The sequence below is a fragment of the Azospirillum sp. A29 genome (genome assembly GCF_042604625.1).
GTDB classification, from domain to species: Bacteria; Pseudomonadota; Alphaproteobacteria; order Azospirillales; family Azospirillaceae; genus Azospirillum; species Azospirillum palustre.
Genome location: NZ_CP170466.1, coordinates 672,727 through 786,873, shown reverse-complemented (window position 1 = coordinate 786,873; position 114,147 = coordinate 672,727). Strand labels below are relative to the sequence as shown.

The 114,147-nt window shown below is 68.4% G+C and carries 102 protein-coding genes (2 of these 102 cut by a window edge); 59 read left to right on the top strand and 43 right to left on the bottom strand.

Going from position 1 to position 114,147, the window contains the following annotated elements:
• From ABNQ38_RS18535 to glpX, 3 genes are all read left to right on the top strand, one after another.
• Window positions 1-808, top strand: partial view of an LL-diaminopimelate aminotransferase gene (locus ABNQ38_RS18535; protein WP_098740140.1) — the 3' portion only. 467 nt of this gene lie to the left of the window's left edge; 808 of the gene's 1,275 nt are visible here — the last part of the coding sequence; its start codon lies beyond the left edge, outside the window; its stop codon occupies window positions 806-808.
• A complete protein-coding gene (locus ABNQ38_RS18530) occupies window positions 808-2,112 on the top strand; it encodes a homoserine dehydrogenase (protein WP_377809661.1) in 1,305 nt (434 codons plus the stop codon). The genes ABNQ38_RS18535 and ABNQ38_RS18530 overlap by 1 nt, the downstream gene beginning before the upstream one ends.
• 82 nt (window positions 2,113-2,194) lie before the next feature.
• Window positions 2,195-3,196, top strand: a complete 1,002-nt coding sequence (gene glpX / locus ABNQ38_RS18525) for a class II fructose-bisphosphatase (protein ID WP_174471837.1) — start codon at window positions 2,195-2,197, stop codon at window positions 3,194-3,196.
• A gap of 100 nt (window positions 3,197-3,296) precedes the next feature.
• On the opposite strand, the gene ABNQ38_RS18520 is transcribed toward glpX, so the two are convergent.
• Window positions 3,297-5,216, bottom strand: coding sequence for a carboxylesterase family protein (locus tag ABNQ38_RS18520; RefSeq protein WP_377809660.1), 1,920 nt, complete (start codon window positions 5,214-5,216; stop codon window positions 3,297-3,299).
• 203 nt (window positions 5,217-5,419) lie between these two features.
• Here ABNQ38_RS18520 and ABNQ38_RS18515 point away from each other — a divergent pair, with 203 nt between their 5' ends.
• Both ABNQ38_RS18515 and ABNQ38_RS18510 read left to right on the top strand, forming a co-directional pair.
• Complete coding sequence (locus ABNQ38_RS18515) at window positions 5,420-5,704, top strand: DUF1127 domain-containing protein (protein ID WP_377809659.1); 285 nt, start codon at window positions 5,420-5,422, stop codon at window positions 5,702-5,704.
• 314 nt (window positions 5,705-6,018) lie between these two features.
• The gene (locus ABNQ38_RS18510; RefSeq protein ID WP_377809658.1) at window positions 6,019-7,230 is read left to right on the top strand and encodes a hybrid sensor histidine kinase/response regulator; all 1,212 of its coding nucleotides are present in this window, start codon (window positions 6,019-6,021) and stop codon (window positions 7,228-7,230) included.
• Window positions 7,231-7,248: 18 nt separating this feature from the next.
• Here the strand turns inward: ABNQ38_RS18510 and ABNQ38_RS18505 are convergent, their stop codons facing one another.
• Complete coding sequence (locus tag ABNQ38_RS18505; RefSeq protein WP_377809657.1) at window positions 7,249-7,566, bottom strand: hypothetical protein; 318 nt, start codon at window positions 7,564-7,566, stop codon at window positions 7,249-7,251.
• Window positions 7,567-7,696: 130 nt separating this feature from the next.
• On the opposite strand from ABNQ38_RS18505, the gene cutA reads away from it, so the two are divergent.
• From cutA to ABNQ38_RS18490, 3 genes are all read left to right on the top strand, one after another.
• Complete coding sequence (cutA, locus tag ABNQ38_RS18500) at window positions 7,697-8,041, top strand: divalent-cation tolerance protein CutA (RefSeq protein WP_377809656.1); 345 nt, start codon at window positions 7,697-7,699, stop codon at window positions 8,039-8,041.
• 139 nt (window positions 8,042-8,180) lie between these two features.
• On the top strand, window positions 8,181-9,419 hold the full coding sequence (gene glp / locus ABNQ38_RS18495; RefSeq protein WP_377809655.1) for a gephyrin-like molybdotransferase Glp: 1,239 nt from the start codon (window positions 8,181-8,183) through the stop codon (window positions 9,417-9,419).
• Window positions 9,416-10,321: a LysR substrate-binding domain-containing protein gene (locus ABNQ38_RS18490; protein WP_377809654.1), complete on the top strand. Its 906-nt coding sequence runs from the start codon at window positions 9,416-9,418 to the stop codon at window positions 10,319-10,321. The genes glp and ABNQ38_RS18490 overlap by 4 nt, the downstream gene beginning before the upstream one ends.
• A gap of 10 nt (window positions 10,322-10,331) precedes the next feature.
• Here the strand turns inward: ABNQ38_RS18490 and ABNQ38_RS18485 are convergent, their stop codons facing one another.
• Both ABNQ38_RS18485 and ABNQ38_RS18480 read right to left on the bottom strand, forming a co-directional pair.
• Window positions 10,332-11,702 carry a PepSY-associated TM helix domain-containing protein gene (locus ABNQ38_RS18485; protein ID WP_377809653.1) on the bottom strand — a complete coding sequence of 457 codons (1,371 nt, stop codon included), beginning with the start codon at window positions 11,700-11,702 and terminating at the stop codon, window positions 10,332-10,334.
• Window positions 11,703-11,753: 51 nt separating this feature from the next.
• Window positions 11,754-12,164, bottom strand: a complete 411-nt coding sequence (locus tag ABNQ38_RS18480) for a hypothetical protein (protein WP_377809652.1) — start codon at window positions 12,162-12,164, stop codon at window positions 11,754-11,756.
• 202 nt (window positions 12,165-12,366) lie between these two features.
• Here ABNQ38_RS18480 and ABNQ38_RS18475 point away from each other — a divergent pair, with 202 nt between their 5' ends.
• Window positions 12,367-17,583: an MG2 domain-containing protein gene (locus ABNQ38_RS18475; RefSeq protein ID WP_377809651.1), complete on the top strand. Its 5,217-nt coding sequence runs from the start codon at window positions 12,367-12,369 to the stop codon at window positions 17,581-17,583.
• Between the two features lie 54 nt (window positions 17,584-17,637).
• Window positions 17,638-19,671 carry a penicillin-binding protein 1C gene (gene pbpC, locus ABNQ38_RS18470; RefSeq protein WP_377809650.1) on the top strand — a complete coding sequence of 678 codons (2,034 nt, stop codon included), beginning with the start codon at window positions 17,638-17,640 and terminating at the stop codon, window positions 19,669-19,671.
• Window positions 19,672-19,676: 5 nt separating this feature from the next.
• Here the strand turns inward: pbpC and ABNQ38_RS18465 are convergent, their stop codons facing one another.
• A complete protein-coding gene (locus ABNQ38_RS18465) occupies window positions 19,677-19,901 on the bottom strand; it encodes a hypothetical protein (protein WP_174474023.1) in 225 nt (74 codons plus the stop codon).
• Window positions 19,902-20,048: 147 nt separating this feature from the next.
• On the opposite strand from ABNQ38_RS18465, the gene ABNQ38_RS18460 reads away from it, so the two are divergent.
• Window positions 20,049-20,468: a hypothetical protein gene (locus tag ABNQ38_RS18460; RefSeq protein ID WP_377809649.1), complete on the top strand. Its 420-nt coding sequence runs from the start codon at window positions 20,049-20,051 to the stop codon at window positions 20,466-20,468.
• A gap of 70 nt (window positions 20,469-20,538) precedes the next feature.
• Window positions 20,539-22,104, top strand: a complete 1,566-nt coding sequence (locus tag ABNQ38_RS18455) for a multicopper oxidase family protein (protein WP_377809648.1) — start codon at window positions 20,539-20,541, stop codon at window positions 22,102-22,104.
• A gap of 17 nt (window positions 22,105-22,121) precedes the next feature.
• On the opposite strand, the gene ABNQ38_RS18450 is transcribed toward ABNQ38_RS18455, so the two are convergent.
• The 4 genes from ABNQ38_RS18450 to ABNQ38_RS18435 form a co-directional block, all read right to left on the bottom strand.
• Window positions 22,122-22,349, bottom strand: a complete 228-nt coding sequence (locus ABNQ38_RS18450) for a SlyX family protein (RefSeq protein ID WP_377809647.1) — start codon at window positions 22,347-22,349, stop codon at window positions 22,122-22,124.
• Between the two features lie 76 nt (window positions 22,350-22,425).
• Window positions 22,426-23,721: an Nramp family divalent metal transporter gene (locus ABNQ38_RS18445; RefSeq protein WP_377809646.1), complete on the bottom strand. Its 1,296-nt coding sequence runs from the start codon at window positions 23,719-23,721 to the stop codon at window positions 22,426-22,428.
• A 240-nt stretch (window positions 23,722-23,961) separates the two neighbouring features.
• Entirely contained in the window at window positions 23,962-26,175 is a 2,214-nt protein-coding gene (locus ABNQ38_RS18440; RefSeq protein ID WP_377809645.1) for a helicase-related protein, read from the bottom strand.
• The gene (locus tag ABNQ38_RS18435) at window positions 26,172-26,981 is read right to left on the bottom strand and encodes a TrmH family RNA methyltransferase (protein WP_377809644.1); all 810 of its coding nucleotides are present in this window, start codon (window positions 26,979-26,981) and stop codon (window positions 26,172-26,174) included. Before ABNQ38_RS18435 ends, ABNQ38_RS18440 begins: the two co-directional genes overlap by 4 nt.
• A 158-nt stretch (window positions 26,982-27,139) precedes the next feature.
• Here ABNQ38_RS18435 and ABNQ38_RS18430 point away from each other — a divergent pair, with 158 nt between their 5' ends.
• On the top strand, window positions 27,140-28,222 hold the full coding sequence (locus ABNQ38_RS18430; protein WP_377809643.1) for a patatin-like phospholipase family protein: 1,083 nt from the start codon (window positions 27,140-27,142) through the stop codon (window positions 28,220-28,222).
• Between the two features lie 3 nt (window positions 28,223-28,225).
• Here ABNQ38_RS18430 and ABNQ38_RS18425 read toward each other — a convergent pair whose 3' ends face one another.
• Both ABNQ38_RS18425 and ABNQ38_RS18420 read right to left on the bottom strand, forming a co-directional pair.
• Entirely contained in the window at window positions 28,226-31,366 is a 3,141-nt protein-coding gene (locus tag ABNQ38_RS18425) for an efflux RND transporter permease subunit (RefSeq protein ID WP_377809642.1), read from the bottom strand.
• Window positions 31,367-31,385: 19 nt separating this feature from the next.
• A complete protein-coding gene (locus ABNQ38_RS18420; RefSeq protein WP_377809641.1) occupies window positions 31,386-32,612 on the bottom strand; it encodes an efflux RND transporter periplasmic adaptor subunit in 1,227 nt (408 codons plus the stop codon).
• 345 nt (window positions 32,613-32,957) lie between these two features.
• Between ABNQ38_RS18420 and ABNQ38_RS18415 the strand changes: the two genes are divergently transcribed.
• Window positions 32,958-34,079 carry a lytic transglycosylase domain-containing protein gene (locus ABNQ38_RS18415; RefSeq protein ID WP_377809640.1) on the top strand — a complete coding sequence of 374 codons (1,122 nt, stop codon included), beginning with the start codon at window positions 32,958-32,960 and terminating at the stop codon, window positions 34,077-34,079.
• 452 nt (window positions 34,080-34,531) lie between these two features.
• On the opposite strand, the gene guaA is transcribed toward ABNQ38_RS18415, so the two are convergent.
• Entirely contained in the window at window positions 34,532-36,100 is a 1,569-nt protein-coding gene (guaA, locus tag ABNQ38_RS18410; RefSeq protein ID WP_377809639.1) for a glutamine-hydrolyzing GMP synthase, read from the bottom strand.
• A 37-nt stretch (window positions 36,101-36,137) separates the two neighbouring features.
• Window positions 36,138-36,716 (bottom strand): GNAT family N-acetyltransferase, encoded by a 579-nt coding sequence (locus ABNQ38_RS18405; RefSeq protein ID WP_377809638.1) that lies wholly within the window; start codon window positions 36,714-36,716, stop codon window positions 36,138-36,140.
• Between the two features lie 292 nt (window positions 36,717-37,008).
• Between ABNQ38_RS18405 and lptG the strand changes: the two genes are divergently transcribed.
• The 3 genes from lptG (at window position 37,009) to pdxA (ending at window position 40,782) form a co-directional block, all read left to right on the top strand.
• The gene (gene lptG, locus ABNQ38_RS18400; RefSeq protein WP_098740116.1) at window positions 37,009-38,103 is read left to right on the top strand and encodes an LPS export ABC transporter permease LptG; all 1,095 of its coding nucleotides are present in this window, start codon (window positions 37,009-37,011) and stop codon (window positions 38,101-38,103) included.
• 193 nt (window positions 38,104-38,296) lie between these two features.
• Complete coding sequence (locus ABNQ38_RS18395) at window positions 38,297-39,757, top strand: peptidylprolyl isomerase (protein ID WP_377809637.1); 1,461 nt, start codon at window positions 38,297-38,299, stop codon at window positions 39,755-39,757.
• Window positions 39,754-40,782, top strand: a complete 1,029-nt coding sequence (gene pdxA, locus ABNQ38_RS18390) for a 4-hydroxythreonine-4-phosphate dehydrogenase PdxA (RefSeq protein ID WP_377809636.1) — start codon at window positions 39,754-39,756, stop codon at window positions 40,780-40,782. The genes ABNQ38_RS18395 and pdxA overlap by 4 nt, the downstream gene beginning before the upstream one ends.
• Window positions 40,783-40,872: 90 nt before the next feature.
• Here pdxA and ABNQ38_RS18385 read toward each other — a convergent pair whose 3' ends face one another.
• Entirely contained in the window at window positions 40,873-41,475 is a 603-nt protein-coding gene (locus tag ABNQ38_RS18385) for an NYN domain-containing protein (RefSeq protein ID WP_377810097.1), read from the bottom strand.
• A gap of 305 nt (window positions 41,476-41,780) precedes the next feature.
• On the opposite strand from ABNQ38_RS18385, the gene rpoZ reads away from it, so the two are divergent.
• From rpoZ to era, 8 genes are all read left to right on the top strand, one after another.
• Window positions 41,781-42,215 (top strand): DNA-directed RNA polymerase subunit omega, encoded by a 435-nt coding sequence (gene rpoZ / locus ABNQ38_RS18380; protein WP_098740113.1) that lies wholly within the window; start codon window positions 41,781-41,783, stop codon window positions 42,213-42,215.
• A 154-nt stretch (window positions 42,216-42,369) separates the two neighbouring features.
• Window positions 42,370-44,529: a bifunctional (p)ppGpp synthetase/guanosine-3',5'-bis(diphosphate) 3'-pyrophosphohydrolase gene (locus ABNQ38_RS18375; RefSeq protein WP_109047421.1), complete on the top strand. Its 2,160-nt coding sequence runs from the start codon at window positions 42,370-42,372 to the stop codon at window positions 44,527-44,529.
• Window positions 44,530-44,600: 71 nt separating this feature from the next.
• Entirely contained in the window at window positions 44,601-44,981 is a 381-nt protein-coding gene (locus ABNQ38_RS18370; protein ID WP_377809635.1) for a c-type cytochrome, read from the top strand.
• Window positions 44,982-45,159: 178 nt separating this feature from the next.
• On the top strand, window positions 45,160-45,909 hold the full coding sequence (locus tag ABNQ38_RS18365) for a pyridoxine 5'-phosphate synthase (protein WP_377809634.1): 750 nt from the start codon (window positions 45,160-45,162) through the stop codon (window positions 45,907-45,909).
• Window positions 45,906-46,385, top strand: coding sequence for a holo-ACP synthase (acpS, locus tag ABNQ38_RS18360; protein ID WP_098740109.1), 480 nt, complete (start codon window positions 45,906-45,908; stop codon window positions 46,383-46,385). Before ABNQ38_RS18365 ends, acpS begins: the two co-directional genes overlap by 4 nt.
• Window positions 46,382-47,149 carry a signal peptidase I gene (lepB, locus tag ABNQ38_RS18355; RefSeq protein ID WP_377809633.1) on the top strand — a complete coding sequence of 256 codons (768 nt, stop codon included), beginning with the start codon at window positions 46,382-46,384 and terminating at the stop codon, window positions 47,147-47,149. Before acpS ends, lepB begins: the two co-directional genes overlap by 4 nt.
• Complete coding sequence (rnc, locus tag ABNQ38_RS18350; RefSeq protein ID WP_109047426.1) at window positions 47,150-47,935, top strand: ribonuclease III; 786 nt, start codon at window positions 47,150-47,152, stop codon at window positions 47,933-47,935.
• Window positions 47,936-48,188: 253 nt separating this feature from the next.
• Window positions 48,189-49,094, top strand: a complete 906-nt coding sequence (gene era, locus ABNQ38_RS18345; protein ID WP_377810096.1) for a GTPase Era — start codon at window positions 48,189-48,191, stop codon at window positions 49,092-49,094.
• A gap of 79 nt (window positions 49,095-49,173) precedes the next feature.
• Here era and ABNQ38_RS18340 read toward each other — a convergent pair whose 3' ends face one another.
• Together ABNQ38_RS18340 and ABNQ38_RS18335 are read right to left on the bottom strand one after the other, a co-directional pair.
• Window positions 49,174-49,479, bottom strand: a complete 306-nt coding sequence (locus ABNQ38_RS18340; protein WP_109047427.1) for a hypothetical protein — start codon at window positions 49,477-49,479, stop codon at window positions 49,174-49,176.
• A gap of 497 nt (window positions 49,480-49,976) precedes the next feature.
• Window positions 49,977-50,246 carry a bacterioferritin-associated ferredoxin gene (locus tag ABNQ38_RS18335; protein ID WP_377809632.1) on the bottom strand — a complete coding sequence of 90 codons (270 nt, stop codon included), beginning with the start codon at window positions 50,244-50,246 and terminating at the stop codon, window positions 49,977-49,979.
• A 233-nt stretch (window positions 50,247-50,479) separates the two neighbouring features.
• On the opposite strand from ABNQ38_RS18335, the gene ABNQ38_RS18330 reads away from it, so the two are divergent.
• On the top strand, window positions 50,480-51,463 hold the full coding sequence (locus ABNQ38_RS18330; RefSeq protein WP_377809631.1) for an SAM-dependent methyltransferase: 984 nt from the start codon (window positions 50,480-50,482) through the stop codon (window positions 51,461-51,463).
• Between the two features lie 30 nt (window positions 51,464-51,493).
• On the opposite strand, the gene ABNQ38_RS18325 is transcribed toward ABNQ38_RS18330, so the two are convergent.
• Complete coding sequence (locus tag ABNQ38_RS18325; protein WP_377809630.1) at window positions 51,494-53,074, bottom strand: matrixin family metalloprotease; 1,581 nt, start codon at window positions 53,072-53,074, stop codon at window positions 51,494-51,496.
• A gap of 130 nt (window positions 53,075-53,204) precedes the next feature.
• A complete protein-coding gene (locus tag ABNQ38_RS18320) occupies window positions 53,205-54,227 on the bottom strand; it encodes a patatin-like phospholipase family protein (RefSeq protein WP_377809629.1) in 1,023 nt (340 codons plus the stop codon).
• Between the two features lie 362 nt (window positions 54,228-54,589).
• Between ABNQ38_RS18320 and ABNQ38_RS18315 the strand changes: the two genes are divergently transcribed.
• The 5 genes from ABNQ38_RS18315 to ABNQ38_RS18295 all read left to right on the top strand — a co-directional run bounded on the left by ABNQ38_RS18315 (window position 54,590) and on the right by ABNQ38_RS18295 (window position 60,866).
• Window positions 54,590-54,718 (top strand): hypothetical protein, encoded by a 129-nt coding sequence (locus tag ABNQ38_RS18315; RefSeq protein ID WP_280177257.1) that lies wholly within the window; start codon window positions 54,590-54,592, stop codon window positions 54,716-54,718.
• A 294-nt stretch (window positions 54,719-55,012) separates the two neighbouring features.
• Entirely contained in the window at window positions 55,013-55,720 is a 708-nt protein-coding gene (locus ABNQ38_RS18310) for a protein phosphatase CheZ (protein WP_377809628.1), read from the top strand.
• A 4-nt stretch (window positions 55,721-55,724) separates the two neighbouring features.
• Window positions 55,725-56,579, top strand: a complete 855-nt coding sequence (locus ABNQ38_RS18305) for a hypothetical protein (protein ID WP_377809627.1) — start codon at window positions 55,725-55,727, stop codon at window positions 56,577-56,579.
• Complete coding sequence (locus ABNQ38_RS18300) at window positions 56,576-57,307, top strand: flagellar motor protein MotB (RefSeq protein ID WP_377809626.1); 732 nt, start codon at window positions 56,576-56,578, stop codon at window positions 57,305-57,307. Before ABNQ38_RS18305 ends, ABNQ38_RS18300 begins: the two co-directional genes overlap by 4 nt.
• Window position 57,308: 1 nt before the next feature.
• Window positions 57,309-60,866, top strand: a complete 3,558-nt coding sequence (locus tag ABNQ38_RS18295; protein WP_377809625.1) for a tetratricopeptide repeat protein — start codon at window positions 57,309-57,311, stop codon at window positions 60,864-60,866.
• Window positions 60,867-60,923: 57 nt separating this feature from the next.
• On the opposite strand, the gene ABNQ38_RS18290 is transcribed toward ABNQ38_RS18295, so the two are convergent.
• The 6 genes from ABNQ38_RS18290 to ABNQ38_RS18265 all read right to left on the bottom strand — a co-directional run bounded on the left by ABNQ38_RS18290 (window position 60,924) and on the right by ABNQ38_RS18265 (window position 65,829).
• Window positions 60,924-61,469, bottom strand: coding sequence for a fasciclin domain-containing protein (locus tag ABNQ38_RS18290; protein ID WP_109047435.1), 546 nt, complete (start codon window positions 61,467-61,469; stop codon window positions 60,924-60,926).
• A gap of 170 nt (window positions 61,470-61,639) precedes the next feature.
• Entirely contained in the window at window positions 61,640-63,538 is a 1,899-nt protein-coding gene (locus ABNQ38_RS18285) for a potassium transporter Kup (RefSeq protein WP_377809624.1), read from the bottom strand.
• 276 nt (window positions 63,539-63,814) lie between these two features.
• Window positions 63,815-64,603 carry a flagellar type III secretion system pore protein FliP gene (fliP, locus tag ABNQ38_RS18280; protein ID WP_377809623.1) on the bottom strand — a complete coding sequence of 263 codons (789 nt, stop codon included), beginning with the start codon at window positions 64,601-64,603 and terminating at the stop codon, window positions 63,815-63,817.
• Window positions 64,600-64,941: a FliO/MopB family protein gene (locus tag ABNQ38_RS18275; RefSeq protein WP_377809622.1), complete on the bottom strand. Its 342-nt coding sequence runs from the start codon at window positions 64,939-64,941 to the stop codon at window positions 64,600-64,602. Before ABNQ38_RS18275 ends, fliP begins: the two co-directional genes overlap by 4 nt.
• 22 nt (window positions 64,942-64,963) lie before the next feature.
• The gene (locus ABNQ38_RS18270; RefSeq protein ID WP_377809621.1) at window positions 64,964-65,449 is read right to left on the bottom strand and encodes a hypothetical protein; all 486 of its coding nucleotides are present in this window, start codon (window positions 65,447-65,449) and stop codon (window positions 64,964-64,966) included.
• On the bottom strand, window positions 65,446-65,829 hold the full coding sequence (locus ABNQ38_RS18265) for an EscU/YscU/HrcU family type III secretion system export apparatus switch protein (protein ID WP_377809620.1): 384 nt from the start codon (window positions 65,827-65,829) through the stop codon (window positions 65,446-65,448). Before ABNQ38_RS18265 ends, ABNQ38_RS18270 begins: the two co-directional genes overlap by 4 nt.
• A gap of 223 nt (window positions 65,830-66,052) precedes the next feature.
• Here ABNQ38_RS18265 and flgB point away from each other — a divergent pair, with 223 nt between their 5' ends.
• From flgB to ABNQ38_RS18220, 9 genes are all read left to right on the top strand, one after another.
• A complete protein-coding gene (gene flgB / locus ABNQ38_RS18260) occupies window positions 66,053-66,457 on the top strand; it encodes a flagellar basal body rod protein FlgB (protein ID WP_109086563.1) in 405 nt (134 codons plus the stop codon).
• Between the two features lie 48 nt (window positions 66,458-66,505).
• On the top strand, window positions 66,506-66,916 hold the full coding sequence (gene flgC, locus ABNQ38_RS18255; protein ID WP_174475116.1) for a flagellar basal body rod protein FlgC: 411 nt from the start codon (window positions 66,506-66,508) through the stop codon (window positions 66,914-66,916).
• Window positions 66,917-66,968: 52 nt separating this feature from the next.
• A complete protein-coding gene (gene fliE / locus ABNQ38_RS18250) occupies window positions 66,969-67,268 on the top strand; it encodes a flagellar hook-basal body complex protein FliE (RefSeq protein ID WP_377809619.1) in 300 nt (99 codons plus the stop codon).
• Between the two features lie 45 nt (window positions 67,269-67,313).
• Window positions 67,314-67,673, top strand: coding sequence for a flagellar biosynthetic protein FliQ (locus ABNQ38_RS18245; RefSeq protein WP_377809618.1), 360 nt, complete (start codon window positions 67,314-67,316; stop codon window positions 67,671-67,673).
• Window positions 67,670-68,440, top strand: a complete 771-nt coding sequence (gene fliR, locus ABNQ38_RS18240) for a flagellar biosynthetic protein FliR (protein ID WP_377809617.1) — start codon at window positions 67,670-67,672, stop codon at window positions 68,438-68,440. Before ABNQ38_RS18245 ends, fliR begins: the two co-directional genes overlap by 4 nt.
• A 13-nt stretch (window positions 68,441-68,453) precedes the next feature.
• Complete coding sequence (gene flhB, locus ABNQ38_RS18235) at window positions 68,454-69,530, top strand: flagellar biosynthesis protein FlhB (RefSeq protein ID WP_377809616.1); 1,077 nt, start codon at window positions 68,454-68,456, stop codon at window positions 69,528-69,530.
• 147 nt (window positions 69,531-69,677) lie between these two features.
• On the top strand, window positions 69,678-72,236 hold the full coding sequence (locus ABNQ38_RS18230) for an ATP-binding protein (protein WP_377809615.1): 2,559 nt from the start codon (window positions 69,678-69,680) through the stop codon (window positions 72,234-72,236).
• A 175-nt stretch (window positions 72,237-72,411) separates the two neighbouring features.
• Entirely contained in the window at window positions 72,412-73,491 is a 1,080-nt protein-coding gene (recA, locus tag ABNQ38_RS18225) for a recombinase RecA (protein ID WP_377809614.1), read from the top strand.
• 113 nt (window positions 73,492-73,604) lie between these two features.
• Entirely contained in the window at window positions 73,605-73,901 is a 297-nt protein-coding gene (locus tag ABNQ38_RS18220) for a cupin domain-containing protein (protein ID WP_377809613.1), read from the top strand.
• A 32-nt stretch (window positions 73,902-73,933) separates the two neighbouring features.
• Here the strand turns inward: ABNQ38_RS18220 and ABNQ38_RS18215 are convergent, their stop codons facing one another.
• Together ABNQ38_RS18215 and ABNQ38_RS18210 are read right to left on the bottom strand one after the other, a co-directional pair.
• A complete protein-coding gene (locus ABNQ38_RS18215; protein ID WP_377809612.1) occupies window positions 73,934-74,509 on the bottom strand; it encodes a hypothetical protein in 576 nt (191 codons plus the stop codon).
• Between the two features lie 88 nt (window positions 74,510-74,597).
• Window positions 74,598-77,207, bottom strand: a complete 2,610-nt coding sequence (locus ABNQ38_RS18210; RefSeq protein ID WP_377809611.1) for a glycosyltransferase family 2 protein — start codon at window positions 77,205-77,207, stop codon at window positions 74,598-74,600.
• A gap of 271 nt (window positions 77,208-77,478) precedes the next feature.
• On the opposite strand from ABNQ38_RS18210, the gene ABNQ38_RS18205 reads away from it, so the two are divergent.
• Window positions 77,479-77,904 carry an HIT domain-containing protein gene (locus tag ABNQ38_RS18205; protein WP_377809610.1) on the top strand — a complete coding sequence of 142 codons (426 nt, stop codon included), beginning with the start codon at window positions 77,479-77,481 and terminating at the stop codon, window positions 77,902-77,904.
• A 42-nt stretch (window positions 77,905-77,946) separates the two neighbouring features.
• Here ABNQ38_RS18205 and ABNQ38_RS18200 read toward each other — a convergent pair whose 3' ends face one another.
• Window positions 77,947-79,878: a di-heme-cytochrome C peroxidase gene (locus ABNQ38_RS18200; RefSeq protein ID WP_377809609.1), complete on the bottom strand. Its 1,932-nt coding sequence runs from the start codon at window positions 79,876-79,878 to the stop codon at window positions 77,947-77,949.
• Between the two features lie 194 nt (window positions 79,879-80,072).
• Between ABNQ38_RS18200 and ABNQ38_RS18195 the strand changes: the two genes are divergently transcribed.
• Window positions 80,073-80,270, top strand: a complete 198-nt coding sequence (locus tag ABNQ38_RS18195) for a hypothetical protein (RefSeq protein WP_377809608.1) — start codon at window positions 80,073-80,075, stop codon at window positions 80,268-80,270.
• Window positions 80,271-80,333: 63 nt separating this feature from the next.
• Here the strand turns inward: ABNQ38_RS18195 and ABNQ38_RS18190 are convergent, their stop codons facing one another.
• The 3 genes from ABNQ38_RS18190 to ABNQ38_RS18180 form a co-directional block, all read right to left on the bottom strand.
• A complete protein-coding gene (locus tag ABNQ38_RS18190; RefSeq protein WP_377810095.1) occupies window positions 80,334-80,816 on the bottom strand; it encodes an ACT domain-containing protein in 483 nt (160 codons plus the stop codon).
• Window positions 80,817-81,288: 472 nt separating this feature from the next.
• On the bottom strand, window positions 81,289-84,930 hold the full coding sequence (mfd, locus tag ABNQ38_RS18185; RefSeq protein ID WP_377809607.1) for a transcription-repair coupling factor: 3,642 nt from the start codon (window positions 84,928-84,930) through the stop codon (window positions 81,289-81,291).
• Between the two features lie 62 nt (window positions 84,931-84,992).
• On the bottom strand, window positions 84,993-85,316 hold the full coding sequence (locus tag ABNQ38_RS18180; RefSeq protein ID WP_377809606.1) for a succinate dehydrogenase assembly factor 2: 324 nt from the start codon (window positions 85,314-85,316) through the stop codon (window positions 84,993-84,995).
• A gap of 224 nt (window positions 85,317-85,540) precedes the next feature.
• Between ABNQ38_RS18180 and sugE the strand changes: the two genes are divergently transcribed.
• The gene (gene sugE, locus ABNQ38_RS18175) at window positions 85,541-85,858 is read left to right on the top strand and encodes a quaternary ammonium compound efflux SMR transporter SugE (protein ID WP_377809605.1); all 318 of its coding nucleotides are present in this window, start codon (window positions 85,541-85,543) and stop codon (window positions 85,856-85,858) included.
• 77 nt (window positions 85,859-85,935) lie between these two features.
• Window positions 85,936-86,499, top strand: a complete 564-nt coding sequence (locus ABNQ38_RS18170; protein ID WP_377809604.1) for a DUF1993 family protein — start codon at window positions 85,936-85,938, stop codon at window positions 86,497-86,499.
• A 23-nt stretch (window positions 86,500-86,522) separates the two neighbouring features.
• Here the strand turns inward: ABNQ38_RS18170 and ABNQ38_RS18165 are convergent, their stop codons facing one another.
• The 4 genes from ABNQ38_RS18165 to tldD form a co-directional block, all read right to left on the bottom strand.
• Window positions 86,523-87,062, bottom strand: coding sequence for a glycine cleavage system protein R (locus ABNQ38_RS18165; RefSeq protein WP_377809603.1), 540 nt, complete (start codon window positions 87,060-87,062; stop codon window positions 86,523-86,525).
• A gap of 107 nt (window positions 87,063-87,169) precedes the next feature.
• A complete protein-coding gene (locus ABNQ38_RS18160) occupies window positions 87,170-87,457 on the bottom strand; it encodes an immunity protein Tsi6 family protein (RefSeq protein WP_377809602.1) in 288 nt (95 codons plus the stop codon).
• 31 nt (window positions 87,458-87,488) lie between these two features.
• Window positions 87,489-88,049, bottom strand: coding sequence for a polymorphic toxin type 46 domain-containing protein (locus ABNQ38_RS18155; protein WP_377809601.1), 561 nt, complete (start codon window positions 88,047-88,049; stop codon window positions 87,489-87,491).
• A 149-nt stretch (window positions 88,050-88,198) separates the two neighbouring features.
• The gene (gene tldD, locus ABNQ38_RS18150) at window positions 88,199-89,632 is read right to left on the bottom strand and encodes a metalloprotease TldD (RefSeq protein ID WP_174469714.1); all 1,434 of its coding nucleotides are present in this window, start codon (window positions 89,630-89,632) and stop codon (window positions 88,199-88,201) included.
• A gap of 253 nt (window positions 89,633-89,885) precedes the next feature.
• On the opposite strand from tldD, the gene ABNQ38_RS18145 reads away from it, so the two are divergent.
• The 10 genes from ABNQ38_RS18145 (at window position 89,886) to ABNQ38_RS18100 (ending at window position 99,905) form a co-directional block, all read left to right on the top strand.
• A complete protein-coding gene (locus ABNQ38_RS18145; protein ID WP_377809600.1) occupies window positions 89,886-91,271 on the top strand; it encodes a DUF3422 family protein in 1,386 nt (461 codons plus the stop codon).
• 556 nt (window positions 91,272-91,827) lie between these two features.
• Window positions 91,828-92,676, top strand: coding sequence for a cytochrome c oxidase subunit II (gene coxB, locus ABNQ38_RS18140; RefSeq protein WP_377809599.1), 849 nt, complete (start codon window positions 91,828-91,830; stop codon window positions 92,674-92,676).
• 119 nt (window positions 92,677-92,795) lie between these two features.
• Window positions 92,796-94,415 carry a cytochrome c oxidase subunit I gene (ctaD, locus tag ABNQ38_RS18135; protein WP_098740070.1) on the top strand — a complete coding sequence of 540 codons (1,620 nt, stop codon included), beginning with the start codon at window positions 92,796-92,798 and terminating at the stop codon, window positions 94,413-94,415.
• A 150-nt stretch (window positions 94,416-94,565) separates the two neighbouring features.
• On the top strand, window positions 94,566-95,477 hold the full coding sequence (gene cyoE / locus ABNQ38_RS18130; protein ID WP_377809598.1) for a heme o synthase: 912 nt from the start codon (window positions 94,566-94,568) through the stop codon (window positions 95,475-95,477).
• Complete coding sequence (locus tag ABNQ38_RS18125; protein ID WP_377809597.1) at window positions 95,474-95,659, top strand: hypothetical protein; 186 nt, start codon at window positions 95,474-95,476, stop codon at window positions 95,657-95,659. Before cyoE ends, ABNQ38_RS18125 begins: the two co-directional genes overlap by 4 nt.
• Window position 95,660: 1 nt before the next feature.
• Window positions 95,661-96,302 carry a cytochrome c oxidase assembly protein gene (locus ABNQ38_RS18120; RefSeq protein ID WP_377809596.1) on the top strand — a complete coding sequence of 214 codons (642 nt, stop codon included), beginning with the start codon at window positions 95,661-95,663 and terminating at the stop codon, window positions 96,300-96,302.
• 21 nt (window positions 96,303-96,323) lie between these two features.
• Window positions 96,324-97,199: a cytochrome c oxidase subunit 3 gene (locus ABNQ38_RS18115; RefSeq protein ID WP_377809595.1), complete on the top strand. Its 876-nt coding sequence runs from the start codon at window positions 96,324-96,326 to the stop codon at window positions 97,197-97,199.
• Window positions 97,200-97,271: 72 nt separating this feature from the next.
• Window positions 97,272-97,643, top strand: a complete 372-nt coding sequence (locus tag ABNQ38_RS18110) for a DUF983 domain-containing protein (protein ID WP_377809594.1) — start codon at window positions 97,272-97,274, stop codon at window positions 97,641-97,643.
• On the top strand, window positions 97,640-98,440 hold the full coding sequence (locus tag ABNQ38_RS18105) for an SURF1 family protein (protein ID WP_377809593.1): 801 nt from the start codon (window positions 97,640-97,642) through the stop codon (window positions 98,438-98,440). Before ABNQ38_RS18110 ends, ABNQ38_RS18105 begins: the two co-directional genes overlap by 4 nt.
• Entirely contained in the window at window positions 98,418-99,905 is a 1,488-nt protein-coding gene (locus ABNQ38_RS18100) for a carboxypeptidase M32 (RefSeq protein ID WP_377809592.1), read from the top strand. Before ABNQ38_RS18105 ends, ABNQ38_RS18100 begins: the two co-directional genes overlap by 23 nt.
• A gap of 416 nt (window positions 99,906-100,321) precedes the next feature.
• On the opposite strand, the gene trpE is transcribed toward ABNQ38_RS18100, so the two are convergent.
• The 5 genes from trpE to ABNQ38_RS18075 form a co-directional block, all read right to left on the bottom strand.
• Window positions 100,322-101,833, bottom strand: a complete 1,512-nt coding sequence (gene trpE, locus ABNQ38_RS18095) for an anthranilate synthase component I (RefSeq protein ID WP_377809591.1) — start codon at window positions 101,831-101,833, stop codon at window positions 100,322-100,324.
• A gap of 41 nt (window positions 101,834-101,874) precedes the next feature.
• Window positions 101,875-103,755: a SurA N-terminal domain-containing protein gene (locus ABNQ38_RS18090; RefSeq protein ID WP_377809590.1), complete on the bottom strand. Its 1,881-nt coding sequence runs from the start codon at window positions 103,753-103,755 to the stop codon at window positions 101,875-101,877.
• 243 nt (window positions 103,756-103,998) lie between these two features.
• Window positions 103,999-104,178: a CsbD family protein gene (locus ABNQ38_RS18085; RefSeq protein WP_109051108.1), complete on the bottom strand. Its 180-nt coding sequence runs from the start codon at window positions 104,176-104,178 to the stop codon at window positions 103,999-104,001.
• Between the two features lie 105 nt (window positions 104,179-104,283).
• Window positions 104,284-104,622, bottom strand: coding sequence for a hypothetical protein (locus tag ABNQ38_RS18080; RefSeq protein WP_377809589.1), 339 nt, complete (start codon window positions 104,620-104,622; stop codon window positions 104,284-104,286).
• A 22-nt stretch (window positions 104,623-104,644) separates the two neighbouring features.
• Entirely contained in the window at window positions 104,645-104,863 is a 219-nt protein-coding gene (locus ABNQ38_RS18075; RefSeq protein ID WP_377809588.1) for a hypothetical protein, read from the bottom strand.
• A 184-nt stretch (window positions 104,864-105,047) separates the two neighbouring features.
• On the opposite strand from ABNQ38_RS18075, the gene ABNQ38_RS18070 reads away from it, so the two are divergent.
• Window positions 105,048-105,389, top strand: a complete 342-nt coding sequence (locus tag ABNQ38_RS18070) for a YnfA family protein (protein ID WP_098741093.1) — start codon at window positions 105,048-105,050, stop codon at window positions 105,387-105,389.
• On the opposite strand, the gene ABNQ38_RS18065 is transcribed toward ABNQ38_RS18070, so the two are convergent.
• The gene (locus ABNQ38_RS18065; protein WP_174469726.1) at window positions 105,361-105,603 is read right to left on the bottom strand and encodes a hypothetical protein; all 243 of its coding nucleotides are present in this window, start codon (window positions 105,601-105,603) and stop codon (window positions 105,361-105,363) included. The two genes, ABNQ38_RS18070 and ABNQ38_RS18065, sit on opposite strands and share 29 nt — an antisense overlap.
• Before the next feature lie 600 nt (window positions 105,604-106,203).
• Between ABNQ38_RS18065 and ABNQ38_RS18060 the strand changes: the two genes are divergently transcribed.
• Window positions 106,204-108,402, top strand: a complete 2,199-nt coding sequence (locus tag ABNQ38_RS18060; protein WP_377809587.1) for a putative bifunctional diguanylate cyclase/phosphodiesterase — start codon at window positions 106,204-106,206, stop codon at window positions 108,400-108,402.
• Between the two features lie 42 nt (window positions 108,403-108,444).
• Here the strand turns inward: ABNQ38_RS18060 and ABNQ38_RS18055 are convergent, their stop codons facing one another.
• From ABNQ38_RS18055 to map, 3 genes are read right to left on the bottom strand one after another with little or no spacing between them, the layout of a single operon-like run.
• On the bottom strand, window positions 108,445-108,897 hold the full coding sequence (locus tag ABNQ38_RS18055; RefSeq protein WP_377809586.1) for a cupin domain-containing protein: 453 nt from the start codon (window positions 108,895-108,897) through the stop codon (window positions 108,445-108,447).
• Window positions 108,894-109,511 (bottom strand): NUDIX domain-containing protein, encoded by a 618-nt coding sequence (locus ABNQ38_RS18050; protein WP_377809585.1) that lies wholly within the window; start codon window positions 109,509-109,511, stop codon window positions 108,894-108,896. Before ABNQ38_RS18050 ends, ABNQ38_RS18055 begins: the two co-directional genes overlap by 4 nt.
• Window positions 109,508-110,317, bottom strand: a complete 810-nt coding sequence (gene map / locus ABNQ38_RS18045; protein WP_377809584.1) for a type I methionyl aminopeptidase — start codon at window positions 110,315-110,317, stop codon at window positions 109,508-109,510. The genes ABNQ38_RS18050 and map overlap by 4 nt, the downstream gene beginning before the upstream one ends.
• A 188-nt stretch (window positions 110,318-110,505) precedes the next feature.
• Between map and radA the strand changes: the two genes are divergently transcribed.
• The 3 genes from radA to purF all read left to right on the top strand — a co-directional run.
• On the top strand, window positions 110,506-111,954 hold the full coding sequence (gene radA / locus ABNQ38_RS18040; protein ID WP_377809583.1) for a DNA repair protein RadA: 1,449 nt from the start codon (window positions 110,506-110,508) through the stop codon (window positions 111,952-111,954).
• Window positions 111,955-112,013: 59 nt separating this feature from the next.
• On the top strand, window positions 112,014-112,703 hold the full coding sequence (locus ABNQ38_RS18035; RefSeq protein ID WP_377809582.1) for a CvpA family protein: 690 nt from the start codon (window positions 112,014-112,016) through the stop codon (window positions 112,701-112,703).
• A gap of 108 nt (window positions 112,704-112,811) precedes the next feature.
• Window positions 112,812-114,147, top strand: the 5' portion of a protein-coding gene (gene purF / locus ABNQ38_RS18030; protein ID WP_377809581.1) for an amidophosphoribosyltransferase. It continues 113 nt past the right edge of the window; only the first 1,336 of its 1,449 coding nucleotides appear in the window; its start codon is at window positions 112,812-112,814; the stop codon falls past the right edge of the window.

The window sequence follows — 114,147 nt, the reverse complement described above, 5'->3', positions numbered from 1 at the left end:
CATCGACAGCTTCATGATCATGCTGGAGCGCGCGGTGCGCCACAGCGTGCCGAAGCCGCTGGCGCTGGTGCTGAACTACCCGTCGAACCCGACGGCCGAGGTGGTCGGGCTGGACTTCTACCGTCCGATCGTCGAGTTCTGCCGCAAGCACGGCATCTACATCCTGTCCGATCTGGCCTATGCCGAGATCTTCTTCGACAACGATCCGCCGCCGTCGATCCTCGAGATCCCGGAAGCGCGCGAGATCGCCGTCGAGTTCACCTCGATGTCGAAGACCTATTCGATGGCCGGCTGGCGCATCGGCTTCGCCACCGGCAACAAGACGCTGATCACGGCGCTGGCCCGCATCAAGTCGTACCTCGACTACGGCGCCTTCACGCCGATCCAGGTCGCCGCCGCCGCCGCGCTGAACGGTCCGCAGGACTGCGTGCAGCAGGTGCGCGACATGTACAAGCAGCGCCGCGACGTGATGATCGAGGGTCTGGCCGCCGCCGGCTGGGAGGTCCCCAGCCCGAAGGCGTCGATGTTCGCCTGGGCGCCGATCCCGCCGCAGTTCGCCCATCTGGGCTCGCTGGAATTCTCCAAGCTGCTGCTGCAGCAGGCGGAGGTCGCGGTGGCGCCCGGCATCGGCTTCGGCGAGTACGGCGACGGCCATGTCCGTCTGGCGATGGTGGAGAACGTCCACCGCATCCGCCAGGCGACCCGCAACATCAAGGAGTTCTTCCGCTCCAACGCCGGCGGCGTTGCGGCGAGCAAGGACCCGGTGGCCCGCGCCGCCCTTCTGGAATCCGAGAAAGCGAAAGCCTGATGCCGAACGCCCAGCAAGCCCCCCTGAAAATCGCCGTCGCCGGCCTTGGTACGGTCGGTGCCGGCGTCCTGAAGCTGCTGGAAACGCAAGGCTCGCTGATCGAACAGCGCTGCGGCCGCCGGATCGAGGTGGTCGCGGTCAGCGCGCGCTCGAAGGGCAAGGATCGCGGCGTCGATCTGTCACGCGTCCAGTGGTTCGACGATCCCGTCGCGATGGCCGCCCAATCCGGCGCCGATCTGGTGGTGGAACTGATCGGCGGGTCGGAAGGCCCGGCGCGCGACACCGTCGCCACGGCGCTGGAGACCGGCAAGCATGTGGTCACCGCCAACAAGGCGCTGCTGGCCGTCCATGGCACCGAGATCGCCCAGAAGGCCGAATCGCGCGGCCTGACCGTCGCCTTCGAGGCGGCGGTGGCCGGCGGCATCCCGATCATCAAGGGTCTGCGCGAGGGTCTGGCCGGCAATGCCGTGTCGGAAATCCACGGCATCCTGAACGGCACCTGCAACTACATCCTGACGGAGATGCGGACCACCGGCCGCGACTTCGCCGATGTGCTGGCCGACGCCCAGGCTCTGGGATATGCCGAGGCCGACCCCAGCTTCGACATCGACGGCATCGATGCCGCGCACAAGCTGGCGATCCTGGCCTCAGTCGCCTTCGGCACGCCGGTCGATTTCTCGTCGGTCTACGTCGAGGGCATCCGGCAGGTGTCGGCGGTCGATTTCGACTATGCCGACCAGCTGGGCTTCCGCATCAAGCTGCTGGGCATCGCCCGCCGCACCGAGGCCGGTGTCGAGCAGCGCGTCCATCCCTGCATGGTGCCGGTGGCCGCCCCCATCGCGGCGGTGGACGGTGTGTTCAACGCCGTGGTGGCGCAGGCCGATTTCGCCGACCGGGTGCTGTTCGTCGGCCGCGGCGCCGGCGCCGGCCCGACCGCGTCGGCGGTGGTCGCCGACCTGATCGACATCGCGCGCGGGCGGTCTACGCCCACCTTCGGCGTTCCGGCCGATCGGCTGGGGGCGGCAACCCCCTCGCCGATGGAAGCGCGCCGCGGGTCGTACTACGTCCGCCTGATGGTCGTGGACCGTCCCGGTGTGATAGCGGATATCGCAGCGGCGATGCGCGACCAGAACGTCTCCATGGAGCAGTTCCTGCAACGCGGCCGCTCGCCGGGCGAAGGCGTTCCGGTGGTCCTGACCACCCATGACACCGACGAGGCGGCCATGCAGCGCGCGCTTGCGACCATCGCGGCCAGCGACAGCGTGCTGGAGCCGCCGCGGATGATCCGGATCGAGCAGTTCTGACCAGGGCAGTTCTGACCAGGACCGTTTCCCACCATAACCAATACACAGCCTGATACGACCGAAGAGTCGGGGGGAGCACACGATGTCTACGCCGTCTACGCATGTCGACCTGTCCCACATGGACCGCAACCTCGCGCTGGAGGCCGTCCGCGTGACCGAGGCCGCCGCCCTGTCGGCCTCGCTGCTGATGGGTCGCGGCGACGAGAAGCTGGCCGACCAGGCCGCGGTCGACGCCATGCGCCAGGCGCTCAACACGCTCTACATCGACGGCACCGTCGTGATCGGCGAGGGTGAGCGCGACGAGGCCCCGATGCTCTACATCGGCGAGAAGGTCGGCGCCGGCATCGGCTCCGGCCCGAAGGTCGACATCGCGCTCGACCCGCTGGAAGGCACCACCATCTGCGCCACCGGCGGCCCGAACTCGCTGGCCGTCATCGCCATGGCGGAGGAGGGCGGCTTCCTGAACGCCCCCGACGTCTACATGGACAAGATCGCCGTCGGCGCCGGCCTGCCGGACAATGTCGTCGACCTGGACGAGACGCCGGCCAACAACCTGAAGGCGCTGGCCGCAGCCAAGGGCACCGAGGTGCAGGAACTGCTGGTCTGCATCCTGAACCGTCCGCGCCATGCCGAGCTGATCGCCCGCGTCCGTGAAGCCGGCGCCCGCATCATGCTGATCAACGACGGCGACGTGTCGGGCGTCATCGCCACCAGCCAGGCCGGCACCGGCGTCGACATGTATGTCGGCTCCGGCGGCGCGCCGGAGGGCGTGCTGGCCGCGGCGGCGTTGCGCTGCATCGGCGGTCAGTTCCAGGGCCGTCTGCTGTTCCGCAACGACGACGAGAAGGCCCGCGCCGCCAAGTGGGGCGTCACCGACCTCGACAAGAAGTACAGCCTGCACGAGCTGGCGCGCGGCAACGTCATGTTCGCCGCCACCGGCGTCACCGACGGTGCCATGCTGAAGGGTGTCCGCCGTGTTCCGGGCGGTGCCTACACCCACTCGGTCATCATGCGCTCCAAGTCGGGCACGGTCCGCTACATCGAGGCACACCACAACCTGTCGCGCAAGGTCAGCGTGAAGTAAGCGGTTTGCCGCCGGTCCCGCTCGGGGCCGGATGCCATGGACAGGGGCGCGCGGGACTTCTCCCGCGCGCCCTTCTCTTTGCCGTCTTCCGAAAGGACGGTTACGGCTTGCTGCTGGCGGTCGTCTGCGCCGCCGCCGCATAGACGCCGAGCGTGTTCCACAGGGCCGAGCAGTTGCCGGCCTGGTCCATGCCGGAGACCGGCGTCGTCGTCGATGACGTCCGGCTGTTGAAGACGTTCAGAACGCCGGTGGGGGTAAAGGCGGTCAGTCCGGCCGGGGCCGCCGGGTTCTTGGCGAAGCTTGCCCAGGTCGAGGTCATCGTGCCGGCCAGGGTGGCGTCCGCCTGGGGCGGGTTGGTGACCAGCACGCCCAGCGTGCTGAACACATAGGGCAGTTCGTTGGCATGGCAGACATTGCCGTTGCTCGGCGCGCAGGCCGCGACCGGCTGGCCCGACGCCGTCTTGTAAAGGTCGTAGATCGGCTGCTGGCCGAACAGGTAGCCATAGATCGGCGAGGTGCCCTTGGCGTTGGCGATCTGGCCGTAGGCCTGTCCGGCCGTCCACAGATTGGCGCAGTGGAAGGCGAAGTCGTCGATCAGCAGATTGGTCGTCTGTGCCGTTCCGTTGGTGATCTTGTCCAGGCCGTAATAGGTCGGCGGGTTGGCGGCCGGCGCCACGTAGGGCTTCTGGCCGGCACTGTTCCGGTAAGCGGCGATGCTCGCCAGCGCGGTGGTGTCCGGGATCGCCTTCGCCAGGATCTTGTTGTATTCCGCCGGCAGATAGGGGCCGGGGATTCCGGCGGCGATCATCGCGGCGAAGACGGCGCCTTCATCGGCATTGACGCCGAACAGGAAGGGCTTCTGCGGCATGCCGGTGGCAAAGCCGGCGATCGGCTGGGCGACGACGTCCTTGCCGTCGATGGTCGGCGCCCAGGGCAGGGAGTCGGCCAGCGCCCCGGCCGCCGGAACGGGGCCGCCGCCGTTGCCGATGCCCAGATTGAGGAAGTCGGCCTGCGCCTTCTGGATGGTGTCGGCCGGCAGGCTCTGCAACCATTCCATGTTGCCCGGACAGCTCAGCAGATGGAGCGTCTTGGTGCACAGCCAGTGGATGAAGTTGGTGCCCTGGCTCTGGGTGTCGGCCAGGGTGCGATACAGCGATCCGATGGGGTTGCTTTCCATGATCGCCGCCCGGAACAGCGGCGCGCTGGCCGGAGAGGCGAAGAGATGCAGCCCGGTGGACATCGCGCCGGCGCTTTCGCCGAACAGCGTGACCTGCGTCGGATCGCCGCCGAAGCGGGCGATGTTGGACTGCACCCAGAGCAGGGCGTTGCGCTGGTCGTCGAGGCCGAAATTGCCGTTGATGTCGACGGTCGGCGCATCCTTCTTGCCGATCGCCGGCACCTGCGCCGCCATGAAGCCCAGCGCACCCAGCCGGTAGTTCAGCGTGACCACGATGACGCCGTTCTGCGCCAGCGCCGACCCATTGTAGACCGGCGAACCGCCCGAGCCGAGGACGAAGGCGCCGCCGTGGATGAAGACCATCACCGGCAGCTTAGCCGCAGGATTGTTCAGCGAGGCCGTAGGCGCCCAAACATTCAGATACAGGCAGTCCTCACCGGTCGCCGGCGGCTGGGCGTCCCAGGCCGGCAGCTTCTGGATGCATTGATTCTGCACGTTCACCGCCTGCATGGCGGGCGCGGGCGGCCAGCTTGCCGGGGCGCTGGGCGTCCAGCGGTTCGGCGGCACCGGTTGGTTTGCCACATAGGGAATGCCGAGATAGGAGGCGACGCCACCCGTCCCCTGGCTGCCGCAGAGGGCTGCGGTCGATTTCGTGTTGTCGGTCCAGACCGTCGTCGGGTCGGACGTCGTGCAGGCGGGGGCGGCCGGCGGTTGGGGATTCGGCGTTGCCGGCTTGGGCGAGGCCGCCCAGGCCGATCCCACGACCGATGCAGTCAGCAGGGGAAGGGCGAGCGCCCCGGCGAAAAATACACTCGAAGGTTTCTTAATGCGGATGATCGACATTCTATTATCACTCCAAAGTAGAAATAATACCATTACACTATCCATAATCTCGGAGAACTTCCATCGGTCGGGAGGATCGCGGGAACGGAGTTGCGAGGTTCGCCGGTGGTAGTGCCTGATCGCGGCGCGGCGAAGCGTGCGTTTCGCAGGCGTTTCGAGCCCATCGAATCCGCGCAGGTCTGCCGCCGCAGGACCGCAGAGGGTTGTCCATTGATTTCGCGGGTGCGAAAGGCAAAATAGGACCATGTAATCAGCGCCAAGCGCAGGAGATCAACATGGCTTACTCTTCGATGCAGTCTTCGTCCGGTGAATTGTTTGCGACCGGAACAAAGGAAATCACCCTCTTCCAGCGTGTCGTTCATTGGGTCCGCGAACGGATTGAACTTTATCGTGCGGAAAGTGAGCTGAACCACATGTCCGACGCCGAACTGTCCGACATCGGACTGACCCGCGGCGAAATCCATATGGCCGTCCGCCGCAGCGTCTGAGGCGGCGTCTGGCGCGGTCTCGATTGTCGGAAAGACCGGATATCGAAAGGTTTGCCCACAGCGTCTGGCGCGAGGCGGCCAATCGAGTCCCGAATGCGGAAAGCCCCGGAAAATGCCGGGGCTTTCGCATATGAACCTGCATTAACCTTTTCTTCATGGACCCTGCCCATGCGACGCATATGCCTGGGAAGGGTTGCGCGCTGCAGCATGATTATGGTTAATGCATTTTAACATTACCCCCGGTTCTGTTCGAAAATGGAAACGGGGCGCCTTCGGGAACCCCATCATCCTCCGTTGAGAGCCGTGGTCGAAGCATGAGTCTCATTCATCGCCTTCAGTCGCTGGAAGCGGAGCGCGATGCCGCCCGGGAGGAAGCCGAGCGCGCCAATCTCGCCAAGTCGAAGTTCCTCGCTGCCGCCAGCCACGACCTCCGCCAGCCGCTCCAGGCCTTGTTCTTCCTGTCCGCAGCCCTTGCCCGCCATGTCGGCGACCACAGTGGCCGCGACCTGTTGTCCCGGCTCGACCAGGGGCTCGACACCATGAAGGGCCTGCTGGACGGGCTGCTGGAGGTGTCGCGCCTGGAGGCGGGCGTGGTGACGCCGGTTCTCGACACCTTCGACGCCAGCGAACTGACAGACGCGCTCGACGCCGCCTATGGCGAGCAGGCGACCGCCAAGGGGCTGGTCTGGCGGGTGGAGGGCTGCGAGGCGGTCCTGCGCAGCGACCGCGGGCTGCTGATGCAGCTGCTGCGCAATCTGGTCGACAATGCGCTGCGCTACACCGAGGCCGGGGCGATCCGCATCCGCTGCCGCATCGATGCCGGGCCGGACGGCGACCGGCTGGCCATCGAGGTGCAGGACACCGGCATCGGCATCCCGCCCGAACATCTCGACCGCATCTTCGAAGAATTCCACCAAGTCGGCAATCCGGAGCGCGACCGGCTGCGCGGGCTCGGGCTCGGGCTGGCCATCGTGCGGCGGCTGTCGCAGCTGCTCGACCATCCGGTCGAGGTGCGGTCGGTGCATGGGCAGGGCTCCGCCTTCCGCGTCCTGGTGCCGCTGGCGCCGGCCCGCTTCCTCGCCGGCCGGGCAGGGGGGCCGGAACGGCCGCCGTCCATCGACCGCCCGCGCCTTGCCGTGCTGGTCGATGACGACGCGGTGGTGCTGCTGGGCTTGCAGACGGTGCTGACCGAATGGGGCTTCCGCGTCGTCGCCGCCGACAGCGCCGACCGGGCGATGGACCGGCTGGAGTCGCTGGGACGGGTGCCGGACATCGTCATCGCCGATTACCGGCTGCGCGAGGGGCGGGTCGGCACCGAGGTGATCCGCCGGGTGCGCGCACGCTACGGTGCCGAGGTTCCCGCCCTGATCCTGACCGGGGAGACCGGTGCCGACACGCTGGCCGACGCCTCCGCCCATGGCGTGGCGGTCCTGCACAAGCCGGTGACCCCGCGACAGCTCCAGGCCGAGGTCGACCGCCAGCTGCGGATCAAGCGCACCGACGGCATCGCGCAAGCCGCGCAGTAGCTCCGCTCAAGCAGCCCCTTAAATCAGCGCGCCTTGCCGCGCATCGGCCAGCGCCTCGTCGGCCGGGGCGGCATCGCCGTGGTCATGCCCGCCCAGCGCGGTGCGGCCGGCCTCCGTCAGGCGGCAGACCAGCCAGTCCGGCTTCAGCGGATTGTCGAACCAGCGCTCCGCCCATCCCGCCTTCAGGCAGGCTTCCACCGTCGGCTTCTTCACGCGCTGCCCACGCTCGTCGAACAGCGGCAGCTTGCCGCCCGGCTGGTCCAGACCGCGGCGCAGCCATGCCCCCTGAACGTCGGACGGGGCGCTGCGGGACGAGGAACGGCGGGGCTTTGCCATGGGACGGGCTGCTCTTGCGGATACGGGAACGGACAGGAAAATCGCCGGCCCCGGCGGGGGCTGTGGCAAAGTGCGGGCATCCTACGCGAAAGCGCGAGGCAGGTGCATCGAAAAGGAGGGAGCTTTCTCCATGCCGGAAACCAGCCCCGATCCCGATGGGGACGGCCTCGTCTTCGCCTACATCACCGCCGGTTCCAGGGAGGAGGCCCTGCGCATCGGCCGCAGTCTGGTGGAGGAGCGGCTGGCCGCCTGCGCCAACGTGCTGGACGGCATGACCTCGATCTATCGCTGGAACGGTGCGGTGGAGCAGGCCGACGAGGCGGTGCTGATCGCCAAGACCCGATCCTCGCTGTTCGAGCGCCTGACGGCGCGGGTGCGCGAGCTGCACGGCTACGACACGCCCTGCGTCGTCGAACTGGCGGTCGGGCGCGGCAACCCGGCCTATCTCGACTGGCTGCGGACGGAGACGGCCTGAGGCGCTGCAATACAGGAATATCCAAACAGAGCCTTGACGCCGATCAAAGGCAGGGTCTGCTTTTGGCGATAGGAAGGCCGCCAACTGCCTCATCCTGGCCCGCCTCATTCCCGGCCCTTTCATCAAGGACATCGAGATCATGGACGATTGCTCCGCACACGGCCCCATTCCCCTGTCGCTGGACGAGGCGGTCGCCCGCGTCGCGCAGGGCTATGGCGCGGTGACCGGGACGGAGGAGGTGCCGCTGCGCCACGCGCTCGGCCGCGTTCTGGCGGAAGAGGTGGTGGCGTCGGTCAACGTGCCGCCTGCCGACGTCTCGGCCATGGACGGCTGGGCCTTCGCCGCCGAGGCGGGGGAGGGCTTCCGGCGGCTGGACGTCGTCGGGCGGGTTCCGGCCGGATCGACGTTCGACGGCGCGGTCGCGGCGGGGCAAGCGGTGCGCATCTTCACCGGCGCGCCGGTCCCGGCCGGGGTCGACACCGTGGCGATGCAGGAGGATTGCCGGACCGAAGGCGACGCCGTCCTGGTCCCGGCCTCGCTGAAGCGCGGCTCCAACATCCGGCTGGCGGGCGAGGACATGACCGCCGGTGCGGTGGTCTTACAGCCCGGCCAGCGCCTGCGCGCGCAGGAGGTCGGGCTCGCCGCCGCGGTCGGCCGCTCCACCCTGACGGTGCGCAAGCGGCTGACCGTTGTGCTGTTCTCCACCGGCGACGAACTGCGCGAGCCGGGAACGCCCAAGCCCGACCACGCCATCTATGACGCCAACCGCTACACGCTGGCTGCACAGCTCGACGCGCTGGGGGTGGAGGTGCGCGACCTCGGCATCCTGCCCGACCGGCCGGACGCCACCCGCGCCGCGCTGGCCGAGGCTGCGGGCACCGCCGACCTGATCGTCACCAGCGGCGGCGTGTCGGTCGGCGAGGAGGACCATGTCAAGGCGGCGGTCAACGCCCTGGGATCCATCGACCTGTGGACGCTGGCGATCAAGCCGGGCAAGCCGCTGGCGCTCGGTCGGGTCGGCGACACGCCCTTCCTGGGGCTGCCCGGCAATCCGGTGTCGGCGATGGTGACCTTCCTGCTGGTCGGCCGGCCGCTGGTCCTGCGCCTGTCGGGGGCCAGCGGCATCGCCACGCCGCGCAGTCTGGTGGTCGCCGACTTCACCTTCACCAAGAAGCCCGGCCGCCGCGAGTTCCTGCGCGCCCGGCTGGAGCGCGGCGCCGACGGCCGCCCGGTCGCCGTGAAGTTCCCCAGCGACAGCTCCGGCGTGCTGACCTCGATGGTCGAGGCCGACGGGCTGGTCGACATGCCGGCCGAGGCCACGGCGGTGCGGCCCGGCGATCTGGTCGATTTCCTGCCCTTCACCGGCCTGTTCGCGTGACGCTGGAGCAGCTGCGCATCTTCGCCACGGTGGCGGAGATGCTGCACTTCACCCGTGCGGCGGAGGTTCTGCACCTGTCGCAGCCGGCGGTCAGCGCCGCCATCGCCGCGCTGGAGGCGGAGCATGGCCTGCGCCTGTTCGACCGCATCGGCCGCCGGGTGGAACTGACCGCCGCCGGCAACCTGCTGCACGCCCAGGCCCGCGCCATCCTGGCGAAGGTCGAGGAGGCCGGCACGATGCTGGCCGAGCTGTCCGGCCTGTCGCGCGGCGCGCTGCGGCTGGCGGCGAGCCAGACGGTCGGCAACCACTGGCTGGCGCCGCGGCTGCTGCGCTTCGCCGAGGCCTATCCAGGCATCCGGGTCGATCTGTCCATCGGCAACACCGAACAGGTGGCCGAGGCGGTGCGAGACGGCCGCGCCGAACTTGGCATCGCCGAGGGGGCGGTGGCCGATTCGGCGCTGGTCAGCGAACCCATCGAGGGCGACCGGCTGCGGCTGGTGGTCGGCGCCGGCCATCCCTGGGCCGGGCTGGGCCGGGTCGGGCGGGAGGAGATGGCGGCCGGGCGCTGGATCCAGCGCGAACCCGGCTCCGGCACCCGCGCGCTGTTCGAGGCGGCGATGCGCGGGGTGGGGCTGTCACCCGACGCGCTCGATGTGGCGATGACGCTGCCCGGCGGCGGGGTGATCCGGGCGGCCCTGCTGGCCGGCGTCGGGGCCAGCGTGTTGTCCGACCTGATCGTCGCCGAGGATCTGGCGGCGGGCAGGATCGTGGCGCTGGACGGGCTGGACCTGCCGGCCCGGCCCTTCCACCTGCTGCGGCACCGCGACCGCTACCGCAGCATCGCCGAACGGGCGTTCGTGCGTAGCGCGCTGGAAGCCGGGCAGGTGCCGGCTTCCAGCTGACGGGCGTGTCTTACGCCGTCCGCAGGGCGCGGGTCCCGTAACCGGCCAGCTCGACGACGGCGAAGGCGAGCATCGAAAGCCCGACCATCGGGAAGAACAGGCCGCCGGCAAGCGCGATCAGGATCAGCCCCTTCGGCACGGCTTGGCCCGCCGGCAGGCGCGGCGCGCCCAGGCTGCCGGCCGGGCGGCGCTTCCACCACATCACGACGCCCGACAGCGTCAGCCCCACCATCGCCACCAGCGCGGCGAGCAGCACCAGCTGGTTCGCCAGCCCGAAGGCCTGGCCCATATGGATGCCGACCCCCCATTCCGCCAGCCGGCCGAACAGGCCCAGGTCCTTCAGCTGCATGTCGAACAGCACCGTGCCGCTGTACTGGTCGAGATGGACCACCCGTTCCCGGCTGACCTCGTCGGGATAGACGGAGGCGGTGAAGACGCCGTCCGGCTTGGCCGGGAAGACGATTGCATAGCCCGGCGCCATGCCCAGCGCCTCCACCGTCCGCACCACATCGTCCAGCTTGGCGGGAATGCCGGCCGCCGCCGTCGACAGCGGCACCGGCTGGTTTTCGACGATCCAGGGCGCATGGTCGATGGTGTCCTTCAGCGGGACGGTGGAGACCGGGTACTTGTCCCAATATCCGTCCGGCATGCCCATGCCGACCGCATAGGCCGCGCTGTAGAACTGCTTGCCCCAATAGCCCGACCAGGGCAGTCCGGTCATCGCCAGGAAGACGATGAAGACGCTGACGAAGACGCCGGTGACGGCGTGGAGGTCGCGCCAGAACACGCGCTTGCCCGGCCGTCCGCGCACGGTGACGACACCGCCCTTCTGGCCGCCCGTCTCCCGACCGCGCGGCCACCAGAGATAGATGCCGGATGCGGTCATCAGCACCATCCAGCCGGCCACCCCCTCGACGACGCGCTCCGCGAACCAGCCGGCATATTGCAGGCTGTGCAGCTTGCGCACGACATACATGGTGGGCGACCCGGCGAAGCCGCCGTCCCACAGGCTGCCCAGCACGCGGCCGGTGTAGGGATCGACATAGACGACGTCCTTCAGCCCGTCGGATCCAACGATCTTCACTTCGGCGGGGCGGTCGGGCGCGGCGGGTGCGCCGTATCCCTTGAGCGTGCCGGGGTGGACCTCCAGCGCCTTGGCGACCAGGGCGGACGGAGCCAGCCGCTCGGTCGCCTGGGGGGCGACGAGGCGCAGGTCGCGGTGCAGCCCGTCGTTGATCTCGTCCTTGAACAGATAGAGGGCGCCGGTCACGCAGAGCAGGATGACGATGGGGGCGCAGATCAGCCCGGCGAAGAAGTGCCAGCGCCACAGCGCACGGTAAAGGGCAGAGCCGATGGCTCCGCCTTGCAGAGTTTGCGTCATGAATTGTCCAGTCGGTCGTCGCGATGCGGGTTCGCCCGGCAGGCGGGCGGCTCAGTGCGTCGGATGACGGCCGGATGGCGGGGCTTGCGAGTGGAAGGGCTTGAGGGGCTTCGGACGGTGGGGCTGTTCGGGCTCCGGCGACTCCGCCGGCAGCAGCGGCACCGCCGGCAGGACCAGCATCTGCAACGCCGGCAGCAGGACGAGAAACTGTCCGAGCCAGGTACAGGGCAGGTGGAGCGGCGGCAGGTCCGGCTTCTCGCTCTGCCCGCCGTCCGGCAGCGGCAGCCCGTCCTGGTCCGCCGGCAGATAGACCAGCTCGCTGCCGGTGCAGATCGCGACATAGCCGTCGCGGTCGGCGGCCCCGGCATAGGGTGCGGCAAGGCGAACGAACAGGCTGAGGCTGAGCGCTAATGCAAGCGCCAGCCCCCACCGTTCCTGCAGCCTGCGGCAATAAGCCAGCATCGGTTTCCGTTCGCCAGAGAGCCCGAAAGCGTTCGATCGTTATCCGATCTTTGGCAAGCGGACAAGTGCCGGTGGAAGCGGTGGCATCGACAAGCGTGGTGGTACCCATACAGCCGAACGGTACATCGGCGGTTCGCCATATCGCCATGACCCGGTTATCGGCGCTATAACCGGGCAATCCCGCTTCCGGTTGTAAGGCGACATGATGGCACGGCTGTTGACGCTGCTTTGGGTTCTGGTGGTGATGGCGATGACGGCCGGCCCGGTCCGTGCCGACTACACACCGCCCGGTGCCCTTTCCGACGCCTCCGCCTACGCCAACGGGCTGCTGCTGAAATCACCGCCGCAGCCGAAGCCGCAGGTGATCGCCGATCTGCTGAAGCAGGCGCGCGCCGCCCGCGACCGCAAGGACATCGCCGGCGCCATCCAGGCTTACGAGAAGACGATCACCCAGGGCGGCGGCTCTCCGTCGGTCTGGCTGGAGCTGAGCGCCGCCTGGCAGGCCGCCACCCCGCCCAACAGAGACCGCGCGCTGCAAAGCGCCGTGATGGCCGGCCAGTTCAATCCGAAGGACGAGGAGCGGGTCGCCATCCTCTGGCGCATCGCCACCCTGATGGACGAAGCCTTTGGCAAGCCGGACGAGGCGGTCAAGGCGCTGCGGTCGATCCAAGAGATCGCGCCGAAGATGGAGGCGGCGACCCTCGACACCCAGGCGCCGAAGCTGGAGGAGCGCATTACAGCGCTCCGCCGCAAGGCCGGGCTGGCGCTGACCGGCGTCACCGTCAATGCCGAGGGCAGCAGCCCGCGCGTCTGCTTCCAGTTCAGCGACCGGCTGAGCGGCAAGCAGGGCGTGCGCTTCGACGACTATATCCGGGTGGAGCCGCCGACCAAGACCGCCATCGAGACGCGCGACAACAGCCTGTGCCTGCGCGGCGTCACCCATGGCTCGGGCTACACCGTCACCCTGCGCCAGGGGCTGCCCGGCGAGGACGGCGTGAACCTGAAGGCCGACGAGACCCAACGCGTGCGCGTGCCCGACCGGCCGTCGATGGCGGCCTTCCGCGGCTCCGCCTACATTCTGCCGCGCAAGGGCGCCGACGGCATCCCGGTGGTCAGCGTCAACACCGACCGGCTCGACGTGTCGGTCTACCGCATTGCCGACCGCGCCCTGGTGCCCAACAAGTATGAAGGCAACATCTTCAACGAGTTGACCAACTATTCCGCCGACCGGCTCGCCCAGGAGAATGGCGAGCTGGTGTGGTCCGGCTCGCTGGAGGTGAAGGGGGAGCGCAACCGCGACACCACCGCGGCGATCCCGTTCCGTCAGGCCGTCGGCGACGATCCCAAGGCCGGCCTCTATGTCGTCACCGCCCGCCCGCATGACGTGGAGGATGCCGACCGCTGGGAAGCGCTGGCGACCCAGTGGGTGCTGCTGTCCGACATCGGCCTGACCAGCTTCCGCGGCGCCGACGGGCTGACCATCTTCGCCCGCTCCTTCGGCACCGCCAAGCCGCTGCCGGGGGTGGATGTCGCCCTGGTCGCCCGCAACAACACCGAACTGGCCCGCGCCAAGACCGACGAGTTCGGCCGCGCCCGCTTCGCCCCCGGCCTGCTTAAGACCGGCGGCAATGCGCCCGAGATGGTGATGGCCTATCTCGGCACCGATTTCGCCATGCAGGACCTGACCGGCGCCGCCTTCGACCTCAGCGACCGCGGGGTCGGCGGGCGTCCGGCGCCAGGGCCGATGGACGCCTTCGTCTATGCCGACCGCGGCGTCTACCGCCAGGGCGAGACGGTGAACCTGTCGATCCTGCTGCGCGACGACAAGACCGAGGCGGTCGACAATTTCCCGCTGACGGTGAAGGTCCTGCGCCCCAGCGGCACCGAATATTACAGCGGCGCCCTGAAGGGACAGGAGGCCGGCGGCTTCTTCCTGCCGCTGACCCTGACCCGCACCGCGCCGCTCGGCGGCTGGGAGGTGCAGGTCTACAGCGACCCGAAGGGCGAGCCGATCGGCCGCGGCTCCTTCCAGGTCGAGGATTTCGTGCCGATCAAGCTGGCGCTCGACGTGACGGCCAGCGCGCCGATCCTGGTGCCGGGCCAGCCCTTCGAGGTGACGGCGCAGGGCCGCTTCCTCTACGGCCCGCCGGCCGCCAGTCTCGACGGCACCGCCGAGGTGGCGCTGAAGACCGACCCGATGCCTTATCCGGCCTTCAAGGACTATCGCTTCGGCCGCGTGCAGGACAATCCGACCGAGCGGCTCGACCCGCTTGAATTCCCGACCACCGACGAGCAGGGCGTGTCGCACATCGCCGTGACCCTGCCGGAGGTGCCGGACACCAGCAAGCCGCTGCGCGCCGACATCCGCGTCACCCTGTCGGAGCCGGGCGGACGCCCGGTCCACAAGTCGGTCAGCGTGCCGGTGCGGCCGAAGACCCATGCGCTGGGCCTGCGCCCGCGCTTCTCCGACGGGCGCGTCGGCGAGGGTGGCGAGGCCGCCTTCGATCTGGTCGCCGTGGCGCCGGACGGCAGCGCCGTCGCCAAGCCCGGCATCAAGTGGGAACTGGTCGAGGAACGCGTGTCCTTCGTCTGGTTCCGCCGTGACGGCCGTTACAGCTACAACGCCACGGTGCGCGACGTCCCGCTGGCCTCGGGCAGCGTCGACGTCGCCGCCGACAAGCCGGCGCTGGTGGCGCTGGGCAAGCGCGACTTCGGCCGCTACCGGCTGGAGGTGACGGACAAGGCGGCGGGCGTGGCCAGCTCCTACCGCTTCTATTCCGGCTGGGCGAGCGGCGACGAGACCGCCGACATCCCGGACAAGCTGGAGGTTTCGACCGACAAGCAGTCCTACAAGCCGGGTGAGACCGCCCGCATCCGCGTGGCGCCGCCCTTTGCCGGCGAGCTGCTGGTGACGGTGGCGACCGACCGCATCTTCGACGTCCGCACCATCTCGGTTCCGGCCGAGGGGGCGACGGTGGAGATCCCGGTCGATGCCGCCTGGGGCCCCGGCGCCTATGTCACCGCCACCGCCTACCGCCCGCCGGTCAAGGGCCGCGAGCGCCAGCCGGTGCGCGCCATGGGCGTCGCCTGGGTCGGCGTCGATCCCTCGGTGCGCACGATGACCGTCACGCTCGACGCTCCGCAGGTGATGCGCCCGCGCAGCCGGCTGGAGGTTGGGGTGAAGGTCGCCGCCGCCGATGGCGGGTCGATGATCGACACCTATGTCACGCTGGCCGCGGTGGACGAGGGCATTCTGCGCCTGACCGACTTCGCCAGCCCACAGCCGGAGAAGCATTATTTCGGCAAGCGTCGCCTCGGGCTGGACATCCGCGACGATTACGGCCGGCTGATCGACCCGCTCGACGGTCCTTATGGCGCCATGCGCCAGGGCGGCGATTCCAGCGGCGCCGGGCTGCCGGTGGTGCCCTTCACCGTGGTTTCCCTGTTCCACGGTCCGGTGAAGGTCGGCGCCGACGGCACCGCCCGCATCGGCTTCGACGTGCCGGATTTCAACGGCGAGCTTCGGCTGATGGCGGTTGCCTACAGCCGCGGCCGCGTCGGCTCCGCCGCCGGTCCGGTGACGGTGCGCGACCCGCTGGTCGCCGACGCCATCCTGCCGCGCTTCCTCGCCCCCGGCGACGACAGCCGCGTCACCCTGTCCCTGCACAATGTCGAGGCGGCGGCTGGCACCTACGAGGTCGCCGTCACCGCCCAGGACGCGGTGGCGGTGGAGGGCGGTACCCTGTCGGTTCCGCTGGCGAAGGGCGAGCGCAAGACGCTGGTGGTGCCGCTGAAGGGCGTCGCCGCCGGCATCGGCCATGTCGCCGTGGCGGTGAAGGGGCCGGAGAATCTGGCGCTCAACCACGACTACGGCATCACCGTCCGCCCGGCCCGCGCGGTGGAGACCCAGTTCGTCACCCGCCAGATCGCGCCCGGCGAGAGCGTGCGCTTCGACGGGACCGAGCTTGCCACCTATCTGCCGGGAACCACCAGCTGGTCGGCCAGCTTCACCACGGCGCCGCCCTTCGACGTCGCCGGCATCCTACGGGCGCTCGACCGCTACCCGTTCGGCTGCCTTGAGCAGACGGTCAGCCGTGCGCTGCCGCTGCTGGTGGTGCGCGACGTGGAACTGGCGCTGGGCAAGGACCGCAAGCCCGACGATGGGCTGGAGGCGCGGGTGCAGCAGGCGATCTCGCGCACGCTGGACAAGCAGCGCTTCGACGGTGCCTTCGGCCTGTGGGGGGCGAATGACGAGGCCGACGGCTGGCTGACCGCCTATGCCACCGAGTTCCTCGTCCGCGCCAAGCAGAAGGGCGAGGCGGTTCCTGATAAGCCCTTGACCGATGCCCTGAACTGGCTGCGCCAGCGCGCCATCTCCAGCGCCTCGGAGCCGAACGAGCTGGCGGTGCGCGCCTATGCCCTGCACACGCTGGCGCTGGCCGGCGTGTCGCTGCCGGGCCCGGCCCGCTATCTGCACGACACCGCGCTGGAGAAGCTGCCGACGCCGCTCGCCAAGGGGCAGCTGGGCGCGGCGCTGGCCCGCATGGGCGACCAGGAGCGGGCGGCCAGCGCCTTTGACAGCGCGGTCGGCCATCTGGCGCGCGAGGAGTGGCATGTCGATTACGGTTCCACCGTCCGCGACTCTGCGGCGCTGGTGGCGCTGATGACCGAGGTCAACATGGCGGGCAACCGCATCCCGGCGCTGATCGACCGTCTGCCCGCCTCCGCCACCGCCGCCAACCGCACCAACACGCAGGAGAAGGCGTGGTCGGTGCTGGCCGCCGACGCGCTGCTGCGCGGCGCGCCGGCCAAGGCGGAGATGACGCTGGGCGGTGCGAAGAAGGACGGCGCGCGGGTCGATCTGACCCCGACGCTGGCCCAGCTGAAGGCCGGCATCCCGGTCGCCAACGCCGGCAAGGCCGCGGTGTGGCAGGCGGTGTCGCTGTCCGGCGTGCCGGTGGCGCCGCAGCCGGCCGCCCGCGAGGGGCTGCGCATCAAGCGCAACTTCTTCACCCGCAAGGGCGAGGTGCTGAACCTCGACAGCATCAAGCAGAACGACGTGTTCGTCGTCGTGCTGGAGGGCGAGGCCAACACCAAGCTGTTCCACCAGGGCATGGTGACCCATGCGCTGCCCGCCGGCTGGGAGATCGAGAACGCCAAGCTGGGCGGCGGCACGCCGGAGGAGATGGCGTGGCTGGGCGACCTCAGCTACACCCGCACGACCGAGGCGCGCGACGACCGCTATGTCGCCGCGGTGGACCTGACGGAGGACCAGCAGACCTTCAAGCTGGCCTTCGTCGTCCGCGCCATCACCCCCGGCACCTACGAGCTTCCGGGTGCGACGGTGGAGGACATGTACAAGCCGCGCTTCTTCGCCCGCCAGACCACCGGGCGGATCACCGTCCGTCCGGCGGAGTGACGATTGGCGCCGGCTTGGGTGCGTAACATTTGGGTAAGGCGGGCGGGAGTGGCGGTGGCCGGCGTCGCCGTCCTGATGGGGACGGCGCTGCTGCTCGACCGGCTGTTCCCGCCGCCGCTGGACCGGCTGGCCGACCTGTCGGTGACGGTCACCGACCGCAAGGGCCAGCCGCTGCGCGTCTTCACCAACGCGGCCGGTGCGTGGCGGCTGCCGGCGGCGGTGGACGATGTCTCGCCGCTGTTCATCGAGCTGCTGCTGGCCTATGAGGACCGGCGCTTCGAAAGCCATGTCGGCGTCGATCCGCTGGCGGTGCTGCGCGCGGCGGGGCAGAATCTGGGGGCGGGGCGGGTGGTTTCCGGCGCCTCCACCATCACCATGCAGGTCGCCCGCCTGCTGGAGCCGCGGCCGCGCACCTTCTCCGCCAAGCTGATCGAGGCGGCGCGCGCCGCGCAGCTGGAATGGCGTTATAGCAAGCACGACATCCTCGGCATGTATCTGACGCTCGCCCCCTATGGCGGGAACGTCGAGGGCATCCGCGCCGCCTCGCTGATGCTGCTGGGCAAGGCCCCGGCCGAGCTGGACGCGGCGGAGGCGGCGCTGCTGGTCTCGCTGCCGCAATCGCCCTCCCACCTGCGTCCCGACCGCTTTCCGGACCGGGCGCAGGCGGCCCGCGACAAGGTGCTGGACCGGGTGGCGGAGGCCGGCGCGCTGTCGCCCAAAGCGGTGGCCGAAGCCAAGACCTTGCCGGTGCCCTCGGCCCGCCTGTCCCTGCCGGCCTCCGCCCCGCATCTGGCCGATCGGCTGCGCAGCGCCAGCCCCGGGCGGGCAGAGATCGCCACCACGATCGACGGCACCCTGCAACAGGCAGTCGAGGCGCTGGGCCGACGGGCGGCGGAGACACTGAACCCGCAGGCCGGGTTGGCGGTGCTGGTGGTCGACAACCGCGACCGCTCCGTCCTGGCCTATCTCGGCAGCCCCAACGCGCTGGACGAGACGCGGCAGGGGCCCATCGACATGGTGCGGGCGGTGCGCTCGCCCGGATCGGCGCTGAAACCCTTCATCTATGGGCTGGGCTTCGACGACGGCATCATCCACCCGCTGACCCAGATCGCCGACGTCTCCACCCGCTTCGGCGACTGGGCGCCGCGCAATTTCGACCGCAGCTTCACCGGCGACCTGACGGTGATGGAGGCGCTGCAACGCTCGCTGAACGTGCCGGCGGTGCTGGTGCTCGACCGCGTCGGGCCGCTGCGCTTCGCCGAAGCCCTGCGCAAGGCCGGTGCCCGGCTGGTGCTGCCGGGCGGCACGACACTGCCGGGATTGCCGGTGGCGCTGGGCGGGGCGTCGATCAGCCTGTGGGACATGACGACGCTCTACAGCGGGCTGTCGCGCGACGGGCTGGTGGCGCCCTTGCGCGCCAGGCTGGACGAGCCCGCCGGGGCGGAGCAGCGGCTGCTGTCGGCCACCGCGGCGCAGCAGGTCCGTGCGATTCTGGAAGGCTCGCCGCCGCCGCCGGGGGTGGTGCAGGCACAGGAACTGCGCGGCAGCGGGCCGGTGGCGCTGAAGACCGGCACCAGCTACGGCTTCCGCGATGCCTGGGCCTTCGGCGTCACCGGGCGCTATACCGTCGGCGTGTGGGTCGGGCGGCCGGACGGCACGCCCAGCCCCGACCATTACGGCCGCAACACCGCCGCCCCCCTGCTGTTCGAGGTCTTCGACCGGCTGCCGGCCGAGCGGGGCCGTCCCGCCGGCCCGGTCAGGAACGAGGCGCCGCCGGAACTGCTGCGCCACCTGCGGCCGGGGGAGGTCGAACTGGCCGGCCCGCGCCAGACCGACCGGCTGCGCCTGACCTTCCCGGTCAGCGACATGGTGCTGGAGGCGCTGGGGCCGGATGGCAAGGGGGAGCCGATGACCCTGACCGCCGCCGGCGGGCGCCGCCCGCTGTCCTGGCTGATCGACGGGCGGCGGATCGCCCAGTCACCGATTGCGCGCGACGTGGTGTGGCGGCCGGACGGGCCGGGGGTGGTGCGGGTCACCGTGCTGGACGCCGACGGCCGCAGCGACAGCGCGACCGTCGAGATTCGCTGAAACCGCTAAGACGCGCGGCGCAGGCCGAAGGGGGCGTCGTCGCGCCGGCTCCACACCCGCGTGCGGACGCGCATCTGCTTCTGGCAATCCTCCGAGCAATAGAGCGGCGCCGGCCCCCGCGTGGACGGGCGGACGAAGGGACGGCCGCAGCAGGCGCAATGCAGCTGGCGGGCGGCAGTTTGCGGAGTTGCGGTGTGCGGGAGGGTGGCCGGACGGGCGGAGGCGGACATCTCGGGAGTGTTTTCTTGGTTTCGGGTGACGGCCAATATAGGGGCGGTGTGTTGCAGTTCCATGCTCGGGAAGACGCCTAGGACTGAATGGGTAAAAGCCCTGGCCGGCGGTCGGAGGCGGTTGACCGGCTCCGACCGAGGGCCTATTTGAAAAGGCTGACAACAAGCGGGAGCGGTGCGGTGCCGATGCGCGTCGCCGACTGGATGCGGAGGCTGAGCGGTGTCGCGGGGGCGCTGGTCCTTGTGGTCCTCGGCCTACTGCTGTGGTCGGGGGATGCCGCCGCCTCCTGCCCGCATGACGCGCCGGCCGCCGTCGCGGCGCATGACGTGTCGCCTGCCGTCGACTCGGGTGGAATGGATCACGGCCGCCCTGCGCCGGGCCGGACGCATCACGCGACGCAGCCTTGCTGCGCCGGCATGGCCTGCGCGCCCCTGGTCGTCGGCTTGCCGGGCGCCGGTCTGACGACCCCGGCCGGGTCTTCGGGGCTGCGCTTGCGTTGGGCGACCGGGCCTTTGCGTGAAGGGCTGGGGGTGCGGCCCGACCTGCCGCCGCCGCGGCTGGGATGATGCCGGCGCGCCGCCGGGTTTCCGCGGCGCTTTCTCCGTTCCCTGTTCCCCCGATCCTTCGGAGTCCGTCATGACTCTCGCGCTTTCGCGCCGCCGTCTGCTGTCGACGGCGGTTGCCGGCGGCTGTGCCGCCCTGCTTCCCGCCTTTCCGCGCTCCGTCCTCGCTGCCAGTCCGGTCGCGGATGCGGTCCGACTGACCGTCGACCGCCGCACGCTCGACGTGAACGGCCAGGCGGCCAGCGTGTTCGGCATCCGGCAGCCCGACGGCACTCCTGGACTGACCCTCGATCCCGGCCGGCGCTTCGTCGTCGATCTCACCAACCGGGCGGGGGAGGATGCGGTCATCCACTGGCACGGCCAGACGCCGCCCTATGTCCAGGACGGTGTCATCGACAACAACCGTCCGGCGATCCGCACCGGCGAGTCGGTCCGCTACGATTTCGCGCCGCGCACCGGGACCCATTGGATGCACTCCCACCACGGGATGCAGGAACAGCTACTGATGGCGGCCCCGCTGGTGGTCCGGAGCGCTGGGGATCTGCGCGCCGACGAGCAGGAGGTGACAATCCTGCTGCACGACTTCACCTTCCGCGACCCGGCCGAACTGCTGGCCTCCCTGGGCGCGCCGACCGGCGGAATGGCCCATGGCGGGCACGGCCAGATGGACCATGGCCAGATGGATCACGGCTCCATGGGCAATGGCGCCATGAACCACGGCGCGATGAACCACGGCTCGATGGCCGGCGGCGCCATGAACCATGGGTCGATGGACCACGGGCAAGCGGGCCATGGCATGAGCGCCATGTCCGGCGGCATGGCGATGGACCTGAACGACGTCGAATACGACGCCTATCTCGCCAACGACCGCACGCTCGCCGACCCCGAGGTTGTGCGGGTGGAGCGGGGCGGACGGGTGCGGCTGCGCATCATCAACGGCGCCACCTCGACCGCCTTCCATCTCGACCTCGGGCGGCTGACCGGGCAGGTGATCGCCGTCGACGGCAACCCGGTGCAGCTGGTTGCCGGCAGCCGCTTCGCCATGAGCATGGGCCAGCGGCTGGACATCCGCCTGACCGTGCCGGCCGAGGGCGGCGCCTTCCCGATCCTGGCGCTGCGCGAGGGGGCGGTGCAGCGCACCGGCATCATCCTCGCCACCCCCGGTGCGGCGGTGGAGAAGGTCGCGGCAGCCGGGAAGACGCAGACCGATCCGCTCGACCTGTCTTTGGAAAAGCAGCTGGTCGCCGTCACGCCGCTGGCGGCACGCGCGGCCGACCTGACGCGGCGGATGCAGCTGACCGGCTCGATGGCGCCCTATGTCTGGAGCCTGGACGGCCTGACCTTCGGGGCGCACCGGCCGCTGACGGTCCGCCAGGGCCAGCGGGTGGAGCTGACCTTCGAGAATGCGTCGATGATGGCGCATCCCATGCACCTGCACGGCCATCACTTCCAGGTGGTGGCAATAGACGGCCGGCCGGTGGCGGGGGCGGTGCGCGACACCGTCCTGGTGCCGATGATGGCCAGCGTCACCGTCGCCTTCGACGCCGACAACCCCGGCCGTTGGCCGCTGCACTGCCACAACCTGCTGCACATGGCGACGGGGATGATGACGGAGGTGGTCTACGAAGGGGTGGGGTGAGGGAGCCCCCCATCCGCTCAATAATGCGGCGGCGGCCGGTCGTCCTGCGGGGAGGCGATGGCGTATTCCGCCGCCTCCACCCGGTCGCGCATGCGCCTCATCTGGGCGGTCAGGCGGTCGATGGTCTGGCCCTGGGCGAAGATGACGTCCGACATCTCCTCAGCCATGCGCTCGTAATGGGCAAGACGGCTTTCGAGGTCGGCGAGACGTTCTTCAAGACGGCGATGTTCGAGGGCGGAATCCATAAGGCACCGGATGGAGAAACGGGGAACGGGCCGCAAGATGGACCATTCCCCGCTCCGGGTCGAGGTGCCTTTCCGCTCACACCATCGCCGTGGTGCCGGCCAGCCAGCCGGACAGGCCGGTCAGCACCAGCACGGTCAGGCTCGCCAGCCGCAAGGTCAGCGGTGCCATCGCCAGCCCGCCCATCAGCTTGTCATTGCGCAGCAGCAACAGCATCGGGATCAGGATGAAGGGCAGGGTCAGCGCCAGCACCACTTGGCTCAGCACCAGCAGCCCGTCCACCGCGCGATCGCCGGCGCTGCCCAGCACTGCCAGCGCCGGGATCAGCGAAGCGCCGCGGGTGATCAGTGCGCGGGTGACCGGGCGCAGCCGCAGGTTCAGGAAGCCTTCCGTCACCATCTGCCCGGCCATCGTGCCGGTGGTGGTGGAGCTTTGGCCGGCAGCCAGCAGGGCGATGGCGAAGACCAGGGCGGCGACGCCGCCAATGCTGCTGCCCAGCAGGGCGTGGGCGTCCTCGATGCCGGGGGAGGCGCCGGCAGCCGCTCCCTGGAACGCCACGGCGGCGACCGCCAGGATGGCGCCGTTGACCAGACCGGCCAGCGCCAGCGCGGTCGACAGGTCGATGGTCAGCCAGCGGGCGGCCTGCCGCCGCTCCTCCGCCGTCTTGACCTCAGCCAGCCGGGCCTGCACCAGACCGGAATGCAGGAACAGATTGTGCGGCATGACGGTGGCGCCGACGATGCCCAGCGACAGGTACAGTATCTCCGGATCGCGGGCCAACTCGATGCTCGGCATCAGGCCGGCCAGCAGGGCGGCGGGGTCGGGGCGGGCAATCGCCAGCTCCCAGGCGAAGCAGACGACGACCACGCTCATCAGCGCGCCAACCACCAGTTCGGGCGCACGGCCGCGGGCGCCGGGCAGGGCCAGGATGCCGAAGGTCAGCACGGCGGAGATCACCACCCCGGCCATGATCGGGATGCCGAACAGCAGCTTCAGCGCGATGGCGCTGCCCAGCAGCTCGGCCAGATCGGTGGCGATCATCGCCAGTTCCGACACCGCCCACACCAGCATCGCCACTGGCCGCGGGAAGCGCTGGCGGATCAGCCGGGCCAGATCGGTGCCGGTCGCCAGCGTCAGCCGGACGATCAGCCCTTGCAGGAAGATGCCGGCCAGACTGGCGATCAGCACCGCCGACAACAGGGCGAAACCGAAGCTGGAGCCCGCCGCGATGTCCGTCGCCCAGTTGCCCGGATCCATATAGCCGACAGCCACCACGAAGCCGGGGCCGAGCATGGTCCAGAACCGGCGCCCCACCGCAGGGGTGCGGGGGTGGGTGGGGACAGCTTGGGCGATGGTGGGGGATGCGGTCTTCACGCCGGTTGCTCCTGAACGGGACGGCCAGAGGCTTGGCCGCCGATACAACAGTGGCAGGGTCTTTCGATAGCGTCCAATCGACGTTTTCTAACGCGTCGATAGGCGTTCGCTATCGATATGGCGACCAAGCCAAGTCGGGTCCAGTTCAGAACAGCAGGGCGGTTATTTCGTTCGCAGTGCAGCAGTGCCATGCGGGCGAATTTCCCCGGGAACCAATCCCCCTCCGTCAATCCCCCTCCGTCAGCGGCGGCGTGGACCGAAGCGCTTGCGCGGGGCGCCGCGGAAGCCAGATGCCGGCGGCGGCTCGCGGCGGCGGGCGCGCGAGGCCAGCGCTTCGGACAGGCGCTGGCCGATGGCGTCGCGGGCGCTGCGCACCCGGTCGCGGTCGGGCAGGGCGTCCGGGAACTTGCGCGAGGCCCAGAAATAGAGGTCGCAGGCGCGCGACGCCGCTTCCAGCACATCAGCGGCCAGCCCGTCGAGCCGCGCCGGAATGAGCCGGCCGAGCGGCAGCCTCTCTCCGGCCTCCACCGCGTCGAGGATGGCGGCGAAGACCTTGGCATCCTCCGCATCCTCCAGGTCGGCGGGGGCGAGCAGCAGGTCGAGCCGGGCGGCGAGCGTCAGCCGGCGGGCATCCAGCATCGGGGCGGCGCGGCGCAGCGCCGACAGGTCGGCCAGCCGGAAGGGGGAGCCGGCGGTGGCGGCTGTGCCGAAGCACTCCACCAGCAGCCGGGTTTCGTCGCTGTCGATGTGGCTGGCGAGGCGGGCCAGCATCGCGCGGGTCGGGCGGACGGGCAGGGGAGCGTCGGCGCGCAGGCGACGGTCGGGCGCCTCCAGCAGGCGCTTCAGCGCGGCGGGGGTGCCGCGGGCGATGACGCCGAAATGCCCTTCCTCGAACTGGCCGAAGCGGCCGGCGCGGCCGGCGATCTGCTTCACCTCCGTCGCGCTCAGCGGGCGGACGCTGCTGCCGTCGAACTTCTCCAGGGCGGTGAACAGCACGCGGCGGCAGGGCAGGTTCAGCCCCATGCCGATGGCGTCGGTCGCCACCACCACGTCGGCCTCGCCGGCCAGGAAACGCGCCGCCTCGCGCCGCCGCACCGCCGGAGCCAGCGCGCCGTAGATGGCGGCGACCGACAGCCCCTGGGCCAGCAGCGTGTCGCGGACGCTGTGCACCTCGCGGCGGGAGAAGGCGATCAGCGCGTCGCCACGCTCCACCTCCGCCCACTCCAGCCGGCGGTCGAGCATCGACAGCGGGGTCTTGCGGTCAAGCTCCACCACCTCCAGCGGCTCGCCGAGATGGGCGGCGGCACGCTCCACCAGCGGACGGACCTCCGGTGCGCCGAGGATGTAGACGGTCTCCGCCGGCACGCCCATCAGGGCGGCGGTCCAGGCCCAGCCGCGCGCCGGGTCGGCCAGCATCTGGATCTCGTCGATCACCGCGACCTCGACCGGCCGGTCCGGGTCCATCACCTCGATGGTGGAGGCGGTGTGGCGGGCGTCGGGGGTGCGGATCTCCTCCTCGCCGGTGATCAGCGTGGTGGGAGTGCCTTCGCCGTTCAGCCGCTCCATCACCTCCAGCGCCAGCAGGCGCAGCGGCGCCAGATAGACGCCGTCGCGGGCTTCGCGGAGCGCAGTGATGGCGCGATGGGTCTTGCCCGAGTTGGTCGGGCCGATCACCAGCACCAGCCTGCGGTTCATGCCGCGCGCCACCGGGAACAGCCGTTCGAAGCGGGAGAAGTCGAAATGGCGGTCGACATAGAGCCGGCCGCGCCCCTCCGCCCGGTCGCGCCGCCACTGGTCGTACTCGCGGTCCCAGCGGTCGAGCAGCTCGTCGGCGTCGCTGCGGTTGCGGGCGGCCTTGCCCAGCCGCTCGGCGAGGCTGGCGAAGCCCCAATCCGGGTCGTCGCCGGCCCGGTCCGCCAGATCGCGCAGCCGGGCGGCGATGCGCGACAGGGCGTCGTCCAGCGCGGCACGCAGGGCCGGGTCATGGTCCAGCCGGGCCGACAGCTCGGCATCGGACAGGTCCGACAGCTCCAGCGCGTCGAAGGTTCGGGAGACGTGCAGGCGGATCGCCGGGGACAGGCCGGGCCAGGGCAGCTCGTCGCTGCGCACGGCGCGGACGCGGGTGCGGTCCTCGCAAGAGAGAAGGGCGGTGTGGCTGCCGGCCAGCGCCCGGCGGCCCTGGGCCAGCAGCGCGTCGCGGCGGTGGGCGCGGTCGATGCGGCCGGTGATCTCCAGCAGGATGGCCGCGCGCCGCTCCGCCGGCACCAGCAGGTCGCGCTTGCCCTTCGGCAGCGGCAGGCCGAGCGCCACCAGCCCGCGCGTCTCGGCGTCGGTCATCCGCAGCAGGCCGGCGGCCCCCAGCGTCGTCACCTCCGGATGAGCGACGGCGAGGTCGTGGACGAGATGCGGGTCGGCGGCCGGCATGCCGATGTCGTCGCTCATATCGTCTGTCATGGCACCTGTCCGGAAGCGATGTGGTGCAGCACGATGCCGCTGGTGGTCGCCACGTTGAGGGAATCGAAATCGCCGGCCATCGGGATGCGCACGCTGCGGGCGCGGGCCAGCAGGGCGGGCGGCAGGCCCGGCCCTTCCGAGCCGAACAGCAGGGCGGCGCGGCGGGGCGGGGTGAGGGCGGCCAGCGTCTCGGCGCCGGCTGGGCTGAGCGCCACCGCCTCGAAGCCGAACCGGTCGAGCAGGGCGAGCGGGTCCTCGTCCGTGGCGAGCCTCGCCGTCGGCACCAGCAGGGTCGCCCCCACCGAAACGCGGATCGCCTTGCGGTAGAGCGGGTCGCAGCAGCCGGAATCGAGGATCACCGCATCGGCGCCGAAGGCGGCGGCGTTGCGGAAGATGCCGCCCATATTGTCGTGGTTGCCGATGCCGAACAGCATAACGACGCGGGCGACCGGGCCGCAGGCGCCCAAAAGGTCGGCCACGCTCGGGACACCGGTCTTCTCCCCCACCGCCAGGATGCCGCGATGCAGGGGGAAGCCGGCGATGCGGTCCAGCACGGGCTGGGTGGCGGTGTAGACTGGCGTATCCGCCGGCAGGGCGGCGAGCATCGGCTCCAGCGCTTCCAGCCTCTTCCCGGCGATCAGCAGCGAGCGGGCGCGGTATCGGCTGGACTGCACGAGGCTGCGCACCACCACAGCCCCTTCGGCGATGAACAGCCCGTCACGGCCGACGAGGTCGCGCTCCCGCACGTCGCGGTAAGGCTCGATGCGCGGGTCTTCGGGATCGGTGATCGGGATGATGGATGGCACAGGGCGGCTCGGCGTCTGGAGTGTGCGCCTACTTAGTGCATGTGGGGGCGGGTTTCCAATGCCGTTCCCTGCCTGCCTCCATGGGCATACCCCCTTGCCGATGCGGAAGTCCCTGCTCATGTTGCGGTGCAGCATAAGCATTTGGAGACGTGCCGGCCATGACCATGATCCGAACGCTGTGGAACCGCATGCGCGGCAAGGCGACGCCAGCGCAGCGCGCGTGCCCCGCGGAACCGTTGGAACTGTCGGGGCCGGAGCCGATGCTGGCCCTGCCGCCGCCCATGCCGACGCTGGCGCTGGCGTTGCAGGGCGGCGGTGCGCATGGTGCCTTCACCTGGGGCGTGCTCGACCGGCTGCTGGAGGAGGACATCCGGCTGGTCGGGGTCAGCGGCGCCAGCGCCGGGGCGATGAACGCCGCCATGCTGGTCCAGGGCTGGGCACGGGGCGGACGTCTCGGCGCGCGGGCGGAGCTGGCGACTTTCTGGGAGCGGGTCAGCGCCGCCGGTCGGCTGGGACCGATCCGGCCGAGCGTGACCGACCGGCTGCTCGGCCGCTGGAATGTCGACCATGCGCCGGGAACCCATATGGTGGACTGGGCGCGGCGCTGGGTCAGCCCCTATCGGACCCAATCGGCGGATTTCCACCCGCTGCGCGGCCTGCTGGCCGAGATGGTCGAACCGGAGATGATCCGGCGGAGCGGGCTGCGGCTGTTCGTCAGCGCCACCAATGTGCGGACCGGAGCCCTGCGGCTGTTCGACGAGACGGAGCTGGAGGTCGATCACCTGTTGGCCTCGGCCTGTCTGCCGAGCCTGTTCCGCGCGGTGCGGATCGACGGCCAGGATTACTGGGACGGCGGCTATCTCGCCAACCCGCCGCTGTCGCCGCTGGCGACGGCCTGTCCCGGCGCCGACCTGATGGTGGTGACGATCAACCCCTTTACCTGCGGCACCACGCCGGAGGACCCGGCCGGCATCGCCGCCCGCCTCAACCAGATCACCTTCAACGCCGCGCTGTTGCAGGAGATGCGCTGCCTGTCCGCCCGCAGCGACGCCCCGCGCCTGCACCTGATCGGCGCCGACGAGCATCTCCAGGATCTGGGGCTCTATTCGAAACTGATGACCGACTGGAGCTTCCTCAACTGGCTGCGCGACGCCGGGCGCGAGGCGGCGGAGCGCTGGGTCGAGGAGAACCTGCGGGCCGTCGGCGTCGGCAGTTCGGTGCGGACCCCGGCCCTGACCTGACGCTCACTCCGCGGGGTGTTGCCCCGTCTGATGTTGTTGGGCGTCGGGGTCTGCGTGGGCGAACCAGCGCTTCATCCGGCGCGACAGCCCGTCGAGATAGGTCAGCGCCACCGGCACCACCAGCAGCGTCAGGATGGTAGAGGACAGCAACCCGCCGATCACCGCATGGGCCATCGGAGCGCGCTGCTGCGCCCCCTCGCCGATGCCGAGCGCCAGCGGCAGCATGCCGAAAATCATCGCGGCGGTGGTCATCACGATGGGACGCAGGCGGATGATGCCGGCCTCCACCAGCGCATCGTGCAGGCCGGCGCCGCGCTTGCGCGCCTGGTTGGCGAAATCGACCAGCAGGATGGCGTTCTTGGTCACCAGACCCATCAGCATGATGAAGCCGATGGCGCTGAAGATGTTCAGCGTCGATCCCGCCGTCAGCAGCCCGAGGAACACGCCGACCAGCGACAGCGGCAGCGAGGCCATGATGGCGAGCGGTTGCAGGAAACTGCCGAACTGTGAGGCCAGGATCAGGTAGATCAGGATGACGGCGAGCGCCAAAGCCTGCATGGCATAACCGCTGGTCTCGGCGATGTCCTTGGTCGAGCCGCCGAAGACGATGCGGTAGCCGGGCGGCAGCTCGATCTTCGCCAGCGCCGCCTGCAACTCGCGGCCGGCATCGCCGGCGGCGCGGCCCTGGACGTTGGCCTGGACATTCACCTCGCGTTGCAGGTCGCGCCGGTTGATCTGCGAGGCGCCGAGCGTCGTCACCACCTCCGCCACCTGGGACAGCGGGATCATCCGCGGCGTGCCGTTGGCATCGACCCCGCCGGAGAAATAAATGCGGTCGAGGTCGGCGCGGCCGGCGCGGTCGTCTTCGGGCAGGCGGACCAGCACGTCATAGCTCTCGCCGTCCGGCGCCTTCCAGCTCGACACCGTGTCGCCGGCGAACAGCGGGCGCAGCGTCTCGGCCACCTTGGCGGTGCCGATGCCGAGGTCGCTGGCAAGGTCGCGCTCCAGCCGGACCGCCAGCGTCGGCTTGGCCGCCTTCAGCGTGCTGTCGACATCGACGAAGCCGGGGATGGCGCGCATGGCGCCGATGACGGTCTGCGACAGCCGGTCCAGCTCGGCGATGTCGCGGCCCTGCACCGACACCTGGATCTGCTTCTGCACGCCGCCGACGCCGGGGATGGCGATGCCGATGGTGACGCCGGGGATGGCCGACAGCCGTTGCCGCAGCAGCGGCGCGAGGTCGTTGGGCGAGCGCCTGCGCTGGTCGATGGGGGTGTAGCGCAGATAGATGCTGCCGCGGTTGTGGCCGATGGAGACGCCGGTGTTGACGGTGCTGTAGGTGTAGGCGATCTCCGGGAACTCGCGGATCGCCGCCTCCACTTGGCGGGTCTTGGCGGTGGTGGTGGCGAGCGACGAGCCGACGGGGGATTCCACCTCGACGATCTGCTCGCCGAGGTCGGCGGCGGGGACGAACTCCACGCCGATGCGCGGCACCAGCAGGAAGCTGCCGAAGAAGATCGCCAGCGCCACCACCACCACCACCCAGCGCCGGCGCAGGCCCCAGCGCAGCAGCCGGCCATAGCCGTGCGAGAGCGCATCGAAGCCGCGCCCGAACCATGCCGCGAAGCGGCCGAAGATCGAGCGGCCGTGACGGCCATGGGCGGCCGGGTCGTACCAGATGCTGGACAGCATGGGGTCGAGCGTGAAGGACACGAACAGCGAGATCAGCACCGCAGCCGAGACGGTGATGCCGAATTGCAGGAAGAAGCGGCCGATGATGCCGCCCATGAAGGCGACCGGCAGGAACACCGCGACGATGGTCAGCGTGGTCGCCAGCACCGCCAGCCCGATCTCCGCCGTGCCGTCGAGCGCGGCCTGACGGTGGCCCTGGCCGCGGGCGAGGTGGCGCATGATGTTCTCGCGCACCACGATGGCGTCGTCGATCAGGATGCCGATGGCGAGCGACAGCGCCATCAGCGTCATCATGTTCAGCGTGAAGCCCATCGCCGCCAGCATGCCGAAGGTGCCGAGCACGGCGACCGGCAGGGTCAGCGCGGTGATGACTGTGCTGCGCCAGGAGCCGAGGAAGACCATGACGATCAGGATGGTCAGGATGCCGCCCTCGACCAGCGTTTCCTGCACGTTGCTGAGCGAGTTGGTAATGCCGCGCGAGCTGTCGCGCACCACCGCCAGCGTCACGTCCGCCGGCAGCGAGCCGTTGGTCCGCAGATCCTGGATCGCCGCATGCAGGCCGCGGGCGACCTCCACCGTGTTGGCGCCCTGGACCTTCACCACATCGACCGCCAGCGCCGGGTTGCCGTTCAGCAAGGCGGCGGAGTCCTGCTCCTCCTGCCCGTCGATCACCTCGGCCACCTGGGCGAGGCGCACCGGGCTGTTGCCGCGCCGGGCGACGATCAGGTCCAGGAGGTCGCGCGGGTTGCGCACGCGCCCCTCCACCTGCACCACCCGTTCCCGCCCCTGGCCGGAGACGGTGCCGGCGGGTACGTCCTGGTTCTCGCCGGTGACGGTGGCGATCACCTCGTCGACGCCGACGTTGAGTGCTTCCAGCTTCTCCGGTTTCAGCCGCACCAGGATCTGCCGCTTCACCCCACCGGCGATGGTGGCCTTGCCGACGCCGCGGACATTCTGCAAGCGCTTCAGGATGTTCTGGTCGGTGAGCGTGGTGAGGTCGCGCAAGCTGCGCAGGTCGGAGGTGACGGCGATGGACAGGATCGGCTGGTCGTCCGGGTTGAAGCGGGTGATCTGCGGATCCTTCACCTCGTCGCGGAAGGTGGCGCGGATGGCCGAGACCTTTTCGCGCACGTCCTGCAACGCCTGGACCGACGAGGTCTTCAGGTCGAACTCGGCGATCACCACCGACTGCCCCTCGTAGGAGCGCGAGGTCAGCGTCTTGATGCCGGCGATGGTGTTGATGGCATCCTCGACCGGCCTAGTGATGTCGGTCTCCACCGTCTCCGGGCTGGCGCCGGGATAGGCGGTGCTGACCACCACCACCGGGAAATCGACGTCGGGAAACAGGTCGACGCCCAGCCGGTTGTAGGAGAAGAGGCCGAGCACCATCAGCGCCACCATCATCATGGTGGCGAAGACCGGGTTGTCGACGCTGATGCGGGTGATCGGCATGGCGGCTGGTCCGTCCGGGTCAGGTGCCGGCTATCGAGACGCTGCGTCCGGCGGTCAGGCCGGGCAGGTTGCCGGTGACGACGCGGTCGCCCGGCGCCAATCCCTCCACCTGCACCAGATCGCCGCGCGCCCACAGCGCCACCCGCGTGACCGGGCGGCGCACGGTATGGCCGTCGGCAATCGCGAGGACGAAATCGCCCTGCTCGTCATGGCGGACGGCGACCGGCGGCACGGCGATGGCGCCCGCCGCCTGCGCCACCAGAACCTCGCCGCTGGCGAACATGCCGCCGCGCAGCGCGCCGTCGCGATTGTCGATGGTCACATAGACCGGGATGGCGCGCGATCCCGCCCGTGCCATCGGGTTGATGCGGGCGACGCTGCCGGCGAACTCCCGCTCGCCGAAGCCCTCCACCCGCAGGCTGGCGGTCTGGCCGACGGCGAGCCGGGCCACCTGTTCCGCCGGGACCGTCGCCTCGACCTCGACCCGCGACAGGTCGACCAATGTGAACATGGCGGCATTCACCGCCAGATTTTCCCCCGGATTGACGGAGCGGGTGGCGACCATGCCGTCGATGGGGCTGAGCACCACCGCGTCGCGCAGGGCCTTGCGCGCCAGTTCGACCTGCGCCGCCAGCGCATCGACCTGGGCGCGCTGGAAACCGAAGCTGCTCTCGGCTTGATCCAGGCTGGTGTCCGAGACGATGTTGCTGCGGTTGAGAGTGCGGTTCTTGGTCAGCGTCTTTTCGGCCAGCACCAGCTGGGCCCGCGCGCCTTCCAGATTGGCCTGCTTCTCGTTCAGGCGGGCGGTCAGCTCCACCGTGTCGAAGCGGGCCAGCATTTCGCCGCGGCGGACTGCCTGACCTTCGCGCACCGAAACCTCGGCCAGCCGTGCGGCGACCTCCGCCTTCACCGCCGACTGCTCCATCGGCGAAACCGAGCCGCTGAGCCGGACCGTCTCCGTCAGCGCGCGCGGGGCGACGGCCGTGACCTCCAGCGCGGTCAGCTCCACCGGGCGCTCCGCCGCCTGGCCCGCCGCCGGGCCGGCCGGGGTGGGGGAGGGCGGCGCCGGATTGCGGGCGCGCCACAGGGCCGCACCGCCGCCTGCCGCAACAAGAACCAGCAGGATAACGAGCAGCCGGCCGAACCGCCGGCGCGGACGGGGCGGGGCGTCTTCCTGCGGCGCGGGCCGCCCAGGCTGTATCTGCGGCTGCGGGGCCGGCGGGAAGGTCCGTTGAGGGGCGGTCATGATCGTCGATCCAGTTCGGCCGAGCCTGTCCGATCGGAGCGGCATCGGTTGAGGGGGCGGCCGGCGCCCTCCATTAGGGGTGGCGTCGATGTTCCGTCAAGGTTCCCGTTGTCGCGCCTTGTGACTGCATGGTGATGTCCGGATGGAGAGAGAAGATTGGCATAGGGACATTTGCCGAAAATCCTAATTGCCGACCTCTTCACAAGGGATAAATCGGGCATTTTTGAGGCATCTTCGGGACAGGATTCAAGAAACGGCCGTGATGTCGCTTGACAGGCGTGGGCTATACATTGAAAAGCGATCCATCTTTTGTCCCGCCTGCGCCAACAGCACGGAAATCCCCTCGTGGTCAAACGAAACCTCGCGACGATCCACGCCGCCGGAGCAATGCTGTGTCTGGCTCTCGGTCTGGCCGGCTGCGCTTCCGAAGCACCGCAGGTGCAGACGGCTCCGCCGGTCGAATCCGCCGCCTATGTCCCGGATCCGAACGACCCGCTGTCCCGCTGGGTCCCGCACATCCGCGAGGCCTCCAAGCGGTACGACATGCCGGAGAAATGGATCCGCGCGGTGATGATGCGCGAGAGCAACGGCCGGGCGACGACCAACAGCGGCAAGGTTCTGACCAGCTCCGCCGGGGCCATCGGCCTGATGCAGGTGATGCCCGGCACCTACGAGCTGATGCGGGCGAAGTATGGGCTGGGGTCCGATCCATCCGACCCGCACGAGAACATCATGGCCGGCACCGCGTATCTGCGCGAGATGTACGACCTGTTCGGCGCCCCCGGTTTCCTGGCCGCCTACAATTGCGGCCCGGCCTGCTACGCGCAGCATCTGGCCGGCAAGCAGCGGCTGCCGCGCGAGACGAAGATGTATCTGGCGGCGCTGACCCCGGTGCTGCGCGGCACCGGCCCGCGCGAACCGTCGCTGGCGGCCGGCGCCTCGGCCATCGAGATCGCGGTGGTCCCGGACGACGCGCCGAAGCCGCGCAACGGCCAGCCGTCGGCCCCCGCCACGGCTCCGGCCCCGCAGCAGTCGGAGCCGGCGCCGGTCGTCGTCGCCTCCGCCGCGCTGGAAACCCGCGCACCCGAATCTCGTGCGCCTGAATCCCATGCCGTCGAGCCGCGGCGGATGGAGCCGCGCCCGGCCGAGCCGAAGGCGGTCGAACCGGCGCCGGCTCCGGTGGTGGTGGCGTCGCTGCCCGAACCCGCGCCCGCCCCTGTCCCGGCTCCTGCCCCCGCGGTAGCTCCGGCAAGGCCGGTGCAGGTCGCCAGCCTCGACCCGGCGCCCGCGACGACGCACCGCGTCAGCCCGCAATTCACCACCCAGGTCGCCGAGGCGCTGTTGCCGCCGCAGTCGGTCGGCAAGGGCGAGCGCGTGGTGATGCGCTTCGTCTCCCAGCGCGCCGACGGCTGCGGCAGCCTCGCCGGCCGCGACCGTGCCTGCGTCGCACTGGCCGACGTGCGTTGACGGGATAAGGCCGCGCGGTCCCGTTCCCCTGCTGTCGAGGGGCGGGACCGTCGCTGTCTTCTTGCCCAGCTTGAGCGAAACTATTTTTTGCAGCCTTGCGGTCCGATTTGATCCGCATCACTTACGGATCGCCTCGCCACTGGCATAACGGTCAGATGGACCGGTTCGAACACACATCCAGCCCATACCCTCCCTGCGCCTGCTGCGGCGAAGAGGTGCTGCTCGGCGAACCCATGTACTGGACGCCGGAGCGTCCGGGCCGTGTCTGGCATGACCTGTGCGCGCAGAGGGAGGGTCTGCTTCCGGCATCCCCCAAGCCTGCCCGCGGCAAACGGCGCGGCCCCAAAACGCAGACCGTCGAATCGCTGTTCTGAACGACATCCGGGCTGGCAAAAGAAAAGGGGCGGTTTTCCGCCCCTTTGTCTTTCACTGGAGACGCGTTTCCGCCCGCCTCATTCCCACTCGATCGTGCCCGGCGGCTTCGACGTGATGTCGTAGACCACGCGGTTGACGCCGCGGACCTCGTTGACGATGCGGTTGGACACGCGCGCCAGGAAGTCGTGCGGGAAGGGGTACCAGTCGGCGGTCATGCCGTCGGTGGAGGTCACCGCGCGCAGGGCCAGCACATGGTCGTAGGTGCGGCCGTCGCCCATCACGCCGACGGTGCGGACCGGCAGCAGCACGGCGAAGGCCTGCCAGATCGCGTCGTAGAGGCCGGCGTTGCGGATCTCCTCCAGATAGACCGTGTCGGCCTTGCGCAGGATCTCCAGCTTCTCCAGGGTGATCTCGCCGGGGATGCGGATGGCGAGGCCCGGGCCGGGGAAGGGATGGCGGCCGATGAAGGCCGGCGGCAGGCCGAGTTCGCGGCCCAAGGCGCGGACCTCGTCTTTGAACAGTTCGCGCAGCGGCTCGACCAGCTTCAGCTTCATCCGCTCCGGCAGGCCGCCGACATTGTGGTGCGACTTGATGGTGACCGACGGGCCGCCGGTGAAGGAAACGCTCTCGATCACGTCGGGGTAGAGCGTGCCCTGGGCCAGGAACTCAGCACCGCCGACCTTGGCGCTCTCCTCGTCGAAGACCTCGATGAACAGGCCGCCGATGATCTTGCGCTTCTGCTCCGGGTCGGTGACGCCGGCCAGCTTGCCCAGGAACAGGTCGGCCGCCTCGCGGTGGACCAGCGGGATGTTGTAATGGTCGCGGAACAGCCGCACGACCTCTTCCGACTCGCCGGCGCGCATCAGGCCGGTGTCGACGAAGATGCAGGTCAGCTGGTCGCCGATGGCCTCGTGGATCAGCACGGCCGCGACCGACGAATCGACGCCGCCCGACAGGCCGCAGATCACCTTGCCGGTGCCGACCTGGGCGCGGATCTTCTCGATCGCCTGCTGCTTGAAGGCGGCCATGGTCCAGTCGCCCTCGATGCCGGCGACGCGGTGGACGAAGTTCGCCAGCAGTTGGGCGCCGTGCGGGGTGTGGACCACCTCCGGATGGAACTGCACGCCGTACAGGCGGCGCTGGTCGTCGGCGATGGCGGCGAAGGGCGCGCCGTCGCTAACCGCCACAGCGCGGAAGCCGGGCGGCAGCGCGGTGACGCGGTCGCCGTGGCTCATCCACACCTGTTCCTTCGACCCGATGTCCCACAGCCCGTCGAACAGGGCGCAGGGCTCCTTGATCTCGATGAAGGCGCGGCCGAACTCGCGGTGGTCGGAGCCGGACACGGTGCCGCCCAGCTGGTGGCACATCGTCTGCTGGCCGTAGCAGATGCCGAGAACCGGAACCTTCAGGTCGAACACCGCCTGCGGCGCGCGCGGGCCGTTCGCCTCGGTGACGGAGGCGGGGCTGCCCGACAGGATGATCGCCTTCGGATCGTATTCGCGGATGCGCTCGTCGCTCATGCCGAAGGGGTGGATTTCGCAATAGACACCGCTCTCGCGCACACGGCGGGCGATGAGCTGGGTCACCTGCGACCCGAAATCGAGAATGAGAACGCGTTCGGCGGAAAGGGAGGCGGCGCTGGACATCGGCGAATCCTGATGCGTGGGGACTCAAGTCCCCTCACTACCGCACCTCCGGCCCCGCCGACAAGCGTGCAAGCGGCGTCAGGTCGCGCCAGCCATAGGCAATTTCCACCAGATCGCTGTTGGCGAAGCGGATCGGCCGCTCCGCCACCTTGATCCCGCCCAACCTTTCATAGAACCAGCGTGACGGGTTGTCGCGCAGGCACCAGACCGCCGCGGAGCGGATGCCGGCGGCCAGGAAACGGTCGGCCATCGCCGCCATCAGCCGCCGACCGATGCCGTAACCCTTTGCGTCGTCTAGCAAATAAAGCGCGTGGAACTCGCCCGCATGCCCCTCCACCGTGACCCGCCGCGTGCCGAAGGAGGCGATGCCGACGATGTTGCCGGGACCGGCGATCCGGCCGGTGACATCCACCGCGACGAAGGCGCCCTGGCCGGGGCCGCGCGTCTCGGCGATGGCTGCCCAGCGCTGGGCGGCGGGCGGCTCCGACAGGTTGACCAGGAACTGCGCCGGGATCAGCCCGGGATAGGTGGAGCGCCAGCTTTGCACATGGACGCGGGCCATGCCGGCGGCGTCCGACCCGCGTGCCTGGCGGATTGCGACCGTGGTGTCCGTCATCGACCGACCCTCCCGTGCAGCCTCTCCCCAACAGTTTGGAGTGCCGGTGCAGGAAGTCCAGACGGAAAAGGAGGGAGACGCACGACGCCGTCGATAGGCTCGCAGGCAGCCCCGCCTCGGCCCCTGCTGCGCGTTCCGCCTCGGCTTCGGTTGTCATCGCGGCGCAACAGAGGTAAACAGCGGGACTTGTTCCGGCGGGGGCCCGCACCGATCCTTATCGGGCGGGGCCGCGCCAGTCCGTCCCAGGCGCCATGGCGGCGCCGCGGGCGGGGCTCCGGAGACCGGACACCGCATGTATTCCTCGCCTACGCTTTCCCGCTACATCGGGCGGCAGTTCGTCGTGTGGTTCTGCCTGCTGATGGTGATCCTGCTCGCCATCGTGCTGCTGCTGGACACGGTGGAGCTTCTGCGCCGCGCCGGCACCAAGCCCCACGTCACCTTCGGGCTGGTGGTGGAGATGGCGCTGCTGAAGCTGCCGGAGATCGGGCAGCAGATCTTCCCCTTCGTCGTCCTGTTCGCGGGCATGTTCACCTTCTGGCGGCTGACGCGCAGTGCCGAGCTGGTGGTGGCCCGCGCGGTCGGCGTGTCGGCCTGGCAGTTCCTGATGCCGGTGATGTTCGCCGCCGCCGCCATCGGCGTGGTGAAGGTGACGCTGATCAACCCGGTCGGTGCCGTGTTCATCGCCAAGTACGAGCAGCTGCAGGACCGCTATCTCAAGCTCCAGTCCAGCACGCTGAACATCTCGCGCTCCGGCCTGTGGCTGCGCCAGACCAACGAGAATGAGCAGTTCTTCATCCATTCGGAGCTGGTGAACCCGGTGACCTTCGAGCTGTCGAACGTCATCGTCTTCCTGTTCGACGCCGACCAGACCTATCTGGGCCGCGTCGATGCGCCGAGCGCCGTGCTGAAGGACCGCAAGTGGGAATTGCAGGAGGCGATCCTGAACCGGGCCAAGAAGGACCCGGAGAAGCTGGACAGCTACACCATCCCGACCGAGCTGGACATGGCGACCATCGAGGAGAGCTTCGCCCCGCCGGAGACCATTTCCTTCTGGGAGCTGCCGCGCTTCATCCACACGCTGGAGACCACCGGTTTCCCGGCCGTGCGCCACCGGCTGCATTACCAGTCGCTGCTGGCCCAGCCCTTCCTGTTCCTGGCGATGGTGCTGTTCGCCGCCGCCTTCTCGCTGCGGCTGCCGCGCCGCGGCGGCACCATGGCGATGGTCACCGGCGGCGTACTGACCGGCTTCGTGCTGTTCGTCATGACCGACGTGGTCCGCACCTTCGGCATGTCGGAAACCATTCCCATCCTCATGGCCGCCTGGAGTCCCGCCGGCATCAGTCTGCTGCTGGGCATCGCCGCCCTTCTGCATCTGGAAGACGGCTGAGGGGACGGTTGCCGGGAAGGGGCGCTGGGAAGGGATAGAGGGTGGGACCTTTCGCCGCAAAGCGGGCGGTTATCGCCATCGGTCATAATTCCGCCCACTTGGTTTAGCACTGGATTGCAGGGGCCGATTCCGTTTGCCAGGGGCACCGGCCCCACCGTAATAACGGGCGACCCGTTTTTGGAGCTTGAGCAGCATGTCGAGTTTGCGAGCCGTCCGGACCACCGTCGCCGTGGCGACCGCCTGTGCGCTTCTGGCCATGCCCGCCGTGGCGCAGTCCAGCAAGGCTGCCGCCGGCGCCGCCACGCCGCGGACGGGGGACGAGAGCACGCGTCAGGCCCGCGCGCCGGGGTCGGAAGGCATCGCTGCGGTGGTGAATGACGAGGTCGTTTCGGTTTCGGACGTCAATGCCCGCATCCGCATGGCGCTGCTGAACGCCGGCGCCGCCGCCAACCCGGAGACGACCAAGCGGCTGATGCCGCAGGTGATGCGCCTGTTGATCGACGAGCGCCTGCAGATGCAGGAGGCTAAGCGCCAGGGCGTCACCGTGTCGGCGTCGGAGATCGACGATGCCGTCAAGCGCATTGCCGAGCAGAACCGGATGAACGGCCAGCAGCTTCAGGAGATGCTGAAGCGCCAGAACGTGCCGTATTCCACACTGAAGGACCAGATCCGCGCCCTGCTCGCCTGGCAGAAGGTGATGCAGCGCCGCATCCGCCAGGAGGTCGTGGTCGGCGAGGACGAGGTCGATGCCGCGATGGAGCGGCTGAAGGCCAACATCGGCAAGCCCGAATATCTTGTCGCCGAGATCTTCCTGGCGGTGGACAGCCCCGACCAGGACGACGAGGTGCGCCGCAACGCAGAGCGTCTGGTGGAAGAGGTGAAGCGCGGCGGCAATTTCGCCGCGCTCGCCCGCCAGTTCTCGCAGTCCGCTGGCGCCGCGTCGGGCGGCGACCTGGGCTGGGTGCGCAGCGGCGAACTGTCGCCGGAGGTGGACAAGGCGCTGTCGGGCATGCGCGGCGGCCAGCTGTCGTCGCCGGTCCGCACGGCGACCGGCTACCACATCCTGATGGTGCGCGGTCAGCGGCCGTTCGGCAGCAGTGGCGGCGAGATGCCGATGCCGGTCGCCCGGCCGGCCGCACCCCGTCCGCAGCCGCGGCCGGACGTGGCCAAGGCCACGGTCAACATGAAGCAGATCATTCTTCCGATCGAGTCCAAGGAGCAGGCCAAATCCGTCAAGGAACAGGCTGAAAAGCTGCGCAAGTCGATCAAGAGCTGCTCCGATTTCCAGGCCCGCGCCAAGGAGACCGGCATGCCGGAATCGGGCGACATGGGCACCATGCGGGTCAAGGACATGGCGCCCGGCCTGCAGAATCTCGCGCTCGGCATCCCGCTCGGCCAGGCCAGCCCGGTGCTGATGAGCCCGGCCGCCGCGGTGATCCTGATCGTCTGCAAGCGCGACATGCCGATGATCCAGCCGCCGCCGGAAGCCCAGCCGGCCCCCCCGCCGCCGCCGGCCCCGACTCCCATCCAGGAGGCCAAGCTGCCCGGCCGCGACGAGATCGAGCGCGAACTGGTCAGCGAACGGGCGGAGCTGCTGTCGCGCCGGTACCTGCGTGACCTGCGCCGCACCGCCTTCATCGAGACCCGCCTGTGACCGCCGCCCCGCCGAACGACCTGCCGCTGGCCCTGACCATGGGGGAGCCGGCCGGCGTCGGCGGGGAGATCGGCTTGAAAGCGTGGCTGGCCCGCGACGAGGCCGGCCTGCGCCCCTTCGTCATTCTGGACGACCCCGCGAGGCTGGCCGCACTGGCGGTCTCGCTTGGGCTGCCGGTGCCGGTGCAGGCCGTCTCGTCTCCGCAGGAGGGGGCGGCACTGTTCGGCCGCGCCCTGCCGGTGCTGCCGGTCGCGCTCGGCAACCCGGTTGTCGCCGGCCGGCCCGATCCGGCCAACGGTGCCGCGGTGATCGCCAGCATCGACCGTGCCGTGGCGCTTGTGCAGGGTGGGCAGGCCGCGGCCGTGGTCACCAACCCGATCCAGAAATCGTCGCTCTATGCCGCCGGTTTCCGCCATCCCGGCCACACCGAATATCTGGCTCACCTCGCCGGACTGACCGACGAGCCGATCATGATGCTGGCGGCGGCCGATCTGCGGGTGGTGCCGGTGACCATCCATGTGTCGGTGCGCGACGCGGTGAACCTGCTGACCACCGAAGCCATCGTCCATGCCGGCCGGGTCACCGCGGCGTCGCTGGCGCGCGACTTCGGCATCGACCGTCCGCGGCTGGCCGTCGCCGGCCTGAACCCGCATGCGGGGGAGGGCGGGGCGATGGGGCGCGAGGAGATCGACATCATCGAGCCCGCCATCCGGACGTTGCGCGCCGACGGCATCGATGTGTCCGGGCCGCGTCCGCCCGATACCATGTTCCATGCCGCCGCCCGCCGCGGCTATGACGCCGCTTTGTGCATGTACCACGATCAGGCGCTGATCCCGGTGAAGACGGTTGATTTCGATAGCGGGGTGAACATCACGCTGGGGCTGCCCTTCGTCCGCACCTCTCCCGACCATGGGACGGCGCTGGACATTGCGGGCACCGGCAGGGCGAATGCGACCAGCCTGATCGCGGCGCTGAAGACGGCCGACCGGATGGCGCGGAACCGGCAACGGACAGCCGGTCCTTAAAGCCGGAATACGGAAGTCCCCGAACGAAAAAGGAGCGCCCGATGCGCTCCTTTTTTCATGTCTGCCAACGCTGCTTTTCGACCCGAAGGATCAGCCCCGGTCGTCGGGGTCGTACATGGTCGGGCCGCCCTGCTGGTCGTGGTGGGCGGGCATCTGATCGCGGTGATGGTGGGTGCGGGCGATGAAGGGCGCCAGCTCCTGCAACTCGATGAAATTGTCGGCCTGCCGGCGCAACTCGTCGGCGACCATCGGCGGCTGCGAGCGGACGGTGCTGACGACGCTGAAGCGGACGCCCTTGCGCTGCACGGCCTCCACCAGCCGGCGGAAGTCGCCGTCGCCGGAAAAGAGCAGGATGTGGTCGACATGATCGGCCATCTCCATCACGTCGATGGCCAGCTCTATGTCCATGTTGCCCTTGATCTTGCGCCGGCCCGAGGCGTCGGTGAACTCCTTGGTTGGCTTGGTCACCATGGTGTAGCCGTTGTAGTCCAGCCAATCGACCAGCGGACGGATCGGGGAGTATTCCTGATCTTCGACGAGGGCGGTGTAATAGAAGGCGCGCACAAGCCGGCCTTCCCCGGCGAAGCCGTCACGCAACCTTTTGTAATCAATATCGAAGCCAAGTGAACGTGCTGCGGCGTAGAGGTTGGCGCCATCGATAAAAAGTGCGAGACGCTCTTCCTTGTAAAACAACTTGCTGACATCACGCGGCAAAGTCGAATTGCGGTCCAATGCCTGGATCCTTTCATCGCTGCTTGTTGAAAATGTATTGGAACATGCGCAAAAGCTCGCGTTCCAATTTTGAAATCTAGTGTATTGTGGGCAAACATACAAGAGGCAGGGATTGCCTACTGTCTCCGGTCGTCAGGCCGATGGATATTGAGCTTGGACAGGGGTGTTCCCCCGACGCAATGCAGCAGCGCTGTCGTTCGCGCTTGCACCTATCGGACCACATCCATATAGTCTAGAGCCTCCTATGAATCCGGAGTTCGTCTGGCATGGCCCGCGTTACCGTTGAAGATTGCGTCCTGAAGGTTCCGAACCGTTTCGAGCTGGTCATGATGGCTGCCCAGCGCGCCCGCGAAGTCGCGAGCGGCGCCCCGCTGTCGATCGACCGCGACAACGACAAGAATCCGGTCGTGGCGCTCCGCGAGATCGCGGACGAGACGGTGTCGCTGGAGTATCTGAAGAACGCCCTGATCAAGGGCCACCAGAAGCATGTCGAGCCGGACGAGCCCGAGGAAGAGATCGTCGAGCTGATGGCCGGCGAGAATGACTGGGCCGCCCGCGGCAACAACTCGCTGGGCGACGAAGACGGCATGAGCGAGAGCGACGGCGAAGAGTTGACCGAGGAAGATGACGTCGCCGCCGACATGGATGCGGAGCCGGGCGCCGGTTTCGCCATGACCGAGGATCCCGACGGAGACCTCTGATTCTGGACAACGACCGCAGGACCCGGAGGGGGCGCAATGCCCCCTCGCCGCAGAGAAGGGTGGGGGGCATCCTGCTCCCCTTCGGTTCGAACGGAACCGCCCTGAGAAACGTCACGAACACATTTGAGGCGCCGCGTGCGCCGGGTCGGGCCGCATGATCCGGCAGTACGAGCTTGTCGAGCGCGTCAAGGCGTATGACCCCTCCGCCGACGAGGATCTCCTCAACCGCGCCTACGTCTTCTCGATGAAGGCGCACGGGTCGCAGACGCGCGCGTCCGGCGATCCCTACTTCCTCCATCCGCTGGAGGTCGCCGGCATCCTCACCCAGATGAAGCTGGACGCCGGCACCATCGCCACGGCGCTGCTTCACGACACGGTCGAGGACACCGTCGCCACGCTCGAAGACATCGAGCGGGTCTTCGGCAAGGAAATCGCGCGTCTGGTCGACGGCGTCACCAAGCTGTCGCGGCTGGAACTGAACAGCGAGCAGGCCAAGCAGGCGGAGAATTTCCGCAAGCTGGTCATCGCCATGTCGGAGGACATCCGCGTCCTTCTCGTGAAGCTCGCCGACCGGCTTCACAACATGCGCACGCTGTTCCACCTGAAGAAGCCGGAAAAGCGCCGCCGCATCGCCCGCGAGACCATCGAGATCTACTCGCCCTTGGCCGAGCGCATCGGCATGCACAAGATCAAGGACGAGCTGGACGATCTTGCCTTCGCCGAACTGAACCCCGACGCGCGCGACAGCATCCTGGCCCAGCTGGCCCGCCTGCGCAGCGAGGGCGAGAACCGCGTCCAGACCATCATCACCGAACTGCGCGAGCTGCTGGCCTCCGAAGGTCTGCCCGACGTGTCGGTGTCGGGACGCGAGAAGTCGGCCTATTCGATCTGGCGCAAGCTCCAGCGCAAGAATGTCAGCTTCGAACAGCTATCCGACATCATGGCCTTCCGCATCACGGTCGGCTCGGTCGGGGAATGCTATCAGGCGCTGGGCATCGTCCACGCCCATTATCCGGTCGTGCCGGGGCGCTTCAAGGACTACATCTCCACGCCCAAGCCCAACGGCTACCGCAGCCTGCACACCGGCGTGATCGGTCCCGGCCGCAACCGGATCGAGGTGCAGATCCGCACCCAGGACATGCATGAGATCGCCGAGCTGGGCGTGGCCGCCCACTGGGCCTACAAGCAGGACCACCAGCCGCGCCCGAACGGCGGCGAGTACCGCTGGCTGCGCGAGCTGCTGGACATCCTGGAGCATGCGCAGAAGCCGGAAGAGTTCCTGGAGCATACCAAGCTGGAGCTGTTCCAGGACCAGGTGTTCTGCTTCACGCCGAAGGGCGACCTGATCGCGCTGCCGCGCGGGGCGACGCCGGTCGACTTCGCCTATGCCGTCCACTCGCAGGTCGGCGACCATTGCGTCGGCGCGAAGATCAACGGCCGCATGTTGCCGCTGCGCACCCAGCTGCAGAACGGCGATCAGGTCGACATCGTCACGTCGAAGGCGCAGACGCCGGTTCCGGGCTGGGAACGCTTCGTCGTCACCGGCAAGGCGCGCGCCCGCATCCGCAAGTTCCTGCGCACCCAGCAGCGCGCCCAGTATATGGAACTGGGCCGCGGCATGCTGATGCGGCAGTTCAAGTCGGAAGGCTACGAGTTCACCGAAAAGGCGCTGGAAGCCGCCACCAAGATCTTCCAGCAGCCGACGGTGGACGATCTGATGGCCGGTGTCGGCTCCGGCCTGCATTCGGTCCGCGAAGTCTTCCACGCCGTCTTCCCCGGCCACAAGGCCCAGACCGCTCCCGCCGTCCGCGAGCTGGAAGAGAGCGCGCCGAAGCCCAAGGCCAAGGCCCGCAAGGAATCGGCACTGCCGATCCGCGGGCTGATCCCAGGCATGGCGGTCCATTACGCCCGCTGCTGCCACCCGCTGCCGGGCGACCGCATCGTCGGCATCGTCACCACCGGCAAGGGCGTGACGATCCACACCATCGACTGCGAAACGCTGGAAAGCTTCCATGAATCGCCGGAACGCTGGATCGACGTGTCGTGGGAGACCGGTCCGGATTCGCCGGAGGAGCATGTCGGCCGCATCAGCGTCGTCATCGCCAACGAACAGGGCTCGCTCGGCACGCTGTTCACGGTGATTGGCAAGAACCAGGGCAATGTCATCCATCAGAAGATCACGAACCGCAGCACCGATTATTTCGAGCTGCTGATCGACATCGACGTGAAGGATGCCAAACACCTGACCAACATCATGGCCGCCCTGCGCGCCACCCCGGCCATCCATTCGGTGGAGCGGGCGCGGGGGCGGTGACGCTCCCGCCGGCACGCAACAGGGTCGCAGCGCAAGACGCACCATGATGGTGTGCGATGGGAGAACAGGACATGCGGCTCGATAGGCTGCTCCTGCCGGTTTCGGTTGCCGCCTTATGCTTGACGCCGCTTCATGGTGCCCACGCGGACAACGGGGAAAAGTTGTTCGTGGAGAGATGCGCCATGTGCCACGGGGCGGATGCGAAGGGTTCGGGCCCGCTGGCGGGCGAGAGCAACCCTCCGACCCCCGATCTGACGACGGCGGCCTTCCGAAAGCGCTTGGCCGACTATCCCGGCGTCATCGTGTCGTCGATCATATTGCGGCCAAACGGGGATCTGATCCCGAGAACATTGAAGGAAAACGGCTACCGGCTCCCGCCGCACGCCTGGACCGTCAAGGATTTCCGCGATCTGAACGAGTATCTGAGCAGCGTGATCCACAGGTCGAACTAAGGAAAATCCGCCGGGATCGCCGGTCCGGCCATCCGGTCGGGCAGGGGCGGAGACGGTAAATTCCCTGTCATCCGCGATTGCGTCGGTCGGTTCGGCGTGACGGATGGCGGACGCACCGCTATATAGACGGAATCGCCCCCGCCCGTTCCGGCGGGCGGCGGCGCTTTGGAGTCCTTGCATGTCCCGTATTCTCCGCCTCGGCGTGAACATCGACCATGTGGCGACCGTCCGCAATGCACGCGGGGGGGCGCATCCCGATCCGGTGCGCGCGGCGAAGCTGGCCATCGAGGCCGGGGCGGACGGGATCACCGCTCATCTGCGCGAGGACCGCCGCCACATCGTGGATCGCGACATCGAACGGCTGATGGCCGAGATCGACCGTCCGCTGAACTTCGAGATGGCGGCGACCGACGAGATGCTGGGCATCGCCCTGCGCCACAAGCCGCACGCCGCCTGCCTCGTCCCGGAAAAGCGCACCGAGGTGACGACCGAAGGCGGGCTGGACGTGATCGGCCAGTACGACCATCTGGTCCGCCCGGTCGGCGAGCTGGGCGCCGCCGGCATCCGTGTCTCGCTGTTCATCGATCCGGAGCCGGCGCAGCTCGACGCCGCCAAGCGGCTCGGCGCCCCGGTGGTGGAACTGCACACCGGCGCCTATTGCGATGCCCACAGCACGGCGGAGCGCGAGGCGGAACTGGCGCGCATCGTCCGCGCCGCCGCCCATGCCGAGGCCATCGGGCTGGAATGCCATGCCGGCCACGGGCTGAGCTACGACACCGTCGGCCCCGTGGCGGCGATCCAGACCATCGTCGAACTGAACATCGGCCATTTCCTGATCGGCGAGGCGATCTTCGTCGGCCTGACCAACTCCATCGCCCGCATGCGCAAGGCCATGGACAGGGCGCGCGCCGCCGGAATGCCGGCATGACGATGTCCGGCACCATCCTCGGCATCGGCAACGACCTGATCGACATCCGGCGGGTCGAGAAGTCGCTGGAGCGCTTCGGACAGCGTTTCATCGACCGCATCTTCACCGATGTCGAGCAGGCCAAGTCCGAACGCCGCGCCGGCTCCGCCGCAAAGAACAACGCGCGGGCCTCCACCTATGCCAAGCGTTTCGCCGCCAAGGAGGCCTGCTCCAAAGCCCTGGGCACCGGTTTCCGCGACGGCGTGTTCTGGCGCGACATGGGGGTGGTGAACCTGCCGTCCGGCCAGCCGACGATGCGGTTGACCGGCGGCGCGCTGGCCCGGCTGGAGGCGATCACGCCGCCGGGCATGCGCGCGAAAATCCATGTGACGCTGACCGACGAATACCCGATGGCGGAAGCGTTCGTCGTCATCAGCGCCGAGCCCATCCAGTCCGAAATGCCCGAAACGCCCACCGAAACGGCGACCCCAGAATGACCTTTCAGAAAGAAACGGCGCCCACCGCCAAAGCCAAGGACTCCGGGTTCGCCGAAACCGTCAAGACGGTGATCTTCGCCGTGCTGATCGCCTTCGGCGTGCGGACCTTCGCCTTCGAGCCGTTCAACATCCCGTCGGGGTCGATGATCCCGACCCTGCTGATCGGCGATTACCTGTTCGTGTCGAAGTTCAGCTACGGCTACAGCAAATACACCGTCGGCTTCGGCCTGCCGCTGTTCGAGGGCCGCATCCTGGGCTCCGAGCCGGAGCGGGGCGACGTGGCGGTGTTCAAGCTGCCGCGCGACAACAAGACCGACTACATCAAGCGGGTGATCGGCCTGCCGGGCGATACCGTCCAGATGATCGGCGGCATCCTGCACATCAACGGCCAGCCGGTGAAGCGGGAGCGGATCGAGGATTACGTGACCACGGATTCGCTGGGCCGCAGCATCCGCACGGCGCAGTTCATCGAAACGCTGCCCAACGGCCGCACCCACCGCATCATCGAGGAATCGGACAACGGTCCGCTCGACAACACGCCGGTGTTCAAGGTGCCGCCCGGCCATCTCTTCATGATGGGCGACAACCGCGACAACTCGCTCGACAGCCGCGTGCCGTCGCAGGTCGGGTTCGTTCCCATCGAAAACATGGTCGGCCGCGCCGAATTCCTGTTCTTCTCGCTCGACGAAGGCACGCGCTTCTACGAAATCTGGCGCTGGCCGGTCGATCTGCGCTTCAGCCGTCTGTTCAACGGAGTCCGGTAAGTGTCCACCGTCACCAAGGCGCCCGCCGATCTGGGCGCCGGCTCCGACATCCAGCCCGATGGCGCCGCCCGGTCCGCGGACGTCGCCAGCCTTGCGCAGGCGCTGGGTTATGAGTTTTCCGACCCGTCGCTCCTGCACGATGCCGTCACCCACCCCAGCTTGATGGGTCTGGAGCGGACCGGCCGCAAGGGGCACAAGGGGCCGGGCATCGCCTATGAGCGGCTGGAGTTCCTGGGCGACCGCGTCGTCGGACTGGTCGTCGCGCAATGGCTGCTGGAACGCTATCCGAACGAGCGCGAGGGCGCGCTGGCCAAGCGGCACGCCGCGCTGGTGCGCCGGGAATCGCTGGGCCGTGTCGCCGACGCCATCGGGCTGGGCGCCTATCTGCGCCTGTCGCCGGCGGAAGCGCAGAGTGGCGGGCGGGAGAACCGCACCATCCTGGGCGACGCCTGCGAGGCGGTGCTGGGCGCCATGTATCTCGATGGCGGGCTGGAGCCGGTGACGCGCTTCGTCCGGCAGGCGCTGGCCGGCGAGATCGACAAGGCGACGCCGCCGCCGCTGGACAGCAAGACGACGTTGCAGGAATGGGCGCAGGGCCGCGGCAAGCCGCTGCCCCGCTATGAACTGATCGAACGCAGCGGCCCGGCGCACGAGCCGCTGTTCGTGGTTGCGGTGCATGTCGAGGGCATGGATCCGGTCTCCGGCTCCGGTTCCTCCAAGCGCATCGCGGAAAAGAAGGCGGCCAGCGCATTGCTGCGCCAGGTGGGAGTGCAAGTCGATGACTGACGGTCGCGACGACATCGACAAGACGAATATCGAGCCCGGTTCCGAAGCTGCGGAGCCGACTCCGGAGCCCGTGCCGGACGACGAGGCGCTCGAGGGCGCCGATCTCGAGGGCGGGGACGCCGCCGAAGACGCCGAGGAGGGCGACTTCGAGGACGAGGACGGCGAATACGAGGATGGCGATTACGAGGACGATGAGGATGATGAGGACGCCCCGCGCGGGCAGCCCATCTCCGTCCTGCCGCCTCTGCCGACGATGCCGGACCATCCGCGCTGCGGCTTCATCGCGCTGGTCGGTGCGCCGAACGCCGGCAAGTCGACGCTGCTGAACGCGATGATCGGCAGCAAGGTGTCGATCGTCAGCCCGAAGGTGCAGACCACCCGCACCCGCGTGCTCGGCATCACCATCCAGGGCGATGCCCAGATGATCTTCGTCGACACCCCCGGCATCTTCAAGCCGAAGCGCCGGCTGGACCGCGCCATGGTGGCGGCGGCCTGGCAGGGGGCGGAGGATGCCGACGTGATCGGCGTGCTCTACGACGTGTCGCGCCGCTCCATCGACGAGGACACCCGCAGCATCGTCGCCCGACTGAAGGAGCAGGGGCGCGAAGCCATCCTGATCCTGAACAAGATCGATCTGGTGAAGCGCGACGTCCTGCTGGGCATCGCTGACGCCTTCCGCCAGGAGGGCATCTTCTCCGACATCTTCATGGTGTCGGCCTTCACCGAGGATGGCGTCGCCCATCTGAAGCAGTTCCTGGCCGACCGTCTGCCGGACGGGCCGTGGCATTTCCCGGAGGACCAGATCTCCGACATGCCGATGCGCCTGCTGGCGGCGGAAATCACCCGCGAGAAGCTGTTCCTCCAGCTTCACCAGGAGCTTCCCTATTCCGCCACGGTCGAGACCGAGGTGTGGGAGGAGTTCGACGACGGCTCCGTCAAGATTTCGCAGGTCATCTTTGTGCAGCGCGAAAGCCAGAAGGCCATCGTGCTGGGGAAGGGCGGCCAGCGGATCAAGGCGCTGGGCTCCGCGGCACGGTCCGAGCTGACCCATATGCTGGAACGCCGCGTCCACCTGATCCTGTTCGTGAAGGTGCGCGAAGGCTGGGTCGACGATCCGGAGCGCTACTCGGCCTGGGGCCTCGATTTCGGGGCGTCCTGATGTTCGGGCGTCCTGCCCCATGAAAAAGGCCCTCTCCCGCGGGAGAGGGCCTTTTCATTTGGGGCCGTTCGCAGCCCGGTCAGGCGGCGATCAGGCGCAGATGGCCGTCGAAATCGTCGAGCGCGCGCATCAGGTCCATCATCGCCTGATCGGCCTGGGCGCGGGCGAAGGGCCATGCGTCGTCGTCGGCCATATGGGCGGCCTCGATGCGGGCGATGGCGCGGTTGTTCAGGCCGCGGAGACGGTCGAGCGTGCGTTCCCACGTTTCCCGCCGGTCGCTGTCGGCGCGCTCCACCATCGATCGCAGGGTTTCCATGCGGTCGGTGGCGCGCAGCACCAGATCACGGCTCAACGTGTCGAAAGCTTGCCGGTTGCGGCGGCTCATGAAGTGTCCTCCTTTGATCCTCAACCTTTTTTGACTTCTCGGCCGGTCGGGTGAAGATATCCCCGTGCCGACACTGCGAAAACGCAACAGAAGCCCACAGTCGGCACCGCCCGTTTGGGAGATGCCGCCCGATTTTTGCGGTGCGATTTCGCAGATGCGGAATATCTGTCCGAATCCAAATTCCGCCGGGCCGCCCCGCCCATCAAGGACAAGGCAAACCCGGTGGCCAAGGAAGTCTTCCTGGTTGGATTGCGTTTCCTCCAGGGCCGGTTTCATCCGGCCCGTTCCTCTTTTTATACGCCGTCATTTTGACGACGTTCTTTTGTTTTGGTGACGCTTTTGTGCCGGAATGCCGATGCCGGGTCAATCCGCCCAAAAATCATAGTCGCCGCGCAATCTGTCGCAGCCTAAAGGCGAGGTTGTAGACCCACTATTGAGCAGAAAGTCGGAAGTGGTAGAACTGCCGGTAGGGCGGTCTCAGACCTCTGTGCGCGCCTTCACTCGGCCGCGACGGCATAGGCGGGGATGGCCTCGGCATTGGCCGGCTCAGGCAAGGCGGAGCCGCAGCAGGGGGCGGCGACTGGCGTCGTCGCAACGGCGGCGGCAGCGGCGGTCTGCTGTGCGAAGGTGGCGCGGTGTTCGCTGGCCATGCTGCGCATGGTTGGAACGCATTTGCCGCACTGGACCTGGCAATTGTGATGGCGGAACACCGAGGCCGGGGTCGTGGCGCCCTGATCGAGCGCAGCCTTGACCTTCTTATCGTTCAACGCGTGGCAGATGCAGACGTACATAAGCCCTCGGCGAAAATCGGTTTCGTAAGAGGTGTCCCGAGCCCAGCAATAGCTGAGAGTGAGAATCGTTGTCAATGACGCTATTGCGAGCCAATCGCATATAAGAAGTTTCGAGACGCTTTGTCACAGCCCCCTTCGCGTCACGCCGAAAGGGGTGCACCGCATCCTTGCGCTTGCATTCGACGGCCGGCAGCGGTAGCCCCTGGGGCATGGACGACAGCACCCCCAAAGCCGCCCCCCCGAATGCCCCCGGCACCGACCCGCAAGCCGTTCCCGGCGCGGTGGTGACCCCGCTCGGCCAGACCATCTATCTGGCGGCGGACGGCTTCCTCGACGATCTGGTGGCGGAGCTGGGGGACGTCGCATCGGTCGACGGCCGGCTGGTCTTCGTCGACGGCCCGGCCCGGCCGGCGGCCTGGGCGCAGAACATCTGGTACGACCCGGTTCGCATCGAATTCCCCTCAATCAAGGGCGGGGCGAAGGCTCTGCGCGGCATCCAGCGCAATTGGGCGCTGTGGTCGCAGCGCCATCACCGCCGCGCCGCCCTGATCCAGGAAAACCTTCCGCATGTGTCGGCCAAGCCGGTGGTCTTCCCGTCGCCCCTGCCGACGGCGCCGCTGGGCTCCTGGACGCTGACCGACGAGTCCACCATCATCGCCGCGGCACGCTGTTCCAGCCCGTTCCGCAACGGCGAGGTGACCTTCATCGAGAACCGCACGGCGCCGCCCAACCGCGCCTATCTGAAGCTGTGGGAGGCGCTGACCCTGTTCGGGGAGCAGCCGGGACCGGGCGACCGCTGTCTCGACCTCGGCGCCTGTCCCGGCGGCTGGACCTGGGTGCTGCACGAGCTGGGTGCGTCGGTGGTCAGCGTCGACAAGGCGCCGCTCGATCCGGCCATCGCCGCCCTGCCGCGGGTGGAGATCCGCCAGGAGAGCGCCTTCGGCCTGAAGCCGGCGACGGTCGGCCCGGTCGATTGGCTGTGCTGCGACGTGATCTGCTACCCGACCCGCCTGCTGCGCCTGGTGAAGGAGTGGATGGACAGCGGGCTCGCCAAGCGCTTCGTCTGCACGTTGAAGTTCCAGGCGGAAACCGACCATGAGACCGCCCGCGCCTTCGCGGAGATCCCCGGCGGCCGGGTGCTCCACCTCCACCACAACAAGCACGAACTGACCTGGATCTGGCCGGCGAAATAAGGGCCGGCAAAATGAGGAAGGCCGGCCGGTTCAGGCCAGTGCCCGTCCCTCGGCATAGCCATAGCTGACATAATGCTGTTTGGCGGCGGTCAGGTTGCCGCCGACGGCGGTGCGGACGTCCGGGTTCGCCGCCAGATAGGCGGCGGCGTTGAAGCGGGTCAGCGAACGGCCCTCCAGCCGGCCGCTGACGATGTAATGCAGTTCCACCGCTTCGCGGTTGTCGCCGAAGGCGGCGATCAGGTCGGGGTTGCTGGCCTCGTAGGACAGCGTGTCGAACAGGGTGGAGCTGCGGCCCTCGCGGTTACCGGCCTCGATGTAATGGCGGGTGGCGGCGGCGACGTCGCTGCCGAAGCTGGTCAACAGATCGCCATAGCCGGCCAGATAATTGTAGGGATCGAAGCCGGTCAGGCTGCGGCCCTCATAGACGCCGGCACCGATGAGATGCTGGGTCGCCGCCGCGGCGTTGGTGCCGAGCGCCGCGATCAGGTCGCTGTTGGAGGCGACGTAGCGCAGCGCGTCGAAAGTGCCGGACACCATCGACGCCAGGGCGGTGCTGCCGTCGGCGAAGCGCAGATAGTCGATGTTGGTCAGCAGGTCATTGCCGTCGGCGCCGCTGACGATGTAGCGGCCGGCGTCCAGCAGCTGGACGCGGTACTGGGCGCGGCGGCCGCTGAACACCACGGTGTCGGTGCCGGCGCCGCCGTCCAGCACATTGCCCAGATCGTTGACGGTGAAGCTGTCGTTGCCGCTGCCGCCGGTCGCCAGCTGCACCCTGGTGCCATAGGCCAGCGCCAGGAAAGTCGTGCCGCCGGCGCTGCTGAACTGGCCGCTGCGCAAATCCAGCGACAGGTCGGCCGTCTGGGCGGCGCCGTTCAGGCTGTTGTGGCCGGTGGGGTCCCACAGGGTGGTGAAGCTGGCGGTGTTCAGCGCGTAGCCGGTGTCGCCGGCCCCGGTCGCCATGTTGGCGCCGTAGAGATACTGGATCGCGGCGATGTCGTAGAGGCTGGGGCCGGTCAGGTAGGTCCCCGACGGCAGCGCGGCGTTCTCGTTGTAGGACATGATGCTGAACGCATAATTGTCCGTCGCCGCCGGCAGATAGGGCCCCTCCGTCCCGTCGTCGGTGCCAGCGTTGTAGTTGCCGGGATGCTTCAGCCCCAGCGCATGGCCGATCTCGTGGATGACGGTCATGTAGCTGTAGCTGCCCGACGTCGGGTTGGTGTTCCCGGCGCTGTCGTTGGCCAGGAACACCTGTCCCCCCTGGGTGCCGGTGGAGGGGTAATAGGCGTAGGCCGCCGACTGGCCGCGCTGCCGGTTGGTCCCGAAGGCGACCGCCGCGCTCGCAGCGTCGGAAATCTCCACGAAGGCGACGTTGGCGACCGCGCTCCAGGCCGCCAGCGCCTGCCGGACGGCGGCGTGCTGGGCGGTGTTCATGGCGGCGAAGCCGGTGGAGTCGGTGGCGGAGACCTGCCGCGAGCTGGTCAGGAAGCCATAGGCGACGGTGGCGGCGGCACCGACGGAGCCGCCGTCCAGCACCGTGCCGTTGTTACCCCAATGCGGTGTTCCGTCGGCGAGCAGGGTGGCGACGGTGTCGGACGGGGCAGACTGGCTCATGGACGCTGGGTCTCGCGGCGAATGGGGGGCAAACGGGGAAGGGCAAACGGAGACGTTGCCCGGGCGGACGCCGGGACACGAGGGATATATGGTTGATACGGAAGACGGGAACAGCCTCCAGCGCAACCGGTCAGGCGCGGCGCAGGGCCAGTTCGATGGAGGGACGCAGCATGGAGGCGGCGGCATGGCCGATCTCCACCGCCTCGGCGGCGCGGTCGAACTCCAGGATGCCGATATGGGCCAGCCGCGGCGCGATCAGCACGTCGGGCGGCTCGCCGGCCAGGCGGGACCGGGTGATGCGGTCCTGCATGATGTCGATGGAGCCGGCCATCACCTCCAGCGCGTTGGGCATCTGCCTGTGGGCATGGGCGTCGTCGATCTGATCGGCCAGGAACTGGGTGCGCCGGCTGGGCTTGCGGCCGAGCCATGTCGAGATCTGGCTGGTCAGGTGGGACAGGGCGGGGGAGCCGGCATCGCCGCCCGCCACCACCGGCTCCGGCGCCTTGACCGCAACCGTGTTGCCGCCAATTCCCTTGCCGTTTAGCCCCTTGCCGTTGCCGGCCCCGCGGCCGGTCGGCCGGCCCAGCGGCGACAGCTCGCTGTTCAGGTTGACCGCGACCACGATGTCGGCCCCCAGCGCCCGGCAGAGCGAGACCGGCACCGGGTTGACCAGGGCGCCGTCGACCAGCAGGTGATGGTCGCGCCGCACCGCCGGGAACAGGCCGGGCATGGCGGCCGAAGCCATCACCGCCGACATCAGCGGGCCGTCGCGCAGCCACATCTCCCGCCCCGTCGACAGGTCTGTGGCGACGGTGGCGAAGGGCATCGGCAGCTTTTCGATCAGGATGTTGCTGCGCTCGTTGTCGAAGCGTCCGAACGCCTTCTCGGCCGCCACCAGACCGCCGCGGCGGAAGGTGAGGTCGATGATGCCCAGCATGCCGAGCCAGCCCATCTTCTGCGCCCAGGCCTGAAGCTCGTCGAGCTGGTCGGTCAGATAGGCGGCCCCCACCGCGGCGCCGATCGAGGTGCCGCAGATGATGTCGGGCTTGATCCCGATCTCCTCCAGCGCGCGCAGGACGCCGATATGCGCCCAGCCGCGCGCCGCACCGCTGCCCAGCGCAAGCCCGATCTTCAGGTCGGTTCCCCTCGCCATCCGCATCTCCCGTCGGCGCCCCCGGCCTTGGAGGCCAAATGCCTCCGGCATCGGAGGCCAGATGCCCCCGGCATCGGAGGCTTGATCTAGAGCTTATCATCTAGGCATTACCGGCCGGTTTCGGAAGCGGCCGGAAGTGGCACGCCGCCGGAGACGGGGGCATCGCCGCTCGCGAGATGGGAAATGTCGAAAATTTGGCCGATCTTTGACCTGGATCAGAGGTCACCCGGGCATGACTGTGGCAATTCTGTGCCAGTGGTCCGGCATTGTCGTATCCCATGGCGATTTTAACCATGCGTCAACTGGCCCGGATGCAATTTCGTTGCGTTGCAATGTAGTTCCCGAACCCCGGAAGGTTTGTCATGGCCGACGAACTGAAAAGCTTTAGAAAAGACTGGAAGCGCTGGTCGCCGATGGAGCGGCTGGTTGCCGTGACCGTGCTGGTCCTGATCGCGCTCCTCGGTGCGCCGGCCGCCGCCAGCCTGTTCTGAGCCACGCCGCTGTCGAGGCCCGCGCGCATGCGGTCGCGCCGGCCACAGTGTGACGTGCCGGCAACTCGGGCGCAGTGTCAGGACCCCTGGCGGGGTCATCTTTACGGGCTCTTAACCCTCGCGTCCTAGGCTTTGTCGGCTCGGACAGTTCCTTGGACGGTTGGGCGCCACAAGCGGTCGGAGCATCGAACCTCCGCTGCGGACGGCACCGACGGTGCGCTCGCTGGAGGGCGCGAACCGGGGAGGTTCCGGCACATTCCGCCAAGGCCTTGCCCCTCTCGCTGGACACGCCCGATGACCTTCTCCGCCCAATCCGCCGTGACGGAACAGAAGCTCCTGAGACAGCGCCTCGACACCGCCTTTGCGGAAGCCGCACAGCCGCTGTCGCGCGACGAGGTGACGGACATCGTCCGCAACATCCTGGGCAGCATGGACGGCGACATCTCCGCCACCGACCTGCGCCTGTACAAGGAGGTCGTGGACCTCGCCAAGTACATCGAGACGGCCAAGCAGGAGATCGCAGCGCTCCAGCCGGCCGAAATCCGCGACGAACACATCCGCACCGCCACGGACGAGCTGGACGCGGTGATCGGCGCGACGGAAAAGGCGACCTTCGCCATCTTCGACGCCTGCGACGCCATCGGCGCCATCGCCGGACAGACGGAAGCCGGCACCTCGGCCAAGCTGAACGACCAGATCACCGCGATCTACGAGGCCTGCAACTTCCAGGACATTACCGGCCAGCGCATCAGCAAGGTGGTGCGCACCCTCAAGCACATCGAATCGAAGGTGGACATGATCGTCGCCGCCTTCGGCAGCGAGGTGCGCCAGAACCACGCCCCACGGCTGGCGAAGCTGGCGGCGGAGGAGGCGGAGGCCGCCGTGCATTTCGAGCCGATGAGCGCGGAAGAGGCCGATCAGCAGCTTCTGCACGGCCCGCAGCTGCCGGGCAACGCCATGGACCAGGACGAGATCGACCGTCTGCTGGCCAGCTTCGACTGACGCCATGCTGCCCGGCTCCCCCACCAGCAGGCCCGGCGGCGGGCACACGGCCCAGGGCATCGCCCCGGGGACGGGAAGCGCCGGGTTGCCGTTGCTGCTGCGGGCCGGGCGCGCCGGCGGTTCCCATAACCATGCCAACCCGAACAACGGCAGCATCCTGCTCCTGCTGTCGCTGTTCCTGCTGCTTCTGGTCTTCTTCATCGTGCTGAACGCCCATTCGGTGCAGACGGTACAGAAGGTTAAGGCGGTCGCCGCCTCGCTGGAGCGGACCTTTCCCAGCTTCGTCATCGACCCGCGCCTGCGCGACGGGTCCGAACCGGTGGCCTCGCGCGCCGGGACCGTCTTCGCCGTGCAGCGGCTGGAGGATGTCGGCACCCTGTTCGCCACCGCGGTTGCGGTTTCCAAGGTGGAGGTCGTCGCCCCCGGCCAGCTGCTGGAGGTGCGCCTGCCCGCCGACGACCTGTTCGTTCCCGGCACCATGACCCTGCGGCCGGACCGCCAGGGGCTGATCGACCGCATCGCCGATGCGCTCCGCCAGTCGCGCCAGGGCGAACGGGTGGAGCTGGACGCGCTGCTCGGCATCGGGCCGACAGGAACGCCCAGCCAGCCGCCGGGGCCGGTCGCCCGTGCCGGCGTGCTGGCCCGCGCACTGGTCGAGGATGGGGCGCCGGCCCGCAACGTCACCGTCGGGATCGAACGTGGCGAGCCCGGCGGGGTGCGGCTGCTGTTCTCCCTGCGCTGGGACGAGGGTGGGGCGGTCCGCCCGGTTGCGAAGACCGCACCGGCCACGGCCGTGACCGCGCCTGCCAAAGCCCCCCCGGCGAATGCGGCACCGGCGAAAGCCGAGGTGCGGAAATGATCCGGGTTCCCCGGATCGCCGCCAGGACGGGGGCGGACGATGGCGGCGCCCAGCGCAAGACGCTGTGGCTGATCAGCTTCACCGACCTGATCTCCTTGATGCTCGCCTTCTTCGTGCTGATGTATTCGATGAGTGAGCCCGAGGCGGAGCGCTGGACCCGTCTGGCGAAGGGCGTGTCGGAGTCGATCCCCGCCGCACGCTCGACCGCCACCGCCCCGTCGGACCGGCCGGCCGATCCCGGCGCCGCCTTCAACGCCATGGCGGTGGAGGCGAGGGCGGCCATCGACCTGCATTATCTGGCGGCATTGCTGGGAAGCCAGCTGCGGTCGAATGCGGAGCTGGCGGTGGTCGATGTCCGGCGCGAGGATGACCGGGTGGTCATCCGCCTGCCGGGCGAGCGGATGTTCGACCCCACCGGCGCCGCCTTCACAGAGGAGGGGCGGCGGGTGCTGTTCCTGCTGGGCGCCGTCATCGGCCGCATCGGCAACCGCATCGAGCTGGTCGGCCATGCGGAGCGTGAGGACACGACCGGCGGCGTCGCCTGGGAACGGGCGCTGACGCGGGCGGTCGCCGTTTCCGCCGCCCTGCGCGAGACCGGCTATCGCCGCGATCTGGTGGCGCGGGCGGTGATGATGCCGGTGGACGGGGCGGGGATTACCGGCGATGTGTCGGGCGGCGGGGGGCGCCTGCCGGTCGACATCGTGGTGCGCGAGGAAGGAGCGGATTGAGGTGACGGACGGCTCGGGCAATCGAAGGAAGCGCTGGCTGCGCGGCTGTGCCGCCGCGGTGGCGCTGCTTGCCGTGCCGGTCCTGCTCTCCCCCCTGTCGGCCGACGCCGCCAGCGTGCCGGTGCGCGGCGGCACCCACAAGGATTTCGGCCGGCTGGTCTTCGATTGGCCGGGCAAGGTCGATTTCACCGCGGCGGTCGAGGGCGACCGGCTGGTCATCGCCTTCACCGAGCCCATCGACGCCCCGTTGGACCGGCTGGTGCGGGCGCTGCCCGACTATCTCGCCGCCGGGCGGGTGGAGGCCGATGGCAAGACGGTTTCCTTCGACCTGAAGCGCCCGGTTTCGCTGAAGAGCTTCCGCAACGGCAACGCCGTCGCCATCGATCTGTCGCCTGCGGCGGCGGGGACCGCGCCGCAGCAGGCCGCCGTCAAGGCCGAGGGCGCGCCGCCAGCACCCGCCAAGGCGGACGCTGCGAAGCCGGTGCCGTCCGCCGGCCGGCTGCGGGTGCAGGGGGGCGACCAGCCCGACCAGAGCCGGCTGACCTTCGATTGGCCGGCCCCGGTCGGCTACAAGGTGACCCGCGACGGCGCCGCGGTGACCGTCGCCTTCGACAAGGGCGGCACCGCCGACCTGTCGGCCCTGCCCAAGGCACCGCTGCGCAACATCCGCAACATCGAATCCTACCGCCAGCCCGACGGTTCGCTGGCGGTCACGCTCGCCGTGCCGCAGGACGCCGAGGTGAGCGACAGCGCGTCGGGCAAGTCGATGGTGCTGACCGTCGGCAATCCGGGGTCGCGTGCCGGCCTGCCCAAGAGTGACGGCGCCGCTCTAGCCGCCGCTGCGCCCGCTTCCGGCTCCCAGGGAACGCCGGCCGGGCAGGGCAACCAGGGCGCCAGCCAGCCTGCGCCGGCGAAGGACGTGGCCAGGGAGGGCGGCAAGGACGCGCCCATGGTGGCGTCGGCCACCTCCGGCCGGTCGGCCGTCGCCGCGAACGCCGCCGCGGCCAACCCGGCACCCGCTGCCGCACCCGCCGCTCCGCCGGCCGAGGCCAAGGCGGCTCCGGCCGCCCCTGCCGATGCGAAGGCCCAGCCGGCGGCGGGTCCGAAGGGACCGGTGCTGACCTTCGACACCGGCGGGCCGGCCTCCATCGCGGTCTATCCGCGGGCGGGACAGCTCTACATCGCCTTCGACCGGCCGATGCCCATCGGTGCCGGCAAGCTCAGCGGTCCCGGTGCCGAGCTGATGGGCGCGGTGGAGCCGGTGCCGGCGACCGGTGGCAGCGTCTTCCGCACCAAGATCGGCCCGATGGTGTGGCCGACGGTGGAGCGGCAGGGCACCACATGGCGCATCCTGTCCTCCGCCCGCCCCGCCAACATGGGCAGCACCGGCGATCTGCGGGTGGAGCCGGACCCCGATTTCCTGCTCGGCGCCCGGCTGCTGGTGCGGGCCCCCGATGCGGCCAACATCGTGCAGTTCGCCGATCCGGACGTCGGCGACCGCATCCAGGTCGTTCCGCTTCCCAGCCCGGGGCAGGGGGTGCCCGAACCCCACCGCTATCCTGACCTTGAGGTCATGGCCTCCTACCAGGGCGTGGTGGTGCGGCCGATCTCCGACAATGTGACGGTGCGGGCGATCAAGGAGGGGGTCGAGCTGACCACGGCCGGCGGCCTGCACATCTCGCCCACCGCCGATGCCGGCAACGCGGCGTCACCGCCGCCGCCCGCGGCTTCCGCTCCCCAGCCGGTTCCGGCGCAGCTGGCCGCCGCACCGATGCCGGCGCCGCCGGCCGGCGGGTCGTCCGCCACCATGGAGCCGCCGAAGGCCCAGCCCGCCCAGATGCAGGGTCGCCGGCTGTTCAACCTGCCGGCCTGGAAGCGCGGCGACCTCGACCATTTCACCGAGGCGCGGCAGGACCTCCAGCTTGCCGTCGTCAACGCGCCGGAATCGGAACGGGCGAAGGCGCAGCTCGACCTTGCGCGCTTCTATTTCGCCAACGGGTTCGGGCAGGAGACGCTCGGCCTGCTGGACGTGCTGCAACAGAACCAGCCCGACCTGGAGGGATGGCCGGAATTCCGGGCGTTGCGCGGCGCTGCCCGCGTGCTGACCGGCGATCTCGACGGCGGCGAGGCCGACCTGTCGATCCCCTCGCTTGCCGGCAATCCGGAAGCCAATCTGTGGCGCGCCGCCATCGCCGCCGACCGCCGCGACTGGCCCAAGGCGATGGCCGGCTTCAAGGCGTCGGGCCAGATTCTGAACAGCTATCCCGATCCGATGCTCGGCAAGCTCGGGCTGCGGGCGGCCGAAGCGGCGCTGGAGACGCGCGACACCGCGACCGCCAAGCGGCTGTTCGACCGCGTCATCGAGCATGGCGGCCCGGATCAGGAGGAGAACCCGCAGACCCAGTATCTGCGCGGCCTGCTCTATGCACAGACCGGCGAGATCGACCAGGCGCGCCAGCAGCTGACCGCCGCCTTCAACAGCTACGACCGCTTCTACCGTGCCAAGGCCGGGCTGGCGCTGACCAATCTGGAGCTGTCGGAAGGCAAGATGTCGCCGACCGCGGCGGCGGAGCAGCTGGCCGGCCTGACCTTCACCTGGCGTGGCGACGACCTGGAGATGCAGATCCGCTCGCGCATGGGCGAGGTGCTGATTGCCGGCGGCGAATATGCCAAGGGCTTCAACACGATGAAGGAAACGGCGGCCCTGGTCGCCGACACGCCGCGAGCCGAGGCGATCACCAAGGAGATGTCGCGCATCTTCGCCGACCTCTACAAGGACGGGGCGCAGCGCCTGCCCACGCTCGACGCCATGCAGCTCTACGACCAGTTCCGCGAGCTGACCCCGGTGGGCGAGGCCGGCGACGAGATCATCCGGCAGCTGGCGGAACGGCTGATTTCCATCGACCTGCTGAACCGCGCCGCCGACCTGCTGCAGCATCAGGTCGAATTCCGCCTGTCCGGGCTGGACAAGGCGCGGGTCGGCACCCGGCTGGCCTCGGTCCGGCTGCTCGACAACAAGCCGGAAGAGGCGCTGAAGGCGCTTGAACTGTCGAACGTCGCCGGCTTGCCGGCCGATCTGGTGGCGGAGCGGCGGCTGATGCAGGCCAAGGCGCTGGCGGAGCTGAACCGCGGCGACGAGGCGATGCAGATTCTGGCCCAGGACGACAGCACCAACGCCAACCTGCTGCGCGTCGACATCGCCTGGAAGGGGCAGAAGTGGGATGCGGCGGCGCTGGCGCTGAACAAGGTGATCGGGGCGCCGCCCGCGCCAGGCAAGCCGCTCGACCCCAACATGTCCCAGCTTGTGCTGAACCGTGCCGTCGCGCTGGCGCTGGCAGGCGACGGCAACGGGCTGAACCTGCTGAAAAAGGATTTCGAAGGGTCGATGAAGGGCGGGCCGAACGAGGATGCTTTCCGCATTCTGACCCGCCCCGAACAGGCGATGGGCCTGATCGACGTCGGCACGATCCGCTCCCGCGTCGCGGAAGTGGATATGTTCAAGAAGTTTTTGAAGCAGTATCGCGGCGGCAAGCAATCCGCAGACAAGCCGACATCTTAAATCGGCGCGGAATGTCGGGTATTACTCCCGGCTTCGTGCTGCCCGCCTGTCCGGCCGTTACTTCGGCAGCAGAACCTTGTCGATGACGTGGACGACGCCGTTGGACTGCTGGACGTCGGCGATGGTGACGCGGGCCGTGTTGCCGGACGCGTCGGCGACCATCACGGCATCGCCGGACTGGGTGAAGGTCAGCGGCATGCCTTCCACCGTCTTCAGCATCGCCTTGCCGTTGCCCTTCTTGATGTCCGCCACGATGTCCTTGGCGTCCAGCTTGCCGGGAATGACGTGATAGGTCAGGACCTTGGTCAGCTGGCCCTTGTTCTCCGGCTTCAGCAGCGTGTCGACCGTGCCGGCGGGCAATGCGGCGAAGGCTTCGTTGGTCGGTGCGAAGACGGTGAAGGGCCCCTTGCCGCTCAGCGTGTCGACCAGCCCGGCGGCCTTCACGGCGGCGACGAGCGTGGTGTGGTCCTTGGACTGGGACGCGTTCTCCACGATGGTCTTGCTGGGGTACATCGGCGCGCCGCCGACCATCTTCTCCATGGCCGCATTGGCGCAACCGGCAAAAAGAAGGGTGGCGATCGCCACGGTGGCAACCTTCTTCATAGCATTCCCTCATGTCGGTGAAGGTCCGCTTCCCGCGGACACAACACCGTTACGGAGGATACTTTCGCTCGGATCACAGCGATTTCTAAACGGATCGCCGATTTTCTCGAAGGCGAAGGACGTAATTCTTTGGTGGTATACGTCCGTGCTTCGATCCGTCCTTCAACCGGCTACAGCTGTACCTGCGTGCCGAGTTCGACTACGCGGTTGGGCGGCAGCTTGAAGAAGTCGGTGGCGCTGACCGAGGTGCGCGACATCACCACGAACAGCTTCTCCCGCCACAGCGCCATCTGGGAGTTCATCTGCGGGATCAGCGTCTCGCGGCCCAGGAAGAAGGAGGTCGCCATCACGTCGAACTCCAGCCCGAAGGCCTTGCACAGCCGCAGGGCCTTGGGAATGTTCGGCTCCTGCGAGAAGCCGTAGCGCACGGTGATGCGGTAGAAACCGTCGGCCAGCCCTTCGACCAGCACGCGGTCCTTGGCCGGGACGCGCGGCACGTCGTCCACCACGACGGTGACGAACACGATGCGCTCATGCAGGACCTGATTGTGCTTCAGGTTGTGCAGCAGGGCGATCGGCACGGTGTTCGAGCTGGAGGTCATGAAGACCGCCGTCCCCTTTACCCGGTGGATGTCGCCCTTCTTCGCCTGCCGCTGGATGAAGGCGTCGAGCGGCAGCGATTCCTCGGCCAGCCGCTTGGTCAGCACCGCGCGGCCGCGGCGCCAGGTGGACATCAGGCCCAGCGTGACGCAGGCGATCACCAGCGGCACCCAGCCGCCATGGGGGATCTTCACCGCGTTGGCGGCGAAGAAGGAGACCTCCACCGTCAGGAAGGCGGCGCCGACGCCGAAACAGAGCGGCAGGCTCCAGTTCCAGCGGCGGCGGGCCACCACCAGGAACAGGGTGGTAGTGATGATCATGTCGCCGGTCACCGCGATGCCGTAGGCGGCGGCGAGCCGGCTGGAGGACTGGAACACCAGGACGAGGCCCAGCACCGCGGCCAGCAGGCCCCAGTTGGCGCGGGGGATGTAGATCTGCCCCTCCTCCTCGCTGGAGGTGTGGCGGATGTCGAGACGCGGGCAGAGCCCGAGCTGCACCGCCTGCCGGGTCAGCGAGAAGACGCCGGAGATGACCGCCTGGCTGGCGATGACGGCGGCGGCGGTCGACAGGCCGATCAGCGGATAGAGTGCCCAGTCCGGCGCCAGCAGATAGAAGGGGCTGCGCACCGCCGTCGGGTCGTTCAGCAGAAGCGCGCACTGGCCCAGATAGTTCAGCAGCAGCGCCGGCAGCACCACGGCCAGCCATGCCACCTGGATGGGGCGGCGGCCGAAATGGCCCATGTCGGCATAGAGCGCCTCGCCGCCGGTCACCGCCAGCACCACCGCGCCCAGGACCAGGAAACCGGCGACGCCGTGGTTGGCGAAGAAGGAGATGGCGTAGAGCGGGTTGAAGGCGACCAGCACGCTCGGCTGCTGGATCACCTCCAGCAGACCGAGGACGCCCAGCGTCGCGAACCAGGCCAGCATGATCGGACCGAACAGCGCGCCGACGCGCGAGGTACCGTGGCTCTGGATGGCGAACAGGGCGATCACGATGGTGACGGTCAGCGGCACCACCGCCGATTCCAGCGCCGGCTCCGCCACGCCCAGCCCCTCCACCGCGGACAGCACGGACATCGCCGGGGTGATCATGCCGTCGCCGTAGAACAGCGCGGCGCCGAACAGCCCCAGCGCGGTCAGCACGGTCAGCCGACCCGAGGCGTCGGGCCGCGTCTTCGACGCCAGCGCCAGAAGGGAGAGGATACCGCCCTCGCCCTTGTTGTCGGCCCGCATGACGAAGCCGACATACTTGACGGTGACGACCATCACCAGCGCCCAGAACACCAGCGACATGATGCCCAGCACGTTGTCATGGGTCAGCGGCAGTCCATGCTCGCCGCCGAAGCATTCGCGCAGCGTGTAGAGCGGGCTGGTGCCGATGTCGCCAAAGACGACGCCCAGCGCGCCCAGGGTCAGCGTCGCGAGCTTGCCGGTGTCGGGCTGCGCGGCCTTCAAAGCGGTATCAGTCATGCAGTGATTGCGGTCCGAAGTTGGTCCGTCGTTCAAAACGCCCGTTCGATGGCGCCCGTTGTGGCGCCCGGACCGTCCACTCCGCCCTGTCGGGGCTGTGGGCGGTCGAAGCCATCCGGCGGACCGGCTTCCTTGCCGCCCATCCCGCCGTAAACGCGCATCGTCTTTCCTCATACGCGTTTACGGCGTCCAACGCCAGAGCGTGCTTGCGCAGCCCCTCCGGCACCGGGGGGATGCGACGAAGTGCGCAGGACTTTTCCCGCTGTGCGTGTCGCTTCAGAGCGTTCCGAAACTGCGGGCAAGCGAGCCGGCGATCAGATACCACCCGTCGACCAGCACGAAGAAGATGATCTTGAACGGAATCGCCACCATGGTCGGCGGCAGCATCATCATGCCCATCGACATCAGGATCGACGACACCACCATGTCGATGATCAGGAAGGGCAGGAACAGCAGGAAGCCGATCTCGAAGCCGCGCTTGATCTCGGAAATCATGAAGGCCGGGACCAGGACATGCAGAGGCATGTCGTTCGCCTCCGGCACCGACTGGATGCGGGCCATGTCCATGAACAGGCGCAGATCCTTTTCGGCGGTGTGGTGCAGCATGAAATCGCGGAGCGGCGCCATCGTGCGGCGGAACGCCTCCATCTCGTCGATTTCCTGGTTCATCAGCGGCTGGATGCCCTGATTGTAGCTGCGCTCGAACACCGGGGCCATGACGAAGAAGGTCAGGAACAGCGCCAGCGACATCATCACCGTGGTCGGCGGCACCTGCTGCACGCCCAGCGCGTTGCGCAGGAAGGACAGCACGATGACGATGCGGGTGAAGGCCGTCATCATGATCAGGATCGACGGTGCCAGCGACAGCACCGTGATCAGGCCGATGGTCTGGACGATGCGGCCGGTGGCGGTGCCGCCGGCGTCGCCCAGGTCGAAGGTCAGGCTCTGCGCCAGCGCCGGTCCGGCGCTCAGGCCCAGCGCCACGCCGACGGCGAGCGCCAGCGCCAGCCCGGCGGCGGCCGGCTTCCAGCAGGCCCGGAGACGGCGGGGGATGGCCCGCCTCATCGCGGATCGCTCCCCGCCGGGCGGGGGGCGTCGGCCGGTGCGGCCTCCACCCCGGCGAGCGCGCTGTCGAATCCGCCCGCCGGCGTGCTGTCGACCAGCAGGTCGCCGTTGGCGCTCAGCAGGATCAGATGCTCGCGGTCGTCGCGGCGGACCAGGATCAGCCGCCGCTTGGCGTCGATCGGCAGGGCCTCCACCACGCTCAGCCGGCGCTGGCGGGCGCGTCCGCGCACCGTGCCGCCGGCCATGCCGATCCGGCGCATCACCCAGGCGACGACCATGATGAGCGCGACCACAAAGAGGAGCGCCATCAGGAATTTGATATACTGGTCGAGATCCATGGAAACGGCAGGCTTTCTCTGATCAGGGCGTGTCGGCGGGCAGGCCGGGATCTGCCAGACCGGGATCTGCCAGGCCGGATCCGGCCGGGCCGGCGCTGCGGCCATAGGCGGCGGCCGCGCGCTGGCGGGCGGTGTGCGGATCGTCGCGGCCGGCCAGCGCGGCGGCGATGACCTCCTCCCGTCCTTTCTGCTGGTCGGTCAGGGCGGCGGCCAGCGGACCCAGCGCCGCCACCAGATCGCCGAGCGGGCCGAGCAGCGTGCGCGCCTCGCCCCGCGGCAGCGCCTCCGCGGCAAGGCAGAGATGCGCGACGCGGTCCTCCAGCCCGGCGAGGTCGATCAGGACGCCGGCCTCCGCCTGTGCCCGCGCGTCGTCGAGCGTGGCGCCCAGCACCGCCGCCTGCTGCGCGATGCCGGCGGCCGACTCGGCGCCATGGGAAATGGGAGGAGCGGGGGAGGGCGATAGGGTGGATGGCGGCGTGGGCGGCGGCATGGGCGGCGGACGTGTCACGGCGTGTCCTCCTCCGGACTCTCTTCGGATCGCGGCTCCGGCGGCAGGGTGCCGTTGGCGCGGTAGACATAGGCCAGGACTTCGGCCACCGCTGCGATGGCTTCGACCGGAATGTCGCTGTCGACCTCGATGGCGGACAGGATCTCGACCAGATCGGCGTCCTCGCGCACCTTCACGCCGTTGGCGAAGGCGACCTCCAGGATCTGCTCCGCCACCGTGCCCTTGCCGGTGGCGACGATCCGCGGCAGGCTTTCCGTGCCCAACTCGTACTTCAGCGCCACCGCGACCGGGCGTTGCGCCGGGCGCCGGGCGGGGGACGCCGTCTTGCCGGCAGTCGGGCCGGCAGGCGACGGGGCGGGAGGGCGGGCTTGCGCGGACAACAGGCGGCCTTGGTCGGAGGGTCCTTCCTGCGCCGCATCCTGGACCGGTAGGCTTAACGAATTGTAAAGGCGGTCATCCCAACCGATTCGCGCAGGTAAGGATTCATCCTTCGTTAACGCAAACGGGCGACCATTGGGCTCTATGGCGATATCCTTGCCGGACGCCGCCGTCAGGGCGGCATTTGGCGGAATCGGCGGCGGTCTTGGCGGCGGGATCAGGGCGATGGACCTCGGAAATCTCGGACTCTTCAAACTGATGTCGCGCAAGATGGACTGGCTGACTCAACGCCAGGAAGTCCTGTCGCAGAACATCGCCAACGCCGACACGCCCGAATACAAGAGCCGCGACCTGAAGCCCTTCAGCTTCCGCGACGCGTTGAGCGACAGCCGGCGGCTGACCCCGGTGGCGACCAACGCGTCCCATCTGGCCGGCACCCGCGGCGCCGGCGGCATGGCCCAGGAACAGAAGGTGCGCGATCCGTACGAGACGGCGCCGGACGGCAACAACGTCGTGCTGGAAGACCAGATGATGCGGATGAGCCAGAGTTCGATGGATTATCAGACCATCACGAACCTGTATAAGAAGCAGGTGGCGATGATCAAGTCGGCGATCCGCTCGGGCAGCTGAGTGTCTTTCCAGCCGGTTCCCCGGCCGGGTTTTTGAGGAGGCGGTGCGATGGATCTCTACAAGTCGATGGCGGTGTCCGCCTCGGGCATGAAGGCGCAGGGCACGCGCCTGAAGGTCATTTCGGAGAATCTGGCCAACGCCAACACCACCGCCGAGACCCCCGGCGATCTGCCCTATCGCCGCAAGACCGTCATCTTCAAGAACGAGCTGGACCGGGCGATGGACGTCGACAAGGTCCGCGTCGCCAAGGTCGATGTGGACAAGAGCGATTTCCAGCGCAAGTACGACCCGTCGCACCCGTCGGCCGACGCCGAGGGCTATGTCCTGATGCCCAACGTCAATTCGGTGGTGGAGGCGATGGACATGCGCGAGGCCCAGCGCAGCTACGAAGCCAACCTGTCGGCCATCGACACCGCGCGCCAGATGCTGACCCGCACGCTCGACCTCCTGCGCACCTGATTTTTCGCCGCCAAACGCCCGCCAACCTTCCTGACCGACCGGAACCGCCGCCATGATCAATCCGCTGAACGCCGCCGCGGCCTATGCCACCACCGCCGTCAAGACGACCGGCCCCGGCATGGCCGCGCGCGACGGCGCGTCCTTCGGCGACGTGCTGGAGCAGGCGGCCAAGGAGAGCATCGGCACCCTGAAGAAGAGCGAGGACATCTCGGCGATGGCCGCCGTCGGCAAGGCCGACCTGAACGACGTCGTCCAGGCGGTGACCAATGCCGAGGTGACGCTGCAAACCGTCACCGCCGTGCGCGACAAGGTGCTGAACGCCTATCAGGAAATCCTGCGCATGCCGATGTGACGGCCTGCGCCCGTTCCTACACGCCGTCATGATCAGCTTGCCGTTATGAACGAGACCGAAGTCATCGAGCTTTGCCGCACCTCGATCGTCACGCTGGTGATCGTGTGCGGGCCGATTCTGGTCATCATGATGGCGCTCGGCACCGTCATCTCCATCTTCCAGGCCGTCACCCAGATCAGCGAGCAGACCCTTGCCATGGTGCCGAAGGTGATGCTGGTCTTCGGGCTCAGCATCCTGCTGATGCCATTCATGCTGGGAAAGCTGACCGAGTTCTTCGAACATGAGGTCGCCGACCGCATCGTCGCCATCGGCGTCGGCGCCAACGAAAATGGCGGCGCGCCGTTCACGCCCGGCACCGGCGTGACGCCCGCCCCGGCCCCGACCGCCGCCGCGGCGGGCCAATGAGCGTCCTGCAACAGCTGCTGGGCGAACAGATCTTCGTCTGGATGCTGGTCTTCATGCGGGTCGGCACCGCCTTCAGCGTGATGCCGACCATCGGCGACGCCTTCGTTCCCACCCGCGCGCGGCTGCTGTTCGCGCTGGTGGTCAGCATGGTGGCGGCGCCGGCGATCCGGCCGATGCTGCCGCCGATGCCGGGCAATCCGTTCCAGCTGCTGGTGCTGGCCGCCGGCGAGATGACCATCGGCATCTTCATGGGCACCATCGCCCGGCTGCTGATGGGCGCGCTGGAGGTGGCCGGCACCATCATCAGCCTGCAGAGCGGGCTGGCCAACGCCCAGATCTTCAACCCGGCGATGGCGTCGGCCGGATCGCTGCCCGGTTCGCTGATGGGGTGGCTGGGGCTGCTTCTGCTGTTCGTCACCGACCTGCACCATCTGCTGATCATGGCGGTGGTCGACAGCTATTCCACCTTCGCGCCCGGGGCGGCGATCCCGATCGACGATATGGCGAAGGTGATCGGACAGCTGGTGTCGAAGAGCTTCATGATGGGGGTGCAGATGGCCGCCCCCTTCCTGATCACCGGCATCCTGTTCGCGCTGGCGCTGGGACTCCTGAACAAGCTGGCGCCGCAGGTGCAGGTGTTCCAGCTCTTCACCTCGGTCCAGGTGCTGCTGGGCCTGTTCATGTTCGCCCTGACGCTGGGGGCGATGATGCTGTTCTGGCTGTCGCGCTTCGAATCGACCTTCATCGAATTCCTGAAGCCGCTGTAGAGGGAGGACGCCGGTGTCGGAAGAAGCTGACGAGTCCTCCAAAACAGAAGACCCGACGGGAAAAAAGCTCGACGAGGCCCACAGACAGGGCCAGTTCGCGATGACCCGCGAGGCCGCGAACTGGTTGATGGTCGCGGCGATGCTGGTGGTTCTGGTCTCCATCCTGCCCGGCACCTTGAAGGGGCTGGTCTTCCGCCTGAACTATTATTTCGAGAACCTGGACCGCATCACCTTCGACCGGGCCGGCGTCGGCGCGCTGCTGTTCCGGGTGATGAGCGACGCCATGTGGGCGCTGTGGCTGCCCATCCTGCTGTTCGTGGTGGCCGGCGTCCTGTCGACCATCGGGCAGACCGGCTTCCATGTCTCGTGGGAGCTGATCTCGCCGAAGTTCGGCAAGCTGAACCCGCTGCCCGGCCTGATGAACATGTTCAAGGCCAACCAGGGCGTGGAGCTGCTGAAAAGCATTGTCAAGCTGGGGGTGGTCGGCGGCGTCGCCTATATGGCGCTGGTGCCGATGTTCGGCGGCATCGAGGCCTATATCGGCATCGACATCGTCGCCATGCTGCTGCAGATGGACGGGCTGGCCCATCGCCTGCTGGTCTGGGTTCTCGTCGTCCTGACCTTCATCGCCGCCGGCGACTTCCTGTGGCAGAAGCAGCAGTTCGACAAGAAGATGAAGATGACCAAGCAGGAGGTGAAGGACGAGCACAAGCAGCAGGAAGGCGACCCCGTGGTCAAGGGCCGCATCCGACAGATCCGGTTCGAACGCGCGCGCAAGCGCATGATGGCCGCGGTGCCGAACGCCGACGTGGTGGTCACCAACCCGACCCACTTTGCGGTTGCGCTGAAATACGATCCGACCCAGATGGGGGCGCCGATGGTGCTGGCGAAGGGCGTGGATCAGGTCGCCTTCAAGATTCGCGAGATCGCCGAATCGAACAATGTGCCGGTCATAGAAAACCCGCCCCTTGCCCGTGCGCTCTATGCCGCTTGCGATATCGACGCGGAAGTGCCATCCGAGCATTATCGGGCGGTCGCCGAAGTCATCACCTATGTCTTCAAGCTGAAAGGGCGGTCGCTGCGCAACTGATCCGGGTGCAACCGCTATGGGCGCAACGGATCCGGCCCTGTGATGGTTGATGGGATCGGCTGGATCGGCCGGCCATCGCAGGTGGTGTGACGGGCAAGTGCGGACCGGGGCATTTCCCGGCCGGACCGTGTGGGGTTTGGAGTATTGGTGGACGACACAACTTCCCTTTCCGACAGCGCGCGCAATGCTGTGAACCGCAAGGCTTCGTCCGGCGGGGTGTTGATGCTGGTCCAATATGCGCTGGCGCCGGCCGGACTGCTGGTGCTGGCCGCCGGACTGCTGTTGGAGCGCGATGCGGTCGGCTGGCTGGGGGCGGCGCTGGTGGCCTTGGGCGTCGCCCTGCTGATCGCCCGCAGCGTGTCGGTGGTGCGGCGGTCGGCCCACGTCGGCGCGCTTCTCGGCGGTGCGCTGGAAGGGATGCCGGCCGGACAGCTGGTCTGCGACGGAACCGACGATGTGGTGTTCGTCAACGCCGCCTTCCGCGAGCTGGCGGGCTGGCGCCGCGGCGAACGGCCGCTGGACGCCCTGGCCCGCCAATTCTCCGGCGACCCCGACAGCGCGCGCGAATTCCGCCGCCTGCGCGAACGGGTGAAGGCAGGCGGCGCCGCCTCGGCCGAGCTGGCGATCCCGGCGCTGGACGGCCACCCGCCGGAATGGCGCAAGGTGCAGGGCCAGCCGGTGGCCGGCTTCCCCGGCTCCGTCCACTGGCGGATCGAGGACATCACCGCCCGGCGCGAGCTGGAGCATGTCATGCTGCGCGAGCAGGCCAAGCTCGCCGACTTCATGGAACATGCGCCGGTCGGCTTCTTCTCGGTCGATCAGAACGGCCATTTCCTGTTCGTGAACGCCACCCTGGCGCAATGGCTGGAGGCGGCCCCCGGCGACCTGACCGACGGTGAGTCGCAGCTGCACGGCATCCTGGCGGCGCCGCCGGTTTCGGCCGCCCCCTACGACCTGTTCGACCATGGCGGCGGCGAGCAGCGCGGCGAGCTGACCATGGTGGGTCTGCGCAGCCGGCGGTTCCAGGTCGCGGTGGCGCAGAGCGTGGTGCATGCCGACGACGGCACCATCCACACCCGCTCGGTGGTGCGCGACCTGTCCCCGGAACGGGAATGGCAGGAGGCGCTGCGTCAGTCCGAGCAGCGGTTCCAGCGCTTCTTCGAGGATGCGCCCATCGGCATCGCGCTCGTCGACGAGACCGGGCAGCTGACCGAATGCAACGAGGCCTTCCTGGCGCTGATCGGCAGCGAGACCGGCAGCGTCATCAACCGCCCGATGGCCGACCTGATCGTTCCGGCGGAGCGCGAGGCGGTGATCGCCCGGCTGCGGGCGGTGCAGGGCGGCGCCGACCCGGCCCACCCGCTGGAGGTCCGGCTGTCCGGCGGGCGCGAGCTGACCGCCCAGCTCTATGCCCGGCGCCTCGCCAACCCGGTGCGGACGGATGGCCGTGGCGATGGCCGTGCGGATGGTGCCAGGGGCGATGGCGGCAGGGGGGACGGGGTGGGCCTGATCCTGCACTTTATCGACATGACCGAGCGCAAGAGCCTGGAGGCCCAGTTCGCTCAGTCGCAAAAGATGCAGGCGGTCGGCCAGCTGGCCGGCGGCGTGGCGCACGACTTCAACAACCTGCTGACGGCGATGATCGGTTTCTGCGACCTGCTGCTGCTGCGGCACAAGCCGGGCGACCAGTCTTTCAGCGACATCATGCAGATCAAGCAGAACGCCAACCGCGCCGCCAACCTCGTGCGGCAGCTGCTGGCCTTCTCGCGCCAGCAGACCCTGCAGCCGCGCGTCATCAACGTGACCGACGTGCTGGCGGAGCTGGCGAACCTGCTGCGCCGGCTGATCGGCGAGAACATCGAGCTGAAGATGATCCATGGCCGCGACCTGGGGCTGGTCAAGGTCGACCAGAACCAGCTGGAGCAGGTCATCATCAATCTGGTGGTCAATGCCCGCGACGCCATGGCCGGCGGCGGCAAGCTGATCGTCAACACCACCAATTACGTCGTCAGCCAGCCGGAACGGCGGGAGCACGAGACGGTGCCCGCCGGCAGCTACGTCTCCATCGAGGTGATCGACACCGGCTGCGGCATCGCGCGGGAGAATCTCCAGCGCATCTTCGAGCCCTTCTATACGACCAAGGAGGTCGGATCGGGCACCGGGCTCGGCCTGTCGACGGTCTACGGCATCGTGCGTCAGACCGGCGGCTTCGTGCTGGTCGATTCGGCGGTGGGGGAGGGAACCACCTTCACCATCCTGCTGCCGCACCACCAGGGCGAGCTGCGCCCGGTCGATACGGCGGAGCCGCGCGAGCGGCGCGGCAGCGACCTGACCGGCACCGGCATCATCCTGCTGGTGGAGGACGAGGACGCGGTGCGCGTCTTCTCCGCCCGTGCGCTGCGCAACAAGGGCTATCAGGTGCTGGAGGCCAAGAACGGCGAGGCGGCCTTGCAGCAGATCGAGAGCAACGGCGCCTCCATCGACCTGCTGATCACCGACGTGGTGATGCCGCAGATGGACGGCCCGACGCTGGCCCGCCATGTCCGCAGGCTGCGCCCGGAGATGCGGGTCATCTTCATCTCCGGCTATGCCGAGGACCGGCTGGGCGAGATCGACGGCGTCGAAGTCGCCCATTTCCTGCCCAAGCCCTTCTCGCTGAAGCAGCTGGCTTCCAAGGTGAAGGAGGTCATCCGCGACGGGCGCTAGGGGGGCGGTGACGGGCAGGCGGAGGAGCGAATTCGTTCGCGAAAACGAGCCCGGATAACCCCGGTAAAATAGGAACGCACAGGCAACATCGGCGCTTGCAAACAAGAACGAAGAGAGTACATTCAGCCTCGTTGCAAGAGCGCCGACCGTGTGTTCTAAGAGAGGGGTACCGGGCATGTCGTCCGCACAGCTTCGTTTGGTCGAGAAGGATTCCATGGACAAGCAGAAGGCGCTCGATGCCGCCCTGAGCCAGATCGAACGCGCGTTCGGCAAGGGCTCGATCATGAAGCTCGGCGCCAAGGAGAACCTGGTCGAGACGGAGGTGATTTCCACCGGCTCGCTCGGTCTCGACATCGCGCTGGGCATCGGCGGCCTGCCGAAGGGCCGCATCGTCGAAATCTACGGGCCGGAAAGCTCGGGCAAGACCACGCTGGCCCTGCACGCCATCGCCCAGGCCCAGAGGGCCGGCGGCACCTGCGCCTTCGTCGATGCGGAGCACGCGCTCGACCCGTCCTATGCCCGCAAGCTGGGCGTCAACATCGACGAGCTGCTGATCTCCCAGCCGGATGCCGGCGAGCAGGCGCTGGAGATCGCCGACACGCTGGTGCGCTCCGGCGCCATCGACGTGCTGGTGGTCGACTCGGTCGCGGCGCTGGTGCCGCGCGCCGAACTGGAAGGCGAGATGGGCGACAGCCATGTCGGCCTGCACGCCCGCCTGATGAGCCAGGCCCTGCGCAAGCTGACCGGCTCGATCTCCAAGTCGAACTGCCTGGTGATCTTCATCAACCAGATCCGCCTGAAGATCGGCGTGATGTTCGGCAACCCGGAGACGACGACCGGCGGCAACGCGCTGAAGTTCTACGCCTCGGTCCGTCTCGACATCCGCCGCATCGGCGCGATCAAGGACCGCGACGCCGTCGTCGGCAACCAGACGCGCGTCAAGGTGGTGAAGAACAAGATGGCCCCGCCGTTCCGCGTGGTCGAGTTCGACATCATGTATGGCGAGGGCGTCTCGAAGGTCGGCGAGCTGCTCGACCTCGGCATCCAGGCAAGCGTGGTGGACAAGTCGGGTGCATGGTTCAGCTATGACGGCACCCGCATCGGCCAGGGCCGCGAGAACGCCAAGACCTATCTGCGCAACAACCCGGAGATGGCCGACGCCATCGAGGCCAAGATCCGCGGCAACGCCGGTCTGGTCGCCGATGCGATGATGGGCACCCCGGAAGCCGACGGCGAAGCCTCCACGCCGGAGTAAAGCATCGGATGGGTCCGGAAGCCCGCCGCCTGAGAGGGCGGCGGGCTTTTTTTTGGCCGCAGAAATTGGCAGTAGAAATCAATGACAGATCAAAGGTTTGCGAAGGAAAGCAGATGATCAATCTGATTGCGGAAACGACGGCGCTGCCTCAGGCGTGGAGATCCCGGATCATTGGCAAGATCGCCGACGCCAATCTGAAAATCATCCGCATGGATGAGGCGGGCATTCCACCGGAAAGCCATGCCGAATTTGACGAGGCGCTTTTCGTTCTGGAAGGCAACATGACGCTGGACGTCGAGGGCGAGTTGATCGACATGGCGGCGGGCGATTTTTTCGTCGTCCCGGCGGGCAAAAGCCATCGCGTCCTGGAAGGAAGCCGAGGCGTCCTGTTCCTGGTCGATGCGGAATAGGGCCCGATCACGAGTCGTGAGAACCGGCTCTGCTACACATCCATCACCATATGCGGCCGGAACGCGCCCTCCAGCGTCAGCAGCAGATGCAGGTAGACCGCCACCTTGCGCGCGCGGTCGGTGTTGCGGGAAAGGCAGTCGCGCAGCTGTTCGGCCATCCGGGCGGTTTCCGCATCCTGCTCCGGCGCTGCGGCGGTGACCGCCTGGACGATGTGTTCGGGATCGACCGGGATCGGCGCCGCCCGGTCCTTCAGCAGGGCCTCGGCCAGTGCCTCCTCGTCATGGGGAACCGACGGCGCCGCGTTCGGCTTGGCAGGGGTGCTTCGGGACAGATGGTTGCGGAGGCTGTCCTTCAGCCGGCTGCGCTGCCGGTCGTCCAGCCCGTCGAACTGGTCGACCTCATCGAACAGCAGATCGTAGAGGCGGCGGCGCTGCGGGTTCGGCGGGCTCTGCTCGCGCCGCTCCTGCTCACGCTCCTGCTGTTCCCGCCGCGGGTTGCGGCGGTGGTTGCGGTCGGTGGCGCTGCCGGTCCGCTCGACGCCCGCGGTGGTGCGGACGCTGAACTCCGGTGGGCCGATGCCGCGTCCGGAGGTGAGATTGCCGGACATGAGCCGCCTCCCAGGGAACCGCCCCGTCAGCGATCAAGTCTGGCAGAGCCGGCGCTTCCTTCCAAGCCGAAGCGCCGGCCTATGACCATCAGTCACCGGCGCCGGCCACCGCATTGTCGGCCGGTTGCGGCTTGTTCCTGCCGAATCCCAGCGTCGGGAAGACGTTGATCAGCGCGGTGATGAAGGCGGCCAGATAGGGCAGCGACTGAACCACCAGCAGGCCCGACCACATGAAGGCGTCGCGGTTCTCGTGGCCGAAGACCATGACGATGGCGAGCGCCGCGCCCCACAGCGACACCAGCAGAACCAGTTCCTCCCGCGCCATCAGGAAGGCCTGCATCAGCGCCGGCTGGTTCTCGCACTTCGGCGTGCGGACGAAGGGACGGCCGGAGGTGAAGATGCCGAGCCACATGGCGCGGCCGACCGTGTGGGTCAGCGCCATGCCGGCCACCGCCGCGCCGACCTTGTCCCAGAAGCCGCACTTCACCCGCGCCTCGTAGAGCCAGAGCGAGGCGCCGACCTTGAAGGCGAAGACGCTGAGCGTCGGGATCATGAAGACGTTGGGCGGGAACTCGAAATATTTCGGGAAGGCCATCAGCCCGATGGACCACAGGATGCCGGCGATGCCGAACACCATGTGGGCGGCGTCGGCGAACCATGGCAGCCAGCCGGTGATGAAGTGGTATTTCTGGCCGGCGGTCAGCTCCTTGGCGCCGGGCGACAGCTGGCGCCAATGATGCTTCAGGATCTGCACCGCGCCATAGGCCCAGCGGAAGCGCTGCGTCTTGTAGGCGGAGAAGCTGTCGGGCACGAGGCCCTTGCCGTAGCTTTCCGGCATGTAGACGGCCTCATAGCCATGCTCGAACAGGCGCAGGCCGAGGTCGGCATCCTCGGTGATGCACCATTCGCCCCAGCGGCCGACCTTTTCCAGGGCCGACTTGCGGATGATGGTCATGGTGCCGTGCTGGATGATGGCGTTGCGCTCGTTGCGCTGGATCATGCCGATGTGGAAGAAGCCGGCATATTCCCAGTTGGTCATGCGCTGGAACAGGTCGTGTTCCCACTCGCGATAATCCTGCGGCGACTGGACGAAGCCGACCTCCGGCCGGTTGAAGTGCGGGATGGTCGCCTTCAGCCAGTCCGGGTGGACCTGATAGTCGCTGTCGATGACGGCGATGTGCTCGGCATCCGGGGCAGTCTGCGCCAGACCGAAGTTCAGCGCGCCGGCCTTGAAGCCCGGCCAGTTGTCGAGGTGGAAGAAGCGGAACTTCGGCCCCAGCTTCCGGCAATACTCCTCAATCGGCCGCCAGACCGCCGGATCCTTGGTGTTGTTGTCCAGCAGCAGGACTTCGTAGTTCGGGTAATCGAGGTTCGCCAGCGCGTCCAGCGTCTGCATGACCATGTGCGGCGGCTCGTTGTAGCAGGGCACATGGATCGACACCTTCGCCGCGTTGGGCAGCGGGGCGGCGGAGCAGGGGATGAACTTGCGCTTGAACTTGTGCTGCCAGACGACCTCGGTCAGCTCCATGCCGTCGATCAGCATGACCGCGAACAGCACCAGCTGACAGAAGATCAGCAGGCCCCAGGCGATTTCGGTGGTGAGTGCCAAGCCGGCGGCCGAGGCGGCGCTGACGGTGAAGACCAGCACGGAGGCGACCGCCTGGATCAGCCCGCCGTAGAAGATCTGGCCGCCGATCTTCAGGTCGCTGCGGCGCCACAGGAAGAACACCAGCGGCAGGAAGCCCAGCGCCACGGCGGTGGCGCACTTGATCTCCCAGTTGCGGACTTCGTTCACCCCGCCGATCATCGGGAATTTCGGGTTGCGCTGATAGTCCCACAGGCCCCAGCTGGTGCCCGCCGTGCCTTCGATCTCCCGCTTCCAGGGCTGGTCGAAGGCCTCCATGATGAAGTAGTCGAGCTTGTTCTGGGCGGCGACGTTCAGGAAGTTGCGGATGAACTTGGCCTGATTGACTTGGCTCGCCTCGGCGCCGCGGCGCCACGGGCCGTCGGCCGGCCAGCCGATCTCGCCGATCAGGATGTGCTTGTTGGGGAACTTCGCCTTCAGCTCGTTGTAGCGGAACATGGCGTAATCGACCGACTGGTCGACCGGCACGCCTTCCCAGTAGGGCAGAAGATGGACGGCCAGGAAGTCGACCGCGTCGGCCAGTTCGGGGTTCTTCAGCCAGACGTGCCACGGCTCGGCGATGGAGACCGGGACGTTGACCTTCTTCTTCACCCGCTTGACGTACTCGATGGCCTGCGCGACCGTCAGGTCGGCGCGCAGGATCGCCTCGTTGCCGACCAGCACGCGGCGGACGTTGCTGTTGGCGCGGGCGAGCTTGATCAGGCCGGCCAGTTCGGGCTCGTCGATCTCCGGCTTGCCGGCGGTCCAGGCGCCGGCGGTCACCGGCAGGCCATGCTTGGCGGCGATGGCCGCCACCATTTCCGAGCCGTCGGTGGTCGAATAGGTTCTGACCGCCTTCACCGCGCCTTCCAGCGCCGTCATGTCCTTTTCGATGTCGTCGGCGGACGCCTTGTCGCCCTTCGACGGGCTCTTGTCCGAATGGAAGGGGGTGTAGGCGACGCCGGTGATGGCGCCGGCCCAGGACCGCTCGTCCACCGGACGGTTCCACAGCGCCCAGAAGGCGATGTTGCCGAGGATCACCAGGATCAGAACCGCAAAGGCCGATTTGCGCATGTGGGTCGTTCTCGCTCGCCGCACCAGAAAACATGGATACGGCCCGCGGAAATGGCGCAAGGGGATCGTTGCCGCCCCGACCATTGCCTCGGACCGAACTCTATAAACGTCCAACGAAAGCCGCTCGTGCCGTATGGCCGGCGCGCACGGCCTTCTATACAAGCTTCGCGGTTGGCCCGCCACTGCCGGCTACAACAGGGCAGCCTCCGGATTATTCCCGGATGATGCTTCCGGTCAGTGCCAGAGCGCCGGTGTCAGAAAGGAGTGGAGCATGTTTTCCCTTAACGAACGGCTACAGGCCGACACCTGTCCTGTGGCCGATCTGGAGCTTTGCCGGGTCCTGCTGATGAACAACCGGCTGTGGCCGTGGCTGATCCTCGTGCCGATGCGCGCGGGTGCGGTGGAAATCCACCGGCTGGACGACGGGGATCAGGCGACGCTGATGCGGGAGATCGCGCTGGCATCCCGCGTGGTGGAGCGGCTGTTCGCGCCGGACAAGATGAATGTCGGGACGTTGGGCAACATGGTGCCGCAGCTGCACGTCCATGTGATCGGGCGGACGCGCGGCGATCCGGCATGGCCGGGTCCGGTCTGGGGGTCCGGCCACGCCGAGCCCTACGAGCCGGCGGAGGCGGCGGCCCTGGCGCAACGGCTGGCCGACGCGCTGCTGGCCGACGCGCTGCGCGAGGAGGGATGACCGCCGGCCCGGTCGCGGGGCCGGGCCGGCGGGCAACAGGCGTTACAGCGTTTTCAGATATTCCACCAGATCCCAGCGCTCCTGCTCGGACAGACCACGGCCGATGATGCCGCTGCCGGCGACACCGGAACCGACGAACTGGTGCCCGACATTGGTGTTGCCGGGAATCTTGGTGTCCAGCGTGAAGGTGCCGTCGGCGCAGTCGGTCCGGTAGCCGACCTTCACCGGATCGAAGCTGCGCAGGCCGAGGCAGAAGCTTTTCGGCCGCTCTGCCAGCGGCGACAGCAGGTCGTAGAGCGTGGGGACCGAGCCGTTGTGCAGGTAGGGGCCGGCGGCCCAGATGCCATCCAGCGGACGGGCCTTGTAGCCGCCTTCCGCCTGCAGGCAGTTCGGACGGAAGCCGTTCATCTCCTCCCGCTTGGCGGGCGGGACCTTGTTCTCGTCATAGGCGGTCTCGGCCGTCTTCTGGACGACATAGCCCAGCGCCGCCGCGAAGCTGGTCTTGGTGACCGGCTCGCCCGGCTTGCCGTTGCACAGGCTGGCGGGATCGACCTTCAGGAAGGCGGGCAACTGCACCGTCCGGGTCTGCAAAATGTTGGCCTGGGCCGGATCGGTGCCGACATTGATCGGCGTGACCTTCAGGTAGCTCTGCTTGGCGGCGTTCGGCTTGGTCCAGTATTTCGCGTCCCAGAAGGCCGGGGTGTCGACCGGCGGAAGGTGGCAGCCCTGGCACAGCTCCTGGTACAGGCCGGCGCCGCGCGTCCGCTTGGCCTCATCGACGGTGCCCAGCACGGCTTGCGGCCATTTCGGCGCGGTCAGCCCCTGGAAGCCGGTCATGCTGCCGTCCGGCTTACGGGCCCGCGGGTTGGGACCGGCCAGCAGCTGTTCCATCCTGTAGAGGGTGTCGACCGGAACGGAGGAGGCATAGAGCTTGCGGTCCGGATTCGACAGGTTCACCCGCGCCGCCACGCCCATCGCCTCGCCGGCGTTGCGCACCATCGGCTGCATGATCGAGGCGTCGTACTGCACCCAGTCGAACCAAGAGGCGTTCCAGATGTGCGGATATTTCACCGGCGCCGTGATGGCGGCGACGTTGGTGAAGGGGTCGAACTCCACCTTGCCGTTCAGCAGGTCGTTGGTGAAGACGGTGTTGCCGATGCGGGTCAGCGCGTCCAGGCGGTTGAAGCCTTCGACGACCGCCGGATTGCCGCTCTGCGCCGCGCCGCGCTTCGCCAGGGCTTCCAGGGTGGTCAGCGTCTGCTCGAACTGCTCGCGCAGGGCGGCCGTCTGTTCGGCGGTGCGGTTCGGGCCGAGCACGCGGTCGGCGAAGCGGTCGAACCGGCCGGGCAGGACCTTGGTGTAGGCCAGCGAATAGCCGAGCGCCGCCGTCAGCGCATCGAGGTTGATGACGGCCGGCGCGCCGTCGATGCGCAGGCTGACCTCGTTATACTCGATATGGCCGGTGTGGCAGGCGGCGCAGGTCAGGCCGATCTGGTCGGGCAGCGGCGTGCCGGTCGTCGGGTCGACATAGCCCTTGGTGCGGGCGAAGCCGACCGGCAGGCCGTCCGGGTTGACCTCGTCCTCCGACTGGTTGTAGGCGGCCAGCACCGCCTTGGCCGAGCCGGGTTCCGCCCCGTAGCCGTAATCCCGCGCCGTGCCGCCGCCCAGCCGCTTCGGGCTGGGGATGAAGCCGAATCGTTGCAGGTACGATTCGTCCGCCAGCATCTTGGGCTCGCCGAAGACCCGGATGTCCGGCTGCTCCAGCGCCATGAACCAGGAATAGGAGATCGGGAAGGTCGAGGTGCCCTGGCTGGCGTGGTGGTACCAATAGCGCTCGCCGGGCTTCCAGTTCTGGTCGAGCCAGACCGCTTCCTTAACGGGGGTCGGTGTCGGCAGGGCCGGCGTACAGGCGCCGAGCAAAGTCAGCGGCAGCAGGCCGGCCGCCGCCACAATCGACAGGCGAGACGCATTCATGGGCGAAACCTTCACGCGCGGGGGTTGATGGTCAATGACCCCACTGTCGCTGTGATAAATAAGCCCGGGCAACAGAAAAATTGTATTTCTTTTCTACATGCAATTTTTGAAACCGGCCGGAACCGGCGGGCAGGGCGCGTGGTTATCAGGTCGGAACCGTTCGTGGGTTCAGCAAAAATCCGGAGACTGCCGCCATGGCCACCGAAGACCGCCCCGCTTCCCGCACCTCCGACGCCCCGTCCGACGCCGCCCAGCGGATCGAGGACAAGCTCGTTGATCGCACCGGCAAAGCGGCCGGCGACCCCGACAAGCCTGTCCAGAAGAAGTGGGAAGAGATGGGCGAGCGCGAGGAGATCGCCGAGCAAAGCCAGCGGGAGGGCGGCGGCGCCTGATCGACCGTCACCCGCCCCCGGCCAACCGAAGGCCGGTCCGGGGCGGGGGAGGGCAATCCCGTCCTACCGCTTCACCGTGCAGGTCAGCGCCAGCACGTCCGCCGCCTTGTCCAGATCGTCGGCGCGGACCAGCACATAGTCGGTGTTGTAGGTGGAGATCGCGAAGATCGGTAGATGGGCCTGGGCCAGCGGCACGGCGATGCGGGCCAGGATGCCGAACAGGCTGAAATCGACCACACCCTCCACCCGGAAGGCGCGCCAGCCGCGCTCGGCCTTCACCCCCTCGGGCACGCGCTCCTCCCGGCAGAGGATCGACAGTTCCTCCCCCGTGCGGGTGGCGCCGACCAGCGGGTCGGTCCAGTCGAGCCAGTCCGGCAGGCCGCTGCCCGGCGGCAGCTGTGCCACCGCCAGACGGTCGGGCAGGATCGACAGGGTCAGACCGGTCTGCTCCCGCACCAGCGCGGCGGTCAGCGTCGCCTCGTCCACCTCGAAGGGTTTCAGGATGCGGCGGGCGCGGGCGGCCAGAGACGGCACGCCGGAGCGCATGGCGCGGCCCAGCATCTCCGCCGAGGTTGCGCGCAGCCCGGCATCCGATTCGGCCAGATCGACCACCGCCTGCAACGCGCTGGTCTGGACGATGCGGCTGGGGCTGTTCTCGAACCAGTCGGCCAGCAGGACGGCGGCGCGGTGGCGCTGCTCCTCCGTCATCGTCAGGCGCGGCACGATCTGGGCGATGTGCCAGCGCACCTCCGCCTGCTCGATGGCGACGGCATCGGTCAGCAGATGCTCGACATAGGGGTCGAGCCAGCCGGCATTGCCGCGCGACACCCGTTCCAGCGCGTCGGCGGCGCGCATGCGCACGCTGGCGTTGCGGTCGAACAGGCAGCCGACCAGCTCCGCCAGCTTGCCGCGGTCGGCCGACACCTCGTCGGCGACGGACGGGGCGTCGCCCATCGCACGCCGGTCGCCGATGGCCAGACGGCGGGCCAGCGACGCGTTGCGGATCAGTTCATCCATCTCAGCGCCGCCCGGTCGGACGGCCGAAGCGCGACGGCGCGCCGAACCGCGAGGCGATCTTGGCCCCGGTCGGCTTCGGCGGCGGTGGGGGAGGGGGCGGCGGCGGGGTCTCGCCGCGCGGCACGCCGCCGCCTGACGCCATCTCCGCCAGATCCTTGACCAGCTTCTGCACGCTGCGCACGCGGGCCTGCGGATCGGGCCATTCGCGGATATAGACCAGCTTGTGGTCGGGCCGCAGCTTCATCAGCGTCAGGTGCTGGGCGATGTAGGTCAGCAGCTTGGCGGGCTCGGCATAGAAATTGTCGTGGAAGGCCAGCACCAGCCCCTTCGGCCCGGCATCGACGCGGTCGATGTTGGCCTGTTTGCACCAGCGCTTGATGGTGACGACGTCGAGCAGGTTCTCGACCTCCTCCGGCAGCTTGCCGAAGCGGTCGATCAGCTCGGCGGCGAAGCCGTCCACCTCCGCCCGGTCGACCAGATCGGCGATGCGGCGGTAGAGCGACAGCCGCACCGTCAGGTCGGGGACGTAGCTTTCCGGGATCAGCACCGGCGTGCCCAGGTTGATCTGCGGCACCCATTCCTGCGCCGCCGCGGCGGCGACCGCGCCCTCCTGCATCGAGGCCCGCGCGCTGGCGACGGCCTCCTCCAGCATCTGCTGGTAAAGCTCGACGCCGACCTCGCGCACCTGACCCGACTGCTCCTCGCCCAGCAGGTTGCCGGCGCCGCGGATGTCCATGTCGTGGCTGGCGAGCTGGAAGCCGGCGCCCAGGCTGTCCAGCGTTTCGATGACGTGCAGGCGCTGCTGGGCGGTGCCGCTCAGCGGCTTGTTCGGGGCATAGGTCAGATAGGCGTAACCGCGCTTCTTCGACCGGCCGACGCGGCCGCGGATCTGGTAGAGCTGGGCCAGCCCGAACAGGTCGGCGCGGTGGACGATCAGCGTGTTGGCGTTGGGAATGTCCAGGCCGCTTTCGATGATGTTGGTGGCGAGCAGCACCTCGAACTTGCCCTCGTCGAAGGCGGTCATCACGTCTTCCAGCTCGCTGGCCGGCATCTGGCCGTGGGCGGTGACGACCTTGACCTCCGGCACCAGCTCGCGCACCCGCTCGGCCACCTTCGCCAGATCCTCGACGCGCGGGCAGACATAGAAGGACTGGCCGCCGCGGTAATGCTCGCGCAGGATCGCCTCGCGGATCACCACCGGATCGTAGGGCAGGACGAAGGTGCGCACCGCCAGCCGGTCGACCGGCGGCGTCGCGATCAGCGACAGCTCGCGCACGCCGGACAGCGCCATCTGGAGCGTGCGCGGGATCGGCGTGGCGGTCAGCGTCAGCACATGGATGTCGGCGCGCAACTCCTTCAGCCGCTCCTTCTGCTTCACGCCGAAATGCTGCTCCTCGTCGACGATGACCATGCCGAGCCGCTTGAAGTCGAGCCCCTTGGCGAGCAGGGCATGGGTGCCGACGACGATGTCGGCCGTGCCCTCCGCCAGCTCCTTCTTGACCAGCGTCTGTTCGCGCGCGGTGACCATGCGCGACAGCTGCACGACGCGCACCGGCAGCCCGTTGAAGCGGGTCGAGAAGGTGCGGAAATGCTGGCGGGCGAGCAGGGTGGTCGGCACCACGACGGCGACCTGCTTGCCGCTCATCGCCACCATGAAGGCGGCGCGCAGCGCAACCTCGGTCTTGCCGAAGCCGACGTCGCCGCAGACCAGACGGTCCATCGGCCGGCCGCTGCCGAGATCGGTGAAGATGTCCTCGATGGCCTTCAGCTGGTCGTCGGTCTCGGGGTAGGGGAAGCGGGCGGCGAACTCCTGATAGACGCCCTCCGGGGTCAGCACCGGATCGGCCTTCTTCAGCATCCGTTCGGCCGCGATCTTCAGCAGGGCTTCCGCCATGTCCTTCAGGCGCTTCTTGACCCTGGCCTTGCGGCCCTGCCAGCCGGCGCCGCCCAGCTTGTCGAGCTGGACATTGGCGTCCTCGGAGCCGTAGCGCGACAGCACCTCGATGTTCTCGACCGGGACATACAGCTTGTCGCCGCCCTCGTAGATCAGGCGCAGGCAGTCGTGCGGCGCGCCGGTGACGTCCAGCGTCTCCAGCCCATCGTAGCGGCCGATGCCGTGGTCCATATGGACGACGATGTCGCCCTCATGCAGGGCCGAATGCTCGGCGATGAAGTTGGCGGCCTTGCGCTTCTTCTTCTGCGGGCGGACCAGACGGTCGCCCAGTATGTCCTGCTCGGTGATGACGGCGAGGTCGGCGGAAATGAAGCCGTGCTCCATCCCCAGCACGATGGTGCCGATGATGCCGCGGTCGAAGCGGCGGACATCCTCCATGTGCTCCGCCGGCTCCAGGCCGGGGATGCCGTGGTCGGCCAGCACGTTGGACAGGCGGTCGCGCGAGCCGGCGGAATAGCCGGCGATCAGCACGCGGCGCCCGTCGGCGCGCAGCGCCCGGATGTGGTCCTTCACCGCGTCGAAGACGTTCACGTCGGGGCGGTTGCGCTCCTCGGCGAAGTCATGGCCGCGCTTGCCGCCGGCATCGACCGTTCCCTTGATGCCGGGGGGCGTCGAGAAAATCTGGAGCTGCGCCACCGCGCGCTCGGCCAGCAACGCATCCCAGCCGGCGGCGTCGATGAACATCGAGGCGACCGGCACCGGCTTGTAGACCGGGGAGCCCGCCCGCTTCTCGATGGTCATCATGCCGTCGCGCGAGGCGTGGAAATCCACCACCTGGGCGATGCGGGCGTCGCGCGCCTCGTTGGCCTGATGGTCCAGGCTGACGATGCCGCGCGGCAGATAGTCCAGCACCGTGTCCATGCTCTCATGGAACAGCGGCAGCCAATGCTCCATGCCGCCATAGCTGCGCCCGGCGGAGATCGCCTCATAGAGCGGGTCGTCGTCGGTCACCGCGCCGAACAGCTCGCGGTAGCCGGAGCGGAAACGGGCGATCCCCGCCTCGTCGAGGAAGACTTCCGACATCGGCTTCAGCTCGACGCTGTCGCGCTTGTCGGTGGTGCGCTGGGTCATCGGATCGAAGGCGCGCACGCCCTCCAGCTCGTCACCGAACAGGTCGAGGCGCAGCGGCTCCTCGGTGCCGGGCGGGAACAGGTCGACGATGCCGCCGCGCACGGCGAACTCGCCGGGCTCCCGCACCGTCTGGGCGCGGGTGTAGCCGTTGCCGGCGAGGTAGCGTTGCAGCTTCTCCAGGTCGATCCGGTCGCGCAGTTTGGCCGAGAACACCGCGTTCTTGAAGGCGCTGCGCGGCGGAACCTTCTGCACCACGGCGTTGACCGTGGTCAGCACGATCAGCGGCGTCAGACCGTCGCGATTCGCCGCCGCGTCGCGCCGGGCGATCAGGCGCGTCAGCGTGTCGATGCGCCGGGCGACGATGCCGCCGTTCGGCGACACCCGGTCATAGGGCAGGCAGTCCCAGGCCGGGAAGGTCAGAACCTCCAGCTTCGGCGCGAAGAAGGCCAGCGCCTCCGCCAGCAGGGCGCAGCGCGTGTCGTCCAGCGCCACATGCAGCAGGCCATAGCCGCCGGCCTTCTGCGCAAGCTCCGCCAGGATGCGGGCGTCATGACCCTCGGGCGCGCCGCCGATCAGGAGTCGGCCGGCGCGGCCGGGCTGGAGATCGAAACTGACCAAAGGAGGATGCCTCGGAGATACGGGGACGGTCTGGAAACGTCGGGAGCCTTGACCCGGCTCCGTCAGGAGCCTTGACGTGGTGTGTAACGGAACGCCGTCAACAGGCGCATCACATCGGAGTCATGCTCCGCCGGGACCGGCTCGCGCCCCGACATCCAGTCGTAGAGGTCGGGATCGCCAAGCTCCAGCAACGCTTCGAAGCGGTCGAGCATGGCGTGGTCGAAGTCGCCGACATGGGCGTCGGCGAAGCTGCCCATCAGCAAATCCATTTCGCGCGTGCCGCGGTGCCAGGAGCGGAAGCGCAGCCGCTTGCGCCGGTTTTCAAGCGATTCGGCCTTCTCGGGAGCCGGTGCCTTGGAAGCCGTGTGGGGGCCGTTTTCGGTCATTGCTGTCCAACGTCGAAAGCCCCCAGCGCCACCAGCGGCGAAGGGGGGAACCATTCAGGAACCCCATCCTGCACGGGCCGGCGTGGCGATGCAACATTCGCCGCCCGTCTTGACCTGATGGGTGGGCTGTCCTATCTGCGGTCTGGCCCGCGGGGACGACCCCGCCGATTGCAGTGGCAAACCGGGTGGGGACGACCCCGCCATTCCAGGACGGAGGTACCGTCATGGCGTGGGTCACGCTGTTCTTCGCCGGTCTTTTCGAAATCGGTTGGGCCATTGGCCTGAAATACACCGAAGGCTTCACCCGTCTGGTCCCCAGCGTGCTCACCGCGGCGGCGATGCTGGCAAGCATCCTGCTGCTGGGGGCGGCGCTGAAGACCCTGCCGCTCGGCACCGCCTATGCGGTGTGGACCGGGATCGGCACGGTCGGCACCGCCCTGCTCGGCATGATGCTGTTCGGCGAACCCGCCGGCGCGCTGCGGCTGCTGTGCATCGCGGCAATCGTCGGCGGGATCATCGGGTTGAAGCTGCTGCACGGCTGAGGAGCGGCGGGGGGCGGCATCTGGCCACCGCCACGGGATCTGGCTATAGCTGGGCCAGCCATTCCCGGAGGTTTCCCATGTCGCTGACCAGCCTTCTCGTGCCCACCTACAGGAACATGCTGCGGACGCTCGCCGGGTTGCTGGACAAGGCCGAACAGCAGGCGCCGGAGCGGGCCGAGCGCTTGCTGTCGGCCCGTCTGGCCCCGGACATGTTCCCGTTGGCCTCCCAACTGCGCTTCGCCGCCTACCAGGCCCAGGAGGCGACGTTCCGCCTGCGTGGCGAGGCCATCCCGCCGTCGCTCGAGGTGGTGGCAGCCGAAGGGCGCAGTGCCGGCGATAGCCCCGGATCGCTCGCCGATGCGCGCGTTCGGATCGGCGAGGCCCTGTCCCGTCTCGACGGGCTGGCCGACGATGCCCTGGATGCCGGCAGTGCCCTGCCGATCGCCCTTGATCTGCCGGGCGGCATTGCCTTCGACATGACCGGCGAGCAGTACGCCCGCGACTGGGCGCTGCCGCAGTTCTATTTCCACGTTATCACGGCCTACGCGATCCTGCGGAACCAGGGGATCGAGATCGGCAAGGCCGACTACGTGGCCCACATGTTCGCCTACCTGCGGCCGGGCCCGGCGCCGGCGGCATAAGGGCCGCCAGCCGGGAGATGCCGTTACAGCGCCTCCGCCCGGCAGGTCAGCCCCAGCGTTTCCGCGGTGTTGGCCACCGCCGACAGGCAGACCTCCGCCCGTTCCGCCGGGATCGAAACCGAGAAGCGCAGGACATAGCGCTCGCCGGCGCGGTCGGGCAGGGTCTGCGCGTCCAGACGCACGATGTTGGCGTCGAACTGGGTGAAGATCTCCGACAGGCGGGCGACGAGGCCGGGCTGGTCGCCGCCCGACACCTCGACGCGGTGGGTGACCATCGCCTGCGGACCCGGCTGGGGATCGAAGGCGAAAGGGGTGACCTTCACCTCGGCGCCGGCCAGGACGGGCAGGGACGACAGGCTGGCCTGGACCTCCGCCACCGTCAGGCCGGCGGGCAGTTCACAGACGGCGGAGAATTCGGCCCCGCTGCCCAGCGAGGCGAAGGTGGCGTCGCGCAGGTTGATGCCCTGTTCGAACAGGTGACTGGTGATGCCGGACACCAGCCCGACCCGGTCGGGGCAGAAGGTGGAAACCAGGGCCAGCCCAGCGGTCGATTCCGTCGCCATCGCACATCTCCCGTTTTGCTTTTCTTCGACGGGCACGGGTTCGGCCGTGCCGTCCGGAAGGGCGATCATCGAAGCGGGGTGCCGGGAACGCCAGCACAAAATGGCGCTCAGAATCCGAACAGCCGGCGGGTCGCGGCGCTGATGGCGTGAAGCTCCGCCGCCAGCGCCGGGTCGGCATCGTCGACATAGTGGGAGGCGAGCAGGCCGAAATTCAGCTCGTCGGCGCGGTCGAGCCGCTTGGCCCCATCCCGCGCCGCCCCGTCCACATAGTCGAGCTGGCGCTGGACGCTGCTCAGCCAGCTGTTTTCCGGTTCCCGCCGTGCCAGTGCCGCAACCCCGGCCTGGGCCTGCGCGATGCGGCGGCGCAATTCGTCGGCGGTGGCGATGTCGGACATGGCGGGACTCCGGTTGCGATAGGGGCAGGGGTTACTGTACCGGACCGCCGCTGGTGACGCCCGCCTTCACGTTGTTCGGCACCACGACCTGGGCGCAGCCGCCCGCGGTCTGCACGCTGGTGCCCGGGGTGGTCCAGCTGTCGACGATGGGGGCGGCAACGGATTTCAGCCCCTGGCCGGCGGGCAGGACCGCCTTGTATTCGGCCCGGCCGGCGCCGGAGATGCCGAGGCAGTCGGGCGTCGCCGTCACCGCGGGGGAGAAGAAGTTGCCGAAGCGGACGCTGTCGTAGCCGGTGCGGACAAACTGGTACCAGCCGGTGCCGGCGGCGACGTCGATCACCTCCAGCGGCTTGGAGAAATCGATTCCCTTGGAATCATCCGAATAGCGGGCGGAGGTGAGGTCGGTGGAGGCATAGAAATAGCTCGCCACCACGACGCGGGCGTTCAACTGATCGGCGCTGGCGCCGGGAGCCTTGGCGGCGGTCACCTGCTCGACACTCGGGGCGGTCTGGGCATGGCCCGGAAGGGCGGCGGCCAGCGTCAGCCCGAAAGCGAGCGTCGCGGCTTTGGGAATGCGCGAAAATGAAAGCATCGAGGGTCGTCCAATCCGGAAAGTTGAAAAACTCCGGAATGACGATACCGATGCAATCGGTGGCTCCAAGCCCGAAATACGAAAAGGGCCGGACCGCCTGTGCGGTCCGGCCCTTCGTTAAGGCTCGGACAATGTCAGAAGTCGCAGCGTCAGGCGGCAGTGCCGCCGACCGTCAGGCCTTCCAGCTTCAGCGTCGGCTGGCCGACGCCGACCGGCACGCCCTGGCCGTCCTTGCCGCAGGTGCCGACGCCGGGGTCGAGGCGGCTGTCGTTGCCGATCATCGACACCCTGGTCAGGCTGTCCGGGCCGTTGCCGATCAGGGTGGCGCCCTTCACCGCCGGGCCCAGCTTGCCGTCCTCGATCAGGTAGGCCTCGCTGGCCGAGAAGACGAACTTGCCGTTGGTGATGTCCACCTGGCCGCCGCCGAAATTCTTGGCGTAGATGCCCTTCTTGACCGAGGCGATGATCTCGTCCGGGCTGTGGTTGCCGTTGCGCATCACCGTGTTGGTCATGCGCGGCATCGGGTTATAGGCGAAGCTCTGGCGCCGGCCGTTGCCGGTCGGGCGCATACCCATCAGCCGGGCGTTCATGCGGTCCTGCATGAAGCCGACCAGGATGCCGTCCTCGATCAGCGTGGTGCACTGGCCGGGCGTGCCCTCGTCGTCGACGCTGATCGAGCCGCGCGAGTTCTCGATGGTGCCGTCATCGACGATGGTGACGCCAGGGGCGGCGATGCGCTGGCCCAGCAGGCCGGAGAAGGCGGAGGTCTTCTTGCGGTTGAAATCGCCCTCCAGCCCGTGGCCGATGGCCTCGTGCAGCAGGATGCCGGGCCAGCCGCTGCCCAGCACCACCGTCATCTCGCCGGCCGGGGCGGGGACGGAGGACAGGTTGACGAGAGCCTGCCGCAGCGCCTCGTCGACGAAGCCGCGCCAGGTTTCCGGCTGGATGTAATGTTCGTAGGTGACGCGGCCGCCGCCGCCATAGCCGCCGGTCTCCATCCGGTCGCCCTCTGCCACCACGACGGAGACGTTCAGGCGCACCAGCGGACGCAGGTCGGCGACGCGCACGCCGTCGGCGCGCATGATCTGCACCGCCTGCCATTCGCCGCTGATCGAGCAGCTGACCTGCCGGACGCGCTCGTCCTTGGCGCGGGCATAGGCGTCGATGTCGGCCAGCAGCTTCACCTTCTCTTCGAAGGGGACGAGGTGCAGGGGGTTGTCGGGGATGTAGAGCGCGCGGTTGGTGCCGGCCGGCGGCTCCGCCAGCGTGCCGGTGTGGCCGGCCTGCACGGCGCGCACGGTGGCGGCTGCGCGGCGGATCGCCTCTTCCGACAGGTTGCTGGCATGGGCGTAGCCGGTCGCCTCGCCGGCGATGGCGCGCAGGCCGAAGCCCTGGGTGGTGTCGAAGCTGGCGGATTTCAGCTTCCCATCGTCCCAGCCCAGCGACTCGCTCTGGGCATATTCGAGGTAGAGCTCCCCATCGTCGGCACTGTGCAGGGCGTCCTGCACGACGCCTTCCACGCGGGCGCGGTCCATGCCGGCGCGGTTGAAGAAGAGATCGTCGGTGACGGCAAGCGCGCTCATGAAAACTCCGAACCTGTGATGGGGCGGAACCCGGCCTGCCCGGCCCGAGGGGAGTAGCGGCCTTGTTCCATGGTAGGACACAGTGTCATAGCGGGCGATCTCGCGCCGCACCGTACGATGTGTTCTAACGGACAGACTATAGTGTGGCGACGCTGGCGCGATCCGGCAAGTTCGCCGATGCCCGATTGTGTAAGCTGACGGCGGGCGGCCAAAGGGCGGCCAGGGGGGCGGTGCTGGGATGGCGGAGGGGATCATGACCGACGGTGCGGCGCGGACGACAGCCGATACCCTGAACCGCGCCGGCCTGACCGGAGCCGGAGGCGGTTCCGCCATGGCCGGGCTGCGTCCGCTGCGCGACCATCCGCTGCGCCAGACGCTCACCAACGAGGTGCATGCCCGCCCGCCGGAGGCGCTGGCCGCCCCGGTGCGCGCCACCATGCTGGCGATGCTGTCGGGCGAGGGGGCGGCGGAGGCCGACCGCCGGCATCTGGAGGCGCTGTGCGACTGGGCCGGCGTGGTCCGTCCACCGCAGGGCGCCACCCACCACAGCGCCTCCTTCGGCAGCTTCAACCTGAAGTGGGAGCGGCACACCGAGTTTTCGACCTGGACGGTCTTCCGCCCCAGCGCCATGCCGGCCGGCTCCGTCGTCGATCCCTTCGTGGATCCGGCGCTGCACGCCCTGCCGCGCGACTGGCTGGCCGGGCTGCCGGGCGAACTGCTGGTCGGCATCCATGTCGCGGTGCTCGATCCCGACACGCCCGAGCCCTCGGCCAACATGATGGCGGCGATGTTCGGCTCGGAAAGCTATGTCGGATCGCGCATCGCCGGCCGGTCGGCCACCGCCTGGACCGACTTCCGCATCCATGGCGACGGCTTTTCCCGCATGCTGGTCGCCGACCATTCGATGACGCCGCGCCAGACCGGCCGCGTCGTCCAGCGCCTGCTGGAGATCGAGACCTACCGGGTGCTGGCTCTGCTGGCCCTGCCGATGGCGCGCGGCGTGCTGCCGCGAATCGGCCCGATCGAGGCCGGGCTGTCCGAGGTCACCACCCGCATCGCCAGCCTGCGCGGCTTGCAGGACGAGCGCGACCTGCTGGACCGCCTGACCCTGCTGGCGGCCCAGACCGAGCAGATCGCCGCCGAGACCGCCTACCGATTCGGTGCCGCCCGCGCCTATCACGAGCTGGTGGAGCGGCGAATCGAGGAGCTGCGCGAGATCCGGATCGAAGGGTTGCAGACCGTCCAGGAGTTCATGGACCGCCGCCTGACCCCGGCGATCCGCACCTGCGAGGCGGTGGAGGAACGGCTCGATTCGCTGTCGCAGCGCGTCGCGCGGGCCAGCACGCTGCTGCGCACCCGCGTCGAGATCGCGGTGGAGGGGCAGAATGCCGAACTGCTCCAGTCGATGGACCGCCGCGCGCAGTTGCAGCTTCGCCTGCAGGAAACGGTCGAGGGGCTGTCGGTGGTGGCGATCAGCTATTACCTCGTCGGCATCGTCGGCTATGCAGCGAAGGGCTTGAAAGGCTTCGGCCTCAAGATCGACCCGGACATGCTGGTCGGGCTGATGATCCCCATCGTCATCGCCTTCGTCTGGTCGGGCGTGCGGCGGATTCGCAAGGTGCTGGTCGGCGGTCATTGAACGGCGCGCTTGCCGCCTGTCCGATCTGTGGACGGTTGCCGCAGACCCTTCTTAGCCGGGCGGGGCAGGGTCTGCGCCGCCTATCACCTTCGCGCATCTGGCGGGACGCCCGGACCTTGCCCATCCTCCCGTCCTGAGTCGCGCGCCGCCGCCGCAACAATCCTGCGTGCCGTGGCCTGAGCGCTGGCATTCAAGTCCCGAAGCCAATCCCGAGAAAATCAGCTGGTCCAACGGACTGCGGCGGAATGCCGCATGGCATGCCCCCTGTTTCCGCTCAACCTTTGTTCCCACGGCTCATCTGAATGTGAGGAAAAGTCTATGCAATCGGTGGGAGAGAGGAAAGGCTTGTAACCCAGCGGGGCCCGGGGATAAGCTCCGGCTGCGGGTATATGTCGCGCTAAGATGGCGTGATCCCTGCATAAACTGACGTTCGCTGATAAGCCCAACTATGGACCGCGCGAACTGAAACCGGTCCGGATCAACAGGGCGGAGGGAGCGTCGGCGGGAGAGACGACCGCGGGCCATGACGAGCGTCGCGGCTAAGAAGGGGTTGGGGATGAGAAGGCAAAGCCTGTACGCCGCCGGCCTGGCGGCGGTCCTGTCGATGGTGGGCGGCTGGAGCACGGCTGTCCTCGCGAACGAGCCGCGACCGTGGGAAATGGGCATGCAGCCCTCCGCCTCGCCGGTCAAACACCTGATGACCTCGTTCAACGACCTGCTGACCGTCGTCATCACGCTGATCGTGATCTTCGTCGCCGGGCTGATGGCCTATTGCGTCGTCCGGTTCAATGCGAAGAGGAACCCGGTCCCGTCCAGGACCTCGCACCACACGCTGCTCGAGGTCGCCTGGACCGTGGTCCCGGTCATCATCCTGATCGTGATCGCCGTTCCGTCTTTCAAGCTGCTCTACGCGGCGGAACGCATTCCGCAGGCCGACATGACCATCAAGGTGATCGGCCACCAGTGGTACTGGGATTACGAATATCCCGACCACGGCAACATCACCTTCTCCAGCTACATGATCGCCGATGCCGACCTGAAGCCCGGCCAGAAGCGCCTGCTGGAAGTCGACAACCGCGTGGTCGTTCCGGTCAACACCACCATCCGCGTGCTGGTGACGGCCGGCGACGTGATCCATTCCTGGGCGGTTCCCGCATTCGGCCTGAAGAAGGACGGCGTGCCCGGCCGCATCAACGAGACCTGGTTCAAGGCCGAGCGCGAAGGCGTCTATTACGGCCAGTGCTCCGAGATCTGCGGCACCAACCACGGCTTCATGCCGATCGCGGTGGAAGCCGTGTCGAAGGAGGCGTTCGACGCCTGGGTCGCCAAGGCCAAGACGGCCTACGCTCCCAAGGACGGCGACCGCGACGTGGCGCAGCGCCCGACCGGAACGCTGGTCGAGTAAGCGGACTTCGCACAGCCCGCCACAGGGACGACGCGATAAGAAGAACCCAACCCAGCTGCCGGCGCTCCGCGACAGACCGGATCGGACGGCGGCCAGGGACAGCGACAAAGGGTAGAGACATGGCAAACGCCACACCGGGACATGGTGAGCATGTGGGTGACCATGGGCACGGGCATGACGATCATCACGTCCCCGGCTTCGTGCAGCGCTGGTTCTATTCGACCAACCACAAGGACATCGGCACGCTCTATCTGATCTTCTCGGTCATCGCCGGGCTGATCGGCGGCCTGTTCTCCGTCATCATGCGGGCGGAGCTTCAATCGCCGGGGCTGCAGTTCGTCTCCGACGGCCAGATGTGGAACGTGCTGATCACGGCGCACGGCCTGATCATGGTGTTCTTCGTGGTGATGCCGGCGCTGATCGGCGGCTTCGGCAACTGGTTCGTGCCGCTCATGATCGGCGCGCCCGACATGGCATTCCCGCGCATGAACAACATCAGCTTCTGGCTGATCGTGCCGGCCTTCCTGCTGCTGCTGGGCTCCGCCTTCGTCGGCACCGGCGCGGGCACCGGATGGACGATCTATCCGCCGCTGTCCTCACCGCTGGGACACAGCGGGCCGTCGGTCGACATGGCGATCTTCGCCCTGCATCTGGCCGGCGCCAGCTCGATCCTGGGCGCGGTGAACTTCATCACCACCATCTTCAACATGCGCGCCCCCGGCATGACGCTGCACAAGATGCCGCTGTTCGTCTGGGCGATGCTGGTGACGGCCTTCCTGCTGCTGCTGGCGGTGCCGGTTCTGGGCGGCGCCATCACCATGCTGCTGACCGACCGCAACTTCGGCACCACCTTCTTCAACCCCGAAGGCGGCGGCGACCCGATCCTGTTCCAGCATCTGTTCTGGTTCTTCGGCCACCCCGAAGTCTACATCATGATCCTGCCGGCCTTCGGCATCATCAGCCACATCGTGTCGACCTTCTCCAAGAAGCCGGTGTTCGGCTATCTCGGCATGGCCTACGCCATGGTCGCCATCGGCGTGGTCGGCTTCGTCGTGTGGGCGCACCACATGTACACGGTCGGGCTGGACGTCAACACCAAGGCGTACTTCACCGCCGCCACCATGATCATCGCGGTGCCGACCGGCGTTAAGATCTTCTCGTGGATCGCCACCATGTGGGGCGGGTCGATCGAGTTCCGGGTGCCGATGCTGTGGGCGCTGGGCTTCATCTTCCTGTTCACGGTCGGCGGCGTCACCGGCGTAGTGCTGGCGAACGGCGGCCTCGACAACTACATGCACGACACCTACTACGTCGTGGCGCACTTCCACTATGTGCTGTCGCTGGGCGCGGTGTTCTCGATCTTCGCCGGCTGGTACTACTGGATCGGCAAGATGTCGGGGCGCCAGTATCCGGAGTTCTGGGGCAAGGTCCATTTCTACACGACCTTCGTCGGCGTCAATCTGGTGTTCTTCCCGCAGCATTTCCTCGGCCTGTCGGGCATGCCCCGCCGCATCCCGGACTATCCGGATGCCTTCTGGGGCTGGAACATGATCTCGTCGCTGGGCGCCTACCTCTCCTTCGCCTCCACCCTGCTGTTCGTGTGGATCGCCTGGAAGACGCTGCGCAGCGGCGAACGGGTGCCGGGCGCCTATTGGGGCCCGCAGGCCGGCACGCTGGAATGGACGGTCAGCTCGCCGCCGCCGTTCCATGCGTTCGAGACGTTGCCCCAGGTCAAGTAAGCGTGCTAACGGGCGGGCGTCGCCGTGAAGGAGGCGCCCGCCCGAGAAAAAGGACCGACCCGAGCAGCCCGAAAATGGGCGCCGGTGTGGAGGGTGCCGGGGTGACGACTTTTTGTTGGAAGGCCCGGGGTTAGAAGACAAGGACATGATATGACGGACGTGACGAACGAACTGGCGCTCAACCACACAGGGGGCGCGTCGGCCGGTGACTTCATCGAGCTTCTCAAGCCGCGGGTCATGTCGCTTGTGGTCTTCACCGGGCTGGCCGGCATCGTGCTGGCGCCCGGCCACATCCACCCCTTCCTGGCATTGGTCGCCGTCCTGTGCATCGCCGTCGGCGCCGGGGCGTCGGGTGCCATCAACATGTGGTACGACCGCGACATCGACGCGGTGATGACCCGCACGGTGAAGCGCCCGATCCCGTCGGGCCGCGTCGAGCCGGCCGAGGCGCTGGGATTCGGGGTCACCCTGTCGGTCCTGTCGGTGGTGGTGATGGGGCTGGCGGTGAACTGGACCGCATCGGCGCTGCTGGCGCTGACCATCGGCTTCTACGTCTTCGTCTACACCATGTGGCTGAAGCGCCGGACCCCGCAGAACATCGTGATCGGCGGGGCCGCCGGCGCCTTCCCGCCGATGATCGGCTGGGCCGCCGTGACCGGCAGCGTCGATCTGCCGTCCATCCTGCTGTTCCTGCTGATCTTCCTGTGGACGCCGCCGCATTTCTGGGCGCTGGCCCTGTTCCGCAACAGCGACTACACCCGCGCCGGCGTGCCGATGATGCCGGTGGTGGCGGGCGAGGCGGCGACCAAGCGGCAGATGCTGCTCTACACGCTGATCCTGCTGCCGGTTGCCGCGGCGCCGTCCTTCCTCGGCATCACCGGGCCGGTCTATCTGGCGGCGTCATCCATCCTCGGCCTGATGTTCGTCGGCTGCGCCGTCCGCGTCCTGCGGGCCAGCGACGACAAGCCGGCCAAGAAGATGTTCGGCTTCTCGATCCTGTACCTGTTCCTGCTGTTCGCCGTGATGATGGGCGAGCGGCTTATCCTTGGAGGGTGGGCATGACGGTGATGGAACGCGACGGCCTGACCGATACCCGCAACTCCGTCGAAGAGCAGCGCCGGCAGGAAGCCGCCCTGCGGGCCAGGAAGCTGCGCGGGCGCAATCTGGCCGTGCTGGCGGCCCTGCTGGCCCTGGTGGTCCTGTTCTATGCGATCACCGTCGTCCGGATGGGCGGGGCGCACTGATATGCGGCGCGACGACAGGCTGCGCCGCCGCAACCGCCTCGTCCTCGGCACGCTGTTCGGGCTGGTGGCGGGGATGATCGGGCTGACCTATGCGTCGGTCCCGCTCTACAACCTGTTCTGCTCGGTCACCGGCTTCGGCGGCACCACCCAGCGGGCCGAACAGGCCGCGGCGCGTGTCGTCGAGCGCACGGTGACCGTCCGCTTCAACGCCGACACCAACGCCGCCCTTCCCTGGGCCTTCCGGCCGGAACAGAAGGATCTGGTGCTGAAGCTGGGCGAGACCGGTTTCGCCGCCTACCGGGCGGAGAACCGCGGAAAGTCACCCACGGTCGGCACCGCCGTCTACAACGTCACGCCGGAAAAGGCAGGCGCCTATTTCAACAAGATGCAGTGCTTCTGCTTCACCGAACAGGTCCTCGAACCCGGTCAGGTCGTGGACATGCCGGTGACCTTCTTCGTCGACCCGTCGATGGCCGACGACCCGAACATGGACGACGTGAGCACCATCACGCTGTCCTACACCTTCTTCCGCGCCAAGGACAGCGAGGCCAGGCTGGCACAGCACACGGCCGCCGCATCCACGTCCCCGGCGCCGGACTCAGGAAAACAAAAGGCGGAGCCGGGGGCGACCGCCACAAACTGAACCATATGGGGTAGTGAGACGATGGCCGACATCACCCACGGGCAAATGCCGCACGCCGAACCGTCAGCCCATGAACCGGGCGCCGGCATCCCGCATCCCTACCATCTGCTGAAGCCGAGCCCCTGGCCGCTGATCGGCGCGTTTTCCGGCGGGCTTCTGGCGACCGGTCTGGTCATCTTCATGCATGGCGGCGGCAAGCTGCTGTTGATCCTGGGTGTGCTGGCCATCCTGGTGACGATGTTCGGCTGGTGGCGGTCGGTCATCCGGGAATCGGTGGTGGAGCATGCCCACACCCCGGTGGTGAAGATCGGCCTGCGTTACGGCATGGCGCTGTTCATCGCGTCGGAGGTGATGTTCTTCGCCGCGTTCTTCTGGGCCTTCTTCCACGCGGCGCTGGAACCGAAGGTGTCGCCGATCAATCCCGACGCCATCTGGCCGCCGCCCAACGTGCATGTCATCGACGCCTTCGACATGCCGCTGATGATGACGCTGACCCTGCTGCTGTCCGGCGTCACCGTTACCTGGGCCCATCACGCCATCCTGGAGGGGCACAACCGCACGGCAGCCAAGGCGCTGGGCCTGACCGTGCTGCTCGGCGTCCTGTTCAGCTTCTTCCAGGGGTATGAGTACGTCCACGCCTCCTTCAAGTTCACCGACGGCATCTTCCCCTCGACCTTCTACATGGCGACCGGCTTCCACGGCTTCCATGTGCTGGTCGGTACCATCTTCCTGGCGGTGTGCTGGTTCCGGACGAACAAGGGGCACTTCACCCCGGAAAGCCATTTCGGTTTCGAGGCGGCGGCCTGGTACTGGCACTTCGTCGACGTCGTCTGGCTGTTCCTGTTCGTGTCGGTCTACTGGTGGGGTGGTCATGGCGGCGTGGTCGCCGTCCACTGACGCGACCGGTGCCGAGCCGTTCCGGCGGCGGTCTGTATCGCTGCCGGAACGGTCCGGACGGGAGGTGATGGCGTGATCGATCTGTACCCCAGGGTTTCCCCCTTGTCGGCCGGCCTGCGCAGCGTCTGTCCGCGGTGCGGCAAGGGGCGATTGTACGACGGCTATCTGACGGTGGCGGATCGCTGCAACGTCTGCGACCTGGATTTCTCCCAGGTCGACAGCGGCGACGGCCCGGCCGTCTTCCTGATCTTCATCCTGGGCTTCCTCGTGGTGCCGGTGGCACTCTGGGTGTCGATGACGGTGGATTGGCCGCTGTGGCTGCATGCCATCGTCTGGAGCATCGTCGTGTTGGCCCTGACGCTGGGCATGCTGCGGCCGGCCAAGGCCGCCGTGATCGCCCTCCAGTACCGCTATCGCCGCAGCGAAGTGGAGAAGGGCTCTTGAGCGCAACCGCGGTCGAGACGGCGGGACGGCGACACTTCCGCCCCACGCTGGGGGCGACGCTGGTCACGCTGGCCGGGCTTGCGGTCACCATCGGGCTCGGCACATGGCAGCTGGAGCGGCTGCACTGGAAGCAGGAGCTGATCGCGCGGATCGACCGCCAGATGGCCGAGCCGCCCGCGCCGCTGCCCGCCCGGATCGACGACCCCGCCGCCTGGGAGTTCCGGCCGGTGACGCTCACGGGGCATTTCCTGAACGACAAGGACCTGCTGGTGATCGCCCGCCCGCACCAGGGGCAGGTCGGCTATGAGGTGCTGACCCCGTTCGAACGGGCCGATGGGGCCGGCGTCGTGCTGGTCAACCGCGGCTTCGTGCCGATGGACCGCCGCGATCCGGCGACCCGCGCCGCCGCCCGGGTGGAGGGCGGGACGACCGTCAGGGGCATCGTTCGTGTGCCGCAGCCGCCCGGTTTCTTCCAGCCCGGCAACGGCACCCCGGCAGCCGGTTCCGCCTGGATGCGCGCCGATCCGCCGGCGATGGCCGCCGCGCTGTCGCTTAGCGGCGTGGCGCCTGTGGTGGTGGAGATGCTGCCGGGACAGGGTGCCAGCCTGCCCGGTGCGCCGGCCGGGACGCTGGCGGGGATCGAGCCGCGGGTAGAGTTGCCGAACAATCACCTGCAGTATGCCTTGACCTGGTACGGGCTTGCGGTGACGCTCGCCGGGATCTACGTGCTGTCACAGCGCAAGCGCGCCGACACCGGAACCGACGGACGACCCGATGACCGCATATCAGGAGCTTGAACGCCGCCACGCCCGCATCGCCGCCATCGGCGACGCGCTGGGCATTCTCGGCTGGGACACCCAGACGATCATGCCGGAGGGGGCCAACGATGGCCGGGCGGAGCAGACCGCGACCCTGTCGGTGATCGCCCACGAACTGGCGACCGATCCGCGCATGGGCGATCTGCTGGCGGAGGCGGAGAGCGACGGCAGCCTCGACGCCTGGCAGCGCGCCAACCTGCGCGAGATGCGCCGTCACCACATCCAGGCCACCGCCGTCCCCGCCGATCTGGTGGAAGCGACCAGCAAGGCGGTGTCGGTCTGCGAGATGACGTGGCGCGCCGCGCGGGCGGAGAGCGACTATGCCAAGCTGCTGCCCTCGCTGACAGAGGTTTTGGCCCGCGTCCGCGAGGGAGCCGAGGCGCTCGGCTCCGTGATGGGGATCAGCGCCTATGACGCTCTGCTCGACAGCCACGATCCGGGCGCGCGGGCGGAGCGGATCGACGCGCTGTTCGCCGATTTGTCCGGCTTCCTGCCCGACCTGATCGGCCGCGTCCTCGACAAGCAGGCGGCGGCGCCGGCGGTGACCGAGCCGCAGGGGCCGTTCGCGGTGGAGACGCAGCGCGGGCTTGGCGTCCGCATGATGGAGCGGCTTGGCTTCGACTTCCGCCGCGGCCGGCTGGACGTGTCGCTGCATCCCTTCTGCGGCGGAGCCACCGGCGATGTGCGCATCACCACGCGTTACGACGAGGCGAATTTCACCGATGCGCTGATGGGCATCCTGCACGAGACCGGTCATGCGCTGTACGAGCAGAACCGCCCGGCCGCGTGGCTGACCCAGCCGGTCGGCCAGTCCCGCGGCATGGCGGTGCATGAGAGCCAGTCGCTGCTGATGGAGATGCAGGCCTGCCGCTCGGCGGAGTTCATCACATGGCTGGCGCCGGTGGTGCGCGAGACCTTCGCTGGGGAAGGGCCGGCCTGGGAGGCCGACAATCTGCGCCGCCTCTACAGCCGGGTGGAGCGCGGCTTCATCCGCGTCAATGCCGACGAAGTCACCTATCCCGCCCACATCATCCTGCGCTACCGCCTGGAAAAGGCGCTCGTCGCCGGCGACCTGACCCTGCCGGACCTGCCGGGCGCGTGGAACGACGGCATGGCCGAACTCGTCGGCGTGGTCCCGCCGAACGACCGGCTCGGCTGCTTGCAGGACATTCACTGGCCCGGCGGCGGCTGGGGCTATTTCCCCAGCTACACGCTGGGCGCGATGACCGCGGCCCAGCTGTTCGACGCCGCCCGCACCGCCGATCCGGAGATCGTCCCGGCGCTGTCGCGTGGCGAGTTCGCGCCGCTGGTGAACTGGCTGCGGGTGAATGTCCATCAGACCGGCTGCTTCCACGCCTCCGGCGACGAACTGCTGACCGCGGCGACCGGCCGGCCGTTGGATGCGTCCGTATTCAAGCGGCATCTGGAGCGGCGGTATCTCTGACTGCCAACTCGCGGGAAGCTTGCGGAAGCCTCTTGGCAAGCGCGGGAAATGGCTTATCTTTAGGGACAGGTGCATCGAGGCCGGCCAGCCCCGACGCACCCATCCGATCAGCGGTTCAGAAGATCAAGGCACGCCTTGACGATCTGCAACTGCAGGATCAGGAGTGTGAGGATCTTATCCATCCTCTTTTCTCCCTTATTCGTGTGCGGCGGTGGCGGCCGATCCGCCACCCCGTTCACACTCTCCCACTATAGATGCATGGTTGCAGATGTGTGCGGCGCCACCCTCCGGCGGCGTGCATTTTTCTGTGGATAATCCGACTTGGCGGGAGCTGGGCCATTGTCCCGCAACCGTTTCCGCATGAAAAAGGGCACCCGTGAGGCGGCCTTTTCGCTGAGCGTGCCTGTGAGTGACGATCACCCGCGCGCGGTGGTGCGCAGGGTCTCCTCGGCGGCGCGGATCAGCGCCATCGACTTGTTGACGGTCTCCTGATACTCGGCCTCCGGGTCGCTGTCGGCGACGACGCCGCCGCCGGCCTGGACATACATCATGCCGTCCTTCAGCACGGCGGTGCGCAGCGCGATGCAGGTGTCCATCGCGCCCGAGGCGCCGAAATAGCCGACGCAGCCGGCATAGACGCCGCGACGGGCCTTTTCCAGCTCGTCGATGATCTCCATGGCGCGGACCTTCGGCGCACCGGACACGGTGCCGGCAGGGAAGCCGGCGACCAGCGCGTCGAGCGCGTCGAACTTCGGATCGAGCTCGCCCTCGACGTTGGAGACGATGTGCATGACGTGGCTGTAAAGCTCCACGATCATCTTGGCCGTCACCTTGACGGTGCCGACCTTCGCCACCCGGCCGACGTCGTTGCGACCGAGATCCAGCAGCATCAAATGCTCGGCCAGCTCCTTCGGATCGCTCAGCAGGTCGGCGGCCAGCGCCTCGTCCTCCGCCGTGGTGGCGCCGCGCTTGCGGGTGCCGGCGATGGGACGGACGGTGACCTTGCCGTCGCGCACGCGCACCAGGATCTCCGGGCTGGAGCCGACGACGGTCAGGTCGCCGAAGTCGCAGTGGAACAGGAAGGGTGACGGGTTCAGCCGGCGCAGCGTGCGGTACAGCGCCAGCGGCGACGGCTTGAAGGGGAAGCGGATGCGCTGGGACGGCACGACCTGGAAGATGTCGCCGGCCCGGATGTACTCCTTCGCCTTCTCCACGATCGCGTGATACTCCTCGCGCGTCGTGTTGGAGGTCCAGGCCAGCGGCAGGCCGTTCTCCGCCCGCGGCTCCCGTCGGTAGGGCAGGGGGCGTTCCAGATCGGCCAGCGCGTCGGTCAGCCGCTCCCGCGCGTCGGCGTAGGCGGTGGCGGCATCTTTGCCGGATTTCGGCCAGACCGGGGTCACCAGCGTGATCGAATCGGTGTGGCTGTCGAAGATGGCGACGATGCTGGGCCGGGTCAGGATTGCGTCCGGGATGTTCAGCTCGTCCGGATTGTTGTCCGGCAGCCGCTCCATCAGGCGGACCATGTCGTAGGTCATGTAGCCGAACAGGCCGGCGGCCATAGGCGGCAGCGCTTCCGGCAGGTCGATCCGGCTCTCGTTGATCAGCGCGCGCAGCTCGTCCAGAGGTGCGTTGTCGAGCGGCTTGAAGGCGTCGCGGTCGTGCAGCGCGTCACGGTTGATCTCCGCCCGGTTGCCGCGCGACCGCCACACCACGTCCGGCTTGAAGCCGATCACCGAATAGCGGTCGCGCCGCGACCCCGCCCCGCGCTCCGCCGATTCCAGCAGGAAGCCGAAAGGACGGCCGTCCGCCAGCTTCATGTAGGCGGAGACCGGGGTCTCCAGATCGCTGACCAGCGTGGTCCACACCACCTGCGGCCGACCGGCGGCGTAAGCGGCATCGAAGCTGGTGATATCGGGCTGGACCTTCACGGCACGAGACCTCTTGGATTGCTGTCGGCGGCGCCGAAGCCTCAGTTGCTGGCGAAGAACTGGTCGATGCGCTGGCGATGGATGCGGACCGGATACTTGTCGCGCAGCGCGTTGGTGAACTCCGCCACCAGATCGCCCTCCATCCCCTGTTCGACCGCGGCGCGGACCGTCGCCAGATCGGCGTCGGCGGCCTTCGGATCGGCCGGGATGATCTCCTTCAGGCGGGTGACCACCTGGGCATCGGCGGTGTTGCCGGTGACGACCTCGTTCGGCTTGGCGGCGAACAGCTTGGCGACCAGCTCAGCCGGCAGGCCCTGGACCGCCTGGGCGTCGCGGGTGAAGGGGCTGGTCATGGCGAAGGTGGCGCCGGACTGGGTGGCGACGTCCTGGGCCGCGGCCTCCGCACCCTGCTTCAGGCGGGCGGCGATCTCCTCCGCCTTCTTGGCGGCGCGCTCGGCGCGCTGTTCCTGCTGCCAGTCGGCGATGACCTGATCGCGCACGTCGGCCAGCGGACGGACGGCGGCGGGGATCACGCTGTCGACGCGGACGGCGGTGAAGTTGCTTCCCTCGCCCTCCGTCAGGTTGGTGGAGGCGCCGGTCTTCAACTGGAAGGCGTTCGGCAGCAGCGCCTTCAGGCCGGGCAGGTCCGGGGCGGCGTCCTTGCCGTCCGGGGCCTTGCCGGTGCTGTCGATGGCGGCGACCTTGCTCAGCACCAGACCCTGGGCCTGCGCGACCTCGTCGAGCGACGCGCCGCTGGCCAGCTGGTCCTCGACCCGGTTGGCGATGGAGAAGACGGAGTCGACCGCCTGCTCCTTCTTCATCTCGGCCGCCAGCTGGTCGCGCACATCCTCGAAGCTCTTGGTCGAGGCCGGGGTGACGCCAGTGATGGCCATGACGTGCCAGCCGAGCGCGCTCCTGATCGGGTCGGAGGGCTTGCCCGGCTCCAGCGCGAAGGCGGCGTCGCCGATCTCCGGCAGGTCGGTCTTGGCGATGTTGTCCAGGGTCACCGGCTCGACGCCGGCGTCCTTGGCGGCTTCGGCCAGACCCTTGGCCTTGGCGGCGTCGGCGATCTGCTTGGCTTTCGCCTCGTCGTCGGTCACCACCATCTGGACCGAGCGCTTTTCCGGGGCGCCGAACTCGTTCGCGCGCTCCTCGTACGCCTTGCGAAGCTGGGCGTCGTCGATCTTGATGTCCTTCGCCAGCGCGTCGGGCGACAGGCGGGCGACCGTGAGGGCGCGGTATTCCGGGGCGGTGAAGCGGACCTGATGGTCGTCGTAGGCCTGCTTGATCGTCGCGTCGTCGGGCACGCCGACATCGCCGATGGAGGCGTTGGGCAGGGTGACCACCTCCGCCACGCGCTTCTCGCCGCGATAGCGGTAGAGGTCCTGCACCAGCGGCTGCGGCGGGGTCAGGCCGGCCGACACCGCGCCTGCCACCAGCTGGCGCGCCGTCTCGCGCTGGATCATCGCGACATAGCCGTCTTCGGTCAGCTGGTTGTTGCGCAGCACGGACCGGAAGATGTTGGGGTCGAACTGGCCCTGCTGGTTGCGGAAGGCCGGCTCGTCGGCGATGCGCAGGCGGACCACCTCCGGCCCGACGGCGATGCCCATGTCGGCGGCGGCGAGGTCGAACAGTGTGCGCTGGATCAGAGATTGCAGCGACTGTTCCAGAAGGCCGAAGCGCTTGGCCTGCTCGGCGGTCAGGTTGCCGCCCAGCATCGGGCGCAGCCGTTCCATCTGCCGGCGGAATTCCTGGTCCAGCGCCTGCTGCCCGATCTCCACCTTGCCGACTTCGGCGACGGTGGTGGGCGTGGTGGAACGGAACACGTCGCCGATCCCCCAGATGCCGAAGCTGAGGATCAACAGCACGAACAGGATCTTGACGACCCAGGAGCCGGCGAAATTGCGGATGAACTGGAGCATGGGACCCGAACCTAAGCGCGTCGTTCGGCCATCCGGCCGGGGCGGCGCATCATAGATAGGGGAGGGAGGGGCGGCAACAGCCCATTTCCAGCTTGGGCATCGCCGCCACCACCGCCGCCGGAGCCCGCCCGGCGGGGCCCAAACATGCGAACGCCCCGGCCCTGCTTGGAAATGCAGGACCGGGGCGTCCGATGGCTACGCCGGATCGGCAGACCCTTGCGGGCGCCGGGATCGCTTCGGCGGTTACTTCAGCGTGTCGCGCACGGCATCCTTGGCGCCGCCGACGGTGTTCTGCACCTTGCCGGCCGCCTTCTCGCCGCGGCCTTCAGCCTCGGTCTTGGTGTCGCCGGTCAGCTTGCCGGCGGCTTCCTTGATGGCACCCTTGATGGAACGGGCGGCGCCCTCGATGCGATCCTTGTCCATGGTGGCAACCTCATGTGTGTTGGTTATGCCTGGACAACAGGACGGAAGACGAAAGGGTCCATTAAAAATATTACACGAAAGACAAGCGGCCCGCCTTCCCCAAGCTCACGCCCGGCGCGGCCCGTCGACTCCGCGGCCGGACGACCGCGCCGGCACGCCGCCGTCGACAGGCAGGTCGCGACGCATCGGTCCGGCGCTGTGTCGGCGCAGGGCCGCCAACTGGAGGGCGCGATGGGTGATCTGGTCGCGGAAATCGCGGTCGACCCGGCTGAAGGCGCTGAAGGCCAGCTTCACCGCCGCCGGGGATCGGGTGTGCAGGGCATCGTTCAGGGAATCGCGCAGGGTGCGCAGTTCGAGGATACCGGGCACGAAGGCCATTTCGACCGCCTCCGCCAGGATCTCGACGGAACACAGCGTGGCTTCGTCATCGAGCGTCAGGCGCACTCCGCGTTCCCCCCGGCCGTGGTCAGGAACCGAGCAGATCCAGCACCGCCGGCAGGCAGCGGCTGCGGGACAGGCACTCTTCGCAACGGCCCGCCATCGGACGCGGGTCCGGACAATGCCGGTTCCGCAACGCCTCCAGCCCCTGGACCAGGACGCGCTTCTTCGACTCCGAAATCACGTCGGTGGCCCGGATCGTTTCGATGGCATCCCGCATCGGGTCGGTAGCGTCTATGAGCATCATAGTATGCCTCCTGCCCGGCGAATCTATGCCGCACCCCCAGCCAAGTCCATGAATGCACTGTAATATTAGGACGGCAAATTGAAACGAGCTGTGGCGCGTTGCAATGGCCCGCAACCTATTGACGCCGAAGCACACGGCCGTCAGCATCCTGCCAATCTGGAGCGGGACTGAGGTGGACGGGCGGATGGAGCGGACACAGGGCGCGACGCTGGCGCTGTATGGCGCGGCGGCGCTGGCGGAGATAGCCGGCTGCTTCGCTTTCTGGGCCTGGATTAGGCTGGATCGCAGCGCGTGGCTGGCTGTGCCGGGCGTGGCAAGCCTGTGCCTGTTCGCCTGGCTGCTGACGCGGGCCGACGCCGAATTCGCCGGGCGGGCCTATGCCGCCTATGGCGGCGTCTACATCGCGGCGTCGCTGCTGTGGCTGTGGCTGGTCGAGGGGGCGCGGCCGGACCGCTGGGATGCGGCCGGCGCGCTGATCTGTCTGGGCGGAGCGGCGCTTATTCTGGCCGGGCCGCGCGGGGGCTGAGCGCCGACGCCGGCCGGCTGACCCAAGGGTGCAGGGCAGGGCCGTTGACCAGCACCAGCCGGCCGTCATCCACCCGCAGATAGGCCCCGACGCGCACCCGGCGACGCAGGATGTCGTCGTTGAGCATGATCTGGGCATCGGCCAGGGACAGCGGGGTGCCCTGGTAGTATGCACGGCCGTCGGAGTGTCGGATCTGGCTGAATGCGTTGGTCATGACGGAATGCTCCCAATCGTTTTTTCTCGAACCGCGGACCGTTGGCGGACCCGACGTGACGGCGTCAGCCGACCTGGGGATCGGTTGTTGCGGCCGTTGTCAGGAAAAACGCCTGGGACCTGCGGTTTATTCCTCCATCAGGCACAAAGAGACGGGACTGGGTGGAAAAATGCCGGGACGGTTCCCGGATCGCCGGTGTTGGCGAATAGTGTCAGCGAATATCTTGGGGCGTATACCGCCGAAGGTCCAGCACGCCGGACCCAATGCCCCCGAATTGTCGCAGACCACACGCGCGAAAGCTGTAGTGGTGCGGCGGACGGTGCGCAACTATCTCCGAAACCGCGGCCCGCATTGAACCATGTCAATCGTACTTCGGCCTCTAACCGTTAGAGTGCCAAACCATCGCGGCGACAGGGTTGCGGAAATGCCCTGCATTTTCGCGTCTGCTTGACGTTGGAAAAGATGCCGGACGGGGTCATAATACCACCGTCGGGTATCCGAATTCGGTCAGCCGGGATCCCGGCGGCGCATCACGAGGTCCATCTTTCGGGCCGGACAGAAGAAACGGATCGCTTCGTGAACCTACAACCGGCGGATCAGATGAACGGTTCCGAGTGCAGCGGGTCCGGCGCGGCGGAAGCCGCCGGGATGCCGCGCGATCCGGCCTTTCTGGCCTCGCTGGCCGCCAGCCTGCTCGACGATGGCGGGATGGCGCTCGTCTATCTCGACCGCGACCGCGTGTGCCGGCATGCCGACCGCCATTTCGCCGCGGCGCTCGACCGCTCCCCGGCGGAGCTGGTCGGCCAGCCGCTCGCCGCCATTCAACATCCGGTGACCGCGGCGCTGGGCGCCGCCATCGCCGCCCTCGGCCAGTCCCAGGCGCACGGCTCCGCCCCGGTCGATTGCCCGACGGTCGGCTGCGACGGCCGCCGTTCGATTCTCAGCGGCAGCGTGACCGCCCATCGCGACGGCGCCGGCACGATCCTCGGCTATCTCGGCACCTTTCACCAGACCGGCGATCCCGACCGCATCGCCGAGTTCGTGACCTGCCGCGACAGCTTCGTCGCCACCCTGCTCGACGCCGCGGTGGACGGCATCATCGTGTCCGACCGCAGCGGCATCATCCGCTCGATCAACCGCGCCTGCTGCCGCCTGTTCGGCTATGAGGACAGCGAGCTGGTCGGGCGCAGCATGACCATCCTGATGCCGCCGCCCTTCTCCCGCGACCACACCCGCTATGTCGACACCTACATGCGGACCGAGCGGGCCAAGATCATCGGCATCGGCCGCGACACGCTGGGCCAGCGCAAGGACGGCACGGTGTTCCCCATCCATCTCAGCGTCGGCGAGGCGCGGATGGGCGACGACGTCACCTTCGTCGGCATCATCCGCGACATTTCCGACCGTCTGGCGGCGGAGCAGCGCGCCTCCTACCTGGCGCGGCACGACCCGCTGACCGGCGTCCTGACCCGCACCGCCTTTTTGGAGGAGTGCGAGGCGCTGTTCGCCGGCCACCGCGCCGACGGGCCGGAGGGCGGCGGAAGTGGTGGGGCAGGCGGCGGGGCAGGTGGCGGGCTGTTCGCGCTGTTCGCGCTGGACGTCGACCAGTTCAGCGACGTGAACGAAGCCTTCGGCTTCCATGTCGGCGATGCCGCGTTGAAGGCGATGGTCAGCCGGGTGACCGAGGTGCTGCCGCCCAACACCATCATCTGCCGCATCGCCGCCGACGAATTCGCAGCGCTGTCACGGGTGGCCGACGCCGATCAGGCGCGCACGCTGGCCGGGGTGCTGCACGACCGGCTGACCGCGTCGATCTACGCCGACCGCCATTGGGTGCGGCTGCGGCTGTCGGTCGGCGCCGCGGTGCAGGACGAGACGGTCGGCACGCTGGAGGATCTGAACGCCAAGGCCAAGCTGGCCTTGCAGGCGGTGCAGCACAATGGCGGCAACGCCATCTGCTTCTACACGCCGGAAATGGCGGCGGCGGCGACGCGGCGGATGATGCTGACCATGCATCTGACCCACGCGATCGAACGGAACGAACTGCGCCTCGTCTACCAGCCCATCGTCGACAGGGCCGGCCGGGTCCGCTCGGCCGAGGCGCTGCTGCGCTGGGACCATCACGCGCTGGGGCCGGTGTCGCCGGGGGAGTTCATCCCGGTCGCTGAGGAAAGCGGCCTGATCGTGCCGATCACCGATTGGGTGTTGTCCACCGCCATCGCCCAGATGGTGGCCTGGGAGGCGGAGGGCGTGCTGCCCGACCGTGTTTTCCTCAACATCTCCGGACAGCAGTTCCTGCGCGGCAACCTCACGCTGCGCCTGGAGGAACTGCTGAGCGAGCATCCGTCGCTGCGCAGCCATCTCGGGCTGGAGATCACCGAACAGGCAGCGGTACGCGACCTGAAGGTGGCGGTCCGGACGCTGGGCGAGCTGGCCGATCTCGGCATCCAGGCGGCCATCGACGATTTCGGCTCCGGCTATTCCTCGCTCAGCTATGTGCAGCAGCTGCCGGTGGCGAAGCTGAAGATCGACCGCGCCTTCGTCATCGACGTGCCGGAAAATCCGAAGAGCAACGCGCTGGTCCGTGCCGCCGTCGGCATGGCGCACGGCCTTGGCCTGACCACCGTGGCGGAAGGGGTGGAGACGGCGGAGCAGCGCGATTTCCTGGTGTCGGTCGGCTGCGACCTGATGCAGGGCTATCTGTTCGGCCGCCCGATGGCGCCCGAGGCGCTGGCCGACATGGTGCGCACGCAGGGCGCGCCGGCCATCGCCCGATCTGCCGTCCCGGCGCCGGGGTGATCGGGCGCAGGTGATCCGGGCAAGGGGGCGGTCATCCGCCCCTCACGGATCCTCCGGCGGCTCCCACCCCTCCGGTGCCATCCGGAACCCGGCGAACTCGAAGGCCGGCGCCACGGTGCAACTGACCAGAGACCAGCCGTCCGGCCCCTCGGCCAGACTCCGCGCCGCCTGCCAGGCTCCCACCGGCACCACCGCCTGCGGCCGCTCGCCGCCGGCGATGTCCATCCCCAGCCGGCGGCTCTCGACCGCCCCGCCATCCTGATAAATCGACAGCTCCAGCGGCGCCCCGCCGTGCCAGAGCCAGATCTCCACGGCATCCACCGTGTGCCAGTGCGACCGCTGCCCGGCTTTCAGCAGGAAATAGATCGCCGTCACCGCCCCGCGCCCGCCATCGCCCGGCGCACGGTAGGTCTCGGCGTAGAAGCCCCCCTCCGGATGCGGCTGCAACCCCAGCAGTTCGATCAGCCGCTCGGCGGTCGGCGCATCGTCCGTCATCGCGTGCTCCGCGCCGCCATGCCCAGCCCCTCGCGCAGCTCCGGCAGCAGCATCGCCCCCAGCATGGCGATCACCGGCAGCACCGCATAGTCGCCCTGCGCTGCCGCGTCGATCAGCTCGCGGGCGCTGTGCAGCTCGATCCGCATGTCCTCCAGATCGCCCTGATCCGGCTCCGCCACCTTGCGGGCGCCCTTGGCGTGGAACATGTGGCAGGTGCTGCCCCTGGAGTTCGCCCCGACGACGAAGCCGCCCAGCGCCGTCCAGTCGTCGGCGGCATAGCCGGTTTCCTCCAGCAGCTCGCGCCTGGCGGCGGCCAGCGGATCCTCGCCGGGCTCGATGGCGCCGGCGGGGAAGGTCAGGCTGACGCGGCGCGGCCCATGCTTGTAGGTGCGCAGCATCACGACCTTGCAGTCCTCGGTCTCCACATACATCAGGGCGAAGTCGGGCTGGTCGATCTGGTAGAAATTCTCCACCGTCCGCCCGTCCGGCAGCTGGACCGTCTCCGCCCGCACCTTCAGGTACGGGCTGGCATCCAGCAGCTCGCGGCTGTCGAGCACGTCCCAAGGCTTCTGTTCGCCTTGTTTCTGCTCGTCATGCTTCTGGTCATCGCTCATGCGGCGGTTCCGTAAGGCGGCTGGGTGTGGCCGGCGGGGGAGAGGGTGAAGATCTCGCAGCCGCCCTCGGTGATGCCGATCTGGTGCTCGAACTGCGCCGACAGCGAGCGGTCGCGGGTGACCGTGGTCCAGCCGTCGGACAGGATCTTCACCTCCGGCCGGCCGGCGTTGATCATCGGCTCGACCGTGAAGACCATGCCGGGGCGCAGCTCGACGCCGGTGCCGGGCTTGCCGAAATGATCGACGTGCGGGGCGCCGTGGAACTCCCGCCCAATGCCGTGACCGCCGAAATCGCGCACGACGGAGCAGCGCGCCGCCTCGGCCATCGTCTGGATGGCGTGGCCGATGTCGCCCAGATGGTTGCCGGGCTTGGCCTGGGCGATGCCGGCCATCATGCAGCGGTAGGTCAGGTCGACCAGCTTGCGCGCCTTGACGCCGATCTTCTCGCCGACGAAATACATGCGGCTGCTGTCGCCGTACCAGCCGTCCAGGATCACGGTGACATCGATGTTGACGATGTCGCCCTCGACCAGCTTCTTGTCGTCGCTGGGGATGCCGTGGTTGACGACATGGTTGGGCGAGATGCAGCTGCAGGCTGGATAGCCCTGATAGCCCAGCGTCGCCGGAATGCCGCCGCGGTCGCGCTGGAACGCCTCGATCAGCTTGTCGAGTCGCCCGGTGCTGACACCCGGCACCACGAAGGACGCGATGTAGTCCAGCGTCTCGGCCGCCAGCCGGCAGGCCTTGCGCAGCGCCGCGAACTCTTCCGGACCGTGCAGAACGATCCGCCGTCCATCCCTATCCATCAAACCGTCATCCGTCACGTAAATCCTCTGACCATCCTTCGGCTGCCGCGACCATCCGCAGGCAGCGCAACAAGCTATCACGCCACCCGTCTGAAAAAAGCCCCTGCATTCCACCCCTGCAATCGTAGGATTCGGCGGAATGGCTTGCTATATGTGGCGGGCCTTACCCCCATCGGACTACCAGACCTTTGGCGAAGCCCACCACCCGATATGTCTGTCAGGCCTGCGGCGCCTCCTTCCCGAAATGGGGGGGCAAGTGCGACGCCTGCGGCGAATGGAACAGCCTTGTCGAGGAGACCGCTCCCGACAGCGCGCCCAAGGGGCTGGGCGCTGCCCGCGGCCGCCGCATCGATTTCGTCGGGCTGCACGGATCCAGCGAGGCGCCGCCGCGGCGGATGACCGGCATCGCCGAGTTCGACCGCGTCTGCGGCGGCGGTCTGGTCCCCGGCTCGGCCATCCTGATCGGCGGCGATCCCGGCATCGGCAAATCGACCCTTCTGCTCCAGGCGATGGCCCGGCTGTCGCAGGACCACCGCTGCGCCTATGTCTCGGGCGAGGAGGCGGTCGATCAGGTGCGCCTGCGCGCCCAGCGGCTGGGCTGCGCCACCGCCCCCGTCGATCTGGCGTCGGCCACCAGCGTGCGCGACATCGTCGCCTCGCTCGACGACGCCAAGGGTCCGGAGGTGATCGTCATCGATTCGATCCAGACCATGTATATGGACAATCTGGACAGCGCCCCCGGCACCGTCGCCCAGGTCCGCGCCAGCGCGCAGGAGCTGATCCGCATCGCCAAGCGGCGCGGCGTCGTCCTGCTGCTGGTCGGCCATGTGACGAAGGAAGGCATGATCGCCGGACCCCGCGTGCTGGAGCACATGGTGGACACGGTGCTCTATTTCGAAGGCGAGCGCGGCCACCAGTTCCGCATCCTGCGCGCGGTGAAGAACCGCTTCGGCCCGACCGACGAGATCGGCGTGTTCGAGATGGGCGACGCCGGCCTCGGCGAGGTCGCCAACCCGTCCGCCCTGTTCCTGGCCGAACGCCGCGGCGACGTGTCGGGCGCCGCCGTCTTCGCCGGGATGGAGGGCACCCGCCCCGTGCTGGTCGAGGTGCAGGCGCTGGTCGCCCCGTCGCCGCTCGGCACGCCGCGCCGCGCCGTGGTCGGCTGGGATTCGGCGCGGCTCGCCATGGTGCTGGCGGTGCTGGAGGCGCGCTGCGGCGTGCAGATCGGCGCCAACGACGTCTATCTGAGCGTGGCGGGCGGCCTGCGCATCACCGAACCGGCCGCCGACCTCGCCGTCGCCGCAGCGCTGGTGTCGTCGCTGACCGGGGAGCCGGTGCCGGCCGACACGGTGGTGTTCGGCGAACTCGGCCTGTCGGGCGAGGTCCGCGCCGTGAGCCAGACCGACACGAGGCTGAAGGAGGCGGCGAAGCTCGGCTTCTCCTCCGCCATCTTCCCGGCCCGGCGCGCCGGCAAGAAGGGCAGCCGCGGCGACAACGGCCTCAAGACGGTCGAACTCCAGCAGCTGGGCGAGCTGATGCCGCTGTTCCAGCCGCAGGGCTCCTCCGGCCGGCCGCCGTCCAGGCGCGGCCATGACGACAACGACACGCGCCGTTCGCGCGACGACGAGTACATCTGACCGCAATTCCGCCGTCACTCGGCACCTCATCAATCGGCACAGGCAATCGGCACAGGGTCATGGACACTCTTCCCGTCAATCCGGTGGACATCGTCGTTTTCGCCGTGCTGCTTCTGGCCGCACTGCTCGCCTTCAGCCGCGGCCTCGTCGCCGAACTGGTGTCGGTCGCCGCCTGGGCCGGTGCGGCCATCGTCACGCTCTATGCGCTGCCCCATGTCCTGCCCTATGCGCAGATCTACATCCGCTTCGAGATGCTGGCCTATGCCGCCTCGGCGGTCGGCATCTTCATCGTCGCGCTGATCGTGCTGTCTCTGCTGGGGCGCAGCCTGTCGCGCGGGGTGCAGGCGTCGGCGCTGTCGGCGCTGGACCGCACGCTGGGCTTCGCCTTCGGTCTGGTGAAGGGTGGGATTCTGGTTTCCATCGCCTACCTCTTCTTCCTGTGGCTGGTGCCGAACCAGGCCGAGCAGCCGGTCTGGCTCCAGCAGGCGAAGACCCGGCCCTTCCTGGCGATGGGGGCGGAAACGCTCTACGGCTTCGTGCCGGAGAATTTGCGCAAGGAAGGTCTCGGCCAGATGGACATGGCGCGCGACCGTGCGCGTCAGGCGATGGAGGCCAAGCAGGCGCTCGACCGCCTGTCGACGCCGGTGCCCAGCCCCGCGAAGACCGGGGGTGCGCAGGCGCCCGATACCGGTTATAAGGACCGCGATCGCGCCGATCTTGAAAGGCTGATGCAGAACAACGCCCGCTGAGCTTGACCGCTCGGTTTTGGCGCGATTGACGTTTGTGGGACCGTAGTTTTTTCCGTTGCATGTGCTGACGCGCGCCGACGGCGCCTCCTGGACGAAGGACTTCTGGTGATGCTGACGACGCATCCGTTCGACGACGACAAGCTGCGCGAAGAGTGCGGCGTGTTCGGCATCTACGGCAACCCGCAGGCGGGCGCCATCACGGCGCTGGGCCTGCATGCCCTGCAGCACCGCGGGCAGGAGGCGGCGGGCATCGTCAGCTTCGACGGCGGCCGGTTCCACCTCCAGCACACGCTGGGCCTGGTCGGCGACCATTTCAGCTCCGAGGCGATCATCGCCAAGCTGAAGGGCGGCAGCGCCATCGGCCATGTGCGCTACGCCACCACCGGCGACACCTCGATCCGCAACGTCCAGCCGCTCTATGCCGATTTCGAGTTCGGCGGCTTCGCGCTGGCCCACAACGGCAACCTGACCAACGCCCAGGTGCTGCGCCGCCAGCTGGTCCGCCGCGGCTGCCTGTTCCAGTCCTCCACCGATACCGAGGTGATCGTCCACCTGATGGCGACCGCCCGCGGCGGCTCGCCGGTCGACCGGCTGATCGAGGCGGTGCGGCAGGTCGAGGGCGCCTTCTCCCTGGTGGCGCTGACCTCCAAGGAGGTGATCGGCGTGCGTGACGCGCTCGGCGTCCGTCCGCTGGTGCTCGGCAAGCTCGGCGACACCTACATCCTGGCCAGCGAGACCTGCGCCTTCGACATCGTCGGCGCCGACTATGTCCGCGACGTCGAGCCGGGCGAGATGATCGTCATCGACGACAGCGGCCTCCACAGCCTGCGCCCGTTCCAGCCGCAGCAGCGCCGCCTGTGCATCTTCGAATACATCTACTTCGCCCGTCCCGACAGCGTGATGGAGGGCACCTCCGTCTATCAGGCGCGCCAGCGCATCGGCCGTGAGCTGGCCCGCGAGGCCGGCGTGCCCGCCGACGTGATCGTGCCGGTGCCGGACAGCGGCGTGCCCGCGGCGCTGGGCTACGCCCAGGAAGCCGGCGTGCCCTTCGACCTCGGCATCATCCGCAACCATTATGTCGGCCGCACCTTCATCGAGCCGACCGACCAGATCCGCCATCTCGGCGTGAAGCTGAAGCACAACGCCAACCGCGCGATGATCGAGGGCAAGCGCGTCGTGCTGGTGGACGACAGCATCGTCCGCGGCACCACGTCGAAGAAGATCGTCGAGATGGTGCGTGCCGCCGGGGCCAAGGAGGTGCACATGCGCATCTCCAGCCCGCCGACCTCGCACCCCTGCTTCTACGGCATCGACACGCCGGAGCAGAGCAAGCTGCTGGCCCACCGCATGACGGTGGAACAGATGCGCGAGTTCATCCAGGCCGACAGCCTTTCCTTCATCTCGCTCGACGGCCTCTACCGCGCCATGGGCGACGAGAAGCGCG

Coding starts and splice junctions, on each gene's coding strand:
- ABNQ38_RS18395 (WP_377809637.1), top strand. CDS start 38,297: ATGTCGAGTTTGCGAGCCGTCCGGACCACCGTCGCCGTGGCGACCGCC.
- ABNQ38_RS18465 (WP_174474023.1), bottom strand. CDS start 19,901: ATGTCCGCCTCCGCCCGTCCGGCCACCCTCCCGCACACCGCAACTCCG.
- guaA (WP_377809639.1), bottom strand. CDS start 36,100: ATGTCCAGCGCCGCCTCCCTTTCCGCCGAACGCGTTCTCATTCTCGAT.
- ABNQ38_RS18455 (WP_377809648.1), top strand. CDS start 20,539: ATGACTCTCGCGCTTTCGCGCCGCCGTCTGCTGTCGACGGCGGTTGCC.
- ABNQ38_RS18060 (WP_377809587.1), top strand. CDS start 106,204: ATGAACGGTTCCGAGTGCAGCGGGTCCGGCGCGGCGGAAGCCGCCGGG.
- ABNQ38_RS18305 (WP_377809627.1), top strand. CDS start 55,725: ATGCTGCCCGGCTCCCCCACCAGCAGGCCCGGCGGCGGGCACACGGCC.
- ABNQ38_RS18450 (WP_377809647.1), bottom strand. CDS start 22,349: ATGGATTCCGCCCTCGAACATCGCCGTCTTGAAGAACGTCTCGCCGAC.
- ABNQ38_RS18165 (WP_377809603.1), bottom strand. CDS start 87,062: ATGGCGACGGAATCGACCGCTGGGCTGGCCCTGGTTTCCACCTTCTGC.
- fliR (WP_377809617.1), top strand. CDS start 67,670: ATGAGCGTCCTGCAACAGCTGCTGGGCGAACAGATCTTCGTCTGGATG.
- ABNQ38_RS18330 (WP_377809631.1), top strand. CDS start 50,480: ATGGACGACAGCACCCCCAAAGCCGCCCCCCCGAATGCCCCCGGCACC.
- ABNQ38_RS18050 (WP_377809585.1), bottom strand. CDS start 109,511: ATGAGCGATGACCAGAAGCATGACGAGCAGAAACAAGGCGAACAGAAG.
- ABNQ38_RS18160 (WP_377809602.1), bottom strand. CDS start 87,457: ATGTCCGACATCGCCACCGCCGACGAATTGCGCCGCCGCATCGCGCAG.
- ABNQ38_RS18530 (WP_377809661.1), top strand. CDS start 808: ATGCCGAACGCCCAGCAAGCCCCCCTGAAAATCGCCGTCGCCGGCCTT.
- acpS (WP_098740109.1), top strand. CDS start 45,906: ATGACGATGTCCGGCACCATCCTCGGCATCGGCAACGACCTGATCGAC.
- ABNQ38_RS18245 (WP_377809618.1), top strand. CDS start 67,314: ATGAACGAGACCGAAGTCATCGAGCTTTGCCGCACCTCGATCGTCACG.
- ABNQ38_RS18510 (WP_377809658.1), top strand. CDS start 6,019: ATGAGTCTCATTCATCGCCTTCAGTCGCTGGAAGCGGAGCGCGATGCC.
- ABNQ38_RS18195 (WP_377809608.1), top strand. CDS start 80,073: ATGGCCACCGAAGACCGCCCCGCTTCCCGCACCTCCGACGCCCCGTCC.
- recA (WP_377809614.1), top strand. CDS start 72,412: ATGTCGTCCGCACAGCTTCGTTTGGTCGAGAAGGATTCCATGGACAAG.
- flgB (WP_109086563.1), top strand. CDS start 66,053: ATGGACCTCGGAAATCTCGGACTCTTCAAACTGATGTCGCGCAAGATG.
- ABNQ38_RS18125 (WP_377809597.1), top strand. CDS start 95,474: ATGACGGTGATGGAACGCGACGGCCTGACCGATACCCGCAACTCCGTC.
- ABNQ38_RS18215 (WP_377809612.1), bottom strand. CDS start 74,509: ATGTCCGGCAATCTCACCTCCGGACGCGGCATCGGCCCACCGGAGTTC.
- era (WP_377810096.1), top strand. CDS start 48,189: ATGCCGGACCATCCGCGCTGCGGCTTCATCGCGCTGGTCGGTGCGCCG.
- ABNQ38_RS18420 (WP_377809641.1), bottom strand. CDS start 32,612: ATGACCGCCCCTCAACGGACCTTCCCGCCGGCCCCGCAGCCGCAGATA.
- ABNQ38_RS18505 (WP_377809657.1), bottom strand. CDS start 7,566: ATGGCAAAGCCCCGCCGTTCCTCGTCCCGCAGCGCCCCGTCCGACGTT.
- ABNQ38_RS18430 (WP_377809643.1), top strand. CDS start 27,140: ATGACCATGATCCGAACGCTGTGGAACCGCATGCGCGGCAAGGCGACG.
- ABNQ38_RS18190 (WP_377810095.1), bottom strand. CDS start 80,816: ATGCGCTCCGGCGTGCCGTCTCTGGCCGCCCGCGCCCGCCGCATCCTG.
- flgC (WP_174475116.1), top strand. CDS start 66,506: ATGGATCTCTACAAGTCGATGGCGGTGTCCGCCTCGGGCATGAAGGCG.
- ABNQ38_RS18475 (WP_377809651.1), top strand. CDS start 12,367: ATGATGGCACGGCTGTTGACGCTGCTTTGGGTTCTGGTGGTGATGGCG.
- ABNQ38_RS18070 (WP_098741093.1), top strand. CDS start 105,048: ATGGAGCGGACACAGGGCGCGACGCTGGCGCTGTATGGCGCGGCGGCG.
- ABNQ38_RS18370 (WP_377809635.1), top strand. CDS start 44,601: ATGCGGCTCGATAGGCTGCTCCTGCCGGTTTCGGTTGCCGCCTTATGC.
- ABNQ38_RS18120 (WP_377809596.1), top strand. CDS start 95,661: ATGCGGCGCGACGACAGGCTGCGCCGCCGCAACCGCCTCGTCCTCGGC.
- ABNQ38_RS18200 (WP_377809609.1), bottom strand. CDS start 79,878: ATGAATGCGTCTCGCCTGTCGATTGTGGCGGCGGCCGGCCTGCTGCCG.
- ctaD (WP_098740070.1), top strand. CDS start 92,796: ATGGCAAACGCCACACCGGGACATGGTGAGCATGTGGGTGACCATGGG.
- ABNQ38_RS18275 (WP_377809622.1), bottom strand. CDS start 64,941: ATGGATCTCGACCAGTATATCAAATTCCTGATGGCGCTCCTCTTTGTG.
- map (WP_377809584.1), bottom strand. CDS start 110,317: ATGGATAGGGATGGACGGCGGATCGTTCTGCACGGTCCGGAAGAGTTC.
- ABNQ38_RS18425 (WP_377809642.1), bottom strand. CDS start 31,366: ATGCCGATCACCCGCATCAGCGTCGACAACCCGGTCTTCGCCACCATG.
- ABNQ38_RS18220 (WP_377809613.1), top strand. CDS start 73,605: ATGATCAATCTGATTGCGGAAACGACGGCGCTGCCTCAGGCGTGGAGA.
- ABNQ38_RS18480 (WP_377809652.1), bottom strand. CDS start 12,164: ATGCTGGCTTATTGCCGCAGGCTGCAGGAACGGTGGGGGCTGGCGCTT.
- ABNQ38_RS18300 (WP_377809626.1), top strand. CDS start 56,576: ATGATCCGGGTTCCCCGGATCGCCGCCAGGACGGGGGCGGACGATGGC.
- lptG (WP_098740116.1), top strand. CDS start 37,009: ATGTATTCCTCGCCTACGCTTTCCCGCTACATCGGGCGGCAGTTCGTC.
- ABNQ38_RS18405 (WP_377809638.1), bottom strand. CDS start 36,716: ATGACGGACACCACGGTCGCAATCCGCCAGGCACGCGGGTCGGACGCC.
- glp (WP_377809655.1), top strand. CDS start 8,181: ATGGACGATTGCTCCGCACACGGCCCCATTCCCCTGTCGCTGGACGAG.
- ABNQ38_RS18100 (WP_377809592.1), top strand. CDS start 98,418: ATGACCGCATATCAGGAGCTTGAACGCCGCCACGCCCGCATCGCCGCC.
- ABNQ38_RS18055 (WP_377809586.1), bottom strand. CDS start 108,897: ATGACGGACGATGCGCCGACCGCCGAGCGGCTGATCGAACTGCTGGGG.
- ABNQ38_RS18520 (WP_377809660.1), bottom strand. CDS start 5,216: ATGTCGATCATCCGCATTAAGAAACCTTCGAGTGTATTTTTCGCCGGG.
- ABNQ38_RS18485 (WP_377809653.1), bottom strand. CDS start 11,702: ATGACGCAAACTCTGCAAGGCGGAGCCATCGGCTCTGCCCTTTACCGT.
- ABNQ38_RS18210 (WP_377809611.1), bottom strand. CDS start 77,207: ATGCGCAAATCGGCCTTTGCGGTTCTGATCCTGGTGATCCTCGGCAAC.
- fliE (WP_377809619.1), top strand. CDS start 66,969: ATGATCAATCCGCTGAACGCCGCCGCGGCCTATGCCACCACCGCCGTC.
- ABNQ38_RS18090 (WP_377809590.1), bottom strand. CDS start 103,755: ATGCTCCAGTTCATCCGCAATTTCGCCGGCTCCTGGGTCGTCAAGATC.
- ABNQ38_RS18365 (WP_377809634.1), top strand. CDS start 45,160: ATGTCCCGTATTCTCCGCCTCGGCGTGAACATCGACCATGTGGCGACC.
- ABNQ38_RS18310 (WP_377809628.1), top strand. CDS start 55,013: ATGACCTTCTCCGCCCAATCCGCCGTGACGGAACAGAAGCTCCTGAGA.
- ABNQ38_RS18315 (WP_280177257.1), top strand. CDS start 54,590: ATGGCCGACGAACTGAAAAGCTTTAGAAAAGACTGGAAGCGCTGGTCG.
- ABNQ38_RS18285 (WP_377809624.1), bottom strand. CDS start 63,538: ATGACTGATACCGCTTTGAAGGCCGCGCAGCCCGACACCGGCAAGCTC.
- cyoE (WP_377809598.1), top strand. CDS start 94,566: ATGACGGACGTGACGAACGAACTGGCGCTCAACCACACAGGGGGCGCG.
- ABNQ38_RS18375 (WP_109047421.1), top strand. CDS start 42,370: ATGATCCGGCAGTACGAGCTTGTCGAGCGCGTCAAGGCGTATGACCCC.
- ABNQ38_RS18440 (WP_377809645.1), bottom strand. CDS start 26,175: ATGACAGACGATATGAGCGACGACATCGGCATGCCGGCCGCCGACCCG.
- ABNQ38_RS18065 (WP_174469726.1), bottom strand. CDS start 105,603: ATGACCAACGCATTCAGCCAGATCCGACACTCCGACGGCCGTGCATAC.
- ABNQ38_RS18145 (WP_377809600.1), top strand. CDS start 89,886: ATGACCGACGGTGCGGCGCGGACGACAGCCGATACCCTGAACCGCGCC.
- cutA (WP_377809656.1), top strand. CDS start 7,697: ATGCCGGAAACCAGCCCCGATCCCGATGGGGACGGCCTCGTCTTCGCC.
- ABNQ38_RS18035 (WP_377809582.1), top strand. CDS start 112,014: ATGGACACTCTTCCCGTCAATCCGGTGGACATCGTCGTTTTCGCCGTG.
- ABNQ38_RS18170 (WP_377809604.1), top strand. CDS start 85,936: ATGTCGCTGACCAGCCTTCTCGTGCCCACCTACAGGAACATGCTGCGG.
- ABNQ38_RS18085 (WP_109051108.1), bottom strand. CDS start 104,178: ATGGACAAGGATCGCATCGAGGGCGCCGCCCGTTCCATCAAGGGTGCC.
- ABNQ38_RS18325 (WP_377809630.1), bottom strand. CDS start 53,074: ATGAGCCAGTCTGCCCCGTCCGACACCGTCGCCACCCTGCTCGCCGAC.
- ABNQ38_RS18290 (WP_109047435.1), bottom strand. CDS start 61,469: ATGAAGAAGGTTGCCACCGTGGCGATCGCCACCCTTCTTTTTGCCGGT.
- ABNQ38_RS18320 (WP_377809629.1), bottom strand. CDS start 54,227: ATGGCGAGGGGAACCGACCTGAAGATCGGGCTTGCGCTGGGCAGCGGT.
- sugE (WP_377809605.1), top strand. CDS start 85,541: ATGGCGTGGGTCACGCTGTTCTTCGCCGGTCTTTTCGAAATCGGTTGG.
- rpoZ (WP_098740113.1), top strand. CDS start 41,781: ATGGCCCGCGTTACCGTTGAAGATTGCGTCCTGAAGGTTCCGAACCGT.
- coxB (WP_377809599.1), top strand. CDS start 91,828: ATGAGAAGGCAAAGCCTGTACGCCGCCGGCCTGGCGGCGGTCCTGTCG.
- ABNQ38_RS18115 (WP_377809595.1), top strand. CDS start 96,324: ATGGCCGACATCACCCACGGGCAAATGCCGCACGCCGAACCGTCAGCC.
- glpX (WP_174471837.1), top strand. CDS start 2,195: ATGTCTACGCCGTCTACGCATGTCGACCTGTCCCACATGGACCGCAAC.
- fliP (WP_377809623.1), bottom strand. CDS start 64,603: ATGAGGCGGGCCATCCCCCGCCGTCTCCGGGCCTGCTGGAAGCCGGCC.
- ABNQ38_RS18340 (WP_109047427.1), bottom strand. CDS start 49,479: ATGAGCCGCCGCAACCGGCAAGCTTTCGACACGTTGAGCCGTGATCTG.
- lepB (WP_377809633.1), top strand. CDS start 46,382: ATGACCTTTCAGAAAGAAACGGCGCCCACCGCCAAAGCCAAGGACTCC.
- ABNQ38_RS18155 (WP_377809601.1), bottom strand. CDS start 88,049: ATGCTTTCATTTTCGCGCATTCCCAAAGCCGCGACGCTCGCTTTCGGG.
- tldD (WP_174469714.1), bottom strand. CDS start 89,632: ATGAGCGCGCTTGCCGTCACCGACGATCTCTTCTTCAACCGCGCCGGC.
- ABNQ38_RS18180 (WP_377809606.1), bottom strand. CDS start 85,316: ATGACCGAAAACGGCCCCCACACGGCTTCCAAGGCACCGGCTCCCGAG.
- ABNQ38_RS18075 (WP_377809588.1), bottom strand. CDS start 104,863: ATGATGCTCATAGACGCTACCGACCCGATGCGGGATGCCATCGAAACG.
- ABNQ38_RS18205 (WP_377809610.1), top strand. CDS start 77,479: ATGTTTTCCCTTAACGAACGGCTACAGGCCGACACCTGTCCTGTGGCC.